Source organism: Humiphilus diazotrophicus, assembly GCF_059726315.1.
In genome coordinates, this window is sequence record NZ_AP040870.1 from 1945488 (window position 1) to 2060830 (window position 115343).

At 52.2% G+C, this 115343-nt stretch carries 84 protein-coding genes and 1 other RNA gene (2 of these 85 cut by a window edge); 36 read left to right on the plus strand and 49 right to left on the minus strand.

Translation table 11 applies throughout. From position 1 onward, the window contains the following. The 11 genes from AC6I7T_RS09185 to AC6I7T_RS09235 all read right to left on the minus strand — a co-directional run. A protein-coding gene (locus AC6I7T_RS09185) for a TonB-dependent receptor (protein WP_497793066.1) crosses the window boundary here: on the minus strand, positions 1 to 1050 show its beginning. The gene continues 2580 nt to the left of window position 1, outside the view; the window shows 1050 of its 3630 coding nt (coding positions 1–1050); the start codon lies at positions 1048 to 1050; its stop codon lies beyond the left edge, outside the window. A 1078-nt stretch (positions 1051 to 2128) separates the two neighbouring features. Further along, on the minus strand, positions 2129 to 3001 hold the full coding sequence (locus AC6I7T_RS09190) for a hypothetical protein (protein WP_497793067.1): 873 nt from the start codon (positions 2999 to 3001) through the stop codon (positions 2129 to 2131). A gap of 30 nt (positions 3002 to 3031) precedes the next feature. Further along, positions 3032 to 4654 carry a UbiD family decarboxylase gene (locus AC6I7T_RS09195; RefSeq protein ID WP_497793068.1) on the minus strand — a complete coding sequence of 541 codons (1623 nt, stop codon included), beginning with the start codon at positions 4652 to 4654 and terminating at the stop codon, positions 3032 to 3034. A gap of 196 nt (positions 4655 to 4850) precedes the next feature. Beyond that, positions 4851 to 5063 (minus strand): hypothetical protein, encoded by a 213-nt coding sequence (locus AC6I7T_RS09200; RefSeq protein WP_497793069.1) that lies wholly within the window; start codon positions 5061 to 5063, stop codon positions 4851 to 4853. A gap of 293 nt (positions 5064 to 5356) precedes the next feature. Further along, a complete protein-coding gene (locus AC6I7T_RS09205) occupies positions 5357 to 6352 on the minus strand; it encodes a VTT domain-containing protein (protein WP_497793070.1) in 996 nt (331 codons plus the stop codon). Between the two features lie 234 nt (positions 6353 to 6586). Next, positions 6587 to 7195 carry a Dps family protein gene (locus tag AC6I7T_RS09210; protein WP_497793071.1) on the minus strand — a complete coding sequence of 203 codons (609 nt, stop codon included), beginning with the start codon at positions 7193 to 7195 and terminating at the stop codon, positions 6587 to 6589. Between the two features lie 92 nt (positions 7196 to 7287). Continuing rightward, on the minus strand, positions 7288 to 8532 hold the full coding sequence (locus AC6I7T_RS09215; protein WP_497793072.1) for a penicillin-binding transpeptidase domain-containing protein: 1245 nt from the start codon (positions 8530 to 8532) through the stop codon (positions 7288 to 7290). Positions 8533 to 8989: 457 nt separating this feature from the next. Further along, the gene (gene ftsZ / locus AC6I7T_RS09220) at positions 8990 to 10372 is read right to left on the minus strand and encodes a cell division protein FtsZ (RefSeq protein WP_497793073.1); all 1383 of its coding nucleotides are present in this window, start codon (positions 10370 to 10372) and stop codon (positions 8990 to 8992) included. A 25-nt stretch (positions 10373 to 10397) separates the two neighbouring features. Next, on the minus strand, positions 10398 to 11615 hold the full coding sequence (ftsA, locus tag AC6I7T_RS09225) for a cell division protein FtsA (protein WP_497793074.1): 1218 nt from the start codon (positions 11613 to 11615) through the stop codon (positions 10398 to 10400). After that, positions 11612 to 12775, minus strand: a complete 1164-nt coding sequence (locus AC6I7T_RS09230; RefSeq protein ID WP_497793075.1) for a cell division protein FtsQ/DivIB — start codon at positions 12773 to 12775, stop codon at positions 11612 to 11614. The genes ftsA and AC6I7T_RS09230 overlap by 4 nt, the downstream gene beginning before the upstream one ends. Before the next feature lie 155 nt (positions 12776 to 12930). Next, a complete protein-coding gene (locus AC6I7T_RS09235; protein WP_497793076.1) occupies positions 12931 to 13824 on the minus strand; it encodes a LysR family transcriptional regulator in 894 nt (297 codons plus the stop codon). A gap of 173 nt (positions 13825 to 13997) precedes the next feature. On the opposite strand from AC6I7T_RS09235, the gene AC6I7T_RS09240 reads away from it, so the two are divergent. The 4 genes from AC6I7T_RS09240 (at position 13998) to AC6I7T_RS09255 (ending at position 19291) form a co-directional block, all read left to right on the plus strand. Beyond that, on the plus strand, positions 13998 to 15668 hold the full coding sequence (locus AC6I7T_RS09240) for an MFS transporter (protein ID WP_497793077.1): 1671 nt from the start codon (positions 13998 to 14000) through the stop codon (positions 15666 to 15668). Positions 15669 to 15675: 7 nt separating this feature from the next. Then, positions 15676 to 17169, plus strand: coding sequence for a TolC family protein (locus AC6I7T_RS09245; protein WP_497793078.1), 1494 nt, complete (start codon positions 15676 to 15678; stop codon positions 17167 to 17169). A 1-nt stretch (position 17170) separates the two neighbouring features. Beyond that, positions 17171 to 18427, plus strand: coding sequence for an HlyD family secretion protein (locus AC6I7T_RS09250; protein ID WP_497793079.1), 1257 nt, complete (start codon positions 17171 to 17173; stop codon positions 18425 to 18427). 72 nt (positions 18428 to 18499) lie between these two features. Continuing rightward, positions 18500 to 19291 (plus strand): hypothetical protein, encoded by a 792-nt coding sequence (locus AC6I7T_RS09255; protein ID WP_497793080.1) that lies wholly within the window; start codon positions 18500 to 18502, stop codon positions 19289 to 19291. A 111-nt stretch (positions 19292 to 19402) separates the two neighbouring features. Here the strand turns inward: AC6I7T_RS09255 and AC6I7T_RS09260 are convergent, their stop codons facing one another. The 3 genes from AC6I7T_RS09260 to murC all read right to left on the minus strand — a co-directional run bounded on the left by AC6I7T_RS09260 (position 19403) and on the right by murC (position 29631). Then, positions 19403 to 23098, minus strand: a complete 3696-nt coding sequence (locus AC6I7T_RS09260; RefSeq protein WP_497793081.1) for a carboxypeptidase-like regulatory domain-containing protein — start codon at positions 23096 to 23098, stop codon at positions 19403 to 19405. A gap of 688 nt (positions 23099 to 23786) precedes the next feature. Then, entirely contained in the window at positions 23787 to 27437 is a 3651-nt protein-coding gene (locus AC6I7T_RS09265) for a carboxypeptidase-like regulatory domain-containing protein (RefSeq protein WP_497793082.1), read from the minus strand. A gap of 823 nt (positions 27438 to 28260) precedes the next feature. Continuing rightward, positions 28261 to 29631, minus strand: a complete 1371-nt coding sequence (gene murC, locus AC6I7T_RS09270; RefSeq protein WP_497793083.1) for a UDP-N-acetylmuramate--L-alanine ligase — start codon at positions 29629 to 29631, stop codon at positions 28261 to 28263. Positions 29632 to 29873: 242 nt separating this feature from the next. Between murC and AC6I7T_RS09275 the strand changes: the two genes are divergently transcribed. Together AC6I7T_RS09275 and AC6I7T_RS09280 are read left to right on the plus strand one after the other, a co-directional pair. Continuing rightward, a complete protein-coding gene (locus AC6I7T_RS09275; RefSeq protein ID WP_497793084.1) occupies positions 29874 to 30209 on the plus strand; it encodes a hypothetical protein in 336 nt (111 codons plus the stop codon). Between the two features lie 196 nt (positions 30210 to 30405). Next, positions 30406 to 30930 (plus strand): hypothetical protein, encoded by a 525-nt coding sequence (locus AC6I7T_RS09280; RefSeq protein WP_497793085.1) that lies wholly within the window; start codon positions 30406 to 30408, stop codon positions 30928 to 30930. A 44-nt stretch (positions 30931 to 30974) separates the two neighbouring features. On the opposite strand, the gene murG is transcribed toward AC6I7T_RS09280, so the two are convergent. From murG to AC6I7T_RS09355, 15 genes are all read right to left on the minus strand, one after another. Next, positions 30975 to 32066, minus strand: a complete 1092-nt coding sequence (gene murG / locus AC6I7T_RS09285; RefSeq protein ID WP_497793086.1) for an undecaprenyldiphospho-muramoylpentapeptide beta-N-acetylglucosaminyltransferase — start codon at positions 32064 to 32066, stop codon at positions 30975 to 30977. A gap of 4 nt (positions 32067 to 32070) precedes the next feature. Beyond that, positions 32071 to 33162, minus strand: a complete 1092-nt coding sequence (gene ftsW, locus AC6I7T_RS09290; RefSeq protein ID WP_497793087.1) for a putative lipid II flippase FtsW — start codon at positions 33160 to 33162, stop codon at positions 32071 to 32073. Continuing rightward, positions 33147 to 34523: a UDP-N-acetylmuramoyl-L-alanine--D-glutamate ligase gene (gene murD / locus AC6I7T_RS09295; RefSeq protein ID WP_497793088.1), complete on the minus strand. Its 1377-nt coding sequence runs from the start codon at positions 34521 to 34523 to the stop codon at positions 33147 to 33149. The genes ftsW and murD overlap by 16 nt, the downstream gene beginning before the upstream one ends. Positions 34524 to 34569: 46 nt before the next feature. Then, positions 34570 to 35706, minus strand: a complete 1137-nt coding sequence (mraY, locus tag AC6I7T_RS09300) for a phospho-N-acetylmuramoyl-pentapeptide-transferase (protein ID WP_497793089.1) — start codon at positions 35704 to 35706, stop codon at positions 34570 to 34572. 200 nt (positions 35707 to 35906) lie between these two features. Next, positions 35907 to 37280 (minus strand): UDP-N-acetylmuramoyl-tripeptide--D-alanyl-D-alanine ligase, encoded by a 1374-nt coding sequence (locus AC6I7T_RS09305; protein WP_497793090.1) that lies wholly within the window; start codon positions 37278 to 37280, stop codon positions 35907 to 35909. Next, entirely contained in the window at positions 37277 to 38785 is a 1509-nt protein-coding gene (locus AC6I7T_RS09310; RefSeq protein ID WP_497793091.1) for a UDP-N-acetylmuramoyl-L-alanyl-D-glutamate--2,6-diaminopimelate ligase, read from the minus strand. Before AC6I7T_RS09310 ends, AC6I7T_RS09305 begins: the two co-directional genes overlap by 4 nt. Positions 38786 to 38879: 94 nt before the next feature. Next, a complete protein-coding gene (locus AC6I7T_RS09315; protein WP_497793092.1) occupies positions 38880 to 41192 on the minus strand; it encodes a penicillin-binding protein in 2313 nt (770 codons plus the stop codon). Positions 41193 to 41195: 3 nt separating this feature from the next. Further along, positions 41196 to 41714, minus strand: a complete 519-nt coding sequence (locus AC6I7T_RS09320; protein ID WP_497793093.1) for a cell division protein FtsL — start codon at positions 41712 to 41714, stop codon at positions 41196 to 41198. Positions 41715 to 41916: 202 nt separating this feature from the next. Beyond that, positions 41917 to 42831 carry a 16S rRNA (cytosine(1402)-N(4))-methyltransferase RsmH gene (gene rsmH, locus AC6I7T_RS09325; protein ID WP_497793094.1) on the minus strand — a complete coding sequence of 305 codons (915 nt, stop codon included), beginning with the start codon at positions 42829 to 42831 and terminating at the stop codon, positions 41917 to 41919. Positions 42832 to 42866: 35 nt separating this feature from the next. Further along, entirely contained in the window at positions 42867 to 43307 is a 441-nt protein-coding gene (locus tag AC6I7T_RS09330) for a division/cell wall cluster transcriptional repressor MraZ (protein WP_497793096.1), read from the minus strand. Between the two features lie 513 nt (positions 43308 to 43820). Beyond that, positions 43821 to 45203 (minus strand): SDR family NAD(P)-dependent oxidoreductase, encoded by a 1383-nt coding sequence (locus AC6I7T_RS09335; protein ID WP_497793098.1) that lies wholly within the window; start codon positions 45201 to 45203, stop codon positions 43821 to 43823. Next, complete coding sequence (locus AC6I7T_RS09340; RefSeq protein ID WP_497793099.1) at positions 45200 to 46582, minus strand: CDP-glycerol glycerophosphotransferase family protein; 1383 nt, start codon at positions 46580 to 46582, stop codon at positions 45200 to 45202. Before AC6I7T_RS09340 ends, AC6I7T_RS09335 begins: the two co-directional genes overlap by 4 nt. 826 nt (positions 46583 to 47408) lie before the next feature. After that, on the minus strand, positions 47409 to 47963 hold the full coding sequence (locus AC6I7T_RS09345) for a DUF2127 domain-containing protein (protein WP_497793101.1): 555 nt from the start codon (positions 47961 to 47963) through the stop codon (positions 47409 to 47411). A 347-nt stretch (positions 47964 to 48310) separates the two neighbouring features. Beyond that, positions 48311 to 50200 carry a 1-deoxy-D-xylulose-5-phosphate synthase gene (dxs, locus tag AC6I7T_RS09350; protein WP_497793102.1) on the minus strand — a complete coding sequence of 630 codons (1890 nt, stop codon included), beginning with the start codon at positions 50198 to 50200 and terminating at the stop codon, positions 48311 to 48313. Between the two features lie 248 nt (positions 50201 to 50448). Continuing rightward, positions 50449 to 51891 (minus strand): dicarboxylate/amino acid:cation symporter, encoded by a 1443-nt coding sequence (locus AC6I7T_RS09355; protein ID WP_497793103.1) that lies wholly within the window; start codon positions 51889 to 51891, stop codon positions 50449 to 50451. A gap of 111 nt (positions 51892 to 52002) precedes the next feature. Here AC6I7T_RS09355 and AC6I7T_RS09360 point away from each other — a divergent pair, with 111 nt between their 5' ends. Then, positions 52003 to 52545, plus strand: coding sequence for a YybH family protein (locus AC6I7T_RS09360; protein WP_497793104.1), 543 nt, complete (start codon positions 52003 to 52005; stop codon positions 52543 to 52545). A gap of 71 nt (positions 52546 to 52616) precedes the next feature. Here the strand turns inward: AC6I7T_RS09360 and acs are convergent, their stop codons facing one another. After that, entirely contained in the window at positions 52617 to 54599 is a 1983-nt protein-coding gene (acs, locus tag AC6I7T_RS09365) for an acetate--CoA ligase (RefSeq protein ID WP_497793105.1), read from the minus strand. Between the two features lie 896 nt (positions 54600 to 55495). Further along, positions 55496 to 56479, minus strand: coding sequence for a UDP-glucose 4-epimerase GalE (gene galE, locus AC6I7T_RS09370; protein WP_497793106.1), 984 nt, complete (start codon positions 56477 to 56479; stop codon positions 55496 to 55498). A 490-nt stretch (positions 56480 to 56969) separates the two neighbouring features. On the opposite strand from galE, the gene AC6I7T_RS09375 reads away from it, so the two are divergent. The 3 genes from AC6I7T_RS09375 (at position 56970) to AC6I7T_RS09385 (ending at position 60664) form a co-directional block, all read left to right on the plus strand. Beyond that, the gene (locus AC6I7T_RS09375) at positions 56970 to 58052 is read left to right on the plus strand and encodes an energy transducer TonB (protein ID WP_497793107.1); all 1083 of its coding nucleotides are present in this window, start codon (positions 56970 to 56972) and stop codon (positions 58050 to 58052) included. A gap of 58 nt (positions 58053 to 58110) precedes the next feature. After that, the gene (locus AC6I7T_RS09380; RefSeq protein WP_497793108.1) at positions 58111 to 59907 is read left to right on the plus strand and encodes a hypothetical protein; all 1797 of its coding nucleotides are present in this window, start codon (positions 58111 to 58113) and stop codon (positions 59905 to 59907) included. Positions 59908 to 60118: 211 nt separating this feature from the next. Beyond that, positions 60119 to 60664 carry an outer membrane beta-barrel protein gene (locus AC6I7T_RS09385; RefSeq protein ID WP_497793109.1) on the plus strand — a complete coding sequence of 182 codons (546 nt, stop codon included), beginning with the start codon at positions 60119 to 60121 and terminating at the stop codon, positions 60662 to 60664. Between the two features lie 80 nt (positions 60665 to 60744). On the opposite strand, the gene AC6I7T_RS09390 is transcribed toward AC6I7T_RS09385, so the two are convergent. Both AC6I7T_RS09390 and AC6I7T_RS09395 read right to left on the minus strand, forming a co-directional pair. Beyond that, positions 60745 to 61344 (minus strand): outer membrane beta-barrel protein, encoded by a 600-nt coding sequence (locus tag AC6I7T_RS09390; RefSeq protein ID WP_497793110.1) that lies wholly within the window; start codon positions 61342 to 61344, stop codon positions 60745 to 60747. A gap of 202 nt (positions 61345 to 61546) precedes the next feature. Continuing rightward, positions 61547 to 62470 carry a LysR family transcriptional regulator gene (locus tag AC6I7T_RS09395; RefSeq protein ID WP_497793111.1) on the minus strand — a complete coding sequence of 308 codons (924 nt, stop codon included), beginning with the start codon at positions 62468 to 62470 and terminating at the stop codon, positions 61547 to 61549. Between the two features lie 141 nt (positions 62471 to 62611). Between AC6I7T_RS09395 and AC6I7T_RS09400 the strand changes: the two genes are divergently transcribed. The 8 genes from AC6I7T_RS09400 to AC6I7T_RS09435 all read left to right on the plus strand — a co-directional run bounded on the left by AC6I7T_RS09400 (position 62612) and on the right by AC6I7T_RS09435 (position 72589). Continuing rightward, positions 62612 to 63826, plus strand: a complete 1215-nt coding sequence (locus AC6I7T_RS09400; RefSeq protein ID WP_497793112.1) for a 2-isopropylmalate synthase — start codon at positions 62612 to 62614, stop codon at positions 63824 to 63826. A gap of 51 nt (positions 63827 to 63877) precedes the next feature. Next, complete coding sequence (leuB, locus tag AC6I7T_RS09405; protein WP_497793113.1) at positions 63878 to 64987, plus strand: 3-isopropylmalate dehydrogenase; 1110 nt, start codon at positions 63878 to 63880, stop codon at positions 64985 to 64987. Positions 64988 to 65118: 131 nt separating this feature from the next. Continuing rightward, a complete protein-coding gene (gene leuC, locus AC6I7T_RS09410; RefSeq protein ID WP_497793114.1) occupies positions 65119 to 66540 on the plus strand; it encodes a 3-isopropylmalate dehydratase large subunit in 1422 nt (473 codons plus the stop codon). A gap of 3 nt (positions 66541 to 66543) precedes the next feature. Then, on the plus strand, positions 66544 to 67158 hold the full coding sequence (gene leuD, locus AC6I7T_RS09415; RefSeq protein ID WP_497793115.1) for a 3-isopropylmalate dehydratase small subunit: 615 nt from the start codon (positions 66544 to 66546) through the stop codon (positions 67156 to 67158). 81 nt (positions 67159 to 67239) lie between these two features. Beyond that, positions 67240 to 69000: a biosynthetic-type acetolactate synthase large subunit gene (gene ilvB / locus AC6I7T_RS09420; RefSeq protein ID WP_497793116.1), complete on the plus strand. Its 1761-nt coding sequence runs from the start codon at positions 67240 to 67242 to the stop codon at positions 68998 to 69000. 4 nt (positions 69001 to 69004) lie between these two features. Next, positions 69005 to 69586 carry an acetolactate synthase small subunit gene (ilvN, locus tag AC6I7T_RS09425; protein ID WP_497793117.1) on the plus strand — a complete coding sequence of 194 codons (582 nt, stop codon included), beginning with the start codon at positions 69005 to 69007 and terminating at the stop codon, positions 69584 to 69586. A gap of 60 nt (positions 69587 to 69646) precedes the next feature. Beyond that, positions 69647 to 70672, plus strand: coding sequence for a ketol-acid reductoisomerase (ilvC, locus tag AC6I7T_RS09430; RefSeq protein ID WP_497793118.1), 1026 nt, complete (start codon positions 69647 to 69649; stop codon positions 70670 to 70672). Between the two features lie 480 nt (positions 70673 to 71152). Continuing rightward, a complete protein-coding gene (locus AC6I7T_RS09435) occupies positions 71153 to 72589 on the plus strand; it encodes a sensor histidine kinase (RefSeq protein WP_497793119.1) in 1437 nt (478 codons plus the stop codon). A gap of 152 nt (positions 72590 to 72741) precedes the next feature. Here the strand turns inward: AC6I7T_RS09435 and AC6I7T_RS09440 are convergent, their stop codons facing one another. From AC6I7T_RS09440 to dprA, 4 genes are all read right to left on the minus strand, one after another. Continuing rightward, positions 72742 to 73065 carry a DUF427 domain-containing protein gene (locus AC6I7T_RS09440; RefSeq protein WP_497793120.1) on the minus strand — a complete coding sequence of 108 codons (324 nt, stop codon included), beginning with the start codon at positions 73063 to 73065 and terminating at the stop codon, positions 72742 to 72744. Positions 73066 to 73315: 250 nt separating this feature from the next. After that, a complete protein-coding gene (locus tag AC6I7T_RS09445) occupies positions 73316 to 73660 on the minus strand; it encodes a hypothetical protein (RefSeq protein ID WP_497793121.1) in 345 nt (114 codons plus the stop codon). Between the two features lie 203 nt (positions 73661 to 73863). Next, complete coding sequence (gene topA, locus AC6I7T_RS09450) at positions 73864 to 76488, minus strand: type I DNA topoisomerase (RefSeq protein WP_497793122.1); 2625 nt, start codon at positions 76486 to 76488, stop codon at positions 73864 to 73866. A gap of 174 nt (positions 76489 to 76662) precedes the next feature. After that, positions 76663 to 77853, minus strand: a complete 1191-nt coding sequence (gene dprA, locus AC6I7T_RS09455) for a DNA-processing protein DprA (protein ID WP_497793123.1) — start codon at positions 77851 to 77853, stop codon at positions 76663 to 76665. Between the two features lie 197 nt (positions 77854 to 78050). Between dprA and AC6I7T_RS09460 the strand changes: the two genes are divergently transcribed. Further along, positions 78051 to 78923 (plus strand): menaquinone biosynthetic enzyme MqnA/MqnD family protein, encoded by an 873-nt coding sequence (locus tag AC6I7T_RS09460; protein WP_497793124.1) that lies wholly within the window; start codon positions 78051 to 78053, stop codon positions 78921 to 78923. Between the two features lie 135 nt (positions 78924 to 79058). Here AC6I7T_RS09460 and pfkA read toward each other — a convergent pair whose 3' ends face one another. Next, the gene (gene pfkA, locus AC6I7T_RS09465; RefSeq protein WP_497793125.1) at positions 79059 to 80030 is read right to left on the minus strand and encodes a 6-phosphofructokinase; all 972 of its coding nucleotides are present in this window, start codon (positions 80028 to 80030) and stop codon (positions 79059 to 79061) included. 207 nt (positions 80031 to 80237) lie between these two features. On the opposite strand from pfkA, the gene AC6I7T_RS09470 reads away from it, so the two are divergent. Beyond that, positions 80238 to 80828, plus strand: coding sequence for a VTT domain-containing protein (locus AC6I7T_RS09470; protein ID WP_497793127.1), 591 nt, complete (start codon positions 80238 to 80240; stop codon positions 80826 to 80828). Positions 80829 to 80948: 120 nt separating this feature from the next. Here AC6I7T_RS09470 and AC6I7T_RS09475 read toward each other — a convergent pair whose 3' ends face one another. Continuing rightward, positions 80949 to 81965 carry a beta-ketoacyl-ACP synthase III gene (locus tag AC6I7T_RS09475; RefSeq protein WP_497793128.1) on the minus strand — a complete coding sequence of 339 codons (1017 nt, stop codon included), beginning with the start codon at positions 81963 to 81965 and terminating at the stop codon, positions 80949 to 80951. 89 nt (positions 81966 to 82054) lie between these two features. Beyond that, positions 82055 to 82152, minus strand: an RNA gene (gene ffs / locus AC6I7T_RS09480) — signal recognition particle sRNA small type. 149 nt (positions 82153 to 82301) lie between these two features. Here ffs and AC6I7T_RS09485 point away from each other — a divergent pair. After that, entirely contained in the window at positions 82302 to 83513 is a 1212-nt protein-coding gene (locus tag AC6I7T_RS09485) for a sensor histidine kinase (protein ID WP_497793129.1), read from the plus strand. Next, positions 83510 to 84124 carry a response regulator transcription factor gene (locus AC6I7T_RS09490; RefSeq protein WP_497793130.1) on the plus strand — a complete coding sequence of 205 codons (615 nt, stop codon included), beginning with the start codon at positions 83510 to 83512 and terminating at the stop codon, positions 84122 to 84124. The genes AC6I7T_RS09485 and AC6I7T_RS09490 overlap by 4 nt, the downstream gene beginning before the upstream one ends. Before the next feature lie 105 nt (positions 84125 to 84229). On the opposite strand, the gene AC6I7T_RS09495 is transcribed toward AC6I7T_RS09490, so the two are convergent. Next, positions 84230 to 85117, minus strand: coding sequence for a DUF4097 family beta strand repeat-containing protein (locus tag AC6I7T_RS09495; RefSeq protein WP_497793131.1), 888 nt, complete (start codon positions 85115 to 85117; stop codon positions 84230 to 84232). Between the two features lie 107 nt (positions 85118 to 85224). Between AC6I7T_RS09495 and AC6I7T_RS09500 the strand changes: the two genes are divergently transcribed. Beyond that, positions 85225 to 86205 (plus strand): NAD(P)H-quinone oxidoreductase, encoded by a 981-nt coding sequence (locus tag AC6I7T_RS09500; protein WP_497793132.1) that lies wholly within the window; start codon positions 85225 to 85227, stop codon positions 86203 to 86205. A gap of 75 nt (positions 86206 to 86280) precedes the next feature. Here the strand turns inward: AC6I7T_RS09500 and AC6I7T_RS09505 are convergent, their stop codons facing one another. The 4 genes from AC6I7T_RS09505 to AC6I7T_RS09520 form a co-directional block, all read right to left on the minus strand. After that, on the minus strand, positions 86281 to 86517 hold the full coding sequence (locus AC6I7T_RS09505) for a CDGSH iron-sulfur domain-containing protein (protein WP_497793133.1): 237 nt from the start codon (positions 86515 to 86517) through the stop codon (positions 86281 to 86283). 82 nt (positions 86518 to 86599) lie between these two features. After that, positions 86600 to 87223 carry an NAD(P)H:quinone oxidoreductase gene (wrbA, locus tag AC6I7T_RS09510; protein ID WP_497793134.1) on the minus strand — a complete coding sequence of 208 codons (624 nt, stop codon included), beginning with the start codon at positions 87221 to 87223 and terminating at the stop codon, positions 86600 to 86602. A 165-nt stretch (positions 87224 to 87388) separates the two neighbouring features. Then, complete coding sequence (locus AC6I7T_RS09515; RefSeq protein ID WP_497793135.1) at positions 87389 to 88093, minus strand: pirin family protein; 705 nt, start codon at positions 88091 to 88093, stop codon at positions 87389 to 87391. Beyond that, on the minus strand, positions 88090 to 88581 hold the full coding sequence (locus AC6I7T_RS09520; protein WP_497793136.1) for a MarR family winged helix-turn-helix transcriptional regulator: 492 nt from the start codon (positions 88579 to 88581) through the stop codon (positions 88090 to 88092). Before AC6I7T_RS09520 ends, AC6I7T_RS09515 begins: the two co-directional genes overlap by 4 nt. Positions 88582 to 88931: 350 nt before the next feature. On the opposite strand from AC6I7T_RS09520, the gene AC6I7T_RS09525 reads away from it, so the two are divergent. The 4 genes from AC6I7T_RS09525 (at position 88932) to AC6I7T_RS09540 (ending at position 99437) form a co-directional block, all read left to right on the plus strand. Further along, positions 88932 to 92594: a glycosyl hydrolase 2 galactose-binding domain-containing protein gene (locus AC6I7T_RS09525; RefSeq protein ID WP_497793137.1), complete on the plus strand. Its 3663-nt coding sequence runs from the start codon at positions 88932 to 88934 to the stop codon at positions 92592 to 92594. 377 nt (positions 92595 to 92971) lie between these two features. Next, positions 92972 to 95671 (plus strand): TonB-dependent receptor, encoded by a 2700-nt coding sequence (locus tag AC6I7T_RS09530; protein ID WP_497793138.1) that lies wholly within the window; start codon positions 92972 to 92974, stop codon positions 95669 to 95671. 19 nt (positions 95672 to 95690) lie between these two features. Continuing rightward, positions 95691 to 96833, plus strand: a complete 1143-nt coding sequence (locus tag AC6I7T_RS09535; RefSeq protein ID WP_497793139.1) for a hypothetical protein — start codon at positions 95691 to 95693, stop codon at positions 96831 to 96833. A 192-nt stretch (positions 96834 to 97025) separates the two neighbouring features. Beyond that, the gene (locus AC6I7T_RS09540) at positions 97026 to 99437 is read left to right on the plus strand and encodes an Orn/Lys/Arg family decarboxylase (RefSeq protein ID WP_497793140.1); all 2412 of its coding nucleotides are present in this window, start codon (positions 97026 to 97028) and stop codon (positions 99435 to 99437) included. Positions 99438 to 99482: 45 nt separating this feature from the next. On the opposite strand, the gene AC6I7T_RS09545 is transcribed toward AC6I7T_RS09540, so the two are convergent. After that, positions 99483 to 99854, minus strand: a complete 372-nt coding sequence (locus tag AC6I7T_RS09545) for an ArsR/SmtB family transcription factor (RefSeq protein ID WP_497794581.1) — start codon at positions 99852 to 99854, stop codon at positions 99483 to 99485. A gap of 160 nt (positions 99855 to 100014) precedes the next feature. Here AC6I7T_RS09545 and AC6I7T_RS09550 point away from each other — a divergent pair, with 160 nt between their 5' ends. Then, entirely contained in the window at positions 100015 to 100503 is a 489-nt protein-coding gene (locus tag AC6I7T_RS09550; RefSeq protein WP_497793141.1) for an arsenate reductase ArsC, read from the plus strand. Between the two features lie 14 nt (positions 100504 to 100517). Continuing rightward, positions 100518 to 101588, plus strand: a complete 1071-nt coding sequence (arsB, locus tag AC6I7T_RS09555; RefSeq protein ID WP_497793142.1) for an ACR3 family arsenite efflux transporter — start codon at positions 100518 to 100520, stop codon at positions 101586 to 101588. A 121-nt stretch (positions 101589 to 101709) separates the two neighbouring features. On the opposite strand, the gene AC6I7T_RS09560 is transcribed toward arsB, so the two are convergent. From AC6I7T_RS09560 to AC6I7T_RS09570, 3 genes are all read right to left on the minus strand, one after another. Further along, on the minus strand, positions 101710 to 102762 hold the full coding sequence (locus AC6I7T_RS09560; protein WP_497793144.1) for a hypothetical protein: 1053 nt from the start codon (positions 102760 to 102762) through the stop codon (positions 101710 to 101712). A gap of 149 nt (positions 102763 to 102911) precedes the next feature. Continuing rightward, positions 102912 to 106268: an outer membrane beta-barrel protein gene (locus AC6I7T_RS09565; RefSeq protein ID WP_497793145.1), complete on the minus strand. Its 3357-nt coding sequence runs from the start codon at positions 106266 to 106268 to the stop codon at positions 102912 to 102914. A gap of 404 nt (positions 106269 to 106672) precedes the next feature. Continuing rightward, positions 106673 to 108670, minus strand: coding sequence for a tetratricopeptide repeat protein (locus AC6I7T_RS09570; RefSeq protein WP_497793146.1), 1998 nt, complete (start codon positions 108668 to 108670; stop codon positions 106673 to 106675). Positions 108671 to 109064: 394 nt separating this feature from the next. On the opposite strand from AC6I7T_RS09570, the gene rimO reads away from it, so the two are divergent. From rimO to AC6I7T_RS09605, 7 genes are all read left to right on the plus strand, one after another. Continuing rightward, a complete protein-coding gene (gene rimO / locus AC6I7T_RS09575) occupies positions 109065 to 110558 on the plus strand; it encodes a 30S ribosomal protein S12 methylthiotransferase RimO (RefSeq protein WP_497794582.1) in 1494 nt (497 codons plus the stop codon). A gap of 19 nt (positions 110559 to 110577) precedes the next feature. Continuing rightward, complete coding sequence (locus AC6I7T_RS09580; RefSeq protein WP_497793147.1) at positions 110578 to 110796, plus strand: DNA gyrase inhibitor YacG; 219 nt, start codon at positions 110578 to 110580, stop codon at positions 110794 to 110796. Further along, the gene (locus AC6I7T_RS09585; RefSeq protein WP_497793148.1) at positions 110789 to 111268 is read left to right on the plus strand and encodes a phosphatidylglycerophosphatase A family protein; all 480 of its coding nucleotides are present in this window, start codon (positions 110789 to 110791) and stop codon (positions 111266 to 111268) included. The genes AC6I7T_RS09580 and AC6I7T_RS09585 overlap by 8 nt, the downstream gene beginning before the upstream one ends. Positions 111269 to 111271: 3 nt before the next feature. Further along, positions 111272 to 112312, plus strand: coding sequence for an SMP-30/gluconolactonase/LRE family protein (locus AC6I7T_RS09590; protein ID WP_497793149.1), 1041 nt, complete (start codon positions 111272 to 111274; stop codon positions 112310 to 112312). Between the two features lie 134 nt (positions 112313 to 112446). Further along, positions 112447 to 113706 carry a competence/damage-inducible protein A gene (locus tag AC6I7T_RS09595; protein WP_497793150.1) on the plus strand — a complete coding sequence of 420 codons (1260 nt, stop codon included), beginning with the start codon at positions 112447 to 112449 and terminating at the stop codon, positions 113704 to 113706. Between the two features lie 161 nt (positions 113707 to 113867). Next, a complete protein-coding gene (gene plsY, locus AC6I7T_RS09600; RefSeq protein WP_497793152.1) occupies positions 113868 to 114488 on the plus strand; it encodes a glycerol-3-phosphate 1-O-acyltransferase PlsY in 621 nt (206 codons plus the stop codon). Further along, positions 114485 to 115343 carry the 5' portion of an NAD(P)H-dependent glycerol-3-phosphate dehydrogenase gene (locus AC6I7T_RS09605; protein WP_497793153.1) on the plus strand. The gene runs 149 nt beyond the window's last position, so the window shows 859 of its 1008 coding nt (coding positions 1–859); its start codon is at positions 114485 to 114487; the stop codon falls past the right edge of the window. Before plsY ends, AC6I7T_RS09605 begins: the two co-directional genes overlap by 4 nt.

Here is a 115343-nt window from a genome sequence, read left to right on the forward strand (position 1 = left end):
CGCCCCACTAAAATCCCCATTTAGCATGGCATCCGTGGGTACATCAGATTGCCGATAAGTACCGGCAGGATGTTGCATCATGTACTCATAACTGCCAAAGAAAAACAGCTTATCTCGATTCCGATTGAACTTCGTATATGGAAGCAGAACAGGACCGCCAATGGTAAACCCTGGATACCAGTAGTGGTCGTTCGGTTTGCTCTGATTGTTGATTTTCAACTGGGAATCTTCGGCATTAAAAGTTCCCGCGCGAGTATAAACATAACCAGTTCCATGGAACTGCGCTCCACCGCTCTTACCAATCGCCTGAATGCTAATCGGTCCTTTCGCATATTCAGCGCCGAAAGAACCGTTAACTATCGTGAGCTCTGCAATCTGATCCTGGTTAATATTGGCTACTTGTGTGTTTGAACTACCGATATCGGTAATTGATGCACCATCCAGGCTGAGACCTACTGCACCACTGGGAGGAGATCCGGCAGCGGCATATTTCCCGATTGGACCATCGTTTGTTTTGGTCACCGTACTGTTCCAGGACGCATTAGACAAGCCGCTATTAATAGCCATTCCAGGCATGATCTTGATCAGCTCGGCGGCATTACGTCCGGTGATGTTTAAATCGCTGATCATGGTGGTTCCCAGGACTTGACGGCTCTCAGAGGTCTCAATAGGAACTGCCGTTATATCTGAACTGACCTCGACGGTTTCACTTGCTGCCCCAGGTTTCAGATTAATCTTTGCAAGTGTACGCTCTTCACCCTGGTTAAATACCAGATCTTTTACCTCCCAAGAGGCAAAACCCGGCGCGGAAATTGTAATCTGATAACTTCCCGGCGGAATAGCTACTATCTTAAAATATCCAACTTCATTTGACTGAGCTTCACGCAAGACGCCCGAAGCTTGATTTTTCAAAAGAATGTGAGCATTTGGAACAACTGCGTTTACGGCATCATTGACCACACCGCTCAGAGCACCGTTAGCTACCTGGGCCATAACTGTGGTTCCGACAAACAATGGCAACAAAATCAGCAGACACCAGATCAGAAACATGTTGCAATTCCTGCTGTGTCTGAGATTTGCTATTGAGGCAAATACCTTAGACATGAATTGGCCTCTCTTCTCCTTTAAGAAATGATTTCTTTCTCGCCTTCCCAGAAGGAGGCGAGACTTATTTGTCGTGGTTACAACTCTTGTCTGTTTATTCCTTTGTTTTCGCGCAGTAGTGTGCGTGCTTCTACACAGAGCACTTACCCTGCGGATGCCTGTCTTTCTACTAAATGTTTTAGTGAATCGATTTGATATCGATATCAAATCGGCGCTGACTATATGCCGCCATAAATCAGAGTGTCAAGAGAAAAAGAGATACAGATCTACAGATGCCACGATAACTCCAGCAAATCATTGCAGATCAAACATTTAGGGGACGACGCTTTCACGGCAAGTTAAGCAGGTAAAATTTAATAAAACCGTTAACTACGGACGATACCGCACGAACGGGACAGCTAAAACTGGTTGATTTTGTGATAGTTACCACGGTTAGGTTTCCTAGCTGTGTCTCTCATCAAAGACTTGATCGCTAGCGGGACGCCAGGATCACATTCATGCCGGCGCTTTTGAAACTATGGGAGGTAGAAGGGCAGGGCTATTGATGCACACAACGCCTTAATCCTCTAATTTTTAAAGGATTGATATGGATACCATCTCTGCCAGGTGAGGTGGCAATTTTTTGACGAAATCGCTGTTAAGACTTTGCGCCTCGGGCTTGTATCTGTACGAGATGCTCTACCCGATCATTTCTCAGAGAAACTCTCAAAATGAATGTTTATTTAAAGGAATATTGCACAGATTATCTCCACTTATAGAGTTATCGCCTTAAAGGTGACTTGAGATTGACTTTCGCAGTGAGACAAATTTGGCAGGAAAGCTGGAGCTGCGAAACTCCGGAAAGGTGAATAGCTTGTAGAAGGTCAGGCAATAGCCCGTAACGTGCAAAGGCCATTCCTTAACGGAATGGCCTCATCTACACACTTATCTGAATATACTAGAGCAAAACCAGCGCTATTGTGTCCTACCCGAATACGATGATGTGCAGGTTTTCTTAACGGGATACATCTACGCTGGTTTTGCTCTAGCGTGGTGGCTGGGAGCGTCCCTCATTCTGCCGGGGAGGAGTTGTAACAATGCGGCGAGCTCTTGTACTGTTCACATGAAGAAGTTCCTGGCAAACCGGTTGATCTTGTCCGGAGTGAAGATACGCCCAACTCGGCTCTACCTGACAGAGCTGTGTCTTTGTATCCGAGGCTTCTTTTCCCATCAGCCTCTGTACTCGATCCAAATTTGAAATTGGATCGACATCGTATCGATAGAGAAAATCCTCAACGCGCTTCGAGTTGTTGTACTCGTAGCGAGCCCAGGTTACCAATCCTTCATGACCGCTTGCTTCGGGCAATACCGCATAGACCAGCTGCATCTCGTAATCTTTGTTCGCCTGAACGGGAGACAAAGGAGCTCCATGCTGATTGGCCATCCAACGAGCCTGCCAGGTATCTGACTTCCCCTCGAAATAGAAGGTCGTAAAGAAAGTCGTAGCATCGCACTGAACACAATCGGTATAGGTTGTAGCCAGTTCTCCGCGATGATCGTTGATCATATTGCTCCAGCCGACCACATGCATCCGATAGCCGGTAACGATCTTCTGGAAGGCAAGGCTTCGCACCGAAACGGAGTATACCGAGACAGCATCCGTGTCTGGAATTGCGTCGGGGCGTGTCCGATTCGAAGTAAAGACAATGGCAGCATCGCCGAGCAAACCGATCTCGCGGATCGCCGTAAAGTGCTCGTTATGAAGAGCCTTTCTTACAACTGCTACTGCCCAATCATCTTTCTCCAGGTCCATCCAACGGAATTCGGAAGGAGCCTGCGCCCACAACCCAGCACTCTGAAGAAATAACAGCGATACGGGAATTAGGCTTTTTGCAAATCTGCGCAAGGAAATATTCATTGATTTCTTCTTGGTTCCACCTGCTTGTTCTTAATCCAGCCCCAGTTTCTTCCAGATAGTATCTATGCGACTTTTGGTTGACTGGTCCATTTCAATCATCGGAGGCCAAGGTCGGTGGAAACCCTCAGCTGGCCACTTCCTGGTAGCATCAATCCCCATCTTGCTCCCATAATTCGGCAGACGAGAAGCATGATCCAGAGAATCTACCGGTCCCAGAGTGAATTGGATATCCCGCTCGGGATCGATGTTGTTTGCCACCCGCAAAGTAACTTCGCCAACATCCTGCACATCGCAGTCCTCATCCACAACAATGACGCATTTGGTAAACATTGCCTGGCCAAGCGACCAGATTGCGTTCATCACCTTACGTGCTTGCCCGGCATAACTTTTGCGGATGGAAACAAGCATGAGGTTATGGAAGACTCCTTCCACGGGAAGATGGATATCGACGATCTCAGGAATGGTCATCTTCATCAGGGGCAGGAAAATGCGCTCAACAGCCTTCCCCATCCAGGCATCCTCCATTGGAGGCTTTCCGACGATGGTGGCAGCATAAACGGGATTCTTTCGATGTGTTATGCATGTGAGATGAAAAACCGGATAGAGATCTTCCATCGTATAGAACCCGGTGTGATCGCCGAAGGGTCCTTCGCTCTTGAGTTCTCCCAATTCCACATATCCCTCAAGAATGATCTCGGCATGTGCTGGGACCTCAAGATCGACGGTTTCACACTTCACTAACTCTAGAGGCTTCTGACGCAGGAAGCCTGCGATCAGATACTCTTCTACATCGGGTGGAGCAGGGACAATAGCCGAAAAGGTCGTCGCCGGATCAGTTCCAATCGCCACGGCAACTTCCAACCTCTCACCTTTCAGAGGTCCAAAGGAAGTAGCCGATTGCGGTTCTTTCGCGGCGGCAACCGGATATTCCGATCCGCCTCCGGTTTCGGCCATGATCGCAACCCTGGCGGCTGCGGGATCACCTGTAGCAGAACCTGTCGCTGCAGCACGCAGCCTATCACGATAATGCTCGGCAGCCACTTTCTGCCTCTGCCAATGCATCCCTGTGGTCTGTCCATCGTAGACCTGCATACGATACATCCCGAGGTTGCGACGTCCGGTCTTTGGATCGCGTGTCGTCACACAAGGCAAAGTGATAAATCGTCCGCCATCGAGAGGCCAGCACTTGAGTATCGGAAAATCCAGCAGATTGAACTGATCGCGAAGAATCACCTCTTTGCATGGAGCTTCGCGAGAGGAAACAACTTTAGGGAAGTAGTTCCCGACCTCGGCAAGCAGAGGCAGCATCTTCAGCTTGCCCATGAAGCCCTCGGGCGGTTTGAGGTGAAGAAGTTCCTGAATACGTCCGGCAATATCGTCCAGAGAATCGACTCCGAGCGACAATTGCATGCGTCGCTCACTGCCGAACTGATTCATCAGGACGCGATGTCCTGGATGTCCTTTTAAGTTCTCGAATAAGAGAGCTGGACCACCTGGCGCATAGCCTTTGATCCCGCCCTTTTTGCCCGCCTTCGAAGCCCGATCGGTAATCTCTGCAATTTCCAGGATCGGATCCACCTCTTCACGAATACGTTTCAGCTCTCCAGTTTTTTCCAGAGCCCGGATCCAATCTCTCAGGTCATCGTAGGCCACTAAGCAACTCTCCTCTGGGCGTCGATACTATCCCTCTAAACGTAACTGAATCTTATCAAGACGATGCGGAGAGTTTAAACATGTGCACAGAAGTAGGATTTCAATCTCGTCTTGAGGCCACTACGGCCAGAGCATTTCCAACGTAGAGACGGATAGCTTTGCTGGAAATGCTCTAGAACAACAAGGCCGCAGAAAATCATCCCTCGCGCTGCTCGATGTCGGCAGTCATCCAGCGATCCGTATGGGTCTGAGCGCATTGTGCGCCGCACAAATGCTTCACTTCTGCGCTATGAGAGAGGAGTAGATTCCATTGCGTGAGCTTCAAGACAGGCTGTGCTGGACCACCAGGTACAGGAGTAATGGTCTCAGTCCAGGCAAGCCACCAATCCGGCTCATCATCTGGTTTCACTTTTCCACAGACATCACAAAGATATGTTTCGCTCCACGCCATCTTTTAGTCCTTAGGCTCCAAAACCCGAAGTTAAAAACCGGTCAGTGCTCCTTGTACAAACAAAGCAATCACAGCATTGAAACATAATGCCTTGCCAGTTTTAAACCGGCAAGGTTGCATCAGATTAGAGCATCTCTCGCACAGATGTGCACGGGCTAACGAGAATGATATGTGGCTTTTTCCCCGGCAGACCAAAGATAGACCTGCCGTAATCCCGCTCTAGCGGATAACACCAAAGCTTCCGCGCTTCGTTAGCTCTCCTGAATCTGCGCAGAGTTTCCCAGTATTGACGGCTCAGGCACCACCAACGGCTCATCAATCGTCATGAGAGGATAACCCAGCTCTTTCCATCCATCGAAACCTCCACGAAGAGGCCGAACCCGATAGATACCCATACGGCGCAGAGTTAAGGCCGTTTTGGCGGCAGTAGCATCATTCGGACAGGTGCAGTACAGGACCACATCCTTGTCGCGAGGTATTTCGGAGCTCTTCTGAACGAGAGCATCGGGAGTGTAGTGTCTTGCTCCCGGAAGAACACGGGGATCGATCTGGTAGTCGAGCGGATGGCGCAAATCGACGATGTAGATATCGTGTCCGTCATCGATCATCGACTTGAGTTCCTGGGGCTCCAGACGTGAGGTTTTTACCTGCTTCAGGAATGCCTGCTGGCGGTAGATCCGCTGTCCAACAAAGCCGAGCAGCGCAAGGATGAAAAATACACCGGCAAAATGGCCCACCCAGCTAAGGGCATTCGGATTGCGCTTGAGCACATCACCGAAGAATCTGCCGATCAGAGTCAATACCAAACTCCAGAGCAACGCGCCTGCAGCATCGAAGGAAAGAAACTGGCGATAGCTCATTCCAGTTTGCCCGGCGATAGGAGCAGCTACAGTTCCCAGCCCAGGAATAAACTTCGCAACCAGAAGAGCCTTCGAGCCGTGCTTTTCGAAATAATTCTCGGTACGTCTGACACACGTGGCCGATTCAAACGATAGCCGGCACATCATGCGAACCACAGCACCACCAAAGCGGCGGCCGAAATGATACCAAACGGAATCACTAATCAGGCAGGCCAATACGGTGGACAGGAGAATCAAGGGCAGACTCATCCTATGCGTGGCTGTGAGAGTTCCTGCCGTGACTATAAGAGGAGTACTGGGCAAAGGAAGCCCTAGCTGCTCCAGCAACACCCAAAGGAACAGGATCAGGTATCCATATTCGAGGAAAAAATTAACGGCCACGGGCATGAGTGCACAATCCAGTTAACGGGCAATATCCCTTTCGGTATGCCCCAGATCAAAGAGCTACAGTAGAGATTATCTGCGAGAAAAAGTCGTTGCAGCTCCTTTTGAACACAGAAAGAGAAATACATTCAGCAACGTATTTGATAGATGTCCAGTAGCGGGGAAATGGTTCTTCTCTTACGGAGAGAAAAGAGAAGGAATGGAGGAGGAGCAGGGGAGCTCCTCCTTCGAGATAATTTATGCCGTCTTGGCGTTCACAACCGAAGCATCAACCAAATGCTCACGCAAGAACCACATCTGCATTTCGTTTGTACGAACCACGTTGCTGACTAACAAATCGTTCGTGCCGTCATCTCCTAAATCAGCCGCACGACGTGCTACCTTCCGGGCGTCTTCCAGAATCAATTCATGGGCATTCAGCAAGCGGGAGATTTGAACCGGAACCTGTTCGCGTCCCTTTGCCGGACGATCGATTCGGGTCATCTCTGCAACATCGTGAGCCATGGCCACGCTCACGCCGCCCAGAATCTGCACACGTTCTGCCAACAGGTCCACTAGTTCTACCTGCTGCTCAAAGTGCTTATCGAAAAGAAGATGCAATTGATAGAAGGTATGCCCTGTAACCTGCCAATGACACTTCTTATAAAGATCGCGGAGGGTGGAAGTATCAGCGAGCAGCAGATTGAGCGCGGCGGTAATCTCAGTGCGCGTCTGTTCACTCAGTCCAATTGGCACATCCTGAACGACCGTGCCAAACTTCTGGACTTCCGGAGCACTTTGGTGCCATTTGGGAGTGATCAGGTTGGATTGATTCTGCTGGGTTTCCTTTAGAGCGGTGTTGCTCATAACGTAAAATCCTCTGCTACATAGGATGCAGCGGAGGATTAGAGAGAACTATTAAAATCATTATTTTTCGATAATTATTATCGTTTAGCTTTTTATTGGCTTGCCCCGACTACTCCTCCGGTCCTATCCAGCTGGGAGGCGCCTTTCTGGGCGAAATAGCTTGAATTCCATAAGTTCCTGTAGAAATAGCCGGTTAGCTCGGCAGCCTTGGGACCGAAGGTCGGTCTTCCGCCCTCCAGGAAGAAGACAGTAACGATACGGCCATACTGCGTGTCCGCATAGGAAGCAAACCAGCCATAACGGGTTCCATTGTTGGAGCATGTTCCCGTCTTGCCCATCACCGGAAATTCATTGAAGCTGGAGCGCAGAGAACGTGCGGTTCCGTAGCGCACGGCAGCCGCCATTCCTTCGGAGATCTCGGGAATCAGCTTACCGATCTCGAGTGTTCTCTTGATATGTGGCTGAAAATTAATGACTTCCTCGGCGCTTCTGGGATGTTGCAGATAATAGAGCGTTCCACCGTTAGCGATGGCCGAAACCAAAGCTCCCAACTGAAGTGGAGTCATCGAGACACTTTCTCCAAAACTGCACATGCGGCCAACGCCGCCAAGCTTATCGGGAAGAGCCTGATCGGGATAGATTCCAAGCTGTTCCCCTGGAATGTGATAGCCAGCCAATTCTCCGAGGCCAAACTGGTTGGCATAGTGGCGAACTCGTTCAAAACCTAACCGGCGCCCAAGTGTCTCAAAATAAAGATTGTTGGAGTGGGCAAGCGCTTCGGTCAGATTCAAATGGTAATGACCGCCCAGGTTTACCGGCGTCTCCTTGGTGATGATGCCTTCCTGCAAAGCAGCCAGACCAACGGAGAGCTTAATGGTAGAGCAGGGTTCAGCTCCGCTGGAAAGGGCCAGGCTCTGATTTACCATGGCCAAAATACGTCCGTTTGACGGATCGATAGCCACCACGGTGCCATTCATATTACCCAGGGCATCGAGGGCAGCCTTGCGCACCACTGGATCCTCGCCATAGGTAACGTCTCCAACTCCATTCGAGTCAGAGAAAGAGTTCCCCGTAAACCGTTCATAGCTGCGCCGGGGATGAATGGTCAAAGAAGCACGGCGCAACCGGGCTCCGGATCCTCTCCGGGAACGGCCGGAGGCGGTTTGCGTTTGTACCGCACGGCGGCTATGTTGCAGAGAGGAAATCTTCTTTTGTGTCTTCGCCGACTCCTTCACGTGGGAGGAGGTGTGTGACCGACGGGTCAGTCCATGGGTATCCGCCAGCAATAATGCGGGAAGAAGAAGTAATCCGAGGAAGAGTTGCGCAATTTTCTTCATTCTTTGTACTCAATCTAAAGGTTGCGTCCAGTGATGCTTGCATTCTGACTTTGACAAGCTTTGAACGAAACCCCTACGCCAATGATTCATTGCGGCCGTTCCCGAAGTGGTTCTTGCGCGCTCCGGATGCCCTTTATAGACACGTATTCCAAAATCCCAGATGGGCCAGAGCAATTCAGCGTGGGTGTATCCCGGAGTAGCGGCTATTTATATAGGTTCTCCACTAGGAAAACCTGTACAGCCCCATTCTCCGGAAGATCACAGTAACGATGAAAAAGCCCTAGAGTCTTTATGGACGAACACTACCAAAACTAAAAAGCTCTAATCTCAGTTTCGGCCATTTCCAGCCCATCCATGAGAAAAACCCGCAAATTTCTGATGCAAGCACCAGGAATCAGCTATATAAGCATCGCAAAATGCTCTAAATTGCTACTTTCCTCTATAGTAAGCCTTCTACCTATAACCCATGCCGCATAAACGCCGGGATATCCAGATTGTCGCGGTCGTTTCCATCGCTGCCCACGCCCGTCGCAAACATATTTGTTTGCGATGCTAAATCTTGCGCAACTGGCACCGCAGGCTCGGCAGCAGGAACATATGTTGACGCCGGAGGCATGGGCGGAGGTGCTGTAACTGCCGGAGAAACAGCGGGTTGCGCCGTTTCAACAGGCCTGGCTTCCGGCTCTTCCTTACTTTCCGGTTCATATGACTGACTACAGGACTCCTGGACCGGAGGCGCAGAAGAAGGCTCGGCAACTTCACTGGCAAATCGGGCTGTCGACTGTTGCGGCTCCACGCGGACATACGGAGGCTCGGCAGCTTCGTTATTGTTCATGCTGAGCATGCGAGCACGACGCTCAGGCATGTTCTCGCGAAACCCCGTTGCGATAACGGTGATCTTGACCTGATCGCCCATGCTTTCATCCAGTACAGCACCGAAGATGATGTTGGCCTCTTCGTGAGCGGCATTCTGGATAAGAGTTGAGGCTTCGTTGACTTCGCTCAGCTTCAACGAGGTTGAGCCGCTGATGTTGATCAAGATGCCCTGCGCACCATCGATTGCTCCAGCTTCCAGCAATGGAGAAGCCATAGCGGCCTGAGCCGCTTCGACCGCACGATTCGGTCCGGACCCGATAGCTGTTCCCATCACGGCATATCCCATACCGGCCATCGTTGTCTTTACGTCGGCAAAATCTCGATTGATGATTCCGGGGATAGTGATGATATCCGAGATTCCCTGTACTCCCTGACGAAGGACGTCATCGGCGATTCGGAATGACTCGAAGAATCCAGCATCCTTGGCGACAGCAAGCAACTTTTCGTTGGGGATAACGATCATCGTATCCACGCTCTCAAGCAGCTCCTGCATACCCCGCTCGGCCTGTTGCATTCTGCGCTTGCCCTCGAAACCGAAGGGGCGAGTCACGACGGCAACCGTAAGAGCACCCATCTCGCTAGCGAGAGAGGCTATCACGGGAGCGGCACCAGTTCCGGTACCACCGCCAAGTCCGGCGGTCACGAAGACCATATCCGCACCTTCGAGCGCCTCAATGATCTTGTCTGAATCTTCCAACGCGGCTCTTCTGCCGACGTCGGGGTTGGCACCGGCGCCCAATCCGCTTGTCAGCTTTACACCGAGCTGCAACTTCACCGGCGCAGCAGAAAGCTTCAACGCCTGCACATCGGTATTGGCAGCGATAAACTCTACGCCTTCCATCCTGGCGGCGATCATTCGATTGACGGCGTTTCCACCGCCTCCGCCCACGCCAATGACCTTGATCTTCGCTCCGCGCGGGATCTCTTCGTGGTACTGAATACGAATTTCCTCAGGTTCACTCACTGGCTGGTGCCTCCATTCCTTCTCATTACAAACTTCCTGCAAACATGGCCCGCAGCTTCCGCCGCAGGCTTTGATCTTCAGCCGCCCGCGTCATCCGCGTACGGTGCGTATAAAGCAACATTCCGATGACTGCCGCCATTTCCGGGCGGACCAATTCACCGGGCATCTTAGAAAGCGCTACCGGACAACCAATTCGTGCCGGAACCCGAAGCAAACTCTCTGCTACATCTAAAAGTCCAGGCAGCAAGGCGCCTCCACCGACTAGAACGCAACCGGCACCTAAGGCATCTAACACGCCTCCCTGGCGAAGGTTCTCTCTGACTAGATGAAAGAGTTCACGCGCTCTAGGTTCAAGGATTTCGCTGAGAAGCCGCTGACGAACCATGCGCGGCTCATACCCTTGCAAACCATTCAACTTAACTTCCGTCCCCTGCGGCACAGCTGTCACCACAGCATTACCGTAGGTGCATTTCAGCATCTCGGCCTCTTGCGGAGGTATATGCAAACCTACCGCCAGATCGTTGGTGAAATGATCTCCGCCTACAGGAATCACGGCTGTATGCGCAACGGCTCCTTCGAAAAAGACCACCAGCTCGGTCGAACCGGCACCTATGTCGATGAGACAGGAACCGAGTTCGCGCTCGTCTGCCGAGACGGTCGCCTCTGCCGCTGCAATAGCCTCAAAGATGGATTCGTTGACTTCGAGCCCGGCCTTATTGGCGCAGGTCACGATGCTTTGCAGCGCGCTTGTCGAACAAGTGGAGATATGGAGATTCACTTCAAGACGGCTGCCTACCATGCCCACCGGGTCATGAATCCCCGGCTGCTCATCCAGAATAAACTGTTGAGGCAATAAATGGAGAATCTCGCGATCACCGGGTAGAGAAACCGAGCGGGCACGATCCATAGCTGCCCGTACATCTTCGCGACCAATTTCGCGCAAGCGGGAGCCAAGTGTAATACCGCCTCGGCTGTTCACGCCGCGCACATGCGGTCCGCCGACACCAATCACGCACTGGTCGATGGTGATCTTGGCCATCTCCTCGGCTCGGGTTGCCGCCCGTGTAACAGCCTGGGCTGCGGGCTGCAAATCGGCGATCATACCCTTCCGCATTCCGGCAGAGTCAACCACACCATGAGCACGATACCGTAGAGCACCCTCATTCAAATCGGCAACCAGAATGCGGGTTTGGGCACTACCTACATCGAGAACGGTAATTAAGGAATCCGGCTTCTGGCTCATCGTTTCGACCTCGCGGGACGGTGAGCTTTGGCGTGAGGTGCCACGTGAGGCGCGGGATGGGCGGCTGTGTGTGCAGGCTTAGCCGCCGGAGCCGGAGCAGCAGCCTTAGATTGCTGCGCTGCAGCGGTCTGATTATCGGCCGCCTTCGAATCGGCGCTCTGATTTACCGGTGTCTCCGTACCTTTTGCCATTTCCAATACAACCTGTGTTTCGTAACGAAGATCCACCGATGCCAGATGCGGATACTGCTGCCGCCATTCGGCAATATGAGCTTTGTAATTGCGGTATCTGGGCAGAAACTGATCATTACCGAAATGCGCCAGAATCTCAGTTCCCTGCTCGGGCATGAGTACGCGCACATCTTCCGGATTTGTTAGATCTACTTCACTCAACTGCTCGGAAATCTTCTCTCCTCCTGAATCCAGTTCAGACAGGAATTTCCTGTACATCTTCATCCGCTCAGCGCGTACAGGTAGGGGGTCACTTTCTACGATGCCATTCACGACCGGAAAGGAATAGTGCCTTTGGGCCATTACCGCGGTAGGCATGTCCAAAATGACACCGTTCCCATCGACCAGTCCAATTTCCTTGTCCCTGCGTACAAAGGCTACCGGAGTCCGTTCCACGATCGAGACTTGGAGCTGATTCGGCAGCAGGCGCATAACGGTGGCATGCTCCACCCAGGGAATCTGTTCCAGATCCTTGCGACGTTCTTTCAACGGCACGAAGAAGATGTTGCGCCCGATATCCCCGCCAAAGACCTCCAGCAGATTTCCACGGCTCAACTCACTGTTACCGACGGTCTGGATATTGGCTGAACTGTCTACCAGGAATCGCGCATCGTGATACAAGAAGCTTCGTGCTTCCAGAAAAATTGCTACGACCAGAGCGATTACCACTAAGACAACGAAAGCAGCAAAGATCCGGCCTACTTTGGTAGCCGGGAACCATCCCTGTCGAACAGGGACGCGCCGGCGAGTGCGAAGAAAGGTATCCTCATCGCGTGTGTCTTCGGACACAGAGCGTGCCGAACGCGGACGTGAAGCCGCTGGCGGACGATAGAACTCTTCGTCCAGCGGGTCATCGGCCATCGCCGAAGCACGGCTTGATGTAGCCTCTAGTTTTGCCACGCCCGAGCCAGGTCGTGAAAGAATCGCCAACTATGACTATATCGTGGTATCCCCAAAATTCCTTCCACAGAAACGCTGCAACACACCACGCCAGGTACCCCAAACGGAACTAGCTGACCGCCAGAAAAGGCTACAATTATTAGCTTGTCTGCAAATCGGCAGAGTGCAGCGTCCGCAATCCATCCTCACGACATCATGGCGGAGGCCTTCCGGACCTCGTCAGCGATGAAATCGCATATTACCCGGATTCTTTTCAGACGGTGCAGATCCGCATGCACGCTCAACCAGAATGTCCGTATGATCCTCACTGTATCGGGAAGTACGCTAACCAGTTCTTCATGTGGCACAGCCAAGAACCTGGGCAGCACTCCAACTCCTGCTCCTGCCTGAATCGCCTCCAGCTGAACAATCATGGTCGAACTGGCGAAGCTGGGTTTGAGCGAGAGATGTATCTGATCGAAATAGCTCAGCTCCGGAATTGCGGTCAGATCCTCGATGTACCCAATCATGGAATGCTGTAGCAGATCGCTTGCCTTCTGAATCTTCGGATGAGAATCCAGATAGGAACGCGAGGCGTACAACTGCAAGCTGTAATCGATGAGCTTGCGCCCGATCAGTCTCCCTCTTGCAGGCCGTGTGAGACTGATCGCTATATCGGCCTCGCGCTTCGTGAGATTGAAGACTCGAGGGATGGCGACCAGTTCGATAGCCAGACCAGGTTGTGACGCGGCAAAAAGAGCCAGACGAGAAGCAAGAAACCCCACACCAAGACCATCGGGAACCCCAATACGCACAGTTCCGGTCAGTTCCAGATCCTTGCCTACAATGTCGTTGTGAGCATCCATCATCAGGCTTTCCATCTGTTCGGCTGTCTGGAATAAGCGCTCCCCTTCAGGAGTAAGGAAGAAGCCCTCTTCCCGACGATCGAATAAACGCACAGACAGGCTCTCTTCCAATGCCGCAATGTGCCTGCTCACCGTTGAATGATCGACACGAAGCCTGCGGCCAGCCGATGCCAATCTGCGCGTGCGAGCCAGGATAAGGAAAGTCTGTAAGTGGCTCCATTCAGGTGCACTCATATTCCCATGCTAACGATCCTGTGTATTTTTGCAAGCCGCTTGGGATTTTTATCCTAGTCACACGCGAGGAATTTCCATGTGAAATAGAGACATGCAGGCCGGAGATATAGCAAAACGGCCGCAGTAGAGTTCGCTTCCAAAGAAAAATCGGGAGGCGAAAAGAAGGTAACCTAGTGGTTCGCCAGGCACTTCAGACCGTTGCAACGACAATTCAATCCGCTGACAAAGCAGGAATGGCCGTAGCGAAGAAAGAACGTGCGAACTACTTTCTGATCTGCGCCTATACCCTTTGCGTAGCAATAGAAGCCTGGACCAGCAATGGGATCAACGTCGTCCTGGTAGATATTGCCGGAGGGATAGGCGCTTCTTTTGATGAAGCCAGTTGGATTACCACGGTCTATTCCGCCGCCGCTGCCGTTTCCATTCTGACAGCCCACGGCATCTGCAAAGTTATCGGCGAACGGCGCTATATCCTCTTGGCCGCTCTTCTGTTCGGAATCTCCTCGGCAGGATGTGCCCTGAGCGTCGACTTGGCTTCGTTGCTGGCATATCGAGTTTTGCAAGGGCTAGCCGGTGGAGCCTTCATGACCAGGACTCTGGTTCTGCTCATGACGCACTTCGCCCCGGAGGAGCGCTCGACACCTCTTCGTGCGTACTTAATCATCCTGTTCGTAATAGGCAGATTCGCCGCACCTCTGGCTGCGGGCTACTTCACGGATCTGTTTTCCTGGAGAGCGCTCTTTTGGTTTAACCTTTTTGCCTCGCTCGTAGCGGCGTGGACCTTCTGCGTCGCACCGAATCACAAACGTTCCACAGCCCCAAGTTCGCAGAAGGCCCGCTTCGATCTGTTAGGAGCAGTGCTTCTGATCATTGGTGTTACTGCCGTTCAGTTGATCATGAGCCGTGGAGAGGTAGATGACTGGCTTGGCTCGCCGCTGATTCGTACCTCGCTTTATGTCGGCATTTTTGGACACATAGCTTTCGTTCTATGGGAACTGTCCCCGGCAAACACCTCTCCACTCGTACATCTTCGGCACCTGTTTCGCAGAGGGCTCTTTGCCGTAGTACTTCTAGGAGTTTTGCTGGGAACGCTTTTCAGCGCCGTTCTATACATCTTCCCGTTTTATCTACGGCAAACGGAGATCTTTTCTGCCAGGCATTCGGCGACACAAACCGGCTTGTTGATGTCGGTGGTAGGAATGCCCATGGTAGGTCTGGCACTTTTCGCGCCTCGTTTTGTAACGCTTGTACAAAAGCTGGGCGGTCGTGTCGTACTCATTTCCGGGCTATCGATGCAGATTCTCTCTGCACTCCTACTAATACCCACCATGACAAATGACACGCCTGACATCTATCTAATTCCCTCGCTGGCGTTGAGCGGAATCTTTATCTTCTTCGCCGCTGTAGGACTCGCAGTTGCAGGATTTGCCAATATTCCTGTCCGTCGAATCTCCAATGCCAGAACGATCTATTTCGGAGCTCGCCAACTGGGGAACTCCATGGGTATATCTCTGGGACTCGTTCTCCTGGATCAGAGAGAGTCCTTTCACTCGCGGCGATTGTATGAATCGTTCTTTCTTCGGAACCACTCGTTTCTTTCTGCAGCTCCGCACTTGAGCTCGAAGACAAACATTCAAGACTTCGGCAGCCTCGTGCTGCAGCAGGCTACGATCCTCTCTTATCAGGACATGTTTGTCGCTGTGATCGTGGTGTCATGTATCACCATAGCCTGCACCTGGTTATTGCCCGGCAAACGGCAAAACACATCGACATCCAGCGAAACGGCCGAGACGACGCGGGTTGCGAACAAGGTGCTTGAGAAGGAGCTATCGGTTCTCGAATAGGACAGTTATGAGACGCAATTTTTTACATCGAATCTATCTTCCTATTGCAGCAGTTGCGCTGGGCACGGGCGCTTGCACAGCAATCGGTGTGGCTCAATCGATAGACGGTTATTCGATCAATTCAATTCCAACGCCCCGCCCTCTCGATCCGGCGACGAATTCGACAAATCCCAGCGCCTCGGCAACGCAGACGCAGAATCCCTATCTGGGTAGTGTTCCCACCGTTCCGCTTGAACCTGGCATACGCCCGTTGTCATTACAACAGGCAGTCCAACTAGCCCTACGGTCGAACTTGGGACTCATCGATACAGAGCAAAAGCATGCCAGTTCGCGTGCTGAAAGAACACAAAAGCTTTCAGCTTTACTTCCACACCTCTATGCCAACGCCAGCCAACACTACACGTTGACGGAATCAAGCGCTGCAACAGGTGGACAAAAGATCGGGCTGGCACATCTCATTGGCCCATACAGCTATCAGAGCTTGTCGCTGGAGTTGTCGCAAGCGGCCGTTGATCCATCGGCAATTTACCGCCTTCACAGCGCCACGATGGAATCCGATGCTTCGGCAATGAGCGATCTTGATAGCCGCAACATCGTAGTATTGGCAGCCGCCAGCGCTTATATTTCCATTTCCGCAAGCGACTCACGCGTACACGCCAATGAAGCGGAGTTAGCTTCGGCGAAGGCACTCGAAAAGCTGATGAGAGACCGGGTAGAGCATAGCGTCTCACCGGAGATCGATCTCATTCGGGCCAAAGTCGCAGAGCGTACAGCGGAACAGCGCCTGGCGTTAGCACAGATTCAGTTACAAAAAGACAAGCTTGCACTTACGCGCATCATAGGCCTTCCTATCGATCAACAATTTGTATCGACTACACCGCTCGCTTACCGCAGCGCGCCCAGTGAAAATCTGCAGACCATGCTGGACTCGGCACGCTCACATCGCGCTGACCTGAAAGCGGCAATGATGAAAGAAGCTTCCGCCTATTCCAGCGTGAAAGCGGCCAAGGCAAGATATCTGCCCTCCATAACCGTCAACGCTCTCTACGGAACGGCAGGGATCACTCCAGCCCATCTCTACAACAATTTCGATGTGAGCGGTTCTCTACGCATGCCCATCTTTACCGGTGGGGAGATCGCTTCAGACGTAGCCGCTACAAAAGCATCACTGATACAGCGCCGTTCCGAACGAGAAGATCTGGAAGCACGTGTGCAATACGACGTCCGCACTGCGTTGCTCGATCTTGAATCCTCACAGCGCAGCGTCTCTGTAGCTGCCGAGAATCTAGACCTCGCAAAAGAAGGGCTCAAAGAAGCAAACGACCGTTTCGACGTCGGACTCTCGAATGCAATCGAAGTAATTCAAGCACAGCAGGCTATTGCGGAAGCCGAAGACAATTACATCTCCAGCCTCTACGCACACAATCTCGCCAAGTTGATGCTCATTAGAGCCACCGGCACTGCGGAAAACGACTTTTCGATCTACTTGGGAGGAAACTAACTTGAGTCCCAGTACACCAGTTCGCGAAATAGATAGCGCACCTCACGTATCATCCAAACAATCTTTCAAAGGGACCTCACGCCGAAGAACGAGGCTTCATAAGTACGCGCCGACGATTGCAGGCTTGGTATTCGCTGTATTACTTTGTATCGCAGCCTATCCGGTATATTCCCATTTCTACGTGTCGACCAATGACGCTCAGGTCGATGGGCATATCCTTCCGATCAGCAGTCGTATAAGCGGAACGGTAACCTGGGTCAACCCGGATGCTGAAGATACTCGCGCCGTTCAGGCAGGAAGTATTTTGATCAAGCTCGACCCCGACGACTATACCCCGGCGGTGAGCAGGCTCGAAGGACAGGTACAGGCAGAGCAGTCTCAACTCACCTCTTCACAACTGGATCTCTCCATTACCAAGCCAACTGCACAGAGCCGTCTCCAAGGTGCAAAAGGTGCTGTGGCCGAAGCCCAGGCGGAGCTAGCGGAAAGCATCGCGGAGGCACAATCGAAAGAGGCTCATCTTGCCCAGACCCGCGCCGCCTTCGAACTGGCAGAAGCCGATCGACAGCGCTACGAATCCCTGGTCAAAACACATGAGATCTCTAAGTCCGAATACGATCAGCGCGCCACTACTGCCATTACCGAGAAGGAGCAAGTAGCCATTGCCCAGGCAGAACTCAAGGCAGCGCATACGCGGACAGAGGCCTTACGACAGAGACTTTCTCAACGCCAATCCGAGTTGGTCGCTGCAAGCGTGGTTCCACAGGTTGTCGATACGGCACAAGCCAAGGTCGTTCAAATGGACGGACAGCTAAAAGAATCTCTCGCTCAGCTACACGAAGCAAAGCTAAATCTGGGGTATACCACGATTGCTGCACCTGTAGCGGGCATTGTCGGTCAACGGCAGGTCGAGATCGGCCAGCATGTCCAGCCAGGGCAGCTCATGCTCACGGTTTCGCCCACAAATCAGCTCTGGGTAACGGCGTATTACAAAGAAACTCAACTGCGTCGTATGAGAGTTGGGCAACCCGCCACCCTCCGTATCGACTCTTATGGGCGTCGGCTACGTGGTCACGTGGAAAGCATTGGCGGCGCAACCGGCGCGAAGTACAGCCTCCTCCCCCCAGAGAATTCGACAGGAAACTACGTAAAAGTTGTGCAACGTATTCCCGTGCGTTTTCACATCGATGAAAGCAGTAATCCGAACCAACCGTTACTTCCGGGTATGTCGGTAGAGGTGACGGTACGGCTCTTTTAAGAGACAGGGTTCAACAGAAATAAATCAGATGCCACAAGGGTGGCATCAACAGCAGAAGGAGTTATCCCCAATATGCAAGTCAGTCCATCACTTTTGAGTAAAGCCTTCTTTCTTATCGTTGCCGGAGTGGGAAGTATGTGTGGAGGAGGTCTCTGCCAGGCACAGAGTCAAAAAACCACGACGGCGATCCCGGTCCAATTCATCTATGCCATGAAAGCCGGAAAGATCAAGACGGGTGAAGCTTTAAAGGCACGAACGATGCAGGATGTTACCCTGTCTGACGGAACGGTTGTGCCCAAAGGCTCCATGTTGTCCGGACACATTGTCAATTCGCAGCCCTTCACCTTCAACTCATCGCCGTATGCTGCGCAAACACCATCTTCACTCGCCTTCTCTTTCGATAAGATTGAAGAGCACGGCGCCTCGATTCCGATACACGCTGAGGTACGAGCCCTGGCTAGCTCCATTGCTTCCAACGAAGCGGAGAGCCCCAGAATGGATAGTGCTGACTTCTTCACCACTGTTGTTCAAGTTGGCGGCGATCAATGGTCTACCTCCGGAAAAGAATTGCTCTCATCCAGGGGAGACCTTGTAGGCTACAGCCGGAAAAACGGAGTATTTGCTCACTTGGCGTCGACTTCATATGTAAGTCCGTACTCTCATTTCGACTGCAATAGCACGACAAAGGAACAATCGGTTGGAATCTTCTCTGCCAGCGCCTGTGGCCTCTATGGCTTCGACTCCTCTACCTACATCCTCGACAACGGAAGTACAAGTAATGGCACGATCAAAGTAGAATCCCGCCGGCACACAATAAATCTTAGCTGGGGTAGTACGGCGCTCCTTGAAGTAAAGAAGATGTAGATAATCAAACTTTTCAGCCAGGCGATCCCCGAAGAATAGCCCGCTGTAAGAGAAACGGCAGCAAAGCTTAGATGCTTTGCTGCCGTTTTTGTATCTGGTTATATGACTAAGTTAGAAAGTGTATTTCAAAGATAGAGCTATGATTCTCCCGTATCCTGCACCCGAGAACGGGGTTTTGGTATCCATGACACCCCATTTCTTAGGATCGAAGCCAAGAGATGAATTCGTAGCACTGAAGGTTTTACCGCCATCGGGAGTTACAAACTTCAAGGTTGCATACTTTGAGTCAGAAAGCCCCCAGAGAGAATGGTTCATGAAATCAAAGGCAGACGCACGGAACTGCAGGTTCTGCTGCTCTGTGATTTTGAACGTCTTGTAAATTGAAAGGTCGGAATCGTTGTACCCAGGACCGGAGAGATAAGGCGAGATCTGCCGCACACCCTCTTGGCCAATCTGAGGTGCACTGAAGCAAGAGAGATTTGCCAACTGATGATCGGCCAATCCCTTCTTCGGGTTGCAGGTCACAATGGGAAGAACCTGCTTATAGGGCGTACCGTAGTAAGTCTTTCCAGTCAGATTCTCATTCTTATCCGGGTTGTAGATACTGAGTCCCAAGTTCTGTGAAGTAGCACCCTGGATGTTGCCTCCGGACTGAATCGTGGTTATACCAGAGATCGTCCATCCATTAGCTGCGCCACGGAAGAGCTTGAAATCTCCGTGATACAGGGATCCGAGGTCAACCGCATACGATGCATTGAAGACATGGGGACGATCCATCCACATCACACCGTAGTTACCGCGGAGATTGTAAGCATCGACCGTGCTCTTGACGATGCCCAGATTCTTAGACCAGGTGTAGTTAAAGTTGAAGGAGAAATGGCCGGTCTGCTTCATCCAGGCAACCTGGAATCCGTTGTAGTTGGCATAGCCAATGTGATCCTTTACGGAGACCGAGTTAGTACCGTATCCCTCATAGTAGGGATAGTAATGGAGGATGTTTGGAACGCTTTCAGGATCGGAAGGAGCTGCCGCTCCGGTAACAGGATCTTTCTTGAAGAGACCTCCAAGAGCGATCTTATTCACGTTGGCAAAATCCGAACCACCAACACCCGTTCCATCGCTTTGTCCACCGATCAGGATGTGATGTGTACTGTTCCCCACATACGCAACCTCGACAAGCGACTTCCAAGGCAGCTCGCGATCGACAGTAAGATTCCAGGCATAGGTTAATGGTATTTCGTGGTCGCTATAAGGCGAAGCAGAAATGCCTCCTGCCGGGAATGGGCTTGAGGTGCCAGACTGCGCACCAATCTGTGACAACGTGATGGATTGACCGTTGCTCACATTCCAGCTCTGCAGATTCTGGGAGGTACTCAAGGCACTGGTTGCAGGTTCATCGTTCCAGCGATACTCACCCCATCCGCCACGGATGACTGTCTTGCCGGTTCCGTCCAGATCGTAAGAAAGACCAATACGGGGAGAGGTATAGGCGATACGAGTCGGAGAGCCGCCCATTGGAATGCCAGGATCAACAGCATGCCAACGAACACCTGGGAACGGCACGGCACCGTAGCCAACACCCTTGTTCGTAGCTACGTCACCAGCATAGAGTCCGGGCATCCAGACAGCCATGCCCACGCCCTGGCGATCATACCAGCGACCGATATGATCGAAACGCAAGCCGTAGTTCAAAGTGAGGCGAGGCGTCGCCTTCCAGTTATCCATGAAGTAGAAGGCGATGACCCGGTACGCAACATCCTGAACCGGCTCGTAACTGTTCTGATTGAATTTGGTAGCAACACCCATTACAAGATTGGCAACTGGATTCAGAGAGCCAATCTTCGAGGTGACTGCAGGGTTATATACGTTGTTGTATTGCAGCCCGCTATCGAAGTTCAGCACGCCATTCGGATATGCCCACGTAGCTTGCTGATTTCCTACAAGTTCAGTAAATCCACCAAACTTGAAGGTGTGAGAACGGAATACCTTCGTCACGTTATCGCTAAATGCCGGAGTCGCCTTCTGCAAAGGATACTTACCACTTGAGGTAAAGAAGCCTGGCTGAGAAATATCCGGGAAGGTCTGAGGCCCGGCACTGTTAAGTGACGGAACAATGCTTGATGCAGTGTTGTAGACCGTCGCGTAAGGATAGCCCAAGACTGTCTTGGCAAGTGCGTTGATGTTGGAGGGCTTGAATGGAGCGTCGCCCCAGGCCCAGGCAAAGACAAACTCGTTCGTTAAAGTCGGGTTGATAACAGAAGTTATGTTTGCGGTGAAAACGCGGGAGACCATCGGCTGCGTGAGATCGCCACCGGGATAGGGTACCGATCTATCGGGAGTCCACCAAACGTGTGCAGGATTAACCGAGGTATTGCTTCCCGTCTGGTAGGTGAAGAACACCTTGTTGCTTTCGTTCAGGTTGTAGTCCAACCGTAAACGCCAGACATAACCATTCTGTTTTGTACTGAATGCCTTGTAATAGTTATAGCCACCGTTGGTCGCAGGATTAGCATTCGCTGCGGGGAACATCTTCATGAGAGCTAGGGCACCGGCATCGCGATATCCAGCAGGGATGATCCCATTGGTAACCGGAGTTCCATCCGGAAGCACAGTTCCGGTCAAATCGTTACACCAGTTGGTAGCAGTAGCACTGAAGGTACTGCACAAAACAGAATTGCCTTCGCCACTGGAAGTGAAATTGCCAGCCCTCATTCCTGCGCTGGGCACATAGGATTTTAGAGGATTTCCAGATGGAAGCATCTGGTTGTAGTATTCGTAGCCAAACCAAAAAAGAAGTTTGCTGTTCTTATTGAAGTTGGTCCCCGGGACCTTAACCGGTCCTCCGAAGCTCCCACCCGGATAGTAGTAAGCTCCATCCTGGCGCTTGGTGTTGTTCTGGTTGTTCTGCCAGGTGTTGGAGTTGAGTACCTGGTTGCGGGCATAGAAGTACGCCTGCCCGTGATAGTTTATGCTTCCGCTTTTGCTAATGACGTTAACGATTGCCGGTCCGTTTGGACTATCTGCTCCGAAGTTTGAGGTCTGGACCTTAACCTCTTGTGTCATATCCGGATTGACTTGTGCAATGGAGCTCGAATTCGCTCCATGGTCGATGATGTCAGCACCATCGAGAATGTACGATGTGCCACCACGATAGGGAGCACCGCTAGTGGTGTAGCCGTTGCCGACGGTACTCTGCATGGAAGAGCTTTTAGAAGAATCGACATTGCTTCCGCCCGAAACGCCGTTCGGCACAGTGGCAACACCTGGAAGGACCTTTAACAGTTCGGATATGTCACGGCCTTCCAGTGAGAGCTTCTCTATGTCCTTGGTGCTCAGCAAGGAAGAACGTTCACCGGAATCCGTTGCAACGATCTGCGATCCGGTAGCTGTAACTTCGATTGTCTGGTCAGTACTGCCAACCGCGAGATGGATATTCGAAACCTCACGAATATCACCGGCGTTCATGACAATATCAGGCTGCCGCCAACCACTAAAGCCCGTCGCCTGGATCGTGACGGTGTAAGAACCCGGTTGCACAGCAGCAAAAGTAAAGTATCCCGCACCGTTGCTTACGGTGTTGCGGATATCGTGCGACCCTTGGTTTAACAGTGTAATTTTAGCGTTGGGAACGACTGCGCCGGTTGCGTCAGAAACCGTTCCAGACAAACTGCCGGTAGTTAATTGTGCTCCAGCCGGAATCGCCATCAATAGAGCGAGACAAAAAGCAAAGAGCAAAAAGTAGCCAGAAAAGCTCCACGTCCTTTTTGGTAATCGCGATTGCGACCCCAAAGGAAACGCAGTATTCATATAGCCTCCATGAGGTTCTCTGTTAAATACAAATGGAGGAAATCTTTATTTCAGGCGGGAGCACGACTGGATCTTACCAACCGTTGCGCGGCAAGCGCATCTTAACAACGCACAAGAGCTTATAATTTCTGGCCGCTCTCGTAAACGTTTTACTACTGCCCCTTACAGGCCCCTGAGGGGAAACCCGCTCCCAGGAAGGAGTATTACATTCCCGGGTGGTTTGCTCTCAATTGCCAAAACAACATGTCTGAAATCGTTTCCTTTTATTTACAGCGACTTTCATCTACATAAACGATTTAGTAGAAGAGTCGATGAGCAAACTAACGGTTTGAAAGCACGGTTGTCAAGTTATTTTTGAGAACCTATTGTTTATAAATATGCCTGGAAGGCTCTACTAAATCGAATAAGCTGACATTCGCGTTTCTCCGATGCAAAAGATAAACAATTTCAAGCACTTGCGTCTTGGACTTTTTCCCGGAGGAAACAGGGGTCAAACGGAAGTTAAGGCAACAAACGTTGGCGGAATATGCTGCCCCTAGCACAGTGCGACTCAACACTGGATATTGAAGCTATTCCTCTCCCTCGTTGCAGCATTACGACAAGGATCCAGACTCTAACAACAAGAGAGGCGTAGCTTATCGCCGCGCCTCTCTCATACCAAAGACGAACAGAATGGTTCTGCGTTGCTCTAGAAGGAGTACTTTACAGAGAGCTCTCCGATCCGTCGTCCAGTCTTTGCATCCAGCATGCCCCAGGTTTGTCCTTTAGAGAGATTATTTTGAGCAGTCGAGGTAAAGGTTACTTTGTCCGTGGTTGTGAAAGTTGGAGTAATGAGGCTGTTAGAGCTGAATTTCCATAGAGGATGATTGAAAATGTTAAATGCTGCGGCCCGGAACTCGACCCTCTGCCTCTCCGTAATCTTGAAGGATTTCGAGACTGTCAGATCGGTATTGTTATATCCCGGTCCACTGAGATAAGGAAACTGACGGACTCCCTGATGGCCGATTGCTGGCGGAGTAATACAGGAAGCATTGGCCAGCTGATGAGATTTCAATCCACTCCTGGGATCGCATGTCTGAACGGGCAAAACCGTTTGAGTATTCGTTCCGAAATAGGTCAAGGAAGTCAGGTTTTGTCCTGAGGTAGTGTCCTTGATCGTCATTCCCAAATTCTGGCTATATAAAGCCTGGAGATTCCCTCCAGCCTGCCAGGTGGTAATTCCGGAGATATTCCAGTTATTGACAGCTCCGCCGAGCAACTTCGAACTGCCTCGGTAGAAAGTTGGGAAGCTGTAAGCATAAGAAGTATTGATGACATGGGGACGATCGATATTGAGAATACCGTAGTTGCCATGTACAGAAAAGGCATCCAGCGTGCTGTTCACGATGCCCATTGACTTAGACCAGGTGTAGTTAAGGTTGAAGCTCAAACGTCCCGTCTGTTTCACCCAAGCCAATTGCAATCCGTTGTAATTGGAGTAGCCGACGTGGGTACTCATGTTGATAGGGTTCTGTCCGTATCCCTTGTAATACGGATAGTAGTCTGTCAGGTTGTACGATCCAGTATTTTCCGGATCGGCCGGAGCAGCTGCTCCGGTAACTGGATCGGGCTTAAAGACCGCACCCAAAGCGATCTTGTTCTGGTTATAGAAGGCGCCGTTTGCAATTGCTGCCCCGGCACTTTGGCCACCCATCAGGAGATCTTTGGTGTTATTCCCGACATAGGCTATCTCGAACAATGTTCTCCACGGCATCTGTTGAGAAACTGTGAGGTTATAGGCATACGTGGCCGGAACTTCATAGTCGTTCGGATCCGCCACGCTTACGCTGGAAGCGGCACTGCCAAGACCGGATGCGCTACTACCCAGAGCACTGATCTCAGCAAAGGTCACATTACCCGATGGGCTGTTATAGGTCTTCATTACCTGGGCAGTGCCCAACGGACCGCCATAGTCGTTGTATTGATCATTCCAGCGATATTGCCCCCAGCCTCCGCGTATCACCGTCCTGCCTGTGCCAAAAAGATCATAGGCTAAGCCCAAACGAGGTGAGGTAAAGGCTGTGCGAGTCGGAGAACCTGAGTTGGGAATTTTACGCTCAACGCCATGCCAGGAGACGCCGGGATAGGTCTTTCCTGCAGCTAAATCGTCCTGATAACGGCTGGGATACCAAACAGCCATTCCCTGTCCGGAACGATCGTACCAACGGCCGATATGGTCAAAGCGAAAACCAATATTGACGCTCAGGCGAGGAAAAACCTTCCAGTCATCCATCACATAAAACGCCGTGGTGCGATACGCCATGTTGGTCAGAGGATCGGAATTCGTCTGAGTAAAAGCAGCTGTGCCACCTTTGCTCCCCGCAATTCCCATCACCAGATTTGCGGTAGGATTATTCGATCCGATCAGCTTATTGCCATTGAGAGGATCAGCCTGTACTGCGCTATTGAAATTGAAAACGCCGTTGTAATTTACGAAGCTGCCCTGGTAATTATTGACCAGCTCGGTAAAGGCGCCCACCTTGAAAGTATGGGACCTATATACCTTGGTCAGGTTGTCACTAAACGATGGCGTAGCTTTCTGTGAAGGATACCCGCTGCTTCCCCATATGTCTGGCTGCGACATATCAGGGAAGGTACTTGTGCCTGCACTGGTGATTCCAGGAGCCACTTTGGATTTATTGAAGACGGTTCCGTAAGGATATCCAACAGTCGAGATGTACGATGCGGAAATGTCTTTAGGCTTGTTCGGACTTGTCACCCATCCCCACGCCGCTACGAACTCATTCGTTAAAGTGGGGGTAATGATATTCAGGAAATTGGCAGTCAGCACACGGGAGATAGTAGAGTTCTCGATGGCACCACCGGGATATGGAACAGCTCCAGTGGGGTTCCACCACATGTGAGCCGGACTCTCATTGCTGTCCCGGCCTTCCTGATAGGCAGCAAACATTTTGGTGTTTTCACTCAAGTTGTAATCGAGGCGTCCACGCCAGAGAAAACCATTGTGCTGAGTGGGGTAAGCCTTGTAATAGTTGTAGCCGTTGTGGCTAGTAGGGTCCACATTGGCAGCAGGGAATAAGGACATGAGAGCTTTAGACCCCGGATCTACAGGAATAGCCGCAGCATTGGTAATTGGGGTTCCGTCGGGACCATAAGCGCCGGAAAGATTGTTGCACCAGTTGGTGGCATCTGAGGTAAATCCACTCGGACAAAGAGCAGCATTCCCTGCACCGCTCGCCGTAAAATTGCCCGCTTTCATGCCATCGCTTGGCACCCAGGATTGAAAGATGGTTCCCGAACCCAAGTTCTGCCAAAAATATTCATATCCCGTCCAGAAAAGCAGCTTGTTGGTTTTGTTGAAATCGATTCCTGGAATCCGGACAGGTCCGCCGACATTGCCTCCGGGATAGTAATAGGCATCGCCGGTTCTCTTCACATTGTTGTGATTGTTTTCCCAAAGATTGCTATTCAAGACACCATTGCGTGTATACAGATAGGCCTGACCATGAAACTCTGCCGATCCAGATTTGCTGATCGAGTTCATGATAACTGGGCCGTTTGCGTTGTCAGCTCCAAAGTTCGAGGTCTGAATCTTTACTTCCTGAGTCATGTCGGGGTTAACGACCGCTATCGACCAGCAATTACAGCCTGGATCGATAATGTTTGCCCCATCCAGGATGTATGCCGTGCCACCACGATAGGGAGCGCCATTGGCTGAGAGTCCCACCCCAACCGCACTGCCAGTAGAAGAGGCATTTGTAAAGTCAAAGCCAAGTCCGTTTCCTGTACCGTTTGCAACTGAGGTAACGCCGGGCAGGATTTTCAACAGTTCCGATGCATTCCGCCCCTCTATCGAAAGGCGCTCGATATCTTTACTGGAAATAACAGCGGAGCGCTCACCATTGTCCGTAGGAACAATCTCCTGAGAGGCACTCGCTACCTCAACACTTTCGCTCGAAGAACCCACAACCATCTGTATTCCGGAGATAGAGCGTGAATCCCCCGGATTAATGCTTAAATCGGCCTGCCTCCAGCTCTTAAAACCTCGAGCTTCAACAACGACAGAGTAGGTGCCAGGCGGAACCGCAGCAAGAGTAAAGTATCCGCTAGAGTTACTCATGGTTCGCCGAATATCTTTCGTTGCTTGATTGGAAAGGGTAATCGTTGCGTTAGCGAGGACAGCCCCAGTCTGATCCTGTACTGTGCCGGAAAATGTTCCGGTGATTAGCTGTGCATGTATGGCCCAAACAGACAAGAAGAGACACAGCCATACAGTCAGGGCACATAGTGCCTTCAAGCCTGCCAACCTGCGTATATGAGATAGAAATTCTATCGTCATGATTCCTCCTAAGATCGTGGCCTGGTGTGCTTTAAGCACACTTGCTTCCGGTAGGAAATCTGATCTCAGGCGGGGGCACAGGCGCGGTGATCGAGGTCCGATCAGGCCATGGATATGCTCTATACGAGGGTCTTCAATCACTCTGGCCGACCCTTGTAAACTTTTACACAAATGCCCCTGGGATGCCGCTGAAGCTCCTAACCACTGAGTAAAAATATGTATGCGATAAGGAGATTACTTCAGCTGCGACAACAACATGTCTGAAATCGTTTCCATTGATTTACTTCGACATCCCTACGTAAACGATTTAGCAGGAGAGTCGAGGTGGAAACTATCGATGTGGAGTAACGATTGTCAAGCATTTTCTGTAAAAGATTTTGCTACTTACTCGACAGAATCCTTCTACTAAATCGCATAACCAGCTATGTTTTTTAGAAGTCCATGCAAAAACAGATAAGTCGTTATTTTTGTATTTCTAGCGAGACACAAGGCTCTCTTGGACATTCGCAGGCTTCATCTTATTGAATTATTCAATAATGTATCAGTAAGTATTTCTTTTTCATAAAGATATACATTGGGCGTGCTGATTGCTGATAGCAACCCGCGCCAGACGCGCAAATAACAGTTCTTTCATTGATCGATTCAATTTGCGCGAAAAGTGGAAGGCCTTACGGTCGTAGAGAAACGTAGATATGTTGGAGGATACTTTCAACGAATTACAGTTCTTTATCGTTTAGAACGGCGAGGAGAGAAAGAGCTATTTTCCCTGGTTTCAGAATCGAGAGATTATTCTGATTCTGAAACCAGGATGCGATGACGGAAACTAGACCGTTTTCTCCAGTGCTTCCAGAACCTGAGGCCCAACTTGAGAGATATTTCCGGCACCCAACGTAAGAATTAAGTCGCCGTCCTTGGCCCCTCTAGCAACACGCTCTATAGCCTCAGCGGGTGAAGGAGCGTAATGAACTTCCGGTCCACGAATAACCTTTGACAGGGCCTCGCCCGTTACACCAGTGATTGGCTGTTCACTCGCGGCATAGATATCCAGGACCTGAACTACATCGGCGTCCTCGAATGCAGTCGAAAATTCGCCCATCAGGTCGCGGGTGCGCGTATAACGATGTGGCTGGAAGATTACATAAATCCGCTTATAGCCGCTCTCTCGTGCAGCGCTGAGCGTAGCGCGAATCTCTGTGGGATGGTGTCCGTAATCGTCGACAACAGCGATTCCCTTAACACAGCCTTTGAGCTGGAAGCGGCGATCGACACCGTGAAAGTTCTTGATACCTTCGATCAACTGCTCGGGACTGATCTCCAGCTGACAGCCAATAGCCACCGCAGCTGTTGCATTTAGGACGTTGTGGCGCCCTGGAACATGCAATTCAAAGGGACCTAAGACCTTGCCCGGTGCTGCAACTTCAAATCGTGAAGAGACTCCCGGAATCGCAGGCAGGCTGCGAACCACAAAGTCGGCTTCCGATGTTGTGCCGTAGGTGAAGACGCGACGGCGAACACGGGGCAGGATGGATGCTAGCTGAGGATTGTCCAGACATGCCACGCAGCAGCCATAAAAAGGGACACGATCCATGAATTCGAGGAAGGCTCCCTCGACATCTTCCATATCGTGATAACAATCCATGTGCTCTCTATCGAGGTTTGTCACGACGGATAGAATCGGCGAGAGCTTCAAAAACGAGCGATCACTCTCATCGGCCTCGGCCACCAGATATTGCGACTTTCCTAAACGCGCATTTGAGCCTAGAGAATCGACTCTCCCCCCGACAACGACAGTCGGATCGAGCCCACCGGCTGCAAGCACGGAGGCAACCATGGAAGTGGTTGTCGTTTTACCGTGCATACCCGCAATCGCAATGCCATATTTGAGACGCATCAACTCCGAAAGCATCTCGGCTCGAGGAATTACTGGAATCTTGCGAAGACGAGCCTCAACGACTTCCGGATTCTCCGCCTGTACGGCAGAACTGGTTACGACAACACCGGAGCCGACGACATTTACCGCATCGTGACCTTCGAAGACCACAGCTCCAAGCGAAACCAGGCGGTCGGTTATGGGAGACCTCTTCAAGTCCGATCCGGAAACCGGATATCCCATGTTTAGGAGGATCTCCGCGATACCGCTCATGCCAATACCGCCGATCCCTATAAAGTGCACTCTCTGTGATTTTGCAAACATGACGTTGAAACCTTAACTTTAAAACAAAACAGCTCTTAGCGTATTTCCAGCAACGGATGAACAGCACGGGAAACCAGATTGCAACGCAACTTTTTCGCCTAAGATTCCCACATCCTTTCCCGCAACATTTTCTTCAAGCCACTGTTCAATCGGCATAGAAACGGCTGAGATGCCCGGAAGTTGAGCATTGAGCAGCCGGCTCGAATTCGCGATTGCAGAATCGGGCTGAAAGGAAGGACATTATGCGTGCACTCCGTTCATTGCTTTTCGTTGGGGCCCTTGCTCTTGCGGCAGGTGCCGCTCATGCAGCACAGATCGGTGTTTCTATTGGAATCGGAACTCCGGTTGTTTACCCTGCTCCGGCACCGGTTGTGTACGTACCGCCATGTCCTGGCCCTGGATACACCTGGGTGCAAGGCTACTACGTGGGCCGGTCCTGGGTTCCCGGGCGCTGGATGGCAGCTCACGAGTGGAGGGAGCATGAATGGCGTGAGCACGAGTGGAGAGAGCACGAGCGCTGGGAGCATGCCCGTGATTACTACCATGACCGCGGATATCACCGTGGCTGGTACCGGTAAGCGGGACTAAAACCGGCTTGGTCGTCCACGGGAGGGTGCGTACAGGCACCCTCCCGCTATTTTCAGATAGAGAATGAAGGAAATCCGCAACTTCCCCGCCCGAATTTTGTTCTAATTATCAGTCGCACCAATCGTAAGCTTGGTATGGCTTCCGGCTAGCAAGGGAACAGGAACAAGCCGGGGGAGGGCTTCCGCTATGCGGATCTTACGTTCACTTCTTTTCCTCAGTCTGTTGGCACTGCCTTTTACAGCTGCCCGTGCTGAAGTCGTAGTGGGTATTGGCATTGGACCTGTTATTGCTCCACCGCCACCAGTCGTGGCTTATGGTCCGCCGGTCTGCGATTACGGCTACTATCCTTACTATCCCTACACTTGTGCTCCGTATGGCTATTACGGCCCCAACTGGTTCGCCGGTGGCGTCTTTATCGGTGCAGGTCCCTGGTATCACTGGCATGGACCCTATTATGGGGGCTGGCACAGAGCTGGTTATTACTACGGAGGTCGTCCTGGCTGGTACGGTCATGGTTACGCCCCAATACGTCCGATAGGCCCATATAGAGGCGGATACGGAGCTTATGGCCATCCTTACGGGGGTGGTGGAGTTCCACACATGAATGGCGGATACGGAGGCGGTCCTCGCTTTAGTGGCGGCGGAGGCTTCCACGGCGGTGGTGGTTTCCATGGAGGCGGAGGCTTTCATGGTGGCGGCGGACACCGCTAACAACAATCAAAATCAGTAGCAAAGCCCGGTCATCCGGGCTTTTGCTATTTCTGCTTAGCTAGCTCTGACACCATTTCGGCTATTCGTTCTGAGGCATCCGGATGCGCAAATTTCCGGGCGGTCTCCCCCATCTGCCTTAAGCGTTCCGGACTCTCAAGCAGGACCAGAAGTTCCCTTAATAGGCGTTCAGGCGATGCTTCTGCTTCCAACAGCAGGAGAGCTGCTCCATCCTCTGCCAGAACCTCTGCATTCTTTCGCTGATGATCATCTGCTGCAGCCGCGAAGGGAATGAGCAGAGAGGCCTTTCCTGCTGCCGCTAACTCCGCTACAGTGCTGGCACCGCTTCGAGAGAGCACCAGATCCGCCGCCTCAAAACGTAAAGGCATGTCATCGAGAAATGGATGAACTTGCCAGCGGGAAGGATCTGCTCCACTTTGAGCATAGGCCGCCTGCGTGGCCTCAGCATGACGCGCTCCAGCCTGATGCAGAATCGTCAGCCCCGGAATTGCCTTCAGCAGTCGATCCGCAATCTGTGGCATGAGGGTATTGAGAATTCTGGCTCCCTGGCTTCCACCAAAAACCAGCAACTGACGTTGCGAGGAACTAGCTGGATCCCGCCGCTGTAGCTCGAAAAATTCCCTTCTCACAGGAATTCCAGTCGCTTGAGCGTTGCGGAAATAGCGCATGGCGGGTGGAAAATTCACTGCTGCGGCAGATACCCACTTGCCGACTTTGCGATTTACCATCCCTGGCATTGCATTCGGCTCAAAAGCCAGTGTGGGAATTCGCTCCATGATCGCCGCAATCATAGCCGGCCCGGAAGCATACCCGCCTACGCCGACCACCACGTGAGGACGAAACCGGTGTAGCAGACCAAAGCAGGAGAAGATCCCGAGAGGAAGCCCCATCAAGGTTTTCAGACGCGTAAAGAGGCTGACGTTATTCAGCTGACCAACCTGGATGAGATCCAGGGGATATCCGGCCTGTGGCACCAGACGAGTTTCCAAGCCTCGCGAAGTTCCAACGAAGCGAATTTCAGCGCCATAGCGCTCAGTTAATTCCCTGGCAATCGCAAGCGCAGGAATAATATGCCCGCCGGTTCCTCCACCGGCGATCAGAACCCGCAGCACTCCCATCTATCTAGTCGATCTCCCTGGTGATATTCAGCAAGACTCCCATACCGACCAACATGAAGAAGAGCGAGGTTCCGCCATTGGAGATGAAGGGCAAAGGAATTCCTTTGGTAGGAAGCAATGCGATCACAACGCTGATATTAAAAAATGCCTGTCCCAAGATGGTCGTCGTAAGGCCAAACGCAACGAAGCGGGCAAAAGGATCCTTGAGAAGGACTGCCACCCGAAGGCCCCGATAACCAAGAGCGATGAACAAGCCAAGAACAACCAATGCGCCGAGTAGCCCTAGCTCCTCCGCAATATTGGCAAAAATGAAATCGGTATGAGGCTCAGGCAGGTAGAAAAGCTTTGCGATACCCTCCATAAAACCTCTGCCGAAAATACCTCCCGATCCGACGGCAATCAAGGACTGAATAATATGGAATCCACTCCCTTGCGGATCGGCCTCCGGGTTGATGAAAGCCAGCATTCTCTGCCGTCGAAATGCTACCCGGAATAGCAACACGTATAAAACAGGAGCAGCAGCCAAAGCTGCATAGATCAGATACTTGAAATCCATTCCCGCCAGATACAGCATGAGCGCCGTCACACCGGCACAAACCAGCGCTGTTCCAAGGTCGGGTTCTTTCACAATGAGAGCGATAAAGATAAGGCTGGGGAGTGCTGCCGGAAGGATAGTTTTTCGCCAATCTTCAATCTGATGCATCCGGTTCTGCAGAAACCAGGCCAGGAAAAACACCAGAACAGGTTTGGCAATCTCGGAGGGTTGAAAACTAAACCCTCCAAAACGAACCCAGCGGTGCGCTCCATGAGAAGCTGGCCCCAAAAGGACACCCAACAGCAGCAGGGTTGTGACGCCGATAGCAGGAAAAACAAAAGCCGTCCTGTTGTAGTAGCGATAATTCACCTGCATCAGCAGGGCCATCGAGATCAGTCCCGCAACAGCCCAACCTGCCTGCCTTACTACAAATGCATAGGGAGAACCGTAGCGGTCATTTGCCATTACAGCTGAGGCGCTGAAGACCATCACCAGGCCAATCACCACCAACAGCAAGGTAATGCCAAACAACCACTTGTCCACTCCTACGCGTTTTGCCATGCCTTATGCCCTTGTCGCTTCATCACCAGTTCTTTGAAGACACGTCCGCGGTGCTCGTAGCTCTGGAACTGATCGAAGCTCGAACAAGCGGGAGCCAGAAGCACGATATCTCCAGGCTTCGCAGCGTCACCAGCCTTGGAAACAGCATTCTCCATAGTCGCTGCTGGGATGATCGGCACAGTGCCACCAATATGACTAGTAATCTTTGCAGCTGCAGCACCAATGGTGTAAACAGCCTTTACACGCAGACGCAAAAGAGCGTTCAGCTCGCTGTAGTCGGAGTTCTTATCTTTGCCACCCAGAATGAGGTGGATATTTCCGGGAAACGACTCAATTGCTTTGGCAGTCGCATCTACGTTGGTGGCCTTGGAGTCGTTGTAGTATTCCACGCCATTGATCGTTGCGACATGCTCCAAACGATGCTCCACCGCATGGAAAGCCTCGACAGCCGAACGAATCGATGCAATGGAAGCACCTGCCAGGTGCGTCGAGCACACAGCCGCCAGAATATTCTCCAGATTGTGCTTCCCCTTCAATGGAATGGAAGCAACCGGCATGACTCGCTCCACCTCTCCACCCTCACGGCGGAAGACGATCCAGTCATTCTCAACCCAGCAGCCGACAGAAACAGACTTCTGACGACTAAACCAATACACCTGTGAAGGAGCACGCGACGCGGCTTCCGCGGCACGAGAATTGTCAGCATTCAGCACGACAAAATCCGCTCCCGTCTGACGGGCAAAGATGCGTTCCTTTGTAAGCGCGTAATTTTCCAGTGTTCCGTGGCGATCCAGGTGGTCGGGAGTGATATTCAGGATCACGGCCACACGGGGGCGGAACTCCTCGGTGGTTTCCAATTGGAAACTGGAGACCTCAAGAACGGACCAGCCATCTTCGCGGCTCTCCTCTACCAGATCGATAACCGGGCGTCCGATATTGCCACCAATACCCGTTGGAATTCCCGCCGCTTTCATGATTTCGCCAGCTAAGGTAGTCGTGGTGGTTTTCCCGTTCGAACCGGTAATGGCCAGAATGTTGCCCTTCAGATAGCGCGAGGCCAGCTCCAACTCTCCAATAACAGGGCGGTTGAAGCTCTTCGCCTGTACCAGTTCCGGAGTTTGTATCGGCACACCGGGACTGACGACAATCAAATCCTGTCTGCGGAAGGTTAAAAGTCCGTGTCCTCCGGCTTCCACCATGACACCCGCGTCCAGAAGCTGAGGCAGCTCATCGGCCAAGGCCTCGGCCTTACGAACATCGGAGACCGTGACTTGCGCACCCTGATTCCGCAAAAATAGTGCCGCAGACAAACCGGATTTGCCGAGCCCGACAACGAGAACTTTTTTACCTTTCAATTCCATAACCAGCCTGCTTCTTTCTTCGGCAGCGACACTGACGCCACCGGCTTTATCTCAATTTCAATGTGGTCAGGGCAAATAATGCAAATATCAGTGCCGCAATCCAGAAACGCGCAATCACCTTTGACTCTGACCAGCCCATCAACTCGAAATGGTGATGCAAAGGAGCCATTTTGAAGATGCGTTTTCCATTGCGCAGTTTATAGCTTCCCACCTGCAGAATCACCGAAACAGCCTCTATCACGAAAATTCCGCCGATAAAGGGCAACAACAGCTCCTGCTTGATGATCACAGCCACGGTACCCAGAGCACCACCCAAAGCCAGAGAACCGACATCTCCCATGAAGATCTCTGCCGGATGTGCGTTATACCACAGAAATCCGATGCTTGCTCCCACCATGGCACCACAGAAGACCGTCAACTCGCTAACGAGCGGCATCCGCTGCAATTCCAGATAATCCGCAAAGACCACATGCCCGCTTACGTAGGTCAGAACGGTCAAAGCTCCAGCCGCAATAATCGTACATCCTATTGCCAGACCGTCGAGACCATCGGTCAGGTTAACAGCATTGCTGGAAAAGACAATCACCAACGTAACAAAAACGATGAAGGGCAGAAACGCCAACATGCCCAGGTGCGGTAACGAACCAAGGGCGTGAATCGCCAGGTCTGGCCGAAAACGCTTGATAAAAGGGACGATCAGATGAGTGGAGTAGCTCCCTTGGAACTGCATCGCCACTAGCACGGTGGCGACAACCAAACTTGCCAGAATCTGATACGCCATCTTGGCTCTGGCCGTAAGTCCCAGATTCCTGCGATGGATTACTTTGATGTAGTCGTCGGCAAAACCAATTGCGCCAAAAGCCAGAGTAGAACCAACTGTCAGCCAGACAAAAGGATTTGTCAGGTCGGCCCACAGCAAAGTTGGCAGCAAAATGGCGAGACATATCAGAATGCCGCCCATTGTCGGCGTCCCTGCCTTTTTCTGGTGCTGCTTGGGGCCTTCCTCGCGGATATATTGGCCGATCTGAAACTCACGAAGCTTTTCGATCACATAAGGACCGATCAAAAGTGCAATAAGCAGCGCCGTGGCCGTGGCAAAGGCGGTGCGAAACGTCAGATACCGAAAAATACGGAAAGGTCTGAAGTAAGGAAACAGCTTCTGATATAGGAGCCAGTAGAGCAAACTTCCTCCGGCGGATGTGGGCGTTGTGGTTAATCTTACAAGAAGCTAAGAAGCGGGCAGCTAAAATCCGGTCAGCTAAAGTCCGGTTGGCGACGGCTTCGCCGTCCGAGCAAAAAATATCTGCTATCCCCTCTCTGCATTCATTTCCTATCAAGCTGAGGCAGCGAAGCCGGCTGACCGGACTTTAGCTGACCGCTTTATCAGCTGGATTCTTTCAGCTTCTCCAGAGCCTGCTCCAAGCGCACACCACGCGATGCCTTCATCAGAACCACATCCCCCGGACGCAGCTCTGTCTTCAACCACTCACCGGCAGCCTGCGGAGAATCGACAAAAGTCGCGGTGATTCCGCCCTGCCTGGCACCAGCCACGATATATTGCGCATTCCCGCGAACCCCCAGCAGCAGATCGATTCCTTCTCGCGCAGCCTTTTCGCCACAACTCCGGTGCAAAGCCGTCGATTCGGGACCAAGCTCCAGCATCTCACCTGCGACAACAATCCTCCGCTCTCCCTTCATCCCGGCCAGAGTATGAATCATGGACGCCAGTGCCTCAGGATTGGAGTTGTAGCAATCGTTGATGATCGTGGCGCCCCGGAGCGTTAGCACCTCGCCACGATTTCCGGTTGGACGTAACCCTTCCAGAGCTGCGCAGCATTCTTCGAGAGAGATTCCCGCCTGCAGACCTACAGCGGCCGCTGCAAGGCTGTTCTGAACGTTGTGTCTCCCCAACAAGTGCAGTTCAACCGATGCCTGCTTGTCCTCGAAGTGAAGGAGGAAGCGAGTCCGCCCCGATATCTCTTCGATCTGATCGGCGCGAGGATCGGCACAGGGGCCGGAGCCAAAGTAAACGGCCTTGCCTCGAAAATCTCTTCCAAATTGCGAGACATAGTGGTCGTCGCAGTTTAGGAATGCGATTCCGTTTCCAGGCAGCGCCTCTACCAGCTCATATTTGGCTCGAGCAACTCCGGCTTGTCCGTCCGAAAAATTCTCGGCGTGCGCATGCCCAACGTTTGTGATGACACCCCATTCGGGAGAGGCAATCTTCGCAAGCATGGCAATTTCACCGGGATGAGACATTCCCATTTCAATCACGGCCATATCGTGCTCAGGCTGCAGCTTCAACAACTGCAAAGGGAGCCCGAAACCGTTGTTCAGATTGCCCTCTGACTTCAATACGTGGAAACGTTTGGAAAGAACGGCGGCAATCGCTTCTTTGGTGGTCGTCTTTCCAGCGCTTCCCGTCACCGCTACAACCGGCTTGCCCCAGTACTTCCTCACAGCAGAGGCCAGCTGTTGCAAGGCCAGAAGAGGGTCTTCCACTACAAGCAAAGTGAGACCAAGAGAGTTCAGTGCTGGAGCTTTCGCACTCGACACAACTGCGGCACAGGCACCATGCTCTTTTGCCGTAGCTACAAAATCGTGACCATCGAATCGCTCTCCCTTCACAGCAAAGAACAACTCGCCATTCTGAAGGGTTCGGGAATCGATGGAATAGCCTGTAGCTGTTCCCTTCGCTCCTGCAGGTTCGATCCTGGCATCGCTCCAACGTGCAATCTCTTCGAGTCCCAGCTTCATGCCCTCTCTCCTCGAAAACCAAGCTCAGCTAAAGCCTTGGCTGCTTCGGTCACATCATCAAAAGGAATGGTGCGATCGGCAAGGATCTGGATCTTCTCGTGGCCCTTGCCTGCGAGCAACACGATATCACCCGGGTGCGCCTGCCGCAGAGCCTCGCGGATTCCTGTCGCGCGATCCGGCTCCTCGACAAATGCAGTTCCTGTTGCTGCCAAACCCGGTAAAACATCCTTCAGGATGGCTCGTGGTTCTTCACTGCGCGGGTTGTCCGAAGTCAGCACAACAAAATCGCTTGCCTCCCCCGCAGCTTTGCCCATCAACGGACGTTTTGTTCTGTCTCTATCTCCACCACAGCCGAAGAGCGTAATCACTCTGCCTTTATGTGGTGATACAAACTCTCTTGCCAGAACAAGAAGATTTCGCAGTGCATCGTCGGTATGCGCATAATCCACCACTACGGTGAAGGGCTGGCCATTATCTACTGTCTGGAAACGCCCGGGAACACACGGCAACAATTCTGCACCACGCCCGATCTCTTCGAGGGACAAACCACGACCACAGGCTGCAGCCGCAGCTGCGAGGAAGTTATACACATTCACTCGACCGGTGAGTCGCGTCTTGACTGGAACAGATCCGAATGGGGTCTTGAGCTGAAAACTCATGCCTGACGCAGCCATCCGAATCTCTTCGGCCTTAAATTCCGCCTCTTTCAAGCCGTACGACCAAGCCTCCGCGCCCGAAGCTTTTGCTGCATCGATAAATCGCGGACCGTAGGGATCATCTGCATTCACAACTGCTACGCGAGGAGGTCGTCCATTCGCTCCGTCGAAGAGCTTCCTCTTGGCTTCGAAATACCGTTCCATGGTGCCGTGATAATCCAGATGATCTCGCGTGAGATTAGTGAAAATAGCGACATCAAATCCCAGCCCCGCAACGCGACCTTGATCAAGCGCATGAGAAGAAACCTCCATCACCATCTCGCTTGCCCCGCAAGCCACTCCATCGGACATCAATTCAAAAAGGTCACGTGACTCCGGCGTGGTATGAGGCGAGGAACGAACTTCGCCGCAGACGTGATACTCAATCGTCCCCACCAGTACCGTCTTGCGACCAACGCTGTTCAGCATAGCGTCGGTAAGGAAAGCAGTTGTGGTCTTGCCGTTTGTTCCCGTAACACCGGTCAGGCTTAACCGGTTTTCCGGCTTGCCAAAGAAGTTGGAAGACAAAGCAGCAAGAGCTTCGCGTCCATGCTGAACTTCGACGACAGCAATCTGCTTCTTATCGCTGAGTTGAGCAAAGCTCTCACTCGAATCGGTCACAATCGCGGCAGCACCGGAGGCTATTGCTGCATCTGCGAAACGGTTTCCGTCCGTGCTGCCCCCCTTCATTGCGACAAAGAGCGAGCCGGGACGTACCTGACGCGAATCATATTCGATCCCCGCAATTTCAGGATTGGATCCGCTACGGCGTGAAAACTTTATTCCAGCGAGTACTTGATTCCATTGCATAGAAATATGGATTTTAGAGCATTCCGATTTTGAATGCTGTGAAACAGCTGCTTGCACCAGCCGATCAGCTTTCTAGGAAAACTCTTCAGCCGCGCTACCTTGTACAACGCACCACTACTTGCGTACCTGCAGGAACCTTTGTCCCTGGAGCAGGAGCTTGCTCGCGAACGATTCCACTGCCCAAAATCTGCACGCCTAAACCAGCCGCACCGGCTTGTTCGATAACCTTTCGGACCGGCAAACCTATGAAGGAAGGCACAGCAATACGCTTTCCGGCATCGAGGACAACCGATCCTTGCTTTGTCGGCTGCGGAGACGGAAGCACCTGCGCCTGCAACGGCCCTTGCTGTTGAGGTTTCGGTTGCGCCTCCTGCCGAGGTTTGAGCTTAGTTTCAGCAGGCGTCGGCAACACAGGCGATGGCGGAGCACCAGCTGCAATTGGAGCCCTGGTGTCCCCCGCAGGCTGAGGAGTCCGCAACGGATCATCCGGCGGAAGATTGTTTATCTCAGCAAAGAAGGTGTTCAGGTCGCCTGTATGCTCTGCAGGCTCCTCTTCCAATTGTGTCTCTCTGGCCTTCGCAAGGACAGGAGCCGATTTCACCTCTGTGTCATGAGGAATGCCCAGATATTCCAATACTTGCTGTGCAACTTCGGCAAAGACCGGCCCGCCGATAGCGCCGCCGTGATGCTGTCCTTGCGGAGAGTCCAGAATCACGGCAATAGAAATCACTGGATTGTTGACGGGCGCAAATCCGGCAAAAGACGCGATGTAGTTCGTCTTCGAATAAGTGTGCGTGCGCACATCAATCTTCTGCGCTGTTCCGCTTTTGCCGCCGGAAGAATAGCCATTCAGCATAGCCTTCTTGCCCGTTCCGAAAAGCACCACGCCTTCCATCATCTTCCGCATTTCTGCAGAGGTCATGGTGGAGATCACGCGATGTGCACCCTGTGGCAGAGGATCGGGCAATTGGCCATCGGAGCGAATCCGGCTCGGTTTCAGGTTTGCGCTTCCCTTGGTTTCATTCGTCGTCTGCAAAAGAATGTGCGGAGGCAGATAGACACCGCCATTTGCAATAGCGGAGACCATCGAAATCAATTGAACAGGAGTAACACCTACCTCCTGCCCCATCGACACAGATCCGATACTCGAAGGCGACCAGCGGTTCGGCGGCTTGATCAGGCCTCGTGTCTCGCCCGGCAATTCGATACCGCTGCGGGCCCCAAATCCGTAGTTCCGAATGTATTTATAGAACCGCTCATCTCCCAATCGAAGACCGATCTTGATGGAACCTACGTCGCTTGAATTCCAAAGAATCGCCGAAGTACTTAAGGCTCCGAAGGGGTGCCAGTCGTGAATCAAGCGGCCATTCACGACGATTTTGCCCATCTGACAGTCAAAGACTTCGTTGGGATTCGTCAGCCTCTCTTCCAGTGCAGAAGAGATCGTCACCAGCTTGAAAGTCGAACCGGGTTCGTAGACATCGCTGACAGCGTGATTGCGAAGCAGCTCCGAAGAAGCATGGCGAAAATCATTTGGATTGAAAGTAGGACGAATCGCCAAAGCCAGTATCTGTCCAGAGTGCACATCCTGCACAACAACCGTTCCGTTTAAGGCTTTGGTGTCCTGCATGGTATGTTCGAGCGCACGTTCTGCCATGAACTGGATATTCTCGTCCAGAGTCAGGACAAGGTTCTCACCGGCTTTTGGCTCCTGCTCTACACTTCCGTAGCTGTGACGGCGAGCATCGAGAGCGGTTAGCATATGGCCGGAGATGCCATGCAGCTGCTTATCGAATTTCTGTTCGAGCCCGCCCAAGCCACTGTCGTCAATGCCTACATAACCTAGAACCTGCGCGGCAATTTCGTTATTCGGATAGAAGCGCTTGAACTCTTTCTGAACATAGATGCCCTTCAGATTAAGGGCCTTCACCTGCTGGCTCACCTGAGGATCGAGCTTTCGCGCTACCCAGGCAAAGTTCCTGGAAGCATTCAAACGCGCGAGGATCTGCTGTCCTCCAGTGAAACTATCGGTGGGATCCAGATGTACGACCCTGGAAAGAGCTTCGGCGGTCTGCTGTTTGTCTGTAATCTCCGATGGAACCGCGTAGATCGAATCCACCAGTACGGTCATGGCCAGCTCGCGCAGATTCCTGTCGTACAGGACGCCACGACGTGGCGCCACTTCGAAGGTGCGCTGCTGCTGTTTCTGGGCTCTCTCGACAAACTCCGGATGCCGAAAGATCTGCAACCATACCAATTTAAAGACGATGAGAGCAGCCCAGAACAGGAAGAAGAAGGCTACTGTAACAAAACGAACCCGGCGTATAGGAGCCGAAAGAGGCTGTTTCAGGGTGGAAGTCTGGGAAATGGACGGAACCCGCTTCACCTCGGCGACCGCGCCTTTCACGGCTTAGCGAAGAGCCGTCATATCCGCCGACGTCTGAGCCTGCGCCAATGCCGGGGCACTGGTTTCCACAGGAGCATCCGGACGAACTACCTGTCCCGGCTTTGGAGCATCCAGACCAAGCTGGCGAGCCATGCGATCGATCCGTCCGGGATCGCCTAGCTGAGCCTCCGTTAACCGAAGCTGGCGATTCTGCTCGCGAAGCTGCTCACGCTGCTGCTTTTCCGCTTCGATCCGATAGCCATATTCAATGGCACTGAAGTGCTGCCATCCATAGAACATAACCAGGGTGAACAAAACCGTCATTGCAGCGGTAAAAAGCCGCATCTCCCGCGTACGTTGCGGATCCTCAGCCTTTACCAAGCGTGAATTGTCGAAATGCTTAACGAAGAAAACCTCTGGCGTAGGGCCGCGACGAGCACGTTGCTGTGCGGCAAAAAGAGACGAATTGCGTTCCGTCAGCGCTTCCGCGTGCTGGCGGCTGCTACCGGTTAGGTTCTGCGCCGTCATTGCTTGTGTCGCCATCTTGTCGTCTCCTTACTACTCTCTTTACTTCTAAAATCTCTCTTCCCTCTCATTAAGCTGCCGGGTCTGGGCCGCCTATCTCATGGAGGGACTTGCTTGAGTCGTCTAGCTTTCGCCTTTTGCTAGTGGTACCGCCCTGTTACCCGATCACAAGGTGTGCCGGATACTTCAGGGTGGGACGACCCGACCCGGTCCCGCTCTTTCATCCAATCTGCTTGGTCGTTCTTTCCGCGGCTCGGAGCTTAGCGCTGCGAGCTCTGGGATTCCGATCCGTTTCCTCTTGTTCCGCTACAACCGGCTTGCGAGTGAGCACCTCGAAAATTCCATCCCGTGCTGCATCCCGCAAGGCATCCTTAGCCAGACGATCTTCCAACGAGTGAAAGCTGATCACTACCAGACGCCCTTTTGGCTTAAGCAGCCTCGGTGAAGCTGCCAGCAGAGTCCGGATCTCTCCCAGCTCGTCATTTACGAAAATTCGGAGTGCTTGAAAGGTTCTAGTGGCCGGGTGAATACGTTCATGTTTCATCGCCGGGGCCGCAGCCGAAACGATTCTGGCAAGTTGTGCCGTTGTCGTGATCGGCCGCGCCCTGACAATAGCTCTGGCGATTCTCCGCGACCTCCTTTCCTCTCCGAATTCGTAAACAAGGTTGGCAAGTTCTTTTTCGCCAGCCTGGTTTACCACCTGTTCGGCGGTGCGCCCGTAACGCGGATTCATCCGCATATCCAGTGGGCCTTCCGCCTGAAAACTAAATCCTCTATGCGCTTCGTCCAGCTGCATGGAACTGACTCCAAAGTCCGCCAGTATCCCATCCACGCTGCTCGGAACAAGATGCCGTTCAGCTGAGGAAAATTCCTCACTGACGTATTGCACCCGGGGCATTGCCGCCCCTAATTCCTCAGCTAACCGGCCAAGCCGTTCTTGTGCCCGCGCCATCGCTTCAGGGTCTCGATCAAAGGCAATCAGAGTGCCTTGAGGTCCCAGCAATCGCGCAATCGCACTTGAATGACCAGCAAATCCCAAGGTGGCGTCCACGTATGTGCCACCCGTGCGTACATTCAGGTATCGGATCGCATCCTGTAAAAGAACTGGCACATGCCGATCAATTCCTTCGTTCATGTGCTCCCCCCCTGAGGGGCCATCTGCTTCGCCCTCTATAGGCCGAAGTCGGCCAATGCCTTTTCGTCTTCCGGCGTCATCGGATTGGCATCCATGTTCTGTCTAAAGTCCTCGTGATTGGTTACTTCCAGATACGTCTGCATCCCGAAGACCAACACGTCACCAGAAACTTTTGCCTCGTCGCGCAGGATCTGCGGAATCAACAATCTTCCCTGCGCATCCAGTTCCGCCATCTGGCCGTAATAATTAATCCTGGCCATCAGCTTCTTTTTCGCAGGATTGAAATTCGGAATCTGAGCCAACTTCTGCTCGACCTTCTCCCATTCCTGCAGCGGATGAATCTCCGCAACCTTTCCATCCCTGCTGGTGATGAAGAACTTAGGCCCGTACTTCTCGTCTACCAGGCGCTTAAAATCCGCCGGCAGCTTGAGCCGTCCTTTCTCATCAACCCGGGTTGGGTAGTTGCCTCGAAACATCTGTACGCCGTCCCGTCGGAAGTGCCCTTTCTGTCACTTGCAGCTCCATACGGCTCTGCTAGTCTCTTTATCGACCTTATGACAACGAAAAGCAATCCTTTTTCTCCACTTTCGACCACTTTCTCCCACAATCGTACCCTAGTAACTTTTCTTCTCAAAACAAGAAACTAGGGATTTATCCAGGTTTTTCGCGGTAATTCTGTGGAAAAGCCAAATCAGAGCGCTTGGCTGATGGAGGCACCACTACCTATTGTGTTTACTTTTTCGATTACCCAAGAATGAATCTTCTTGTCAGATCTCTTGGGCCAAGTTAGGCGTCTCACTCCCAAATTGGCAGGCCGCGGTTACGCTCTGGATTCCGCCGCTGCACATTTCGCTTGCGTTAAGCGGTTTCTTTCTCCACGACACAAGCTCTCAAGTACATTTTCGCACGTTTGGCGAATCCAGATTGTCCAATCATCCACAGGCTGAACGGAAGAGGCAAAGAATTCATCCAGCCAGCTATTCCCCTCTTTAGCAAGGCAGGGATTGTTGCCCGGGTAAGGAGCGCACCGGCACAATATTTCCAGAGATATCGCTACGCAGAAGGGCTTCAGCATGCGCAGCCACATCCATCGGATCCAGCAGACCTGCACGATCCTCCTCCGAAAAAAAGTTTGTCGTGCGCAACGGCGTATTCGTGCGAGCCGGAGCCAGGCAATTGACGCGGATGTTAAAGGGCCGCCACTCTTCCGCAAGTGCCTGGCACAAATTCACTAATGCGGCCTTCGTTGCCGAGTACAGCGAATACCCGCTGCGACCGCGAGTGTAGGAGGAAGAGGAGAAGAACAACATCTGGCCGGCGCTCTTCTTCAGGTAAGGGAACGATTGTTGCGCTACATAAACGGCCCCCAGAAGATTGGTGCTTATCAGACGATTGATATCCCGATGCTGATGGTCTACAAGGCTCTTGCTGCACATCACCCCGGCAGTAAGCACAACAGCATCGATGCTGCCGCTTTCCGCCGCAATTCTCTTCAAGGCGCGGCGTATCTGTTCGGGCTTGGTGACATCGCAGCCGGTCGATCTTCCCAAACAGTAGGTAGCAGCCCCTTTCTCGCGAAGACGGGCACAGAGATTCAATCCGATACCGGAGGTTCCACCGAAGACCACCACCGTCTTCCCCTCGATACTCTCAGAAGGCTCAGGAAGACGGCCGAGACCCGTTCTCATGATTTCTTCGGCAAGCATCAGATCGTTTGGGTAAGTCACCTTGATATTGTTTTCGCTTCCGCGAACTACACCGATGTCCGAATCGCTGGAAGAGCGATAGCGGAGGTAGATAGCACAATCGTCCGTCACTGGATGAGAAGCGCCCTCTGCCCAAAAGCGCTCAAAGGCAGCTCGAATCTTCGCGAACCGAAACCCTTGCGGAGTTTGTCCGCGCTTAATTCCGGAACGGTCTGGAATATTGACGAGCCGTTCGCTATCGACAAAGACCATTGTGTCCGCAGTATCGATCACGGTATCGACAGCATCGCAGGAATCGAGAGCTTTCAAGGCCGCAGAAATAGTCTGCTTCGAAAGAAACGGCCGCACTCCATCGTGAATCAGGATCTTCGCCTCAGGAGAAGCCTGCCCACGCAGAGCCTGAAGTCCCAGCCAGGTCGACTCGGCACGAGAAGCCCCTCCGGAAACGATCGCAAGTATCTTCTGGAAAGAAGAGCGGATGTGATCTTCCAACTCAAGTACACCTTCGCTTCCCACCAGAACAACACCATCGATTTCCGGATGACATTCAAAAGCGTCTACGGCATATTCAAAGATTGGCTTACCGGCTAAACGAACCAGCTGCTTAGGAGAAGCCGAGCCAAAGCGAACTCCGCGTCCCGAGGCCAAAACAATGGCGTAGTTCATTGCCCCACCTTCGCCACCCTGCTCTGCTCATAGGAACAATTAGAAGCCGAATAGGCGGCAGGCTGCGACTCCGATTCCTGCAGAAGGGGCGAATAAGCAAAGGCTCGTTTCTGCACCTCCAATTGACTCGCCACAATCCGTGAAAGAGTTCGAGTGAGTAGCGCACAAGAAGTCGATGGATCGGTTTCGAAGATCTGCTGCCGAAGGCGTGCGCGGTTCTCCGCCATCGTGTCATGGGAGAGAGCTTCTTCTACCGCAGCAGATAATGTCTCCAAAGTGGCAACGAGCCCCGGCTCTGTTGCGGAATATGGATTCTCTTCGCGGCTATCCTCCTTCACTCCATCAAGAAGGACAATGGGCTTGTCCACCAAAAGAAAATCGGACAGTAAAGAAGATTTATCGGTAATCAATAGATCGAAAGAGCTTAAGGCCGGATAGATATCTGCATTACTGGGAATCATCGTAACGCCACTCATCTTAGCCGCAGAGGAAACGAGAGGCTGGTCATAAGGATGAGGCTTGATAAAGATATGACCCTTACCATCAGGAAAACCACTCCGGATCTTTTGAATAATCTCCGGATCTGACCATAGAGCCTTCGTCCCACCAGAAGTAAAGGTAGGCGCAAAGAGGACTTTGGCGAATCCGCTTTCCGGCGGTAACAGGAAGCTTCCGATCTGCTCCAGTTCCGAAGGCGCTCGTAGTAGAACTTCATTTCGCGGGAATCCGGCACGAATGATGCGGTCAACACCGAAAGCCTGTCGCCATAAGAGGTCGTATTGTACGGAAGGACTTAGTACAGCATCGACCGAAGATGCCGCACAAATACTCTCCAGCGCCTGTAGATCAAACAGATTAATGAAATCAACCAGCATCAGGTCCAGCTTCTTTGTTCCGACACCATGCCAGAGCTGCAAGCGATAGGTTCCTTCCAAAGCAGCCTCAAACAACGCATACCGCAATGCATCTTTTGGATTTGTACAAAAAACTGCAACCGGCGCCGAAAGCAAAAGCTTGAGCGTCTGATTCGCATCCTTGCCTAAGTCGAAAGCTTGCAGCCCGCGTTCCTGTAATTCGACAGTCAGTTCCGTGTTGTAAGTACACCAGACCGGCGTGAAACCGATCTCCTCGTGCGGGCGCGAAGCAGCATGCAGAAACAGATATTTCGAATTGTCGGAAAATGACTCGCGTCCAAAGAAGAGTACATATGCGCCTTTTGTTTTGCGTGTTGCAATTTGGCGTATATAGCTAGCGTGTCGCTGACCGGCAACATCATTAACCAAAGCCGCCAATGACTGGTTCACTTGAGTGAATGATGGTTGACGAATTTCATTCACCCCCGAAGCTGAGAACAACATTTGAGGCGTGTTTGTCTGCATGCAAATGAACTATTCAACTAAAGAACCAAAGTGCGAAGCGGTGAATTAGAAAGCTTCTTATCCTCCTCTGACTTTCAAGAGCACATCGAGCATGAGCAAAACATCGAGAAAAAAATTGCCTTTGTAAGTTTTGTAAAGAAAAGGAGTTACAAATTTGCTTTTCGAAAGATGTATTCCTCACACACAGCTATTTCGTCTATCTGTGTTTAATAGGGCAAAGTGCAAATCTGACTCAGCGGAAGGATAAAAAAAAGAAAAAGATTATCGGCAGAAGACAAATTGAGCTTGAATCTATTCTGAAAAATAAGAGGACCTTAATCCCATTAAGCTTCAGGAGTCCTGATTTGGGCCATCCGACTCGCGCCACCTAAATAAAATCTAAGCTGGGTATTGCAAACACTACCAACGTTTATGGAAGTGCGCCCTCTCATGTCCAGGCAGAACAAAAGCGATGCTATACGCAGCTCACAGATAGCAAATTGAGTTGCCAACCGAGTGTCGCCTAGAAATCAAAACAAAGAACAATTACTGGACGAAGAATAAGTATTTCGGACTTGATTACGATTACTAATCAGCGAAGCAGCAAAAGCCAAAGAGAAGACAGGTAAGGGCACGGTTGACTGCTCAATAAGTAACGTCAATTCCTGCAAAGAATCGCAAGCTAGAGCAAAACCAGCGTAGATGTATCCCGAGCCACAAATCCTTGCGCAGGTTTTCCGTTAAGAAAACCTGCACATCACCGTATTCGGGCAGGACACAGTAACGCTGGTTTTGCTCTAATCAGCACACTCAGCAAACAGCTATGTTCCGCTTTTACTTCAATAGCTCAGCCGGAGATTGGGGAGGCGGGATGAATTTCTGCGTTACGATGCTCTCTTCTCTGCCGGCCGACAAAATAGATCAGATACACCACGACCAAAGCATTCACGATTGTCAGGCTGATTCGGAACCAAGTGATACGGCGGAGAATTTCGAAGATCTCCCAGGGAAGAAAAGACGCGGTAATGATCAGAGTCAGGTATTCCGCCCAGGTCTTTTCCAGCCATAGCCCCACGCCTTCGACAATATCCAGAACAGCGTAGAAGAAGACACCAACGCTGATCAGGCGTAGACGATTGTCATCGATAAGTGCCGCTTTATCCAGAAGGAAGCTGATGAAGCCATTATCGGGATCGAACCTCAGATCCGTAGCAATCTTCGTGAGCACGTCCACAATATCTTTGTGCACGAGATTGAGCGCGCCAATTCCGATTGCGACAAAAAGCATTGCTTTCAGCAACTTGAATATTGCTATAGCAATCAGACCGCCGTGCCGGCGTTTCCGTCCCGAAGAGCTGTACTGCACAACAGCGGAGCGTTCAAGGGTGGATGGACTGGGCATGTCTTATCTGAAATCACAAGGCTGCTGCCCAATATTTCGGGAACACCTTTCTTATACGGTAGCCCAAACCAGGGTCTCCCGCCAGCGCCAACCTGACCTCACCTTCCTCCTGTTTTGTTTTATCCATCGGAAGAATCGCTACTTCCATTACGGAACAGCACGAAAAGAGATACGTGAAAATTCATTGCCTTGTTCCCCTGCCCTTCAGGGTAAACAAGATGAAAGTTCATCGATTCCCCGAAATTTCGGCAAATCAAGTCAGACAGGAAGAAAGGCTTTTCCCTTTTCTTTGCAGGATCAAAGATATCTGGCGGGGAAAGGACTCCCCGCCACAGATTCATGAACAATTACTTGGCAGTAACCTTCTTTTGACGAAGCTTTGACAAAATTGGAGCCAGCTTCTCGCGAGCTGCTTCCACGCTTACACCGTAACGGGCGCGGAGCTGATCGACCTTGCCATGCTCAATAAAGCGATCCGGCCAGCCGATGCGCACAACTGGAACATCCAGCTTCATATCGGATAAGGCCTCTAAGATTGCGCTCCCAAATCCACCCATCAACACGTGATCCTCAAATGTAACAATTGCGGATACACGCCGCGCATATCTCTCCAAAAGATCGCGATCGAGAGGCTTCACAAAGCGAGGGTTAATGACAGCGGCAGAGTAGCCCTCACATTCCAGAGCACTTGCTAGTTCCCGGGCCATCGGCAGCAAAGCTCCCAACCCGAAAATCGCGATGTCTTCTCCGTCGCGTATCACCTGTCCCTTGCCAATCGGCAACGCAACCGGCTTCGCTTTTCGTGTGGCGCCGAGACCGGCACCCCGCGGATAACGAATTGCAGATGGTCCCGGGTGCAGCATGGCTGTATACATCATGTCTGCCAGCTCATCCTCATCTGTCGGATCCATGTGCACGATATTGGGAATTCCGCGCAGATAGCTGATATCGAAGAGGCCATGATGCGTAGCACCGTCATCTCCGGATAAGCCGCCACGATCCAGGCAGAAGACTACAGGAAGATTTTGCAGACATACGTCGTGAACAATAGGATCGAAGGCACGCTGCAAGAACGTGGAATAGATCGCTACGAATGGCTTGAAGCCCTTCGTAGCCATGCCGGCAGCAAAGATCACTGCATGTTCTTCGGCAATTCCTACATCGAAATACCTCTTGGGATGATGCGGGCGGAAGAGATCTAGCCCTGTGCCATTCGGCATCGCCGCCGTAATGGCTATAACCTTGTCATTCTGGTTTGCCAGATCTACCAGCGTCTCAGCGAAGATCTCCGAATAGGTACGCTGCCCCGCCGGTTTGGTCTCCCCGGTTTCGGGATCGTAGGGCCCCAGTCCATGAAACTTCTTCTGCTTATCCAGCGCAGGCTGGAAACCACGCCCCTTCTGCGTAAGCGCATGCAGCAGCACCGGACGATCTTGTGTCTTCAGGAACTGGAAGGTCTCAATCAGAAGCGCCATATTATGGCCATCGATTGGGCCATAGTAAGTGAGACCAAACTCCTCGAAGAACATCGAGGGCCACAGCATTCCCTTTGCTGCTTCCTCTGCACGCCGAACGACATTTACAGCGGTGCGACCGCCCAAGCGGTGCAATAACTTTTCGGCGCTCTCATGAAGTGAGTTGTAGCGCTCGTTGGTAACGATCTTGTGCAGATATTTCGCAATAGCGCCGACATTGCGGTCAATAGACCATTCGTTGTCGTTAAGCACAATGATCATGCGCCGAGTTTGCTCAGCGACATTGTTCAACGCTTCGTAGGAGATGCCGTTGGTGAAAGCCGCGTCTCCGGCAAGCGCAATTACATGTTCATTCGTGCCCGCCATATCGCGAGCCACGGCCATACCCAAAGCTGCGGAAAGAGCTGTCCCTGCGTGTCCTGCACCATATGCGTCGTGGGGACTTTCGTTCCTGAGCATGAAGCCGTTTAGTCCCCCCGGCTGACGAATCGTCTGAAACCGTTCCCGTCGACCGGTCAGAAGCTTGTGAACGTAAGCTTGATGGCTGACATCGAAGACGAACTTGTCAGTGGGGGTGTCGAAGACGTAGTGCATCGCAAGCGTCAGCTCAACGACACCCAGATTCGGCCCTAAATGCCCACCTGTCCTCGAAAGTACCAGAATAAGATGTTCGCGAATCTCCTGCGCGAGGGCCTCAAGCTGCGGAATCGTGAGTTTCTTGATATCCGCGGGCGAGTTGATTTGATCCAGCAATCCTGTCATTCGTTATTGTCGAGTCTCGGGCCTGCCTGCACCTTGGGCAAAAAAAGATCCCCTTGAACGGGGCTGGGCGGCATACGACTCTAAACCTTTAAAGGAGAGTATATCAAGGCAGGCTAAAACAGTTCTCAATAGAATTTGCCGCAAAGAGAATTGCTGCTTTCTCCTTTGAATAGAAGAAGATCCAGACTGGGACCTCTGTATCAAAGATGCCCAAGGCCCCTTATCACAAGCTTTTGGTCACAGGAGACTCAAGCCTCCACAGGAAGATCCTCCGCAGAATCCTCTCCACCCTCGGACGAGGACTTTTCTTCCGGGGCAAGACGGAATTCCTTCTCCCACTGCGCAACGACAACACTGGCGAGGCAATTTCCAGCCACATTTACCGCTGTCCGGCCCATATCCATGAGGGCGTCAATTCCTAGCAATATAACGATCGGTTCCATTGGAAGATGGAAACTCGAAGACATAGCCAGGAGAACCACAATCACAGCCCGTGGTACCCCAGCCACCCCCTTGCTCGTGAGCATCAGGGCCAACAGCATCATTAACTGTTCGCCTACACTCATCGGAACCTTACCGGCTTGAGCAACAAAGATGGATGCCAGGGACAGATAAAGAGCCGATCCAACCAGATTGAAGCTGTAGCCAGTGGGAATCACAAAAGCAACAATCTTCCGAGGAACACCCAACTCTTCCATTCGCTCCATTGCTAGTGGTAAAGCAGCCTCGGAGGTAGCGGTGGCAAAGCCGATGGCTGCGGGCTCCGAAACGGCCTTCAAAAACCGGCGCAAAGGCACACGCGCCAGAATCGCAGAAGGCAACATTCCCAACAGCACGACACCAATCAGAGCAACATAGAGTGTAAGAACCAATTTCCCGAGATGCAGCATGACGCCAAAACCGGCATGCGCAACGGTATATGCCATAGCCGCGCCTACACCGATTGGAGCGTAGTACATCACCAAGTTGGTAAAGCGGAACATCGTCTCTGTCATGGATTCGATTACTCGCAGCAGTGGACGACGACGCTCCTCACTCAATTTCCCTAGAGCCATTCCAAACAAAACAGCAAAAACCGCAACCTGCAAAATCTGGTTTTCAGCAATCGCTTTCGCCAGATTCTCTGGTACGACGTGCAGCAGGAATTGATCCCAAGCCAGCGGGCCGGATGCCTGTCCGACGGCAGCAACCTGAGCAACCTGCTCACTGCTTGCCGGAGCCAATTCCAATCCGACACCGGCTTTGCTGATGTTGATGGCAATCAGGCCAATAACCAGAGCTATGGTCGTAAGCACTTCAAAATAGATCAGAGATTTGATACCGAGCCGTCCTACATCGCGAGAACCACTATGGGCGGCAATTCCGGTGATCAGGGTTCCCAGGATCATGGGAGCCACAATGGTCTTGATCAGGCGCAGAAAGATGTCGCTCAGAACCCGCAAATGCAAAGCTACGCCGGAGGCATCCAGACCTAGCTCAACACCCGCAACCATCGACCACAGAATCCATGTAGTCAAGGTTCTCTTGCGGAGTGCATACCAGCCAAAGGCTGCAAGACCGGCAAGGCGCAGTCCAATCGGAATCCACGTATGGGAAACGTGGAGAGACAACAACGAGCCTGCGGCATAAAGCAAGAGTCCAATCAATACGGCAACAAGCTCTTTACGGCTTTTCTTTTCAGCGACTTTCAAAATTCCTCTTGTCAGGGAGCGGCATCCGCCCGGAGCTAATGCAAGCATACGCAAGAGCGGCCCTGCTGGTAGCATGTTCCAGAAAGGTTATACAAAACAGGAGTCACCCGGATGCGTCTTTGCTTCCTGAAAGTATTTGTACTACTGATCGCCACTGCATGGCTGCTGCCGACATCCGAAGCTCAGCTGCTCGATCCGCTGTCTCATACCCAAAAGCCAAATCCATTGAGCGACCCCACAGCAAATCCGGGGAAAGCTTTCTTGTTTGAGCTGGAAGCCAAATTTGCAAAGGCCACGAGCGAGGGAGGCGGAAAAGCATTTTCCGCATTCTTTGCAGAGGATGGAATCACCTTGGCCAATGGAAAAGCACCGGTAATCGGACGCGAAGCAATTGCAGCCCAGGCGAAATGGTCCCCTAAGGATTACCAGCTAATCTGGACGCCGGAAGGCGGCCAGATGGGACCCTCCGGAGACATGGGCTTTACCTGGGGCCACTACGAAGGACACAGCAAGGACAAGACTGGAAATCCAATCGTCACCGCTGGTCGCTATATGACGATCTGGAAGAAGCAGGCAGACGGTAGTTGGAAGGTTGCTCTCGACTCCAGTAATGATGAGCCACCTAATGCCGGTGACTGTTGCAAGATCCAGTAGCGGAAAAGCGCGCGCAATAAAAAGTGCAGCTCGTGAAGAGCTGCACTGAGAGAAACGATTTGAAAAATCTTCTAGCCTTCGTCGGCTTCGCGCAGGCGCGCGATCACAGTGAAATCTTCGAGTGTTGTGATGTCACCTTTGATCTCGCCATTTGTTGCCAATTCACGCAGTAATCGCCGCATAATTTTTCCGCTGCGTGTCTTCGGCAGGCCTTCAGCGAAGCGCAAATCATCCGGACGAGCTAAAGCACCGATCTCTTTGGCAACCCATTTTCGCAGTTCTTCTTTCAACTCCGGAGTAGCTTCATTTCCACTTTCCAAAGTTACAAATGCCGAAATAGCCTGGCCCTTCAGATCGTCCGGCCTTCCGACAACAGCAGCTTCCGCGACCTTAGGATGAGCGACTAGAGCCGACTCGATTTCCGCCGTGCCCAATCGATGGCCAGAGACATTGATTACGTCGTCCACACGCCCCATCAGCCAGTAATAGCCATCGGAGTCCATCCGCGCGCCGTCTCCGGTAAAGTAGCATCCCTTTACCTCGGACCAGTACTGCTTCACATACCGATCAGGATCGTTGAAGATAGTGCGAGCCATACCCGGCCAGGGCTTGCGTATCACCAAAAGACCACCGCTACCAGGGGGAACTGGATGTCCCTCATGTGTAACTACCTCAGGCACTATTCCCGGAAAGGGACGTGTTGCAGATCCCGGCTTTGTGGCAATGGCGCCAGGGATGGGAGTCAGCATCAGACCTCCGGTTTCGGTCTGCCACCAGGTATCCACAATGGGGCAGCGGCCTCTGCCGATTCGGTCCTGATACCACATCCAAGCTTCAGGATTAATCGGCTCCCCGACAGTACCGAGCAAACGCAAGCTATCCAGCTTGTATTTCATCGGGTACTGATCGCCCCACTTGATGAAGGCGCGAATAGCTGTCGGTGCGGTATAGAACACTGACACCTTGTGCTTGTCGATAATCTGCCAGAAGCGATCCGGCTCCGGAAAGTTCGGAGCCCCTTCATACATCAACGTGGTCACACCGTTTTGCAGGATTCCGTAGAGAACATAAGAGTGCCCGGTAACCCAGCCGATATCGGCAGTGCACCAGTACACATCGTCATCCTTGAGATCGAAAACCCACTTGCTCGTCAGATAGGTATGTACGGCATAGCCTCCGGTCGTATGAACCAGCCCCTTTGGCTTACCTGTTGTTCCTGAGGTGTAGAGAATATATAGCGGATCTTCGGAATCCAACGGCTCTGCCGGACAATCAGGTGCGGCTTTGGCCATCAGGTCGTGCCACCAATAGTCGCGTCCTTCAGTCATTGTCACAGGAGTGCCGGAACGGCGATAAACCACTACACTTTTCACGGACGGAGTAGCGACGACCGCCTCATCTACCACTTGCTTCAACTTGACTTCCTGGCCGCGACGATAGGATGTGTCCTGGGTAATGATGGCTACGCACTGAGCATCGTTAATTCTGTCGACCAGTGCATTTGCAGCAAATCCGCCAAAGATAACCGAGTGAATCGCTCCGATACGGGCGCAAGCCAAAACGGCAACGGCCAGTTCCGGGGTCATCCCCATATAGATGGCGACGCGGTCGCCCTTGTTAATGCCGAGTCCCTTCAGGACATTTGCAAACCGTTGTACTTCCGCATGGAGTTCACCAAAGCTCAAGGTACGAACTTCTCCAGGCTCACCTTCCCAGAGAATCGCAGTCTTGTCACGCTTGCCATTCTGGACGTGCCGATCAACGCAGTTGTGGCACAAATTGATTTTTCCATCGACGAACCACTTCGCCCAGGGAAGGTCCCATTCAAGAACCTTCTTCCATGGCTCAAACCAGTCCAACTCCTGAGCCACTTCACCCCAAAAACCTTCAGGGTCTCGGACCGACCGTTCGTAAATAGCCTGATATTCGGCAAGGTTCTGGATATGCGCCTTTGAAGCGAAATCCGTCGGAGGAGCAAAAACTCTTTTCTCCCTCAGGAGAGAGTCTAGATTGGGATCCATGTTGGTAAAAGCATCTACGCGCAAAGTTGCCATCCGTACAAGTCCTCTTAGCTAGCTGTTTGTCCTGCGACACCAAATTCCTTCGACGAATGCGGAAGACAGCGGATGTCGAAAGAAGAAGGATAGGTTTAGAAAAAGCTCCATTCCTATCACTCAGATTGAGAGCTCATTTCAGGAGAAGCAGAATTCCCACAGGTATGGGAGCGAGGTGTTTCCCGTAATCGATCCGAGCCGTCCTGTCTGTAAGGAACAGTCAGGGCGCCATCATAATCCGGCATCAAAAGGGAAAACTCGTGAGAAGCAACCAGAGCCCTGAGCATACGGACAAGAAACGACTCCGCAGTTAGGGGTACGTGTGCGTGCATATTCTCTTGGGAACCAAGAGCAACTGCTGTTGACCTCATCGCTTTGCCTCGGGCGCTGCCTTTTGGGGAAGGAGGCGCGATTCTCCTTTTCTTAGGAGCCTATGGCGTTTCATCCTCGCTGTAAGCCAGAAGCGACACCCTTACGCCAGTGTCTTCCAATAGAAAACACAAGTGATATTGCCGCGACATGAATTTACAGAAAAAAGGAAACGTCCCTAGACCGGAAAAACCGGTATAGCCTCAAAAACTACAGCCTTACCCACCACAGTTGTCAAGGAGATTTTGTCGCCTCCAACTAGACGCGGGCACAACCAAATCTTCCACTTACAGCTATGACTGCAAAAGCCTACACAGAGCACGCTTCCCCGGCTGCGCTGTAAGCGCAACTCTTCTTTGAGATGTTCAGAAGGATAGCTAGGACTAAAGCGAATGGCGTAATCCGGACGGGAATTCAGGCTTCTCAAAGAGCTTTGAAAATAATGGCCCTTCTTTTCATCCCCATCCTGTCAGCGCAGACAGGATGGGGATTTCGCTTCTTTGGCGGCCTTGGCAAACGAATATCTGCTACTTTGCGGAAGCAACGGAATAACGCTGCTGGTGCCAAGTCCAGGCCGTGCGCACAATGTCATCCAGTTGCGTATATTTCGGATTCCACCCTAATTCCTGAATGATCTTTTCAGAACTGGCAATCAGAACAGCGGGATCTCCTGCACGTCGTGGCATTTCTTCCACCGGAATTGGATGGCCAGTCACGCGGCGGACGGACTCGACAACCTCACGAACACTAAAGCCTTTTCCGTTCCCCAGGTTGTAGATCAGGCGATCCTTGCTCTCAAGAGCCTGGAAGGCAAGAAGATGAGCATCGGCCAAATCCGAAACATGGATGTAGTCGCGAATACAGGTGCCGTCGGGAGTGGGATAGTCCTGCCCGAAGATCTTGATGTTCTTTCTGCGTCCCAGCGCGACATCCAGGATTAACGGAATAAGGTGCGATTCGGGTTCGTGCGCTTCACCCCGTCCCTCAGCTGCACCAGCCACGTTGAAATAACGCAAAGAGGCATACCGAAGACCGTGGATCCGGTGGAACCATCCCAGCATGTGCTCGACGAGCAACTTGGATTCCCCATACGCATTAGTCGGCTTTAATGCAGCATTCTCCCGAATCGGCGTAGATTCAGGCTCTCCATAAACAGCTGCTGTTGACGAAAAAACCAACTTTTTGACACCTGTTGTCAACATGGCCTCGAGGAGACCCAGAGTCGATGCGGTATTGTTCCGGAAGTAAACTTCAGGACATTTCATAGACTCGCCGGCTTCGATCAAAGCGGCAAAGTGCATTACGCCATCGAATTTCTCGGAACGGAAAACCTTTTCCAGCTTCGGACGGTCCGCGATGTCTCCCTCGATGAGCTCCACTCCGGAGGGAACCATGCTGCGCTGAGAATGGCAAAAATTGTCATAAATCGAAACTGTATGCCCTTTTTGCGAGAGCAACTGCGCGACCGTACCGCCAATGTATCCCGCGCCACCCGTGACCAGAATTTTCACGTCAGAAACCCCTTTTTCCTATTTAGCTTACGTACAGAAGTGATAGCCTGAGGACAGACCTCATCACACAATTGGTACTAACTTTTTTGGTACTAATTTGGACCCCCGGGCATTACATAGTAGCGACAGAGCTTTTCTTGCACACGCATACTCAAATCAATCCAAGGATCGCCATCTCACTGTGAACTCAATGGTATCCCCTTGCACGTTTGGCTGTCAGATTGCATCTATTAATTCAGCTACTTTGCAATCTTTCAATGCCTTTTTGAGCGTCAAAAGTTACTTTTAGAAGAAAAAACGCAGCATTTTCTCCAAGATAACGTCTATGGAGTCAGTTCTATTGCAGAGCAGCATCGTTTAACTTTGGATGTAGCCAAGAAGAAGGAGGCCAGGAAAGAATGGCCGGCTCCAATGTCGATTTCAGGTCTTTGGATACGACAGCTCCTCCTTCGCTATTGGCCGTCCAGATTACCGAGTTTGGGTTGTAATAATGCCGACGAACGACCTATTGAATCGCGATAATTTGGGGCTTTTGGAAGATCCTAAGGGACGATACGGATCTTTTACTGTAAGCGCTGTCACCAACTTCGTGCTGGCCGGACTAATGATCCTGTTCATGATGGCGCAGCTACATCGAGCAGCGACAAAACGCTATCAACAGACCCAGCTAATTTTCCCAGTAGAGCAACCCAAGGTGTCGCCCCCTCCTGTACCCAAGGTGAAGATTGTTCTTCCTCCACCGCAGCAATTGGCGAAGATTATTCCTCCAAAATTAGAAACGCCTGAACCTCTTCCTCCGAAAGTTCAGCCCCTCGTCACCAAAGCACCTGAACTGCCCAATGTACCGCCTCCTCCGCCCAAATTGGTAACACCACCACCTCAACCAAAGGTGGGCCTGTTTGCCAGCAACAATCCCACCCCTGTGGCGAACAACAAGGTTGCTCCTACAACAACCAAACCGGCTGGCTTTGGAGATCCTATGGGTGCAGTACCCAATCCCAACTCCACTAAGAACATGGTGGCTGCAGTGGGAAGCTTCAGCGGAGCTCCCGGTGTTGGTTCTCCTAGTGCCGGTGCTGCCCGCAAGGGATCTGTACAAGGAGTGAGCTTCGGTTCTGGAGTAGCCAACGGCGTTCCAGGTGGCACCTCACGAGGCACAGTTGCCTCCGCAGGATTCGCAAATGGAGTGGTCGGAGGACAGCCGGGCGGGGTTCCAGGCGGCAAAATTCAGTCAGGAGGTTTTGGAGGAGGAGGAGTGGGTGGCACAGCAACACCTGCCGTACAAAAGCAGCAGGCGGCCCCAGTCTCAACACCTCCGGAACTTACCTATTCCATCAAGCCCCAGTACACGCCCGAGGCCCGAAAGGCCAAGTTGGAAGGCAAAATCGTCCTCCATGTGCGTATTCTCGCTAATGGACGGGTTGAAGTATTGGGAATTGTGCGCGGTCTTGGTTACGGGCTTGAAGAACAAGCCCGCCGCGCTGCAGAGCAGTTTCGCTTTAAACCGGCGACCAGAAACGGTACGCCCGTCGATTTCACTACAGATATTCAAATTACATTCCAGCTTGCGTAGTCTTGAGGGCTTTACGCAGCGGTATCGATGATGGTTGCAATAGAACCAGGAGCCAATAATGATCGTTAGGAAACTGACCACCACATGCTTGTTGCTTTGCTTGAGCACAGGTGTGGTGTTTGCCAAAAAGAAGCCGCTCTATGAAAAAATTCGGCCGCTTACCCCTGAACAAACTCAACTGGTTCAGAAGGCGATTGAGCGGGAGAAGGTTACGATCAAGAACCTTCAAGAGCGCACCCCTTTGGTGGAGACCTATATCCAGAACATGAAGCCTGATCAGAAGCTCTACATGGTCCCCGTTTCTGACCAGTACATGTTGAGCCGTGTCGATTTTGGAAAGACTTTTACGGATGTGGGTTATCAGGGACGTCCCCAATCCAGGGGCTTCTTCAAAGGATCTCTCAAATCCGTGTCGGGCCTTACCAAGATGTTCAGGCTGGAGTATGTTCCCGCCGGTTTCATGCAAATGATGCTCCTGGACCCGACCGGTTTTGACCAGCAGCACTACGATTTCAGCTATGTTCGGCGCGAGTTCTTAGGCAATGTCCGCACACTGGTCTTTGACGTCTTTCCAAAGACAGGAACCGGAAGAGGCCGTTTTCTTGGCCGCATTTGGGTTGAAGATCAGGATGGAAATGTTGTTCGCTTCAACGGCACCTACAGCGGAAACAATGAAGAAGCTGCTCCCCGTTACTTCCACTTCGATAGCTGGCGCATGAATATTCAACCGGGCGTTTGGCTACCGGTTGCTATCTATGCAGAAGAAACGCAACGCTCGCCAAACGAGAAGAACCTTGGCTTCCGTGCTCAAACTCACTTCTGGGGCTACTCCCTCAAACTGCCAACAAGAGAGAGCGAGAACGTAGATATCAAGGTCGAAAATGCTACCGATGCTTCCGACAACAGCCAGGACGTAAGTCCGCTGCAGGCATCACGTGCATGGGTAAACCAGGCAGAGAACAACGTTATCGATCGCCTGGTAGAAGCTGGCCTTCTGGCTCAGCCCAGCGACTTTGACAAGGTCCTCGAACAAGTCACGCAGAACATCATCATCGGGAATAACCTGAATCTGCCCGATGCAATTCACTGCCGGGTCATGTTGACCGAACCGCTGGAATCGCTCGCTGTCGGAAATACCATTCTGATCAGTAAGGGTCTAGTTGATGTTCTTCCCAATGAAGAGGGTTTGGCGTCTATTATTGCCTTCCAGCTGGCACATATCGCTCTCGGCCATCACATCGATACGCGCTATGCCTTCAATGACAGACTTCTATTCCCCGATGAAGCCAGCTTCGCGAAAATCGAGATGATGCACTCGAATCGGGACAATGAAGCAGCCGCAAAGCGGGCCATCGAGTTGATCAATGGCTCAACCTATAAAGACAAGATGCCTACTGCGGGACTTTTCTTTGCCCAATTGCAGGCGCGTGCCAAGGTGCTGCCTCAGCTCAATGTTTCCCGCTTAGGAGACAGTCTGATTCGTCCCGACGGAATACCCTGGTTAGTCGAGCTGGCCAAACAAAGTCCTAAACTCGACCCGGACAATCTCACTCAGACGGCCGCGCTCCCATTAGGAAGCCGCCTGAAGACGGATGCATGGGACGACAAAGTAATTCCGCTCAATGTCAAAGTTGCTCCACTGATCAATGCACGGGATAAGATGCCGCTGGAAGTGACTCCGATCTTCCTCAAACTGACGAGATATGAGGCATCCGCTGCTCCCAGTGCAACTCCGGCAACACCGGCAGCACCCGCTAATGCACCTGCTCCAGAGACACCAACTCCGAACACTCCCCCTGCTGGCGATAGCGGAAATGGTGGGATGCAGCAGCCGCCGTCTACGACCAATCAATAGAAACCTTTGTGGTTTCTATGTATGAATTTGCATTTTCATCTTCTGACCCAGAAAACGACCGTACCTTGGGCTGGAACTCGTAAGGTTCCAGCCTCCACAGACGGACGAAATCTGACGGGAGATCCTGAAAAGAGATGCAAATCTTTCAAGATCCGAGAGCCGTCGGCTCTCGTTTTCACACCTGATTTTGCTCAGGAGGAAGTCTTAAAGAGTGAAAAGCAAATTAGTTTTATTTTTGTTGCTCGTAATATCTCCAGGATTAGTGATGGCACAGGTCACGGCTGGAGCTCGTGGAGGTGACTCTGCCCTCCGCGTAGGTGGAACAGTATCCCTGTACCATCCGGACTACATCGCTGACGGAATCGGGGGAGGCGGAGTCTACGTCGACTTCGATGTGAATCGTCGCTGGGGGCTTGAAGCAGCAGGACGCTGGCTTCGCATCCATAACAACATCGATCTCCATGAAGACCACTACCAAATTGGCCCAAGGGTCAACTTCCTTACCTGGAGAAAGTTCCATCCCTATGCCAAAGGATTTGTAGGAGTCGGTAAATTCACCTTCCCCACAAACGCCGGAAGCATCACAGGGGATGGTGGATATCTCATGTACGGCTTCGGAGGAGGTATCGACTACCGCCTGAATCGCAAGTGGACGATCCGTGCTGCAGACTTTGAATTCCAGCACTGGCCAGACTTCACGGGCGGCGCTATCAATCCCTACGGAGCAAATGTCGGAGTCAGTTATCGCATCTTCTAAAAGCTCCGACAGAAACAAAGCTAAACATAAATGGCCCGGGATATCAATCCCGGGCCATTTATGTTTAAGGCTGCTTCAGACTAGAAGTGGTAAGCAATTCCAATCACGGGATTGTTTAGGTTGTAATAGCGATTTGTCTTAACCTGATCGTCCCCAAAATTTGGAGCTTTGACAATGACGCCACGATACTCTACCCGAACATCAAAGCTGGGACTGATCTCATAAGCGATTCCGCCACCGTACAGAGCACCGATATTCGTGGCCCGCTTGAAACCCTGGCTGGTTGTGGAAGTATCGTTAATCGGCGAAAAGAGAAAGGCGCCGATACCAGCCTCCAGAAACGGATTCCAGTTTCTGTAGGTAAAATTGCGAACGTAAGCTCCAGAAATCTCTTGCATGCGGGTATGTGCACGCCAGTCTAGGTTAGGTGCAATGAATTTGTTAGAGTTTTGCCCGTACTGGTAGTTCAGCTCCAATGCGCTGCGCGGCGTGAGCATATAGCGGTAGCTAAGCAGTCCACCAAGCCCGTAGGTCCCGGTTTGCTGCACGTTAGTGCTGCTGCTGATAAACGGCGGGAAAATGCCTGTTACGCCGAAACTAATGTCCTGCCTGCTCTCCTGAGCCAATCCTGCAATAGCCAAGAAGGGCAGCAGGAGCACAAACAATCCAATCTTCTTCATTCGATCTACAACCTCTCGCCTGCAAAACCAGCCGGCAGGCAACACGCCTCTCAGGCTCGTCGGATTCGTCGCGCATATCCGTTACGCGAACTGTTCAGCTCATTGTAAATGGCAGAAGGCCTTCGCGGAGGCTTCCTTGCAATTCCCTGCGCTATTTCCACAAATGTTTGAAAAGAATTCGCGATTTTCGCCCGGGTCTCCCCTAAGAAGCGCGCTCCACATGATAAAGGAATGGAGCACCACGCTCGTTTGCCACCGTTCTGACACACTTCAGAAAAGCTACTGCAGCGTAGGAAAGAGAGGCATTCCGCCTGTGTACCAATCGAAGCTGACGGCGAAACTCCAATTCCGGGACCATCACTTTCACCAAGACCCCGGCATCGAGCTCGCGAGAAACAGTCAGCCCCGGAACCAGAGCCACACCATTTCCCATGGCCACAAATCTCTTGATGGCCTCCAGACTGGGAAGTTCTACCCCCATATTGAGCGGTGTCCGGTGTCGGGCGAAGGTCTCGATCACATGCTTACGTAGCGGCGAAGGCACATTATGGGCCACAAAATTTTCCGCCCCAAGGTCGCTGATTGCCACCCGGCCCTCCCTTGCCAAGGGGTGATTGGGATTCACCACAAAGGCCACCTCGTCGGCATAAACGGCAATCGAGCGGAACTGGTCCTCTGGAGGACGAAAAGAAAGAACTCCAATTTCCGCGGTTCGCTGCTCCAGTTCCTCTGCCATATGGCTGGCTAGCGATCGATGCACGGTAACGTCAATCTGAGGATATTGGCGCCGGAAGACGTCCAAAACAGACAATAGATATAGACAGGTATACTCGTTCGCGGCCAAACGCAGCTTTCCCCGCTCCAAAGAACGAAGCTGCAGCAACGCCGAAGAGGCTTCGTTCCTCAGGCGCAAGATTCGCTCGGCATACTCCTTTAAAAGTTCGCCTGACGCTGTAAGAGAACCATCCCGCGAGGTCCGTTCAAAAAGCGCCTCCCCCAAATCCGACTCGAGTTTACGAACAATCTGGCTAACCGCAGGCTGAGTACGATGCAATCGGGAGGCAGCCCTCGAAAAGCTTTTCTCCTCCACAACTGCAAGAAAGGTTTCCAGTTGATGAATATCCATAAGCGGTTCTAACGACCTTCCCAGCAGAACGGCCTACTATCAGATTTTCTAATGAACACTAAAAGTATAATAAGCTTGCGTTATATACATAGTCGAGCGAAACTGACAAAGCTTGCAAGAATCTTCCCCGGCAGGACACGGATGAACCAGGATCACGTTTACTTTTTTGATACGACCTTGCGTGACGGCGAACAGTCACCTGGTTGCAGCATGACGGCGAATGAAAAACTCCAGATGGCGCATGCCCTTGAAGACCTCGGGGTGGACATCCTGGAGGCTGGCTTCGCCATTGCTTCCGAAGGCGATTTCGCCTCCATCAGCTCTATTGCCCGGGAACTAAAAAGAACCCGGGTCGCCTCTTTGGCACGTTGCCGAAAAGAGGATATTGAAGCAGCAGCCAGATCGATCGAGCATGCAAAGCTCGGCCGTATTCACACCTTTTTGGCTTGCTCCGATCTACACCTTGAGTACAAGCTCAAAATCACTCGCGAACAAGCTCTGGAGCGGACCGCAGAATGCGTCCGTCTGGCTCATAGCTATGCGGACGATGTTGAGTTTTCCCCCGAAGATGCCACACGCAGCGATCCGGACTTCTTAGTTCAGATGGTGCGCATTGCCATCGAAAACGGGGCAAATGTCATCAACATGCCCGATACGGTTGGATACACCACTCCGGAAGAATATGGAGCAATGTTTCGCCGTGTCCGGGAACAGATTCCCGAGATCGATGCAAAGGGCATCATTCTCTCCTCCCACTGTCACGACGACCTGGGAATGGCAGTAGCCAACAGCTTGGCAGCTGTCCTGGCGGGAGCACGTCAGGTTGAGTGCACAATTAACGGAATCGGGGAGCGCGCCGGAAATGCAGCTCTCGAAGAGATAGCAACGATCCTTCATGTTCGCAAAGATCGTTTTCCCTTCGACAGCAGCATCCAGTTGAATCGGCTCTATCCGATCAGCGAATTGCTTTCGAGCATCATCAGCTTCGGACCGGCTGCCAACAAGGCAATCGTAGGAGCCAATGCTTTTGCTCACGAATCGGGTATTCACCAGCACGGTGTTCTTTCGAACCCGCTGACCTACGAAATCATGACTCCGGAGTCGGTAGGCGTACCTCACAACCGAATGGTTCTGGGAAAGCACTCCGGACGCCATGCACTGAAGCACCGTTTATCAGAATTGGGATTCCAGCTCTCTTCCGGAGAACTGGAAGATACCTATCATCGTTTCGTCGCTCTGGCAGACCACAAGAAGCATGTTTACGACCAGGACCTGATCGGCCTGGTACCGGAGCATCTTCGACCGGAGCACCTTCAACACAAGGCAATAGCCTTTGAAGCGATTGATCTTGCTTAGTTTTCAGTAAGTCTTGTTGGATTCGTAACTAGATTGGAGATATTTCCGAAGATGACTTTGAAAGTGCTGGTACTCGCGGGAGACGGAATTGGCCCTGAGGTAACTAATCAGGCAGTACAGATCTTGCGCGCAGTCGCCGAACTCGGCGGACACGATTTTCAGTTCACAGAAATGCCGATTGGCGGAACAGCGATTCATAAGGCAGGAACACCGCTGCCTGCTGAGACGCTTCAAGCAGCACTGGAAAGCGATGCAGTTCTTCTAGGTGCTGTGGGCAGCAATGAGTTCAATTCCCTGCCTCCGGATCGCAGACCGGAAGCAGGACTGCTTCAAATTCGTCAGGCACTCGGCGGCTTCGCCAATCTTCGTCCGGCTTTTTCGATTCCGGCATTGGCCGTAAACAGCCCTCTCAAGGAAAACGTGATCGAAGGAGTCGATATCCTCTTCGTTCGCGAGTTGCTTGGTGGTCTGTACTTCGGTGAGCCTCGCCGCTGGGATCGTGAAGCAAAAGAAGCTTGGAACACCATGCGTTATACCCGAGACGAAGTTGCTCGCGTCGCACGCATCGCCTTTGAGCTGGCCTCCAAGCGCAAGAAGAAGGTGACCTCGGTAGATAAAGCCAATGTGCTTGAAGTCTCCCAGCTCTGGCGCGCTACCGTCACTGAAGTTGCGCAGGAATACAAGGATGTCACGCTGGAACACCAGTTTGTTGATGCCTGCTCAATGCACCTGATGAATACGCCTCGCAATTTCGACGTCGTGCTGACAGAGAATCTCTTCGGAGACATTCTCACCGACGAGTCGGCTGTCATCACCGGATCTTTGGGCATGCTGCCTTCCGCAACCCTCGGTGGCTCCGTGAACCTGTACGAGCCGGTACACGGCTCCGCTCCGGATATTGCAGGCAAGGGCTTAGCAAATCCTTTGGGCGCAATTATGACTGCGGCGATGTTGCTACGGTACTCCGCTGGTCTGGAACAGGATGCACAGGCAATTGAAACAGCTGTTCGCAGAGTTCTAGAGCAGGGATATCGCACAGCCGATCTGGCACGCGGATCCCAGGCTGGCTTGACCGTCGTCTCCACCAGCGAGATGGGCAAGCGCGTCCATGAAGTGCTCAATGAAATCATCGACCGGCGTCAGGCAATGCACGCCGTTTAGAGATTCTTGTTGCATTGCTCCGTGGTGAAAACCAGGGGAGACGTGTCTCTTTCCTCTGGCGCTGATTACATCCGTAGTCGGCGCCAGAGCAGCAGCAAGATTTTCAAGTACTCGGAGTAGATGGGCAGGAAATGGCAGAGAAGGCAAAAACTCTTTTCGAAAAGGTATGGGAGCAACATATTGTTGCTGAGCCTCAAGGCGAACCCACATTAATTTACATCGACCTGCAATTGCTGCATGAAGTAACTTCGCCGCAGGCTTTTGAAGGGCTTCGTCTGGCAGGGCGTAAAGTTCGCCGTCCGGACCGTTGCATTGCCACGGTCGATCACAACGTCCCAACCACAAAGGAAGGGCGTCTGGTTATCACCGACGAAATCGCAGCAAAGCAGATGGCGACACTGCGCAAGAACTGCGCGGAATTCGGTATCCAGCTCTACGACATCGATTCTCGGGATCAGGGCATCGTCCATGTCATCGGACCGGAACAGGGTTTCACGAAACCGGGCATGACCATCGTCTGCGGTGACAGCCATACCAGCACACATGGAGCTTTCGGAGCTCTGGCCTTTGGTATCGGTACATCGGAAGTCGAACACGTTCTGGCAACCCAAACTCTGCCCCAGTCCAAGCCGAAAACCTTCCGCATTTCGGTCGAAGGCAAGCTTCCGGCCGCAGTTACTGCGAAAGATATTGCGCTCGGAATCATTGGAAGAATTGGAACAGACGGAGCTACGGGTTACATCCTCGAATATGCAGGCTCAGCCATTCGCAGCCTTTCGATGGAAGGCCGCATGACGCTCTGCAATATGAGCATTGAAGCTGGCGCTCGCGGAGGCATGATTGCTCCCGACGAAACGACCTTCGCTTATCTCAAAGGCCGTCCGAACTCTCCCAAGGGCGCAGATTGGGACAAGGCTATTGCGGAGTGGAGCAAGCTGACCACCGATCCGGGAGCTACCTTTGACAGAGAACTGGTGATCAAAGCAGAGGATCTGGCTCCTTACGTAACCTGGGGAACCAGTCCAGGAATGGTTATTCCCGTGAATGCTCCGGTACCGGATCCGGCCGCAGCCAAGGACGAAATCGAACGCAAGTCCTTTGAACGGGCACTGGAATATATGGCACTGAAGCCGGGGATCAAACTGGAAGAAGTTGCTATCGACCGCGTCTTTATCGGCTCCTGCACCAACGGACGTATTGAAGACATGCGCGCTGCCGCAAAGGTAGCTGCCGGATACAAGGTCAGCAGCAAGGTCCAGGCCATGGTTGTTCCCGGATCGCAGCTGGTTAAGGCACAGGCCGAGGCGGAAGGTTTGGATCGCATCTTCCAAGAGGCAGGGTTTGAATGGCGTGAGCCGGGATGCTCGATGTGTCTGGCCATGAATCCCGATGTTTTGAGCCCAGGTGAGCGTTGTGCCTCTACCAGCAATCGCAATTTTGAGGGACGCCAAGGACGCGGCGGGCGCACGCACCTTGTCAGCCCGGAGATGGCCGCAGCCGCAGCAATCACCGGACACTTTACCGATGTGCGCCACTGGGAGTTCAGGAGCTAAGTAATGAAGCCATTTCGCACTTTGACCTCTCTGGCGGCTCCTCTCGACCGCGCAAATGTCGATACCGACCAGATCATTCCTAAGCAGTTTTTGAAGCGCATCGAGCGCACCGGTTATGGAGATTTTCTTTTCTTCGACTGGAGACAGACGGCAGACGGCAAGCCGATATCCGATTTCGTATTGAATGATTCCCGTTATAAGGGAGCTGAAATCCTTATCGCAGGAAAAAACTTCGGTTGTGGCTCCTCTCGTGAGCACGCAGCCTGGGCGCTCTCCGACTTTGGTTTCCGTTGCGTCATCGCGCCGAGTTTCGCCGACATCTTTTTTTCGAACGCAGGCAAGAATGGAATTCTGCTCGTAAAGCTCACAGAGGAGCAGGTTGAGACACTTCTCAAGAGAGCTACAACGATCCCCGGATACAAGATCACCGTCTCGCTGGAAGAGCAGAAGCTTAGCGACGATCAAGGCTTCACGGCTGAATTCCAGGTAGATCCCTTCCGCCGGTATTGCTTGCTGGAAGGATTGGATGACATTGGTCTTACGCTTCGCCACGCTGCCGCTCTTGATCAATACGAAGCACAACACGAGAGCGCCACTTGGTTGAGACCACGCGCATAACTTTCATGCAATAACAACCATCCTCCGTCCCGGACAGGCGAAGGACAAAGCAGTAATCACCTTAAGCCAGGAGCAACCAACATGAACGACGCCAATACAACCGGAGGGCCCTCGATGGAAAAACAGGCGCAGCTCACAGGCGCAGAGATTCTGTGGGCAACGCTAGTAGGCGAGGGTGTACGTGATGTCTTCGGCTATCCGGGAGGAGCAATCCTTCCAGCCTACGATGCACTCCGGAAATTCCCGATCCGCCATATTCTCGTACGCCACGAACAAGGCGCTTCGCACATGGCCGATGGCTATGCGCGCGCCTCGGGAAAAGTCGGCGTAGCTGTCGCAACCTCAGGACCTGGTGCGACAAATCTGGTAACGGGAATTGCCACTGCAATGCTGGACTCGATTCCGATGGTCTGCATTACAGGGCAGGTGTCAAGCAAAGTCCTGGGTACGGATGCCTTCCAGGAAGTGGATATCACCGGTATTACTTTGCCAGTAACGAAACACAATTTCCTGGTAAACAAAGCTGAGGATATTGCTCCCGTTCTTCGCGAGGCTTTCCAGATTGCTCGTTCAGGCAGACCTGGACCGGTGCTGGTCGATATTACGAAGGATGCACAACAGAATCTGGCGAAGTTCGACTTTGAAGCAGCGGCACCGCGGGCCTATCGGCCCCATCCGATGCTGGAACTCAGTCCCGAACTGCTGGACTCTGCAGCCTCATTGATCCGTAGTGCAAAGCGTCCTGTCATCCTCGCCGGACACGGAATCATCAAGTCCGGAGCCTTTGAACAGATCCGAGTGCTGGCAGAGCGAACCAATACTCCGGTAGCTTGCACGTTGCTGGGTCTCGGCGCTTTCCCTGCCTCGCACGAGCTGAATCTGGGCATGATGGGCATGCACGGAGAGAGTTGGGTCAACCATGCTATCCAGGAATCCGACCTGCTCATCGCCTGTGGCATGCGCTTTGACGACCGTGTAACGGGCTCACTGGCCACCTATGCGCCAAATGCAAAGAAGATTCACATCGATATCGATCCTGCCGAAATTAATAAGAACGTCAAGGTCGATGTAGCACTCGTTGGAGATCTGACCAGAGCGCTGGAGGAGCTGCTTCCACGCATTCCCAGCCGTGAAGGAAAAGCATGGCTGCAAAAGATCAACGACCTTAAGGGCAATGCAGCTGTTCGTGACATCAAAAACATTCCCGACGATGGACACCTCTTTGCCGCCCACGTGATACACGATCTATGGAAGGCAACCGAAGGCAAAGCAATCATTGTTACCGATGTAGGGCAACACCAGATGTGGGAAGCTCAGTATTACAAGCATGACGAGCCCCGCACACTGATTACCAGCGGCGGTTTGGGCACGATGGGTTTTGCTCTTCCCGCAGCGATCGGTGCCAAAGTAGCCTGTCCGGAAAAGGAAGTCTGGGTGGTAGTTGGAGACGGAGGTTTCCAGATGACCAGCGCGGAGCTGGCAACCATCGCTCAGGAACACTTGGACATTAATATTGCAGTCGTGAACAATGGGTATCTTGGAATGGTGCGGCAGTGGCAGGAGTTTTTCTATGAGAAGAACTATCAGTCGTCCCCCATTCTGAGCCCGGACTTCGTCAAGCTGGCCGATGCATTTAATATTCCAGGCAAGGCAGTCCGGAAACGGAGTGAAGTTTTACCGGCAGTTGCAGACGCACGTAAAAGTAAGGGCCCTTATTTGCTGAATTTCCTGGTGGAACAGGAAGATTCGGTTTATCCGATGATCCCGACCGGCGCGGCTCTTCATGAGATGATTCGGCGGCCGTCAAAAAATCCGCTGATAGAAACGGCGGTAGACAAGTAAAGCCATGCTTCATACCTTTGTTGCGTACGTAGAAGACAAGCCCGGAGTGTTGACACGAATCGCATCGCTGTTTCGGCGGCTCAATATCAACATCATGTCTGTAACAGTGGGTCGCTCGGAGCGTCCTGGCATATCTCGCATGACCTTGGTTGCCGAGGCTTCGCCCTCTTCCGGTCATCGGATCATGGCCAGCCTCTTCAAGCTGGAAAACGTTATTGACATAGACGACATCGGCCAGCATTCCAGCGTTACCCGGGAGCTGGCCTTGATCAAAGTTGCGGCGACACCACAGACTCGCTCTCACATTTTTGAGCTGGTCCAGGTCTTTCGTGCCAGAGTCGTCGATCTGGCACCGGAGTCGCTGATGATTGAAATTACCGGTGTGGAGAGCAAGATCGAGGGATTAATCCAGGTTCTCAAGGAGAGCGCCGATTCGATCCTGGAGATCTCGCGAACCGGCCGCATGGTAATGCGGCGGGGACAGCACACCAGCAGCGTCCTCAAAGCAATGGGCGCGCTTCCTTCTGCCCCAATAGTAGAGGTCGATAATCCCGAAGCTGAAGCTGTAACTACGGAAGAGTTGTAGCAGTCAATCATCCGTATGGAAACCGTATCTGTTTCTTAATTTGAGAGGAAAAGGAAAAGAATGCCGAAGACGTACCACGACCAGGATGCAGACATCACACTGATCCAGAAGAAAAAGGTAGCTATCATTGGCTACGGATCCCAGGGACACGCCCACGCGCTGAGTCTGAAGGATTCCGGCGTCGATGTCCGCATCGGCCTGCCCAAAACCAGCCGTTCCATCGAGAAGGCACAGAAGGCGGGCTTGGAAGTGTTGACTCCTGCCGAGGCTGCAAAATGGGCGGATGTGGTGATGATTCTCGCACCTGATACCGCACAGGGTAAGCTCTACAACGAAGAGATCAAACAGCACATGACCGCTGGCAAAACCCTGATGTTTGCTCACGGATTCAACATCCATTACGGCACCATCGTTCCCAGCAAGGACATTGACGTTTCCATGGTTGCCCCCAAGGCCCCTGGACATCGCGTTCGCGAGGTCTTCACCGAGGGTGGCGGTGTTCCTGCTCTGATCGCTATTCACCAGGATGCCAGCGGAAAGGCCCGTGACCTTGCTCTGAGCTATGCCAAGGGCATCGGCTCTACCCGCGCAGGCGTCTTTGAGACCTCCTTCAAGGAAGAGACCGAGACCGACCTCTTCGGCGAGCAGGCTGTTCTCTGCGGTGGCGTAAGCGCACTGATCAAGGCTGGCTTCCAGACTCTGGTCGATGCCGGTTACGAGCCGGAGATGGCGTACTTCGAGTGCATGCACGAGCTGAAGCTGATCGTCGATCTGATCTATCGCGGCGGCCTCTCCTACATGCGCTATTCGATTTCCGATACAGCTGAGTACGGTGATTACATCGCCGGACCGCGTGTCATCAATGACGAGTCCCGCAAGGCAATGAAGCAGTTGCTGACCGACATCCAGGACGGAACCTTTGCCCGGAACTGGATCAAGGAAAACGAAACCGGCCGCAAGGAATTCGAGAAGATGCGCAAAGCAGAAGCTGCCCTTCAGGTTGAAGAGGTTGGCTCCAAGCTGCGCGCAGGCATGAGCTTCCTGGATCCCGTCGCCATGGAAAACGGCGTACCAGCTAAGAAGTAAGTCCAATCCTTAAGACTCGGGCGGATCGAAAAACCGCTCGAGTCCTGTTTCTCTTCATCTGCCCTCCTCTTTTCGGCGTTCGCGGAAAAACCTTACGACCAAATACGTCTCTCAGTAGAGAATGCTTACTGGCGGAGGATTTGTGCTGTCCACAGTGACTATTGATTCCATTCGACTTAGCCACGCCATGCTATCCTGCTCTTCCCCCACCCCGTGGAATTTCGGGTTGAGAAGATAAGTTATTTCCGACATAAACAATTGCGATTGATTCATCCGCCGTTCAACTTTCACAGATAATGAACTGGAGCATTCTAGGTTTCGGTCTAGAGCGAAAGCCAATCGCTGTGGGAGCATCCCATTAGAGAATCAAGATCTTCAAATTTTGTCGATCGTTGGCAAAATTGGATGAAAAAAATAGCTACACTTTGTGGCTCTCTGATCGACCACTGAAACCTAAAAGGCCCAATGCTGGGGATTCCTATGAATACCACCACTACAGCGCACTCCTTGACTGAACCGCCCCCGACTCCGATACCTGAGATTGTCGCTGCACTCGAGCGCGTCGGCCCTCTTCAGGGCCTGGAACCTTGCGAATATGAGTGGCTGGCACAGAATGGAACTGAAAAGTTCGCTCCGAGCGGCGCCATTCTCTTTGAAGACGGTGCTCCGGCGAACAACATGAACATCATCCTGAAAGGGGAGATTCATGTTCAGCGGAAACGCAATGGGCCGCAGACGCTGTTCATTGGGCGTTCAGGGCAGATCACGGGTGTTTTGCCTTTCTCCCGCATGAAGACCCATGGCGGGCAGGGCTATGCCGTCACCGACATATGGACACTTGAGTTCCACCGCTCCATGTTTCCTGAGATCCTGGAGGCCATTCCCTCATTCGCTCAGAGGGTCGTAAATGTACTTCTGGATCGCGTCCGGGAGGTCACCCGGATGGAGCAACAGTCCGAAAAGCTAGCTGCGCTCGGAAAGCTGGCAGGCAACCTTGCCCACGAGCTCAATAATCCCGCCTCTGCGGCTCGTAGAGCGGCTAGTGGCATGCTGGACGAGCTGCGCACCTATGGACGGCAGAAGTTCCGTCTAGGGGCTCTGTGCCTCAATGATCAGCAGATCGCCCAAGTGCGCGCTTGGGACGAAAATATCCGCCGGCTTCGTCAGAATGGCCCCCTCGACCGGATCACGGAGCGGGAGGACCACATCCTGCATTGGCTGAACCAGCACTCCATTGCCGAACCCTGGCGTATTGCCCCGGAGCTATCCGAAATCGGTCTTTGTGCCGAACATCTGGAACCTCTGGCCGAATTTCTCGAACCGGAGGCCGTGGGGGTCGTTCTCTCGCAGCTCTCCTCGTCTCTGCGGGCAGAAAATATCGCAGAGGCAATCCTGGACTCCACTGCCCGGATCTTCGATTTAATCAGTGCCGTCAAGGCGTACTCCTTCGTGGACCAGGCGGCTATTCAGGAAATCGATGTTCCACAGGGACTGGAAAGCACGCTGCAAATGCTGCAATCGCGTATGCAACAGGTTGAGATCATTCGGGATTATCAGGCCGATCTGCCACGCATCAGTGCGTACGGCAGCGAACTAAACCAGGTCTGGATGGCCCTGATCGAAAACGCTCTGGATGCCATTGAAGAAAAGGGCACTATTCGACTCTCCTGCCGGATCTCGGGCGAAATGATGCTGATTGAGGTAGGAGATAACGGCCCTGGCATTCCGGATCAGGCAAAAGACAGGATCTTTGAACCATTCTTCACGACCAAAGCCCCGGGAAAAGGTCTTGGCCTGGGGTTGGACGCAGCTATGCGCGTAGTCAGAAAACATCGTGGATTCCTCACGGTAGAATCCAAGCCAGGCAAGACATGCTTCCAGGTCAGATTGCCGCTGGAACAATTGCAGGCGTTCTAAAAACAGCTAAGGTCCGGACAGCGAAAAAGCGGGCAGCTAAATTCGTTGTTAAACACCAGACCTTAGCTCGTAATTGAGATTAGTCAGGGGCTGCAGGAGGAAGCTAGCCTCCGGTGCAAGTTTTTGCTGACCGCCTTTTAGCTGGCCGGAACCTAGCTGACAGGTTTATCGTTGTCCGCTTTTGAGCTTTCGCTATTCTCAATCTCCACCCCGCGCCAGAAGGCGATATGGTGCTTAATCTTCTTGGCGGCAGGCTTGGGATCGGGATAATACCAGGCAGCATCCTGGTTCTCCTGTCCATCGACAAACAGGCTGTAGTAACGAGCCTGCCCTTTCCATGGGCAGGTAGACGTGGTCGAGCTGGGGCGGAGATACTCCCGATTCACGGAAGATTCCGGAAAATAAACATTTCCTTCAACTGTTTCAACGGTATCGCTCTCAGCGATCACCTTTCCATTCCAGATTGCTTTTGCCATTTCTTCTTCCGGTTGTTACCTGAAATCCATTCTTGAAAGTATCAGAAAGCAAGGGCGTAGGCGACCGGAGGTCACCTCGTCCGCCGGGGAAGAAGACGCAAAGACAAGCGAGAAGTCTCTCCCCAAAGTGAAATCTCACTGTGAAAGAGACTCCTCACAATAAAAAACGCTTCTGCTTACCTGTGGAAAAGTAAGCAGTGGACCAACCAAAACCGGGTCCCACGAAGGTATCTCACTGAAACAGAGCCACTTACTGATGACCACCACTTCCCTGATCGGGAAGCATGGCTACTTTATTGATATGAATGGACTTGGAACTTTTATCCTCAGTCCCGGTAACAGCAACATGGTGCCCGTAATGAGCTGTAACCGCATCGGGATTGTCGATTGACCACACCTGTTTTTGGGCGTCATCGACAAAAACAGGCTTGGAGCCCATCTCTATACACTTCTTCACACAGCTGACAGCTGGATTTCCGGCGTGCTTTTGAGCACACATTGAATCGCTTATCCAGCCGTTAACTTTGGAAGACTGCTGGTCAGCAGCTACAGCAGCTATAGAGGAAAGGAGCAGGACAGCAGGAAGCCATCGCATATAGGGGAAAACCTCCAGGGGCCTGAGCTTTCTTCTAACCCAGCTCTAGCCAGCAATGAGTATGCATCTTCCTCCGGGGCTATTGGCAAGTCTGCTAATACCAAAGTAATTCTGCAAGAATGATGGACGGAAACACAAGGCCCCAAAAGAAAAGGTCCCATGCCTCTGGAGACAAGGGACCTTTTCTACACCATTCCATTGCATTACACGGTCACAGGAGCTTCCTCTGGAACCGGGCCATGGGTTGCGGCAGTTGGAACCGCTTCCGGCTGGGGATCTGCAATCTTCTTCATATAACTGCAGTTGACCGCCTGTGCGGCTTCCTCTTCTGCAGCGGCCTTCTTTTTGCGCTTCTTGGGTGCCTCTTCCTCGCCTGTGGATTTCTTGTTATTCGGGCAAGCCAAGTACACACCAGACTTCAGAGACTTCTCTACCAGATAAGGACTGCTGCACTCGGGACACTTTTCAGCGACAGGCTTACCGTTCGAGGTGAAGTCGCATTTCGGATAATTCGTACAGCCATAGAAGACATTACCGCGACGAGCTTTCTTTTCGGCAACATCGCCTGTACCGCACTTCGGGCACTTCATGCCGACAAGGTTCTGCTTAATGTACTTGCACTTCGGATAACCGCTGCAAGATACAAACTCGCCAAAACGGCCATGACGCAACACCAGCTGCTTGCTGCATTGAGGACAATTCTCGTCCAGTGGTTGCGGTGGCTTCTGTTGTTCTTTCTGATCCAGACGGCGCGTCGTCTTGCACTCGGGATAGCCTGTGCAGGCCATGAAGGTACCAAAGCGTCCGCGTTTGAGCACCATAGCACGACCGCAGTTCTCGCAGTATTCATCGTCCTTATCGGTCGCCTGCGTCTCAGATTGATCCAGCTCCGGCAGGGCTATGGTGTTTTCCTTGGTGAAGTTACAGCTATTTGGATCCTTTTTGTCATATGCACTACAGGCATAGAAGGAGCCGAATTTGCCCCACTTCAGAACCAGCGGAGAGCCACACTTGTCACACTTCTCATCAGTGGGCTTTTCCATCCGCTTTACATTTTCCATGTGCTTCTCAGCATGTTCGAGTTCTTTCTCGAAATGGCTGTAGAAGCCCTTAAGAAGCTGAGTCCAGCGCTCGTTACCTTCTTCGATCTCGTCCAGCTCTTCTTCGAGCTTGGCGGTGTATTGCGTATCGAAGATGTAAGGGAAGTTCTCCACCAGGAGCCGTGTCACTACCGTTCCGATTTCGGTAGGAACAAACTTTGCACCGCGTCCGATGCCGACCTTCTGCACATACTCACGTTCTTGAATCGTGCTGATGATGGCGGCGTAGGTCGACGGACGACCAATGCCCCGCTCTTCGAGCGTCTTGACCAACGAGGCTTCGTTGTAGCGCGGAGGAGGCTCAGTGAAGTGCTGCTCCGGATTCAGCTCCAGCAAGGTAAGAGCCTGTCCTTCGTGCACGTCGGGTAATTTGTTTTTCAGAGCTTCATCATCTGCGTCGGAGCCTTCTTTGGTCTCCTCGTAGATCTTCATGAAACCTTCGAACTTAACCACGGAACCTGTCACGCGGAAGTCGTAGCGACGATCGGCCTGAGCAGAAATATCGATGATGGTCTGGTCATAAAGGGCCGGAACCATCTGCGAAGCAACAAAGCGCTGCCACACAAGCTTATATAGCTTGTATTGCTCATCGCTCAGATATTTCTTGATCTCATCCGGATGGCGAGCAACATCGGTCGGACGAATCGCTTCGTGAGCATCCTGTGCATCTTTCTTGCTCTTGAAAGTATTTGGCTTCTCCGGAAGATACTGAGGTCCCAGTTGCGAGCCAATCCAGCTGCGGGCAGACTCAATCGCCTCGGGCGACACACGAGTCGAGTCGGTACGCATGTAGGTGATCAAACCTACAGTTCCCTCATCACCGAGTTCCACACCCTCATACAGACGTTGTGCAACTCCCATTGTGCGCTTCACGGTAAAACCCAGTGCGCGGGAAGCATCTTGCTGAAGCTTACTGGTTGTAAAGGGTGGAGCAGGACTCTTGCGCCGTTCCTGACGCTTGATGGTACGGACTGTCCACTTTCCCTTTTCGAGTGACTTCAGAATGGCATCAGCCGCTTCCTTATCAGGAAGTGAAGGAGCGTCGACTGTCTCAACTGTTGCCTTCACTCCATCGATCCCGATAAAGCGGGCACGGAAATGTTTATCCTTCTTTGTTTTGCCTGGAGTCAGATCGGCGTCGAGCGTCCAATACTCGACAGAGTTGAATTTCTTAATCTCTTCTTCGCGCTCGACAATGAGTCGCAAGGCAACCGTCTGCACACGGCCGGCAGAAAGTCCGCGACGCACTTTGTCCCAAAGCAAAGGAGAGATCTGATAACCCACAATGCGATCAAGCACACGACGCGTCTGCTGTGCGTCTACCAGGTTCTGATCGACATCACGTGCACGTTCGAAGGCTGCACGAACAGCCTTAGGCGTGATTTCGTTAAACGTAACACGGCGGATCTGTCCGGGCTTTACAACTGATTTGAGCTGAATGGCCAAGTGTGCGGCAATCGCTTCACCCTCGCGGTCAGGGTCAGGCGCCAGATACACCTCGGTTGCAGAGGAAGCAGCCTTCTTCAGCTTCTCGACGATCTTTTCTTTATCGGGCATCACGATGAGCTCAGGCTCAAAGGTGCCATCCTCAAGATCGACGCCAATCTTGTTCTTCGGCAGATCCATGATGTGGCCAAGAGAGGCTTCTACCAAATAGCCTTTGCCCAAATACTTATTGATCGTTTTGGCCTTTGCCGGCGATTCAACGATCACGAGTGCTTTACTCATTTCCATCCTTCAGCCGAGTACTCTTTCGGCTTGCTGAACCAGGAGTTTGTCTCCCAAGCGTCCAGCCCCGCAAATGTTAGTCCTACAATCTCTGCAAGCTACCATGTCAGGCCATTTTCATCCACTCAACCTTTGCGGCATAAGCGACGTTGGCCCGAAGAATTTCTCAACAACTCATAAGCTCTTAACGTAGTTCTTGCCGGGAAGTTGCCGGATCCGTCCCTTCGCTTCCAGTTCAAACAAAGCCATAAAGACCTCTGAGGAACTCAAATCCGACTCAACCTTCTCCAACAACTCATCCAAATGCAAAGCTTCGTCAGGGCTGAGCATTTTCAGGATCAGGGCCTCTTGCGGGGTCTCCGGTGCCTGCTCGAATAACGATGCGGCTCCAGGGCTCTCGGATGCAACACCTAACTGAGCCTCCAGCTCCAGCCTTACCTGACTGGGAAGTCCCTCCCAGATGTCCTCCCACCCTGTCGTCAGCCTCGCCCCATCTTTAATTAACATGTTGGGGCCCCAGGCATTCTTGGTAGTGACGTTACCAGGAACAGCATACACATCCCGGTCCTGTTCCATCGCACAACGGGCCGTTACCCTGGTACCGCTGTGCTCGCCTGCCTCAACAACCAATACACCCAGGCTCATACCACTAATAATGCGATTTCGCCGTGGAAAATTCTGAGGAGCCGGAAATGTTCCGAGACGATACTCTGAAACAATGGCACCGCCCCCGGCTAGAATATCTTCAGCAAGCCTTTTATTTTCTTTGGGATAAATCACATCAATCCCGGTTCCCCATATAGCAATTGTCGGCATCTTGGCCGCCAGGGCTCCTTGGTGAGCGACGCTGTCGATCCCGCGCGCCATTCCACTGATAATAGTCAGCTTACGGGAAGCGAGGTCTCGGGAAAGCTTCTCAGCCATTCCCGTGCCATAGGGAGTCGGATGACGGGTACCTACGATTGCAATGGAATGATTGTTTAAAACCTCCGTATTCCCCCTCACCCACAAAACAGGAGGCGGATCGAAGATGTGTCGCAGCCTCTCCGGATAATCTTTGCAGCTCCAGGTAACGAGCGTGGCACCCTGTTCCTGTAATTTTTGCCACTCCACCGCAGCGTCTTCCCGGGACTGACTCGATGCCAGGAATTGAACTGCAGCGGCAGGAAAGCCCAGAGATTCCAGCTCCGTCAAGGGAAGATAGGGAATACTGGCTACATCCGCCACCTTTTCCACAGCCTGCAAAATTCGTTTTGGACCCAAACCTGGAGTCAGCACCATGGCCAGCCAGGCCAGACGTGTCTCATCCAATACAGCCTTGGAAACAGAATCAGGAGTCGGTGTAGAGGAAGGGGTCGGCGTCATGAAATTTCAAATCCTGTTTCCAAACGAACAGGCTAATTAAAAACCTTTCCACAGGGGCTAAATCTGCAACATTTTTGGTGCAAATTGCCAAAACCAGCCATGAACTGTTTCACGCGTGGGATGCGCTCAAAGTAGCTGGGGCTAGCCGGGAAGTCAAGTCTTGCACCAGTTTTCCACAGCGTTGATAGACTGGTGAGGTGAGTCGTACTCCCCTGAATCTACTCCGCATATCGGCCATTGACTTTCTCAATCCAGCTCCCCTTATGTGGGATTTCGAACACGAACCGGCCAGTTCCCGGCTTGCAGAACGATACCTCATCCACAAAACCATGCCTTCGCAATGTGCAATCGAATTGGCCGAAGGAACAGCAGATATCGGCCTCGTTCCCATTACGGCATATGCTCTAACCCCGGGGCTGAAGTTTCTTCCCGGATGCACAATCGCTTCCCTTGGACGAATCCGTTCGTTACAGCTCATTACGCGAGCCAATCAGCCTCTGGAAGAGATCCGCACGGTCGCCGCAGATACTTCATCCAGAGCTACCTTCGCTTACGCACAGATTCTTTTCCACAGGTACTGGAATGAAAAAGTGCTATTTCGTCCCCACCCCCCGGACCTTGACGCAATGTTGGCAAGTGCCGATGCGGCACTCCTGATCGGAGACCCGGCGCTATTAGCTCTTGAGAAGAAGCAGCAAAGAGAAGTCCAAACGGGAGAAAAGCTTACCTACTACGATCTGGCCAATGAATGGAACCAGCGAACCGGGGTTCCCTGGATCTCTGCGCTCTGGACTGCCAGACCGGAAGCACTTGAAGCGTCGGAAATCGAAACAGAATTAGTCACAGAAGATTTTTTGAGCTCTCGAGACCATGGACTGGCTCACATTGAAGACTTGGTCAAGGAGTGGAGTACCCGTATTGCAGTTCCGGAAGCTACCATCCGCAGCTACTTAACGGACTATATCCACTACGTTCTCGATGAGGATTGCATTGCCGGAATGGAGCTTTTCTACGCTTATGCAGCAGAAGCAGGCATTTTGCCACCGGTAGAAAAACTGAAATTTCTATGAAGTAACTACAAATTCCAGCTCTCTGGTAGAGAGTTGGTCGGGTCCAGAAAGAAGACAGGCCTATGATGAACCCCACCAAAAAGTGCGATTCGTCATAGGCCAAATCTAAAAACGCCCGAGAGCTACAGGCTATGGTTACCTCGCCAGCAGATCGGCAGCCGCCAAATACCACGGATCTAGGGGCTTTTTGCGATCTACAACCTCACCCAAAGGAGTCGTGATAATGTCGTTCTTTTCGATTCCAACGAGAACACCCGATTTCCCGTCGGCCAAAGCTTCTACTGCGGCCGAGCCGAGCCTTGTTCCCAACAAACGATCGGCGGCGGTAGGTGTGGCACCACGCTGTACATAACCAAGTACGCTGGCGCGGAATTCGTAGCCGAGCAGTAACTCGTTCTTGCGGAAGTATTCGCAAAGCCCTTCGGCGTTGTACTCCGCACCTTCAGCCACGACTACGATGGCGTGAGGTTTGCCACGTTCATAGCCTTCCTGGATCTTATGCGCGATCTGTTCCGGACTAATATTGATTTCCGGAAGCATGATGGCTTCAGCACCGCCGGCAATCCCCGCCATCAGAGCAAGGTAGCCGCATTTGCGTCCCATGACTTCAATCAAAAGAGCGCGATTGTGAGAAGATGCCGTGACCTTTAGGTTATCGATAGCCTGAACAGCCACATTCAGTGCAGTATCCACACCGATTGTTACATCCGATCCAAAAAGATCGTTGTCAATCGTAGAGGCAACACCGACCACGGGAAAACCCATCTCGTGGAGAGCATTCGATCCGGTCTGCGAACCATTGCCACCGATCACAACCAGGGCTTCAATCCCTGCACCTCGCATACGACGGATAGCCAGTTCGCGGCCTTCCTCCGTTTGAAACTCGGCGCACCGCGCACTACCTAGTACCGTTCCGCCACGCTGAACAATATTGCTAACGTCTCGGGTCCCGAGACGACGAAATTGCCCTTCAATTAAACCTGAGTAGCCCTGATGAACACCCCATACCGTCCATCCTCGGGACAAACCGGTCCTAACGACCGCACGTATTGCAGCATTCATACCCGGCGCATCGCCGCCGCTTGTCAAGACAGCAAGATTCTTCATGCATTTTCCTAGTTTGAAGGTTCACTTTCAGAATCTCGTGTTTTTGCTCAAATAGCGGTGACTGGAATCACGGTGATCCCTCCGCACCAAAAGTCTTCTCCTTTTCAGGAACAGCATCCTTCAACAAACACGCGTCCAAACCTTTGCGTGTTGCCATTTTTGATATCAACAACTACGACGATTCAACACCGGAGGGGTAATTCCACCTTGAGATGGCTACTCCATCTCGGGGGAATAGGCCTGTTTGGCTTGGCAATTGTCGACTCGTCCCTCATCCCGATTTTTATCCCGGGAAGCGCAGATCTGGTCTTGCTGCTGCTAATCGTCCACCGAAGCAATCCTTTTTATGTGGCTGCTTGTGCGATCACAGGTTCTGTCCTTGGCGGTTATCTTTCCTGGTCAGCAGGGAAAAAGGGCGGTGAATTTGTCCTGAATAAATACGTGCCTCACAGATTCCTGCAACCGATAAGTCGCTGGGTGAAGCAACGCGGGCGTTTATCGGTAGGCATCGCAGCATTGCTGCCTCCACCGATACCGCTGATGCCGGTTTTGGTTGCAGCAGGGAGCCTGGGCGTCACCCGAAGTCGTTTCCTAATATCGTTCGCTATTGGACGAACAATTCGCTATAGCCTGCTCGCATGGCTGGCTACGACCTATGGCCGCAGAATCGTCAGGGTATGGGCCCACTATCTTGCAGGATGGTCAAAAATTCTTCTGTGGGGATACATCGGGCTCCTTATATTAGGAGTCGCTTACGGAGTATGGAAATACCGAAAACAGCTATTGGCAGTTGGCTAGGTGTTTCTTCGGGTCAAGTTCACCCCATTTGGCCTGCTGTAAGCAAAATGGGGTGAAAAGAATCGCCATCTTCACAACCGTCGATAGGAGGCCAGGAGATTAATGCCCCCTATAAGCTGCCTAGATCTCCCAGCGGAAGAGAGCAGAGCCAACGGTAAAGCCTGCGCCAACGCTCGCAATCAAGACAAGATCGTTCTTCTTGAGATGACCTTCCTTCCGGGCCGTCTCCATGGCCAGCGGAATCGTAGCAGCGGTAGTGTTTCCGTAGCGATCGATGTTGATGATTACCTGCTCGGGCGACAGGCCCAGGCGCTCGGCGGTAGAAAGAATGATGCGTTTATTTGCCTGGTGAGGAATAAAGCAACCTAGATCGGAACCTTTTATTCCGTTCTTCGCCAGAAGATTCTCGGTTGCCTCTGACATCTTTCGAACAGCAAATTTGTAAACAGCCTGTCCATCCTGATGCACATAATGCATCTTCTTCTGAACCGTTTCTATGGATGGAGGATTCAGGCTGCCGCCTCCAGGCATATAGAGAGAATTTCCACCGGAACCATCGATTTCGTGGTGATAATCGATCATTCCCTGCTCCCCATCTTCAGCAGGCTCCAACAGAACAGCACCGGCACCATCTCCAAAGAGGATGCATGTTGCGCGATCCGTGTAATCAAGAATGGAGGACATGGTATCGGCGCCGATTACCATCACTTTGGAGTGGGCTCCCGATTCCACCAGCTTCGTACCTACTTGCAAAGCGTAGACGAATCCGGAACAGGCGGCGGAGAGATCGAATCCCCAAGCTCCCTTTGCTCCAATTTTGTTCTGCACCAAACATGCCGTGGAGGGGAAAAACATGTCGGGCGTTACGGTAGCAACAATAATGACTTCTACATCTGTCGCTTGAATTTCTCGCTCGGCAAGACAACGGCAGGCAGCTTCAGCTGCCATCGCGCTAGTAGCCATGCCCTTATCAACCAGATGGCGTTCCCGAATTCCGGTACGTTCAATGATCCACTGATCGGTGGTCTCGACCATTTTTTCCAGATCTGAGTTGGTAAGGATATGGGATGGGACATAGGTCCCGAGAGCGCTGATTTTAGCCCTGCGTACCTGACGCGGGCGAACTTCCAAGGTCAATGGAATTCTCCTGACGAAAACTTGCAGAACCTATTGTCTCTGACAGAGTAAGGGAATGCAAAACGAAGAAGAATAGGTGGGCGGTATCAATGTACCGGGTGGCCTACTGCGCACACACTAGCCCGTTACCGTTGCTTCCTTCCGGACCTGGCGGGATTGGCGGGATTGAGTCGCGTAGGACCCGGCACACGCTCAAGTGTAGCATCTCCGAGCAGGGCGTGCAGAGCGCTCCTTGTGGAAGGAATGACATTTGTCATCTCTTTCGGATGACGGCTTCCACTCTCATACAAAATCAATTTCTTGCATTCTATTCAGGCAAGAAGGAAACTTGCCTCGATGACGGAAGAAACCTCACATTCCGGGAACCTGCAGCCCTATCAAGGCTCCCCGCAAACACTTGAAAGTCGCAGCGCTGACGAACCCACCCAGGAGCGGAAGAGTAGTACGGATGACGATCCTTCCTTCCCCTCGTCCTCAAAGAAAGGTTCCTTATGGCACCACACCTGGTTGGTCTATTCGCTCTTCATGTTTATTCCGCTCTTTTATGAGCGCCCACGCAGCCTCATTATTGGCCTTGCAATTGCGTTCTCGCTCTTCCTCCTTTTCTACTTTGGGGCCTGGTGTGGACCGAATCAGAATCTACGCCGGCTTTCGCTCGCGGGGATGTTCCTACTGGCGGCAATTTATGTGCCGATCAATCCTTCAGCGATAGGAATCTATATCTTTGTCGCATCCATCGTTCCTTTTCTCGAAGATTCGATCAGGACCGTCTTCTGGGTCCTCACACTTGAGGCTTTCGTCGTCACCGCTGAAGCATGGATTTTTCACATGTCTCCCTGGACATGGACAATCGGAATCTCTTTTCCATTGATTGTCGGTACCAATAATTTGCGTCTGGCTCAACAGAAACGGGCTGATGCGAAACTGCGTCTCGCCCATGAGGAGGTCGAAAATCTTGCCAAGCTTGCTGAAAGAGAGCGTATTGCTCGCGACTTGCACGACATACTCGGACATACGCTATCGCTCATCGTGCTAAAAAGTGAACTGGCCCAACGGCTCAACGCGCAAGATCCTGACCGAGCCAGTCAAGAGATGCGCGACGTAGAACAAACGGCCCGTCAGGCACTCGCCGATGTGCGGCAAGCCATTCGGGGCTATCGTGCCGAGGGAATCAAAGCAGAGCTGGAGCGGATTCGAAACATGCTCAATACCGCAGGAATCACCTTTCACTGCGAATCACAACCCCCAAGACTGGCTGCAACTGAAGAAGCGGTTCTTTCTCTCATTGTGCGCGAGGCAGTTACAAATATCGTCCGCCACTCCCGAGCGAAAGAATGCCGCGTGCAATTTCACAGCGCACAGGGTTCAACGACGCTTACCATCCAGGATGATGGCTGTGGAGGGATCAAAACGGAAGGCAACGGCATTCGTGGTATGCGCGAACGCATTGAAGCGCTCGGCGGAAGCTTCGACGTTCTCTCCAGTAAGGGCACACAGTTACGCATTAAACTTCCACGATCCGGTGGTATGAGCAGGCTATTGCAATGACAAAGAAAATCCGTGTTGTTATCGCTGAAGACCAGGGTATGATCTTGGGCGCTCTTGCGGCCCTATTGGAAATAGAATCGGACATCGCTGTTGTTGCCAAAGCCCGCAATGGCCGGGAAGCACTTCAGGCTGTCATAAAAGAGATGCCCGATGTCCTGGTAACCGATATCGAGATGCCGGAAATGTCCGGATTAACACTCGCTTCCGAGGTACACACGCGATTTCCTCGCGTCCACGTGGTAATCCTAACAACCTTTGCCCGGCCCGGATATTTTCGGCGCGCGATGGATGCGGGCGCACAGGGATACCTTCTTAAGGACAAACCAGCCTCTGAACTGTCGGAATGCGTTAGACGAGTGGCACAGGGGCTACGAGTCGTCGACCCCGAACTTGCAGCAGAAGCATGGGCAGCAGACCCCGACCCTCTTAGCGAGCGGGAACGGCAGATTTTGTGGCGAGCGGGAGAGGGGAAAACAGGAGGAGAAATTGCCACCGAACTCGGATTGTCCGAGGGTACGGTTCGCAATTATCTCTCTGAAGCAATCAGTAAGCTGGATGCCTCAAACCGAGTCGAGGCTGCTCGAATTGCCCGCGCCAAGGGTTGGCTGTAACACTGCGAAACAGGCAAACACCAGAACCCAGCCCGCACAATCCACCTCTCGGGCAAATTGTGCGGGCTTTCAAAGCTTTCGTCTATAGCGGCAAGTCTTGTCTGGCTATAACGAGCTAACCTTGATATTTCCGTCGCTGGTACGAATGCTTAGCAAATTGCCCCCAGCATTCAACTTTCCACGAATGTCATGCGAGGAACTTCCATGCGAGTGATAACCATCCATCGTAAGTGGCAAAGAACAATCGATATGTCCATCGCTTGAATGGATATCAAGATCGGCAGCCAGACTGCGTGGCAGACGAACAGATACCTGGCCATCGGACGTTTCTACACGAGAGGCAGTTGTCAGCTGCGATCCTTCCGCCAATGCGAGATCCAGATTGCCATCCGAAGTGTGAACCTGGAGTGCCGAAAAACGACCTTCTACCGTCAAGTGTCCGTCCGAACTCCGGGCATCGAGGGTTCCACTTGCATTATGGATACGGATGCTCCCATCACTGGAGACGAAATGAAGCGTACCGGCAACATCGGAAACATCAACGGAACCGTCGCTGGTATGCAGAGAAACTTCTCCCTGCAAACCTGACGCAGAGAGGGAGCCGTCCGCGGTCCGCGCTTCCAGATGAAGTTTTGCAGGTGTCTTAACAACTAAGTGAGGTCCCTTCGACACGTGAAACCCGATATGCATTCCGACGTGGGGCTTCTCTTTTAACTTAAAGGTGATTCCGTTACCACTCTGAAATTCGGTAAGAGAATAATCGCTGAGCTTACGATCGTTCATCTGCAGATCGATTTGAACCTGTCTGCAGTCTCCACAGGAGCGAATCTCGACTCCTGTATCGGCGGTTTCCATCACCAGAAACGGCTCTCCGGTAAGGGAGTAAGTCTTGTGCCACTCCCGGTCTGAACTTTGTCCATAAGCAGCCACCAGACCGACAGTAAAAGCTATCGAAAGAAAAACAAAGAGACGAAAGATCCTGATCGTCCTCATCTTGCCACCTCACAAAAGGGATACGCTTGCCATCCGCCTCTGGTTCCGTTTTTTACTCAAACGGAGCGAAAGACATAGTCGCATCATCCAACGTACAGAGAAGAGAAATGCGAATTGTGGAAGTGGTAAAAGCTGGCGGCCCAGAAAACTTACAGATAGGGAATACCCCAAGACCGGAACCTGGACCAGGAGAGGTACTCATCCGAGTTGTTGCAGCCGGAGTCAACCGGGCGGATATACTTCAGCGGCAAGGACATTACCCGCCTCCTCCAGGAGCCCCTCTGACCCTTGGGCTGGAGGTTTCCGGATACATCGAGGAAATTGGAGATGGCGTAGATGTCTGGCAGAGGGGGACGCCGGTTTGTGCCCTTCTGGCAGGGGGTGGCTATGGAGAGTACTGTGTTGCCCCTGCGGGGCAGTGTCTACCTATTCCCGAAAACATCGCCGTCCAAGATGCAGCAGCATTGCCTGAGGCAATCTTCACGGTTTGGGCTAATCTCTTCGAGCCTGCATTTCTGAAGCCCGGTGAAAGCATCCTTGTCCAAGGGGGCACCAGTGGTATAGGCACAATAGCAATTCAAATAGCTAAAGCATTTGGCAACCGCGTAATTGCAACTGCCGGCAACAGACAAAAGTGCGATGTCTGTATACAGCTTGGCGCGGACCACGCTCTGAACTACAAGGAGGAAGACTGGCCTGAAAAGGCACGGATCCTATCAGGCGGGCAAGGAATAGATGTGATTCTCGACATGGTGGGAGGAGACTACTTCCCGAGACATCTCCAACTCCTGGCGCCGCAGGGCAGATTGATCCATATCGCCTATAGCCGTGGGCGTGAAGTTACTGCCGATCTTGCCTTGATTATGCAAAAGCGTTTGATAGTCACAGGCTCTACCCTTCGTGCCCGGCCTGCACTTGAGAAAACTTTTTTGCGTAATTCAATTCAAAGCAGACTATGGCCTCTAGTTACGTCAGGCAAGATCAAGCCTGTTGTCGACCGCATATTTCCTTTGGATAAGGTTGCTGAAGCTCACCGATATGTGGAGTCCGGCCAGCATATCGGGAAAATCTTGCTCCAGATCTCATGAAGAAGTCCCTCATTCAACACAGAATAAAGCCCAGGACTCTTCCTCGAGTACCTGGGCTTTTCTCTGTTGCGGCTACTACTTCTGTTCGGCAGCTACGGCAGCTTCCGCCGCCTGGAAACCGATCTTGGAATGAGTTCCATCACAGAAGGGCTTCTTGGTTGAGGCACCGCAACGACAAAGAGAAACTGCCGGCTTGCCGGTCAGGTCGATTTCTTTGCCGTCCGTGTCGATCAACTTAATCGGTCCTTCCACACGGAGAGGACCATTGGGACGAACAGTAATAGTGACTGCGGGGATTTCGTTTTCTGACATTCTTTTTGCTCCTGCGTTCAACGCTCTTTCTACAATACCGAATTCAATGCCAGATTAAGACGCAGCTACGCCCCAGAAGCAGTTATTTCTTTCCCCGTAGCGCAACGGCGGCTTCCGCAACTCGTTTGCCTAGGGCTTTGGCAATCGCCAGATCTTCCGGTTTTGGTTGGAGTTCGCCTTGTGGACCGGTAATTGTCGTTGCGCCATAGGGAGTTCCACCGCGGCCTTCCGTATGAATCATGCCTGGAATCGAGTAAGGGACACCGACAATAAGCATTCCAAGATGCAGCAGTGGTACTGCCATCGTCAATAAAGTCGTTTCCTGACCACCATGAGTAGACGCGGTCGAAGTAAACAGACCTGCAGGCTTTCCCTCCATGGCACCGCTTAGCCAAAGCTGCGGCGTTCCATCAATAAGAGCCTTCATCTGGGCGGTCATATTGCCGTAACGGGTAGGACTCCCCAACACCACACCATCCGCTTCCTTAAGATCGTCGTTTGTGCATTCGGGAATTGACTGCAGCGATTGATACACCTGGTAGGAATAGCCCTTTTCAGCTTCAATGTGCTGCACATATTCGGGAAACTCTCGAGCTCGGCGAAGAACAGCCTCAACACCCTGCACCTCTTTGATACCTTCTACAACTGCATTGGCCATAGCATGGGTATGTCCATACTGGCTATGAAAGACGACGAGAACTTGCATGAATCGCTCCTATTGTCGTGTTAAAGATTAAGTTGCCGAACCGGGCCGTATAGCAGTTGGAAGAAATAATATGGACTACTCACGCATACAACATATTTTCGCTATACGAGTATTTCTGCATCCTGTTCATTCCAGACTCTAGCTGGCCCGATCCAAGGGGAAAACTTAAGCTAGATCAAAGATCAGAACTTCATTTGTCTCCTTACCCCTCCCCACAAGAGACAGCTCCGATTCTTTGCTCACAGCCACAGCATCACCTGTTTTCAAGGCAATCCCATTTACCGTAATTTCACCTTGCACCACATGTACCCAGGCATGTCTCCGGCTGTCGAGTTTGTAGCTCAGAGTCTTGCCGTCTGTTAACTCCGAGACATAAACCTTCGCATCCTGATTAATCTGAGCAGCCCCTGGCTCACGGTCTGGAGAGGCAAGCAATTTGAGCTTGTTCACCTTTTCCTCGCGTGCGAATCCCAGTTGTTCATAGCTTGGGCTTCCACCTAAGCTGCGAGGTTCAATCCAGATCTGCAGGAAGTGAACCTGCTCCTTTTCCGACCCGTTGAATTCGCTATGAACGATGCCGCTTCCAGCTGACATGCGCTGAATCTCATTAGGACCAAGCTGTTCCTGGTTCCCGGTACTGTCTTTGTGCGCTAAATGCCCTTCGATGACATAGGTCAGGATCTCCATGTCTTGATGGGGATGCGAGCCGAAACCCATTCCTGGGGCTACCCTGTCATCGTTAATTACACGCAGGGAACGAAACCCCATGTGCTTAGGGTCGTAGTAGCGTGCAAAGGAAAATGTGTGATGGGTGTCCAACCAACCATGGTTTGCGTGCCCTCTCTCTTCACTCTTGCGTACGGTAATCATAGGGGAAGTCCTTTTCTGCTTTTGGTTTCAAGAGACGGTGGAAGAGAAGCCTGCTGCTGTGCAGTCAGTCCAAGCTTTTTCAAACTGCGATAAAGCTGCAACCGCTCAGCATGAGAAATATCTGACATAAGAGCTTCCAGATGAAACTGGTGCCGGTCAAATATCGTCGTGATCAATGCTCTTCCTTTAGGCGTCAGCTGAATCAAACGAACACGCCTATCTTCTTCCTCGGCTTTACGCACCACTAACCCGCGTTCTTCCAATCGATCAATCGCTGAGGTCATCGAAGCATTCGCCAACAGAACCTTCTTGCCAATTGCCGAGATAGTAAGCGGCCCTTTATGTAAGAGCACTTCGAGTACAGCGAAATCGCTCAATCCCAATCCCTCAGACGCTATGCTCTGCTCGGCAAAAGCTGCCACAGAACCATAGCAACGTGCCAAAACTGTCCATAGTTTTGGAGCGGAAACAGTGGTGTCCTTCTTCATAGAAATCCTGTCTTCACCGAAACCAAGCCTCTCAACTGCTACGACATAAGATGTTTCGATATCGAAATAGATTCATCGCTCTCCCCGGAATCTACAGCGGCATAGAGATCTTCTTGGGATGCGAAGTTCGGGCTTGCAGAGAAGGCTCAGATCCTTCAAAAGCCCCTAACTCCGCATAGACACTGAAAAGTAGTTTCCGGCTGAACCTGCAAAAACTGTTTACCATTAGCCTTTTCAAAGGGAGGCTATTTGAACTATTCGAAAGGCCCAGCTCATCTTAGCCCCATCAGTCAACCTCTTCGCTGTACAATCGCTTTCCGAGAGCAAGACCACTTAGCGGAGGACTCTGGATGTCGACCTCAAGACGGGTTTTCTTGAAGAGCATCGTTGCAGGAGCAGGTGTAGCACTGGAAGGATTTCCAGCCTTGGCATCAACTCATGACCCTATCGGCAGCAACAACGAACTAATGGATAAAGGCGTACAGTCCGCCGGAGGGCAGGGCCCCCAAACAATGGAATTCACACGTGGAATAGGAATCTACCCTGGAAACCCTCTTGAACACTTTGGCCCTGAACTGGTACCTGATAACACCACCTACCGTAATCTCGCCCTTCGTCGGCCCGCATATCACTCCAGCAGCTACGACTACAATCTGACCGCCCAACTTGTCACAGATGGAATCAAGGACAGCCGCCTTCCCAGTTGGATTTCCACCGCAATGAGCCCTGGAGCCAGGCTTCCGAAACAGGAACGCGATTCTCTCCTGGATCACAATCCTGCAAGTTCCGTTGATCTGCGTGGCCCCCGCCCCTGGGTTCAGATCCAACTTGAAGGCAATGATGAACTGCCGGAGATTGATCACCTCAAGATCCTGGTTGTCGCACCTCCCGGGGTAACCTCCAAGCAACTACGCTTTACGGTCTCAACCTCTGAGGATGGACGTCAATGGAAGCAGATAGGGAGTACCACAGCACCCCTACCAATTTCGCTCGAGAATTATCCGCCGGATTTCGCACGTCCAGGCCAAGTCTTCCAGCCCTCAATTCCCTTTTCTTCTCCCATTAAGAGTCGTTTCTACCAAGTGGAATTTGAAGCACTTGGACTGCAACCCCATGGAGAATGGCTCCAATGGGGTGTTTGCGAGGTGGCGTTCTTCCACGCTAAGCAAAGAATTGAAATAGCCGGCCCCTACAACTTCACAAGCGCATGGATGAGTGCCGGACTTGGGGAAGAATGGGTATCCGTCGATCTTGGCGCCCGCTGCCAATTTGACCGCATCTCTCTATATTGGATTGCCCGGGCCGCAGAAGGTTCTATCCAAGTATCTGACGATGCCCAGACCTGGCGCGATATCCAAGCGTTGCCTTCCAATACGGGCCTTACCGATGACATCAAGCTTGCTAGCGCAACAGAAGCCCGGTATGTACGCGTCTGGATGACGAAGCCATCCTCTCCCTATGGATACATTCTGAGTGAACTAGAGGTCTACGGACGTGGAGGTTTTGTTGCCAAACCGAAGCCGTCACCGGTTCAGCAAAACAAGGAGAAGCTCAATCTTGCAGGAGGAGATTGGCGATTACAAAGGTCTTCTCAGATAGATGTCTCTGGCGAAGCTCTATCAAAAGTCGGATATAAAGATGACGATTGGGTTGTCGCAACAGTTCCAGGAACGGTTCTATCGTCGTATCTCAATGCGGGTGCGCTTCCCGATCCCAATTACGGAGAAAACCAGCTTTACATTTCCGATTCCTACTTCTATTCCGATTTTTGGTACCGCACTGAATTCCTCGCCCCATCCATCGAAGACGATCAGCGGACGACGCTAAATTTCGACGGAATCAATTGGAAAGCGAATGTCTTCTTGAATGGAGAAAAGCTGGGTCGCATCGAGGGTGGATTCATGCGTGCCCACTTTGATGTAACCGGGAAGCTGCTTCCGGGCAAAAAGAACTCTCTTGCCGTCTTGGTGGAAAAGAATGCCACACCAGGAAGCGCAAAACAGAAGACCTTTGAAACTCCGGGAAAGAATGGAGGAGCGCTTGGAGCCGATAATCCCACATATCACGCCTCTATCGGTTGGGATTGGATTCCGACCATTCGCGGACGTAACACCGGCATCTGGGGCGACGTATTTCTAACTGTAACCGGTGAAGTAACGATTGAGAATTCCTTCGTCAAGACAACTTTGCCGCTGCCAAGCACAGCCAGCGCCGATGTAAGTATCGAAATTGAGATTCTCAATCACCAAGCCCAACAAACCACAGGTACACTGCGGGGATCTTTTGGCAATATCCACTTCGAACAACTGGTCACGCTTGCTTCTTCAGAAAGAACGAAGGTTAAATTCGATCCCACCTCTCACAAGGATCTGCACCTGCTGAACCCGAAACTCTGGTGGCCGGCAGGCTATGGCGATCCCCATTTGTACGACGTCAAACTGGAATTCGTCACATCAGGCCAAAAGATCTCGGATTCGAAGAATTTTCGTGCCGGAATTCGCCAGATGAGTTACAGCGAAGCGGGTGGTGCGCTCAAGATCTGGATCAACGGCAGGCGTTTTATTGCCAAGGGTGGGAATTGGGGATTTGGCGAATCGATGTTGCGTTATCGCGCGCGAGAATACGATGCAGCGGTACGTTACCACAAAGAGATGAACTTCACCATGATTCGTAACTGGGTTGGACAAATCGGAGACGAGGAACTCTACGAGGCCTGCGACCGTCACGGAATCATGGTATGGCACGATTTTTGGTTAGCCAATCCCTGGGACGGCCCAATCCCTGACGACAACAATCTCTTTCTTCGTAATGCCAAGGACATGATCCTGAAGGTTCGCAATCATGCTTCTGTGGGCATCTATTGCGGACGGAATGAGGGATTCCCACCTCCAGCACTTGAAGCCGGACTGCGCAAACTGCTTGCGGAATTACATTCGGATCTCCACTACATCCCCAGTTCAGCGGATAAGGTAGTCAGTGGACATGGTCCATACATGGCTATGCCACTCAGCTTCTATTTCACGAAGGGAGCCGACTCAAAACTCCATAGTGAAATGGGCATGCCCAACATCCCGACCATCGAAAGCGTGCGCGCCATGATCCCGGCAAAGCATCTCTGGCCGCAAGGGCTGATTTGGGGCCTGCACGATTTCTGTTTGGAAGGGGCTCAAGGAGGATCAACCTTTCGCACCATCATTGATGAAGGATACGGTGGGACAGATAACGTCGATGAGTGGGTTACTCTTGCGCAGTTTCTGAATTACGAGGGCTACCGGGCAATGTTTGAAGCCCAAAGTAAATATCGCATGGGATTGCTTCTTTGGATGAGTCATCCATGCTGGCCCTCGTTCGTCTGGCAGACGTACGATTATTACTTTGAGCCGACCGCAGCTTATTTCGGATGCAAGAAGGGCTGTGAACCTCTTCACATCCAGTGGAATCGGACTAACGAGACAATTGAAGTGGTGAACTACAGTGGCGGAGAGGCTAAAGGACTTACCGCACTCGTGGAAGTTCTAAATCTCGATGGCAGCAAGAAATTTGAAAAAACTGTTTCCGTGGACAGTAAAGAGGACAGTGTGAGCGCATGCATTCGCATGACATATCCGAAAGGGCTCACGCCGGTGCACTTTCTGCGGCTTACCTTAAAACAAGGCGACGAGCTTGTCTCGACAAACTTCTACCTCCGTAGTTTAGAAGAGGGGAATTACAGGGCAATCCGCCAACTGGCACAGGTAAAGCTAGAAGCGACTACCAAAGTGGAACGGCAGGAAGACCGCTGGCTCCTCACCACTACCCTGCAAAACAATACAAAGACTCCGGCTTTAATGGTGCGACTCAAGGCTGTAAGAGAAAAGACTAGAGACAGAATCCTTCCAGTCATCTATAGCGATAACTACATCGCGCTTATGCCGGGCGATAAACAGATGATCCTCACAGAAGTACAACATGCCGACACACGCGGAGAGCAGCCTCAGATCATTATTGAGGGCTTCAACACACAATCTTTGTAAAGTGGCATCGGGCATCCATTCAAAGCAGGGGGGCGAGAGAATATCTCCCCCTCTGCATCCCCTCTTGTGACACTCTTCATACCCCGTAGCGGCTATAGAATCCCAAATCCCCCAGCAGAGATATCGAGAGCTCACCTGACAATTGTCATATTGCCGGGATGACAGACTCCACTACAAGAGGCGACCCGCGTCGTTCAATCTGATTCTCGTACTGAGGAAATCGCTTATTGATCTTCCGAATTGGGACCGTTGCAGCTTTCGAAAGCAAGTCCCTGCTGAGCCAGAGAAGTTCTTCTTGACTCTCCCCTGACGGAAGACTCGATAAGAGATTCAGCCAAACCGCACAGCTGTTGTGTGCGACACAGAACGAGGTCGACATGAGATTCAAACTCCTTCTCGGGGCTTATCTACTTTCTCTCTCCATGGGAACAGCTCTTGTTGCCCAGGAGTGCAGTTCTACTCAGGCAACGAGCAAGATCGGTGGAACAGTCGTCGATCCCTCGGGTGCAGTAGTTTCCAATGCTTCAGTCTCACTGGACAAAACTCCGCAAGCTACAACGGATGGACAAGGCCGTTTTGAGTTCTCATGCGTTGCTCCCGGACAGCATGAACTGGAAATACAAGCTGAGTCCTTTTCTGTAGCGGGCATAAAGATCAATGTCCAAGCGGCGGTTAAGCCGGCACCATTACTCATCAAGCTGAAGTTACCTACGGTTGAAACCGCGATCATTGCCGGAGACAGCCCCGTTTCTACGGATACCGATCACGGCGGTGGAACCAAGATTCTGGATCAAAAGGATCTGGCTGCTCTCTCCGACGACCCCGACGATTTTCAGCGAGAGCTGCAGGTCCTCGCCGCTGCAGCAGGTGGAGCACCGGGACAGGCCATCATAACCGTCGACGGATTCCAAAATGCCAGCGGACTGCCGCCGAAATCTGCAATCGCTTCCGTACGCGTTAGTCCCGATCTCTTTTCATCCGAGTATGAGACCCCACCCTACCGTGGAAGCAGGATCGAAATATTCACGAAGCCCGGCCAGGAAAAGATCCACGGCGCCCTCTTCTTTTCAGACAGTGATACATCTGTGAATGCGAAGGACCCTTTTGCACTGACAAGAGCACCCCTGGGAAGAAAGCGCTACGGTTTTGAACTTGCCGGTCCGCTGCAGAGGAAGAAGAGCAGCTTTACAGTCAATCTCGAAAAACGCGATATCGATGATTTTGCTACTGTGAACGCTACAGTTCTGGATTCGAATCTGCAATCGAAACAGTTTGTTCAAAGCATCGCCGCACCGCAAAGATTGTGGATCGGCACGGCGAGAGCAGATTGGCAGCTAACCCCGAGCAATCTGCTGGTTACGTCCTACACCGGCAGCGTCAACAACCTCGAGAACCAAGGTGTAGGAGGGCTGGTTCTACCCGAGGCAGGATATAACAGCACAGTTAGCGAACATAACTTTCGCATCACCGATATTGCTACCATTAGCCCTAAACTCCTGCACGAAACACATCTGGGATTTACTTGGAAACAGACTGCACAAGATCCACTCTCTACGGCGCCCAGCATTCAGGTCGCCGGTTATTTCACGGGAGGGGGCTCCACTGCGCAGGCACTTCGAAATCGTGAACGCGATCTTGAACTTGATGACGATGTGCTCCTGACCACTCACAGCCACACAGTGAAAGCCGGAGTGCAAATTCTCGGTGCTTTTATGCACGTCTACACCCCGGACACATTCAATGGTGCTTTTGTCTTCGGCGGTTCGGGCGGAGATGCCCTGAATCAATACCGGCTCACGCTGAAGAGTCAGGGGGGAGTCCCGACAATGTACCGCTGGACCGAGGGAAATCCCTTAATCACATTTTCACAATGGACAACGGCTCTCTATGTACAAGACCAATGGAAGCTGAAGCCTCGTCTCTCTCTGTCGGCAGGCCTTCGTTATGCGCTGCAAACCGAGCCAACAAGCTTCGCCAATATAGCTCCACGGATCGGAGTCGCCTGGTCTCCTGACAAGAAGCAACGCTGGGTCTTCCACGCACGCGCGGGTATTTTCTACAGCCCCATTGTCGCGCAGGTTTCACAGGCGGTATTGAGACTCAATGACAGCCGCCAAACGCAAACACTCGTCTACTCGCCGTCTTTCCAAAATCCAAAGCAGCTAACGCCTGCTTCCATCGCAGTTGGCAGCAGATGGCAGTTTGCCCAGAACCCAACAGAGACTCCGTCGTTCCAGTCACACCTGGGAATAGAACATGACTTCCCTAAGAATTGGCACTTCCAAGCTAATCTCTATCTGCCTATCGCCTGGAGTGTAATGCGGACACGTAATATCAATGCACCTATTCTTTCCTCCAGCACGGCAAATCCCCTACTAGCGCCGCGCCCCATCATGCCTGGAAAGAATATCTACGAATTCCAGCAAACGGGAAATCTTCACGGCCAAGTGGTATTCGCCGGAATTGATCAGCATTCGCTGAAACGCTTTCGGATCTTTCTCGGTTATCTCTTCTTCAACCTAAAGAGCGATGCCGATACTCCGGTCACGCAACCACAGTCAAGTTACAGCGATCACGGAGAAATGTCCCAAGCATCCTGGGAAGCAACTCATCGAATCTTCGCCATCGGACAGGTCAATCTGCCCTACAAGACTTCCTTCACGATGTTTTTCGATGCTTCCAGCGGATTGCCTTACAACCTGACCACCGGAGCCGACAACGGCAATGGCAGTTTCAATGTCCGTCCCTCGCGTGCTTCCAGCCCAGGTAGCGGGATCTACTCAACGCCCTTTGGACTGCTCTCGACAAATGGGTTTTACGGTGATGTTCGCCGCAACCTTGGCACTATGCCATGGACCAGCAACATGGATGGAAATATCAGCCGCACCTTCACCATCCACGGCAGATCTTCCGGAGATCGGAATCAGCAGATCACATTAAATGCCCGAGCGACCAACCTCTTCAATCACACCAATGTTACCGGCGTGAATGGCGTTGTCGGCTCTTCGCGCTTCACCAGGCCTTACGCAGCCGATGCCGGACGCAGAGTCGAATTCGGTATTCGCTACAGCTTCTAGATAAGAGAAAGGATCTTCCATGAAACGCGCGCTTGTCTTCCTGCTTCTCGTCGTCTCTATCGCAGCAACAGCACAGAACACCGGCAGCAAAATCGCTCCGCCTGTTCCGCCACTACTCCTCTCCTATCACTATTGGCCGGATCAGTTTGTACAGTGGATAGGGGAAGAACTGCCCTATTCGATGATCGTAGCGGAGGTCGATAACAATGCCGCACAGCCGGCCTTCGACATCATGCTTACCGATCGAGCCAGTCGCAAACAGATTCACTTCAGCAATCAACAATCAATCGTAGAGATGAACAAAGCTCAAGGGATTGAAGCTCATCTTACGCAGGTCAAATTCACTCCGGCAGAAACAGAGGGCAACGGAGCTACCTACACCTTCCAATTTTCCGGCCCGGAGGGCAAACCTGTTCTTTGGCGCTTTGTCCAAGGCTCCGATGTCACAGAACAGGGCGCAGGGCTGACAGATATGTCTCAGCTTCCGTTACCTTTGTTCATGTATCGCGAGCAGGGAGCAGTTGCCGGTCAGGGAACAGCCATCCAGATCGGAGACAAGGTTAGCGAAGCTGAGATGTGGAAAGAGATCAGCTCTCCGCCATACTTCATCGCCTATCGCGGAGCTCATGCCGTCGGACTCGACATAGCCATCATGCGCCCTGGCACCGAAGACTGGAAAATCGATGCCGCTCCGCAAGCGTTGACCTCCGGAGCCAAGTGGCAATTGAGCAACGCGGACGGCAGACATCGGACTTTGGAGCTCAAGCAGGTCTCAGGTGAGAATTGCATCATCCTCAGCAAAGATGACAGAGCTCCCGGCCAGCATCTGACACTGACGGCGAAAATGTCAGGTCAGGGATGGCTGTTGGAATCCGTCAGAGCTGAGACCGACGTCAAACCCGAGCAACACGGATTCGCGGTCCACTTTCTCAACCCACTTCCTATTAACACAAACATTAGTAACTCAGAGGTAAAATTTGAACTCTTTGTGGCTAAGAAAACCCGGATTGGAACCGGTGCACTGGCTCTTTCGGGTGCAGACGCCACCCAGACCGCATACCGCTGGGAGATCAAGAATCCTGAGTGGATGCAGAAGAAGAATCTGACCGAGCAGCTCCACTATCAGCCCAATACCGTCTCGGTAAAAGCAGAATTAAAGTAAATCCCCCGAATTCGGCACCCAATCTTCAGGAATATGCGGCAAGTTTTCCCGAAGATTGGGGCCGCAAAATCCACAGCTCCGGCCTCGCATCTCTCAATACAAAAATTTCCTGAAATTTAGCCCCCAAAACCTTTACAACCCTGCAAAAATGCACAAGGGGGATTAGCTGTACGATACAGTTAAGAGAGGTGTATGAGCGAAGGGCGTTGGGTTTTACTGATTGCCTCTGAAGTTGGAGGCACAGATTCTGTTTCCGATCGCGCAATGGAGCGATTGGTTGATGCGATTAGTCAAGAAGGTTACGAGGTTGTTCGAACATCGACGCCCGAAGACGGTTTAGCTCTTGTCAAGTCTGACCCCTCGCATAGTGCGATTCTGCTGGACTGGGACCTAACAGGCGATCACCAATTCGACGAGAGGGCCGCGCTCAAGATCATCCGCGCCGTTCGTCGCCGTAACAAGAAAGTTCCTATCTTCCTGATCGCCGACCGAACGCTGGTCAGTGAACTACCACTGGAAGTGGTCAAACAGGTCCACGAATATATCCACCTGTTTGGCGATACTCCGGCATTTATTGCAAATCGCGTGGATTTCGCCGTTGCTCGTTACAACGAGCAGTTGTTGCCGCCGTATTTCCGCGAGTTGAAAAAATACACCGACCAAGGAGCGTACTCCTGGGATGCTCCGGGACACATGGGAGGCGTCGCCTTCCTGAAGCACCCGATCGGCATGGAGTTCCACCGTTTCTTCGGTGAGAACCTGATGCGCTCCGATCTCGGCATCTCAACCTCGCCTTTGGGCTCGTGGCTCGATCACATCGGCCCGGCGGGAGAGTCGGAACGGAATGCAGCTCGCATTTTCGGTGCAGACTGGACGTTTTACGTTTTGGGCGGTTCGTCAACCTCGAACCAGATTGTCGGACATGGCGTAATCGGACAGGACGATATCGTTCTTGCTGACGCCAACTGTCACAAATCGATCTGCCACTCGCTCACCATCACTGGAGCGCGTCCGGTTTACTTTAAACCGACCCGCAATGGCTACGGCATGATCGGACTCGTACCGCTGAAGAAGTTCAGTCCCGAGTCAATCCGCGAATTTATTGAGAACAGTCCATTTACGGCTGGAGCATCCTCGAAGCAGCCGACTTATGCGGTCGTGACGAACTCCACCTACGATGGTCTGTGCTACGACGTAAATCGCGTCGTCAAAGAGTTAGCCAAGAGCGTCCCAAGAATTCACTTCGACGAGGCCTGGTATGCCTACGCGAAGTTCCATCAAATCTACCGTGGCCGATTTGCCATGGACGTTCCGGACGAAATGCCGAACCGGCCGACGCTCTTTGCTGTGCAATCGACACACAAGATGTTGGCAGCCTTCTCCATGGGATCGATGGTTCACGTCAAGCTGAGTCCTCGCGCTCCTCTGGAATATGACCAGTTCAACGAATCGTTCATGATGCACGGAACCACGTCTCCGTTTTATCCGCTGATCGCTTCGCTCGACGTCGCCGCGGCCATGATGGACGAACCAGCCGGTCCCACGTTGATGAACGAAACCATCCAGGACGCCATCAGCTTCCGGAAAGCAATGTCTTCAGTTGCTCACCGTCTGCGTGCCGTCGAAGATGGCGATGGATGGTTCTTCCGTGTCTTCCAGCCGGACCAGGTTACCGACCCGTCCGACGAACAGGACTACGTCTTTGAAGAAGCCCCCGATGCCCTGCTGGCGACCAACTCGAACTGCTGGACGCTGAAGCCAGGAGAAGATTGGCACGGTTTCCAGGATGAAGACATCGCCGACAACTACTGCATGCTCGACCCGACAAAGGTCACCATCCTTATGCCGGGCATCAATGCGCAGGGAGTCGTCGGAGATTGGGGTATCCCCGCAGCCATCCTGACCGAGTTCCTGGATGCCCGCCGCGTGGAGATCGCCCGTACAGGCGACTACACCGTGCTGGTGCTCTTCTCGGTCGGAACCAGTAAAGGAAAGTGGGGCAGCCTGCTCGAGAATCTCTTTGAGTTCAAGAGACTCTACGATAATGAAGCCTCTCTCGAAGAAGCCTTACCCGATCTGGTTGCGAAGTTCCCCAATCGCTATCGCAATGTCACGCTTAAAGAACTGAGCGACGAGATGCATGCAGCGATGACCGAGCTCAAGCTGACCAGTCTAGCCGGCGAAGCCTGTGACGGAATTCCAGATGCCGTACTAACTCCCTCGCAAACGTATCAGAAGCTGTTACGTGGAGGAACGGAAAAAATCAAGATAGCCGATCTGGCCGGGCGCATCACAGGTGTCATGCTCGTGCCTTATCCTCCGGGCATTCCGGTTGCCATGCCCGGTGAGCGGTTGGGAGCTGTTGACAGCCCAGTTATCCGGCTCATCAAAGCACTTGAAGAATTTGGCAAGCGATTCCCTGGCTTTGAGCGCGAAGTCCATGGAATCGAAGTCGATGCAAATGGCGATTACTGGGTTCGCAGCGTCATTGAGGAACCGGCAGCACCCAAGCCAAGCAATGGCAAACCGAATCCGCCAAGTTCGGCTCCGCCGGTCAAGAAAAGACGGCGTGCTGGAAACACAAATATCAAACCAACCGAGTAGGTGTCAGGAATAAGATGAAATCCCAGGTCTAAAGGGCCTGGGATTTTACTTTTGCGGCAAAGGACAAGGTAGCGGAGCCCCAAGCAAAGACACAAAGCTCTGCGGCTCACAGGAAGCGTGGTGCAATCTCTTCAGATCGGCCTTCATCGCAGCATTCTCTGCGAACGATAAAAGCACGGCATCGAGAATTGACGAAGCGGCAGGATCTTCCGGATGCTCGATCCGGTAATGGATCCATTTCCCTTCTCTTCGCGCACTTACCACTCCGGCATTACGCAAAAAGGCAAGATGCCTGGATATTTTGGGTTGGCTCTGCTGCAGGATTTCCACAAAGTAGCAGACACAAACTTCCCGTCCTGCCATGAGATTCAGCAGCCGAAGGCGAGTAGGATCGGCAAGTGCACTGAAAAAACGCACCAAGTCAAATGATTTTGCCCTTCGCCCCATTGACTCATCATATACGAGTTGACATATATGTCCAGGGGGACTACATTCTCTAGTACTTAATACAGAACACCGTCTCGAGACAGCACTCCGACTGTCAATCCTGCTGCCCCGGCAATGAAGGACTACGTCTATGCATCCCTACAATGTTTTGTTTTTATGCACGGGAAACTCTGCACGCTCAATCATGGCGGAAGCAATCCTCCATCATCTTGGAAAACCGCACTTTAGGGCATTCAGCGCAGGAAGCAAGCCCACAGGAGTAGTGCATCCGGCGGCATTAAAACAAATACAACTTGCAGGCCTTCCGGTTAAGGGATTACGCAGCAAATCCTGGGAAGAATTCACTGGAGCCAACGCTCCTAAAATGAATTTTGTTTTTACAGTGTGCGACGGTGCAACGAAGGAGACGAGTCCTCTCTGGCCGGGACAGCCGATGTCCGCGCATTGGGGAATCCCCACTCCTGCAGCTATAGAGGAAAACCCCACAAAAATCGATCGCGCTTTTCAAGAGGCCTTTTCAACTTTTGAACGCCGCATCAGACTCTTTCTTGACCTCCCGCTACCAAACCTGGATCCGATGACGATTCAGCATGAAATCCGTGCTATCGGGCATCAATAAGAAAGGATACCGAGATGGACCAGCAAGCATGCTGCCCTGCAACTATCGGCCCGTCGAAACTGTCGTTTGTTGATCGCTTTCTAACATTGTGGATTTTTCTGGCCATGGCTGCAGGAGTGGCTATCGGACACTTCTACCCGGGAATACCCGCCTTCATCCAACATTTCCAAGCAGGAACAACCAATATCCCTATTGCAATCGGCCTGATTCTGATGATGTATCCGCCTTTGGCAAAGGTTCAGTACGAAAGACTGGGAGATGTCTTCAGGAATCGAAAGGTTCTCGGACTTTCACTATTGCAGAATTGGGTCATCGGCCCAATTCTGATGTTCGTTCTTGCCGTGATCTTTCTGCGTGGGTATCCCGCATATATGACTGGCCTGATCCTGATCGGCTTAGCTCGCTGCATCGCCATGGTGATCGTATGGAATGAGTTGGCGAGAGGAGACACAGACTATGCTGCAGGGCTGGTTGCTTTCAACAGCATCTTTCAGGTTCTTTTCTATAGCGTCTATTCCTGGTTCTTTCTGACAATCCTGCCTCCACTCATCGGGTTAAAAGGCACGATAGTCGATATACACATGAGCCAGATCGCCGAGAGCGTCTTCATTTATTTGGGCATTCCATTTCTGGCTGGTATTCTTACCCGTTTTGTTTTGCTGAAGGTCAAAAGCCGGGATTGGTATCAGAAGCGATTCATTCCTACTATTAGTCCGCTGACTCTGATTGCACTTCTCTTCACAATCGTAGTGATGTTCAGCTTGAAGGGCGACCTCATCGTGCAGTTGCCGATGGACGTCTTGCGCATCGCTGTTCCTCTGCTGATCTACTTTGTGGTGATGTTCTTTGTCAGTTTCTGGACTGGAAGAAAATCCGGAGCGGATTATTCAAAATCCGCTACGCTCTCTTTTACTGCGGCGAGCAACAATTTCGAATTGGCAATTGCAGTTGCCGTCGCCGTCTTTGGCCTCAATTCAGGAGCAGCCTTCGCTGCCGTTATCGGACCGCTGATTGAAGTTCCTGCGATGATAGCCTTGGTCAGTGTCTCGCTTCGGCTGCAAAAAAGGTGGTTTGCGGCCCACTAAAGTATTTCCGGCAAAGAGGCCGGGCAGACCATAAGAACTTACGCAGTTTTCTTTCCATCACTGCAAACCTTCCTTTGGTTTGCAGTGATGGAGGAAGAGCTATACTTCCCGATATCTCGTTCTATTTCCCACCGAGATCTACGTAAGTTGGCGCATCCCGATTGACCGACAACTTACCGTCTCCATATTGAAGCTCGCCAACCTGGAGAACAGATCTCTCTGCTGAGTGCGGCAGCTTGGGATCCAAATCGCTACCTCTCTGGTGCGTAAAATAATAGATAAAGGCACGATCACCATTGACAACAACATCGCAGTGATGACCTTCTGTCCGGTCAGTTGGTACATGCCCCGGGTTTTGCAACAAGTTGTTTTCTTGAGCTGCCCAATGCTGAAGATCTGTAGAACGATATACAGTTAAGCCTTTCCAGGAATCGGTAATCATCCAATACGATCCCTTCCAGGAAAAGACCTTTGGACCTTCGCTGTGGCGATCCGTTATCGCTGCACCCTTGGCATCCCAATGAACAAGATCTCGACTATCGGCATAGTGAATGTAGCTGTGATCGCGTTCATCCTTATACCAGAGCCGCCATGTTCCATCGGGAAGCGGATAAAGGGATGCATCGATGATGCGGTCAGAACCAACCTCAAGCTTTGAGATATATGACCACGACTCCAGATCCTTACTGGCGAGATGAATAATTTCTCTTTCAGCGTTCCAGTCTTTGAATGTGCCGGGAACAATTACCAGGAACATATGATATTGCCCTTGCCAGTAGACAATATCCGGAGCCCAATGCGTATAGTCGGGCTTGCCGTACGGGATGCTCGCTTCTCCATGGTAAGTCCAGGTGGCACCGTTATCCTTGGAAACAGCAGTCCCTATACGGGTTCCATGGACCCAGCTGACATCTTTGGAATCAGCTCCAACCTGATCCGCACGACGATTTGTATAGAACATCCACCACTCGTGACGGGCACGATTCCAAATCAAGGTAGGATCCGCAGCGCCATCATGGATCGGATCGCGGAAAACGGGCTTGGGCGCAAGCTTCCCTTTTAGATGTCCGTCTTCGGCTCTCGCGATGACAAAGGGGAAAAGCAGTAAACCGATAAGGAGCGCAGCAAACTTCGCTGTACTCCTAGTGAATAGTGTCCGGCAAAAGTATTGCACAGGTCTCTCTCTTTCTCGGCAATCTAGGACATTTCGGCTTCTGTGTTGGCCAGGAGTATGGCCATTCCGTCAAAGAACCGGGATACTGTAACCAACGAATGGCCACAATTGCACGGTTCTTTGACAGACGGAACGGAAGCCTCAACGTTCTAGAAGCTATATCGCAGGGCAAACTGCATAATACGTCCCGCTCCAGAACTCGTAATCTTACCGAAGTTGCCAGAGGAGAGATTCGAAGTTGGATTGCTGAAGTTCGTGTGGTTTAAGGCATTGAAGGCCTCCCAACGGAACTCAACTTTCTGTCCCTCGGTGATAGGAAAGTTCTTCATCAACGTTGCATCCAAATTAACGAACTTCGGTCCGAAGTAGGTATTACGCCCCAGGTTGCCGTTTTGACCTGCACCTGGAACCGTAAAAGCTGCCTTGCTGATGAACTTGGTGATACTGCCTGTTCCTGCTGGGAAGGGGTTACCGATAAGATTCGGGCGATCGTTATTGATTCCATCCAGATTGGTATCTACACCAGAGGTCACGGTAAAGGGCGAACCGGAGTTGGCCGTGAGAATGCCATTGAGTTGCCATCCACTAATGACATGCTTACCGAGCATCCCGAAGTGTTTTGTCTTTGGTAGCTCATAGAGCCCGGAAAGGCTGAAGATGTGTCTCGGCTGCCCACTGGAGTTCCCTTTATCCAATCCAGGATTACGGGAATCGACAAGGCTGATTGAATTGTTATATTGGTCGCCCGAAACGATATCCAGCGTTTTGGCCCAAGTATAGTTCGCAACAAAACTCAAGCCATAGCTCAAGCGATTTGTAATTGTCGCCTGCAATGCATCGTAAGAAGCACCCGCCCCGGTATTGAAAGCAGCTACTTGCGAGTACACGACACGGCTGGAAGGCGCGACTGTTGTAGAGTTTGCGCCGTTGTAGGGCCGCCGCTGGTTAACATTGGAGGTTGTGGAGTTTGCTGTTCCACCGGTTGAGCCTGCGACATAGATTGGCGCATTTTCATCGTAGTTAATCTGCTGCTTACGCGAACGTGATCCTACATAGGACAACTGCACGCTCAGAGACCTATTAAGCTGCTGCTGAGCTGTCACATTCATCTGCTGCACATAGGGCGTAGCTGCATTATCTGAGAAGTGAATAACAGTAATCGGTTTGATGAAGGTCGGGTTGCTGGGATTCAGAACGTACGGGAATGGATCGACTCCGCCATTGGCAGTATTCCAAGGATCGACCAGGCTAGGAGTATTGTAGGTCGTTATCGAAACGCCATAGGGTTGACTGGAACGGATTCCGTCTCCGTACTGTGCAAGATAGAAGATGCCGTAGGCAGCACGTAGAGAGGTCTTGCCGTTTCCGAAAACATCGTAAGCAACACCTACGCGGGGAGCAAGGTTATTCCAATCGGTCTTACGTCCTGCCCGTTCTACACCTTTATCGCCGTAGAAGAGCATTCCGGTTGGAGCGGCAGGAAAGACCGTAGACTGCACTCCAGCCTTAAAGCTAGGGATGTAGTTTTTAGTCCAGGCCAGAGGAGTAGTGATCTCATAACGGAGACCAAGATTCAAAGTGACACGAGGGCTTAGCTTCCAATCGTCCTGAATAAAGCTATGTACCGAGGTAGTGCGCAAGTCGGGATAGTTTCCATTGTCAACGGAAAAAGAGGAGGAACGACCCATCATAAAATCGGCCAGCGCATTTCCCGTAAAAGTTCCGGAATAGGTAGAATCTGTACTGCCCGCGCTTGAACCGTTTTCATGATATATGCCGTTCATATACCAGACACCGAAGCGAACATTGTGATTCCCGAAGAGAGTCGTAACTGTATCGCTTACATTAACGGCCTGATCGAAACCGGTAGCATTGTAACTGCCCATATTAAAGCGGCCATTGATAAAAAAGCGCGGTGCAATATGAGGAGTGGAACCGAAATTGACCTTGCTTCCATAATCACGAATCGTAGTGTTGTACACCGTGTCCCACGGAGTAATGCGGCGCATGAAGTTTACACGCGCTTCATTGAGGTAGCGGTCTGAAAGCTGCCAGACATGATTGAACACCAGATTCTTCTGGCGAACGCCGTCGCGGCGATCCCCATAACCGGGGAAACTGCTCGGCCAGGCAAGAGGATTATATTGGTCCGTCTTTAGCTGGAAATAGCTCAGGCTTATCTTCTGCTTGGACGTAAGGTTGTGATCTGCCTTAATCGTGTATTGCCACTGATTTACCGGAGCATTGGCTGTTGCGCTATAGCTAAGCCCGTCCGCTGAATTGTTCTTGGGTATGGCTTTGTTGATGATTGCCATAGCAACCGTATCAAGGCGCTCATTTGGAATGATGCCTCCAGAGAATGCGTTTCCTGTTGTGGGGTCCTTCGGTACCGAGGCGGCAGCAGAAAAGTTTCCAGCCCTCTCCGCAGCAGAGGGCAGCAAGATGCCACTCACAAAGCTGGAAGTGCGCAGGCGCAGCATCTCATAGGAGCCAAAGAGAAAGGTTCGATTGCGGAGAATCGGACCGCCGAGAGTACCGCCAAACTGATTCTGCTTAAGAGGATTGACCTTCTTCTGGAAATACGAAGCAGAGTCAAAGTAATTGTTACGCAGGAACTCATAGGCGGAACCATGCAACTGGTTCGTACCTGACTTCGTGATGGTATTGATTACGGCTCCGGGTAGGCGTCCGAACTCGGCGCTGGCATTCGAATTAATCATTCGGAATTCCTGGATAGCATCCGGATTGGGACCGCTATTGCCCTGGTTCCGCCAAATATCGTTGTTAAAGCCTCCATCCAGCAGAAAGTTACTGGTACCCGGACGCTGGCCATTCACGCTGACATTATTGTTGTCGCGACTCTGCACTGTCAGGATGCTGGTACGCGAAACGCCCGGCAGTGTCGCGAAGAGACCATAGGTATTACGGCCGTTGAGAGGCAGCTCCTCGACACGACGATTCTCCACGAGTTGTCCCAATTCCGTGGTGTAGGTATTGACCAACGGGGCATCGCCACTTACCTCGATAGTCTCTGTCTGCTGGCCCACCTCCAACCTGAAGTCGACGCGAACCGCAGCATTTACCGTCAACTCAATTCCTTCCCGGACGGTATGCTTAAACCCCTTTGCGTCTACAGCCACCCGATAGAGGCCCACGGGGAGGTTAGGCAAAACAAACTCACCCGAAGCGCTGCTTTTCGTGGCCCTCGATTCGTTGGTTTGGGTATTGGTGGCAACGACATCGACGCCCGGCAGTACCGCATCGGCGGAATCATGTACGGCCCCCTGAATGGTTGCGGTAGTCGACTGGCCGAATGCACTGACGCTAAAAAGCACTGCAAACAGCAACGCCAACAGGAAACGTTTACCACCAGTTCCCGGAAATGCAGAGTACACGGTATTCCCTACGAAAGAACTGGGGATTGGTGAAACAGCCAAGCGTTGATCTCTAGCTTCACAGTTAACGCCGATTGGATAACGTTTGCTTAACAAAGTTTTTGAAGCCATAGCTACTGATCCTTTGTCCACTGTCTACTTTCCAGATGCTGAGGGTCCACCCGAATAGAGAACCCGGTTTTCTCGGTTCGTTGAGAGACACATATGCAGCTCCTCAACAAACCTGCCGATTCCAGCACCAGAGTGGAAGCATTGGAAATGCTTGTAACTGTTTGTTCCGAACAGAACTAACTAACTTATGCTTATTCAGCTACATACAAAATCCGTTTGCTGGCCCGCATTCGCGGTGCCGACACCGTTAAGCCCGATACGCTTTGTCAGCTCGCTAAAACCCCACTGGAAAGCCTGCACTGAGAACAAATTTTCACCGGGGGAAATACCCAGAAAGAAGCTATATCCACGTCAGCTCGATGGAAGTGGAGAAAGGGAGACACCAATAAGAAAATGGGGATTCGCTAAAGGGGAAAGCCGATGCGCCTGACTAGATCTTTATATCGTGCATCGGAGCGCAGCGGTTCAAGGCAAGGATCTATTTTGAGATTTGTAAGCCCCTCATCGTGAGTTCGATAAGCTTCTTCCAGCCAGCGGAAGGCCTGGTCCTTTTCTCCAAGACCGGTATAGACGAGTGCAATCTCGTAACGGCCTAAACCATTCTTACGTACGTGACCTTCCAACTTCTCGATTGTCTGTCGGGCGTCGGACGCCTGTCCGGCTCGGGCATAAGAATTCCCAAGATGTCCCAGTGCATGAGGCGAGTCACCGTGCTTCAGGAACTCGGCAACAGACTTCGCATACATTTCCTTTCCAGCATAGGCGTCGCCAAGAAGGAAAGTGTCCTCATGAATACCCAACTCGCGAAGCGCGGGGTTCTGCGCAACGGACAAAGCGCGATCATATTGCCGGGCGTCGTAATAGGCATATCCCACGCTGCTGAAGGAACGAGGCGACAATGGATCGAGAATCATCCCACGCTCGGCCTCTTCAATCGCCTCTTTCGGCTTTCCGACACGCCGGAGGTAAACCGAGTATCTTCTACGGACGACGGCTAAGCTTGGATTCAAATCGAGCGCACGCAGAAACTCTCTCTCGGCAGTCTTCCAGTCCCAGTCCAGATTCATCGCAGCATTGGCAAGCTCGGCATGCCCCTCGGGAAGCGAATCGTCCAACTCGATAGCTCTCTTCGCTTCCACCTTCTGACGGAAGAAAGCTTCGGTATAAGGAATCTGACCAGACTCTCCCAGCCACCCATAGCCTCCGGCCAAAGCGGCATGGGCCTGAGCAGAATTTGGATCGGTAGCAATTGCCTGTTCAAAACACTCAATCGCTTTCTTGGTTTCGCCTGCATTCAGATGGGTCATACCTTGTAAATAAAGATCCTCGGCATCTGTTTTGACAGAACGGGTACGGGCAAGTCGCGATTGAATCTCCGGAGTAATGTTTGTGCTCAACTCATTCGCAATGGCCTGAGCAAGTTCTCCCTGCAAAGCAAGAATGTTCGTCATATCGCGAATATAGGTTTGAGACCACAGTGGATGATCGGTTTTGGAATCTACTAGCCGAACAGTAATCCGTACCTGATTGCCTACACGAAGAACAGCGCCCTCAACGACTCCTCTCACACCTAATTCGCGGGCAATCTGAGGCAACTCTTTCTTTGAGCCTTTGTAGCTCATGACCGAAGTACGGGAGATGACGTGTAGAGATGAGACTTGGCCAAGATCGGCAATCAACTCCTCCGTCATGCCATCGGCAAAATAATCTTGCCTGGGATCTCCGGAGAGATTTTCAAAGGGCAGAATGGCAATCGAGCGAATTTCCGTCGAGGAGCCATGTGTGGAGCTATACCACTTCTTGATCCCCCAATAGCCGATAAATGCGGTAATGATCCCAATCCCGATAGCCAGACCAAAGAGAATTCGCAGCAGATAAGGATGCCGCTCTCGAAAGAGTGAAGGCCGAAAATCTTGTGGCTTGATTTCTTCCTTTGGAGAAGCTGAAGAAGGCAAAGAAGATTCTGGCCCGAGCTTCGGTACAGAGAGAATCTCTTCCAGTTGTGGCTTTTGTGTAGAAACAGCCTGAAGCTCGAAACAGAATTTTGGAATATAGGAACCGCTCGGAAGCTCAACACGAAGCGACTGTTGCCCCTCGGTCTCCAAATAAAACTGACTGAGCTTCTTTCTAACCTCGGTCGCTTTTACTCGAACGACAGAATCGTTGGCTGTATCGTAATCGATTGGCCGATTGAACATCTCTACGCCGATCATTCGTTCGCGCAAAGACTCAAATTCTTCGGCCAGCGCATGTTCGACGATTAGTTGAAGGAAATCCTGAGCACGCTTGCTGCCAGCGAAGGCTTTGCTGGCCAGCACCTCTTTGAGGTGACTCCGTACCGCATCCTTTTGTTTAGAACTGAGCTTCTCCGCCTTGCTCTCTGCAGCGGCTCTTGGCTTCAATTTCCTACGGCCCCTTCCGCCGAGGAAGTCTATCACATTCCAAACACGCACCCTACTTTTCCCGCCAGCGCAGAAAAGCACTCCGATATATTGGTGCACTGCAAAATTTCTCGGAATAAATGCCAGGAGAAATGAGAGCTATCGCCGGATCGACCGATTTGTCGATGGCGTCAGACTGCTTCCCCGCCGCCAGAAAGCTATAAACCTATCTCTCACTGTTTCAGCAAGATAACGCGGAAAGATCTGTACATCGAGAGATTTGGGAGGAACTGACCGTTTCGTCCGGGGCCCGGAAGTGGGAATATCGGCATCTACTACGCCTCATGAAGACCGACAACGATAGAATGGGAAGGTGACGCAACATTCTTCGATTGAGGCCGCACCTACGGCCGTTATGACACCTAAATCAAACGACTCCGGAACAAATACCACGCAAAGCCCCAAGATCGGCTTTGTTAGCCTTGGCTGTCCCAAAAACCTGGTCGACAGTGAAGTCATGATGGGGATGCTGAACCAGGCCGGTGCGCAAATAACCTCTAAGGTCGACGAGGCGGAAATCCTGGTAGTCAACACCTGTTCTTTCATCGACTCAGCCAAACAGGAGTCAGTGGATGCCATTCTGGAGATGGCGCAACACAAGACCTCAGGGCAGGCAAAAAAACTGATTGTTGCCGGATGCATGGTCGAGCGTTACAGGGACGAGATTCGCAAGAACATTCCCGAAGTCGATGCCGTCGTCGGTACCGGTGAATTGGAAAAGATTCTCTCCGCTGCAGGCCTGGAGCAGAAACCCGCGTCGGCCTCGCTTTTCCCCATCCTCTCCGAACAGCAAAGTTCACGCGCCGAAGGAGATCTCCGCGAAAAACAAGGCCGTTTTGACCGGACAGAATGGGACGGCGCTATTGCCGAGTTGCCCAATTATCTTTACGACGAGAACACACCCCGATTGCTGGCGACACCCAAGTCTTCGGCTTACATCAAGATCGCTGAAGGATGCGATCATCCTTGCAGTTTCTGTGTAATTCCCAACCTGCGCGGAAAATTCCGCTCACGACGGCTTGAATCCGTTGTAGCCGAAGCCAAGAGGCTGGTCGAAACTGGGGTTAAAGAAATCACGCTCATCGGTCAGGACACCACCTGTTATGGCGAAGATTTGGGAATTAAGGATGGACTAGCAGAGCTACTGGACAGGCTTGCTCAAATCGAAGGCCTGGTCTGGCTACGATTCCTCTACGCCTATCCAAACCGCATCACCACCCGGTTACTGGAAGTAATCGCGAAGCATCCCAACATCTGCAAATATCTGGATGTTCCGCTCCAGCATGCTTCTCCAGCGGTATTGAAATCGATGAAACGTGGCGGTGGTGCTGACATCTTCCTGAAAACTCTAGAGAAAGTCCGGGCCGCAGTTCCGGGAATTAGCGTAAGGACCTCGTTCATCGTCGGTTTCCCGGGAGAAACGGAAGAGGACTTTGCCATCCTCGAGGAATTTGTTCGCGAAGCTCGCTTCGATTGGCTGGGCGTCTTCAGCTACTCCGATGAGGAAGGCTCGAAGGCCTTCTCTCTCGAAGAGAAGCTGCCTAAACGCACAATTGAGTCCCGCCGTCGCAAACTGATGAAGTTACAGCAGAAACTCAGTAAGAAGGCAAAACAGGATTGGATCGGCCGGGCGGTGGATGTGCTTGTCGAAGGAGAGAGCGAAGAAACACCTCTTCTCTGGGAAGGACGCACTCAGTTCCATGCTCCGGAAATCGATGGAAAGGTTTATCTCAACGACTTCGGTCCCTATGAGCAATTGGAGCCAGGCCGTTTTTACCGCTGCGAAATCAGCGAAGCCCATGATTACGATGTAGTAGCAAGAATCATTGGCGAAAGCCCCACCGTCTAAAGGAGGAGGGTGGAAGTACATGAGTACCAAAACAAAAATTTTGCGTTGCCCTACCTGTCGCACGATCGTGACGGAAAAGGACGTGGATTATCCCTTCTGCAGCGACCGTTGTCGCAAAATCGACCTGGGCAAGTGGGCCAGTGGGGTATACAAGATCAGTTCCCCAGTTCTCGATCCCGACGTGCTTGAGGACCTGGAGTCCGGGCAAAGGAGCAGCCGCGAACACGACAATGACTGAACGCAAGACCTTTTGGGCGTGGACGACAGCAACTTTCTTTGGAGCAGGATTAGGAAAACCCGGACCGGGAACATGGGGATCGGTAGCAGCAGTATTAATCTGGTTTGCCGTTGGTCAGATTCCCGGTGTATCCACCCCAACGCTGGCGTGGATTACAGCAGGTGGAGCACTTCTAGCTACCATTTTCGGAGTACCGGCAGCGACCGTGGTAGAACGGGAGAGCGGACGCGAGGACCCGGGTCAGGTGGTCATCGACGAAGTTGCAGGACAATGGATTACCCTGATCGGAAGCACAGCCAACTGGCGGCATGCCTTGCTGGGGCTGATATTGTTTCGACTCTTTGACATTGTGAAGCCCTGGCCGGTGCGGCACCTGGAAAGACTCCCCCGAGGTTGGGGTATAGTTTTCGACGATGTAGCAGCGGGATTATATGCTTGGCTCCTGGCCACAGCAGCCCATAAGTGGATCTAAACGATGATGAAGCTCCGCGCGAATTTGAATGACAATACGCCCCGCATTGAAGCGCTGATTCCCGATGCAACACTGCCGGGAGGAGAAGTCGAGCTCCGCGGCGAGAATCTTGGTCCAGTGGAGTACCGTCCACCGCAAGCATTTGTGGGCGCTTTTGCTGCTCCCATTTTGCTGAGCCGCTCGCGACGGATGATCGTCCGCATTCCCGAGGCTGCTACAAGTGCTGCCCTGGAAGTCCGGCAAAATGGATCGGCCAGTAACCTGGTTGACCTGCGGGTAGCACAGCTACTGGCTACGGAGGTCCATCCGGTCACCAATCCCGCAGTTGACGCGGAAGGCAATATCTACACGACCCTGTCGGGCTCCCGAGGACAAAAGACTCCTGTTTCCCTCTACCGCATCAGTCCTGAAGGAGAAAAAGAGCCGTTCCTTACGGACATAATGAACCCTACGGGAATTGCGATCGATCCTGCCGGGTACATCTATGTTTCCTCACGTCACGAGGGTACGGTCTATCGGGTCACGAAAGAAGGAGCCGTCAGCGTCTATGCCGAGGGCATGGGCATCGCTACCGGAGTGGCCTTCGACTCTGAAGGAAATCTCTACGTCGGAGACCGTAGCGGCACGATTTTCAAGATCTCCAAGGATCGTCAGATCTTTGTCTTCGCGACATTGGAAGCCAGTATGGCAGCTTACCATCTGGCATTTGGACAAGATGGCGTGCTCTATGTCTCTGCACCAACCACCTCCAGCAATGAATGCATCTGGGCTATCGACAGGAGCGGGGCAACCAGCGTCTTTTACCGTGGCCTCGGGCGTCCGCAGGGACTAGCAATCGATATCGCGGGGAATGTGTATGTCGCGGCTTCCTTCCGGGGTAAACGCGGGCTGGTTCGCATCACTTCCAAAGGGGAGGCCGAGTTGGTTCTTTCCGGCCAAGGAATCGTCGGATTGGCTTTCTCCGGCGACGGTGGCGCCGTACTGACCACAAACAACGCAGTTTATTATGTCGACTTGGGAGTAGAAGGATTGCGCCTTTATTGAAGCTCTCCTTTTACAATAGGAGCAGAGACTAAAGTCGAGCCCTGATACAACGCCGGATGCAAACGGTTCCCTGCCCCTGAAATTCTGACGGGCAAAGGAACAAAACTAAGCGGCATTGGGTCAAGACCGGAGAATTGCACTACCTGACGATGAACTGCGAAATCCTTGCCATCGGGTCGGAATTACTGACGCCCTATCGTCAGGATACGAACTCGCTCTACTTGACCGAACAGCTTTACCAGCTGGGAGTTCAGGTCGTATTCAAAACCATTGTTGGCGACAAATTACAACACCTGACCGATGCTGCCCAGGTTGCTTTAGGGCGTTCGGACATAGTCATCGTCACCGGCGGGCTTGGCCCCACAGAAGACGATCTGACCCGCGAAGCTATGGCGGCAGCGCTTGGTATTGGGATCAAGCGCGATGCCGATCTTGTCGGCGCACTCTACGCCCGCTTTGCCGCACGTCGCATCACCATGACAGACAACAATGCCCGCCAGGCCGATGTTCTGGAGGGCGCAGTCGTCCTGCCGAATCCCAACGGAACGGCTCCAGGACAGTATGTCGATACGGTCTACGACGGACACCGGAAACTCATCATTTTGCTGCCGGGACCTCCGAATGAGTGCAAACCTCTCTTCGATACCGAGTGCATCCCCCGGTTGCGGGCTGCCTTGCCGCCCCGCTTTATTGCCCGGCGCACGCTGAAAGCAGCAATGATTCCCGAATCGCAGGCCGATGCTCGCATCGCGCCGATTTACAAGCTATTTACCGATGTGGAAACAACGATTCTGGCCGGAGCAGGAGATATTCAGCTCAACTTGCTTTGTGCCAAGCCGTCCATCGAAGAAGCTCAGGAACGAGTCGATGCGCTTGCCGAAAAGATCGAAGAAGAGCTGGACGACTTTGTTTATTCCTCTCAAGGCGAAAAGCTTGAGCAGATTGTTCTCTTCTACCTGGAAATGCGCGGAGCTACCCTGGCTGTTGCTGAAAGCTGTACGGGAGGACTCCTCTCCGAAAGATTAACCAGTATTAGCGGAAGCTCCCGGTCATTTCTCGGCGGAGCCGTGGTCTATTCCAACGGGCTCAAGACCGATTTTGCCGATGTCCCAGAGGAGATGATCGAAGAATACGGAGCCGTAAGCCGGGAAGTGGCGGAAGCTCTGGCAAAAGGCATTCGTCGCAGGACAGGAGCGACCTTTGGAATCGGCATTACCGGGATTGCCGGTCCGGGTGGAGCAACGGAAACGAAACCGGTAGGATTGGTCTACATCAGCATCACAGACGGAGCCCAAACCGAAGTTGTTGAAAAACGGTTCATGGGAGACCGAGACCGTGTTCGGCTATTTGCTTCGCAGCAAGCGTTGGACATGATCCGGCGTCGTTTGATGTAAGAAGCAGCTAAGAAGCGCACAGCCTGAAACCGGACTGCAAAGTTCCTGTCAGCTGATAAAGCGGTCAGCCACGTTGAAATTGTTCAGACCCCAAAGGGGGAGGCGACAGCGGTTCTTGCTGACCGAACTTTAGCTGCACAGCTGTTACACTCGGGTACGAAATGCCGATTGGAAAAATCATCGAAATCGCACTGATCGCTTATCTTATGGGAGCTATTCCCTTTGGATATCTGCTCGTTCGGTTCTTCAAGAAAGAAGATATCCGAACCAAGGGCAGCGGCAATATTGGTGCCACCAATGTCTTGCGTTCCGGCTCGAAAGGACTGGGAGCTCTCACCTTTCTTTTGGATGCCCTGAAAGGTTACGCTGCGGTTTATCTCATCAGCAGAGTGACGGGGGGAATGCCGGACGCCATTGCGGTGGCCGGTCTCTTTGCGATTCTCGGACACGTTTACCCGATCTGGCTGCACTTCAAAGGCGGAAAGGGCGTGGCTACGGCTTTCGGCGTCTTCCTGGCGCTGGCTCCGCATGCAGCTCTTGTCGCTCTATTCATCTTTGTCGTTCTATTTGCTCTTTCCCGATATGTATCGCTGTCCTCCATTGTGGCGGCAGCGGGTTTCCCTTTCCTGGTGCTATGGCTCGATCATGAGAAAAACACGCCTTTTTTCCTGGCCGTTGTTTTCTTCTCGGCCTTCCTTATTGTGGTAAAGCATCACCAAAATATCCGCCGGCTTCTGAATGGAACCGAGTATCGCTTCGGGAGAAGAAAGGCAGAAGCATGAGCAAGATCACGATTTTGGGCTCTGGCGCTTGGGGTACTGCTATTGCGCTGAGCCTGTATCGCCGTGGTGGACACGACCTCACTCTTTGGGCCCATTCGGATGAAGCTGCTGCAGACCTCATCCGCGATAAGGAGAACAAACAGTTTCTTCCCGGGTTTCCCCTTCCTTCCGAGCTGAAGGTCACCGGAGATGGAGAAACAGCGCTGAAGGATGCGGAGATCATCGTCAGCGTCGTCCCATCGGAATACCTGAGGCCCACTTACGCCAGACTGGCGAAATTCATGCGTCCGTCGCAGATCCTGGTAAGCGCAACCAAGGGCATTGAGGATCAGACTTTTCTGCGCATGAGTCAGGTTGTCAGTTCCTGTGTTGCCAATGCAGGACTACAGCTTCCTTGTGGAGCGCTGAGCGGACCGTCCTTTGCTCAGGAAGTCGCAGCAGGAACCCCGACAGCGATCACAGTTGCTTTTGAAAATCCGGCGCTGGCAGCAGAGCTGCAAAAGGCCTTTTCCAGCCCAACCTTACGGCTCTATACCAATGACGATCTCATTGGAGTCGAATTAGGTGGAGCACTCAAGAACGTCATTGCAATTGCTTCCGGCGTGGTCGCCGGATTGGATTTGGGATACAACAGCGCCGCAGCCCTGATCACACGTGGAATTGCAGAAATTACGCGTTTAGCCGTGGCCTGTGGCGGACGGCGTGAGACTTTGGCGGGACTCTCCGGAGTTGGAGATCTGGTACTCACCTGTACGGGACATCTCTCCAGAAATCGCACCGTTGGTTTTGAGCTGGGCCGAGGACGGAAGCTCAATGAGATTCTTGCCGGACTCGGAGGCAAAGTTGCCGAAGGAG

What these genes read in the sequence shown, in the direction of transcription:
- ftsA (WP_497793074.1), bottom strand. Translation starts at nt 11,615, where the DNA reads ATGAGCCAGAAGCCGGATTCCTTAATTACCGTTCTCGATGTAGGTAGT.
- AC6I7T_RS09380 (WP_497793108.1), top strand. Translation starts at nt 58,111, where the DNA reads ATGATCGTTAGGAAACTGACCACCACATGCTTGTTGCTTTGCTTGAGC.
- AC6I7T_RS09530 (WP_497793138.1), top strand. Translation starts at nt 92,972, where the DNA reads ATGAGATTCAAACTCCTTCTCGGGGCTTATCTACTTTCTCTCTCCATG.
- AC6I7T_RS09500 (WP_497793132.1), top strand. Translation starts at nt 85,225, where the DNA reads ATGCGAATTGTGGAAGTGGTAAAAGCTGGCGGCCCAGAAAACTTACAG.
- leuD (WP_497793115.1), top strand. Translation starts at nt 66,544, where the DNA reads ATGAAGCCATTTCGCACTTTGACCTCTCTGGCGGCTCCTCTCGACCGC.
- AC6I7T_RS09205 (WP_497793070.1), bottom strand. Translation starts at nt 6,352, where the DNA reads ATGCCCGTGGCCGTTAATTTTTTCCTCGAATATGGATACCTGATCCTG.
- AC6I7T_RS09565 (WP_497793145.1), bottom strand. Translation starts at nt 106,268, where the DNA reads ATGGCTTCAAAAACTTTGTTAAGCAAACGTTATCCAATCGGCGTTAAC.
- AC6I7T_RS09435 (WP_497793119.1), top strand. Translation starts at nt 71,153, where the DNA reads ATGAATACCACCACTACAGCGCACTCCTTGACTGAACCGCCCCCGACT.
- acs (WP_497793105.1), bottom strand. Translation starts at nt 54,599, where the DNA reads ATGGCAACTTTGCGCGTAGATGCTTTTACCAACATGGATCCCAATCTA.
- AC6I7T_RS09515 (WP_497793135.1), bottom strand. Translation starts at nt 88,093, where the DNA reads ATGATTACCGTACGCAAGAGTGAAGAGAGAGGGCACGCAAACCATGGT.
- AC6I7T_RS09360 (WP_497793104.1), top strand. Translation starts at nt 52,003, where the DNA reads ATGCGTCTTTGCTTCCTGAAAGTATTTGTACTACTGATCGCCACTGCA.
- murG (WP_497793086.1), bottom strand. Translation starts at nt 32,066, where the DNA reads ATGGGAGTGCTGCGGGTTCTGATCGCCGGTGGAGGAACCGGCGGGCAT.
- AC6I7T_RS09390 (WP_497793110.1), bottom strand. Translation starts at nt 61,344, where the DNA reads ATGAAGAAGATTGGATTGTTTGTGCTCCTGCTGCCCTTCTTGGCTATT.
- AC6I7T_RS09260 (WP_497793081.1), bottom strand. Translation starts at nt 23,098, where the DNA reads ATGAATACTGCGTTTCCTTTGGGGTCGCAATCGCGATTACCAAAAAGG.
- ilvN (WP_497793117.1), top strand. Translation starts at nt 69,005, where the DNA reads ATGCTTCATACCTTTGTTGCGTACGTAGAAGACAAGCCCGGAGTGTTG.
- murD (WP_497793088.1), bottom strand. Translation starts at nt 34,523, where the DNA reads ATGGAATTGAAAGGTAAAAAAGTTCTCGTTGTCGGGCTCGGCAAATCC.
- AC6I7T_RS09485 (WP_497793129.1), top strand. Translation starts at nt 82,302, where the DNA reads ATGACGGAAGAAACCTCACATTCCGGGAACCTGCAGCCCTATCAAGGC.
- AC6I7T_RS09340 (WP_497793099.1), bottom strand. Translation starts at nt 46,582, where the DNA reads ATGCAGACAAACACGCCTCAAATGTTGTTCTCAGCTTCGGGGGTGAAT.
- AC6I7T_RS09440 (WP_497793120.1), bottom strand. Translation starts at nt 73,065, where the DNA reads ATGGCAAAAGCAATCTGGAATGGAAAGGTGATCGCTGAGAGCGATACC.
- rsmH (WP_497793094.1), bottom strand. Translation starts at nt 42,831, where the DNA reads ATGAACGAAGGAATTGATCGGCATGTGCCAGTTCTTTTACAGGATGCG.
- AC6I7T_RS09335 (WP_497793098.1), bottom strand. Translation starts at nt 45,203, where the DNA reads ATGAACTACGCCATTGTTTTGGCCTCGGGACGCGGAGTTCGCTTTGGC.
- AC6I7T_RS09275 (WP_497793084.1), top strand. Translation starts at nt 29,874, where the DNA reads ATGCGTGCACTCCGTTCATTGCTTTTCGTTGGGGCCCTTGCTCTTGCG.
- plsY (WP_497793152.1), top strand. Translation starts at nt 113,868, where the DNA reads ATGCCGATTGGAAAAATCATCGAAATCGCACTGATCGCTTATCTTATG.
- AC6I7T_RS09580 (WP_497793147.1), top strand. Translation starts at nt 110,578, where the DNA reads ATGAGTACCAAAACAAAAATTTTGCGTTGCCCTACCTGTCGCACGATC.
- AC6I7T_RS09190 (WP_497793067.1), bottom strand. Translation starts at nt 3,001, where the DNA reads ATGAATATTTCCTTGCGCAGATTTGCAAAAAGCCTAATTCCCGTATCG.
- ilvC (WP_497793118.1), top strand. Translation starts at nt 69,647, where the DNA reads ATGCCGAAGACGTACCACGACCAGGATGCAGACATCACACTGATCCAG.
- AC6I7T_RS09395 (WP_497793111.1), bottom strand. Translation starts at nt 62,470, where the DNA reads ATGGATATTCATCAACTGGAAACCTTTCTTGCAGTTGTGGAGGAGAAA.
- ilvB (WP_497793116.1), top strand. Translation starts at nt 67,240, where the DNA reads ATGAACGACGCCAATACAACCGGAGGGCCCTCGATGGAAAAACAGGCG.
- dxs (WP_497793102.1), bottom strand. Translation starts at nt 50,200, where the DNA reads ATGACAGGATTGCTGGATCAAATCAACTCGCCCGCGGATATCAAGAAA.
- AC6I7T_RS09255 (WP_497793080.1), top strand. Translation starts at nt 18,500, where the DNA reads ATGCAAGTCAGTCCATCACTTTTGAGTAAAGCCTTCTTTCTTATCGTT.
- AC6I7T_RS09280 (WP_497793085.1), top strand. Translation starts at nt 30,406, where the DNA reads ATGCGGATCTTACGTTCACTTCTTTTCCTCAGTCTGTTGGCACTGCCT.
- AC6I7T_RS09445 (WP_497793121.1), bottom strand. Translation starts at nt 73,660, where the DNA reads ATGCGATGGCTTCCTGCTGTCCTGCTCCTTTCCTCTATAGCTGCTGTA.
- AC6I7T_RS09505 (WP_497793133.1), bottom strand. Translation starts at nt 86,517, where the DNA reads ATGTCAGAAAACGAAATCCCCGCAGTCACTATTACTGTTCGTCCCAAT.
- AC6I7T_RS09550 (WP_497793141.1), top strand. Translation starts at nt 100,015, where the DNA reads ATGCATCCCTACAATGTTTTGTTTTTATGCACGGGAAACTCTGCACGC.
- dprA (WP_497793123.1), bottom strand. Translation starts at nt 77,853, where the DNA reads ATGACGCCGACCCCTTCCTCTACACCGACTCCTGATTCTGTTTCCAAG.
- AC6I7T_RS09520 (WP_497793136.1), bottom strand. Translation starts at nt 88,581, where the DNA reads ATGAAGAAGGACACCACTGTTTCCGCTCCAAAACTATGGACAGTTTTG.
- leuC (WP_497793114.1), top strand. Translation starts at nt 65,119, where the DNA reads ATGGCAGAGAAGGCAAAAACTCTTTTCGAAAAGGTATGGGAGCAACAT.
- AC6I7T_RS09235 (WP_497793076.1), bottom strand. Translation starts at nt 13,824, where the DNA reads ATGAGTGCACCTGAATGGAGCCACTTACAGACTTTCCTTATCCTGGCT.
- AC6I7T_RS09320 (WP_497793093.1), bottom strand. Translation starts at nt 41,714, where the DNA reads ATGGCGACACAAGCAATGACGGCGCAGAACCTAACCGGTAGCAGCCGC.
- AC6I7T_RS09490 (WP_497793130.1), top strand. Translation starts at nt 83,510, where the DNA reads ATGACAAAGAAAATCCGTGTTGTTATCGCTGAAGACCAGGGTATGATC.
- wrbA (WP_497793134.1), bottom strand. Translation starts at nt 87,223, where the DNA reads ATGCAAGTTCTCGTCGTCTTTCATAGCCAGTATGGACATACCCATGCT.
- rimO (WP_497794582.1), top strand. Translation starts at nt 109,065, where the DNA reads ATGACACCTAAATCAAACGACTCCGGAACAAATACCACGCAAAGCCCC.
- AC6I7T_RS09215 (WP_497793072.1), bottom strand. Translation starts at nt 8,532, where the DNA reads ATGAAGAAAATTGCGCAACTCTTCCTCGGATTACTTCTTCTTCCCGCA.
- AC6I7T_RS09265 (WP_497793082.1), bottom strand. Translation starts at nt 27,437, where the DNA reads ATGACGATAGAATTTCTATCTCATATACGCAGGTTGGCAGGCTTGAAG.
- AC6I7T_RS09585 (WP_497793148.1), top strand. Translation starts at nt 110,789, where the DNA reads ATGACTGAACGCAAGACCTTTTGGGCGTGGACGACAGCAACTTTCTTT.
- murC (WP_497793083.1), bottom strand. Translation starts at nt 29,631, where the DNA reads ATGTTTGCAAAATCACAGAGAGTGCACTTTATAGGGATCGGCGGTATT.
- AC6I7T_RS09210 (WP_497793071.1), bottom strand. Translation starts at nt 7,195, where the DNA reads ATGAGCAACACCGCTCTAAAGGAAACCCAGCAGAATCAATCCAACCTG.
- leuB (WP_497793113.1), top strand. Translation starts at nt 63,878, where the DNA reads ATGACTTTGAAAGTGCTGGTACTCGCGGGAGACGGAATTGGCCCTGAG.
- AC6I7T_RS09400 (WP_497793112.1), top strand. Translation starts at nt 62,612, where the DNA reads ATGAACCAGGATCACGTTTACTTTTTTGATACGACCTTGCGTGACGGC.
- AC6I7T_RS09540 (WP_497793140.1), top strand. Translation starts at nt 97,026, where the DNA reads ATGAGCGAAGGGCGTTGGGTTTTACTGATTGCCTCTGAAGTTGGAGGC.
- AC6I7T_RS09345 (WP_497793101.1), bottom strand. Translation starts at nt 47,963, where the DNA reads ATGCCCAGTCCATCCACCCTTGAACGCTCCGCTGTTGTGCAGTACAGC.
- AC6I7T_RS09330 (WP_497793096.1), bottom strand. Translation starts at nt 43,307, where the DNA reads ATGTTTCGAGGCAACTACCCAACCCGGGTTGATGAGAAAGGACGGCTC.
- ftsW (WP_497793087.1), bottom strand. Translation starts at nt 33,162, where the DNA reads ATGGCAAAACGCGTAGGAGTGGACAAGTGGTTGTTTGGCATTACCTTG.
- AC6I7T_RS09525 (WP_497793137.1), top strand. Translation starts at nt 88,932, where the DNA reads ATGTCGACCTCAAGACGGGTTTTCTTGAAGAGCATCGTTGCAGGAGCA.
- AC6I7T_RS09495 (WP_497793131.1), bottom strand. Translation starts at nt 85,117, where the DNA reads ATGAGGACGATCAGGATCTTTCGTCTCTTTGTTTTTCTTTCGATAGCT.
- arsB (WP_497793142.1), top strand. Translation starts at nt 100,518, where the DNA reads ATGGACCAGCAAGCATGCTGCCCTGCAACTATCGGCCCGTCGAAACTG.
- AC6I7T_RS09305 (WP_497793090.1), bottom strand. Translation starts at nt 37,280, where the DNA reads ATGAAGCTGGGACTCGAAGAGATTGCACGTTGGAGCGATGCCAGGATC.
- AC6I7T_RS09245 (WP_497793078.1), top strand. Translation starts at nt 15,676, where the DNA reads ATGAGACGCAATTTTTTACATCGAATCTATCTTCCTATTGCAGCAGTT.
- topA (WP_497793122.1), bottom strand. Translation starts at nt 76,488, where the DNA reads ATGAGTAAAGCACTCGTGATCGTTGAATCGCCGGCAAAGGCCAAAACG.
- AC6I7T_RS09375 (WP_497793107.1), top strand. Translation starts at nt 56,970, where the DNA reads ATGCCGACGAACGACCTATTGAATCGCGATAATTTGGGGCTTTTGGAA.
- pfkA (WP_497793125.1), bottom strand. Translation starts at nt 80,030, where the DNA reads ATGAAGAATCTTGCTGTCTTGACAAGCGGCGGCGATGCGCCGGGTATG.
- AC6I7T_RS09535 (WP_497793139.1), top strand. Translation starts at nt 95,691, where the DNA reads ATGAAACGCGCGCTTGTCTTCCTGCTTCTCGTCGTCTCTATCGCAGCA.
- AC6I7T_RS09590 (WP_497793149.1), top strand. Translation starts at nt 111,272, where the DNA reads ATGATGAAGCTCCGCGCGAATTTGAATGACAATACGCCCCGCATTGAA.
- AC6I7T_RS09310 (WP_497793091.1), bottom strand. Translation starts at nt 38,785, where the DNA reads ATGCAATGGAATCAAGTACTCGCTGGAATAAAGTTTTCACGCCGTAGC.